The organism is Mesorhizobium sp. WSM4906 (assembly GCF_029674625.1).
GTDB lineage: Bacteria > Pseudomonadota > Alphaproteobacteria > Rhizobiales > Rhizobiaceae > Mesorhizobium.
Genome location: NZ_CP121355.1, coordinates 4,030,730 through 4,140,697 on the forward strand (window position 1 = coordinate 4,030,730; position 109,968 = coordinate 4,140,697).

The 109,968-nt window shown below is 63.8% G+C and carries 112 protein-coding genes and 1 pseudogene (2 of these 113 only partly in view); 66 read left to right on the plus strand and 47 right to left on the minus strand.

The genetic code is table 11. The annotated features are described in order from the left end of the window. From QAZ22_RS19190 to QAZ22_RS19200, 3 genes are all read left to right on the plus strand, one after another. Positions 1-26 carry the end of an SCO family protein gene (locus tag QAZ22_RS19190; RefSeq protein ID WP_278202299.1) on the plus strand. It extends 664 nt beyond the left edge of the window, so the window shows 26 of its 690 coding nt (coding positions 665-690); its start codon lies beyond the left edge, outside the window; it ends in the stop codon at positions 24-26. A 147-nt stretch (positions 27-173) separates the two neighbouring features. Continuing rightward, positions 174-854 (plus strand): DsbA family protein, encoded by a 681-nt coding sequence (locus QAZ22_RS19195; protein WP_278202300.1) that lies wholly within the window; start codon positions 174-176, stop codon positions 852-854. After that, positions 851-1,408 (plus strand): hypothetical protein, encoded by a 558-nt coding sequence (locus tag QAZ22_RS19200; RefSeq protein WP_278202301.1) that lies wholly within the window; start codon positions 851-853, stop codon positions 1,406-1,408. The genes QAZ22_RS19195 and QAZ22_RS19200 overlap by 4 nt, the downstream gene beginning before the upstream one ends. Before the next feature lie 321 nt (positions 1,409-1,729). On the opposite strand, the gene tyrS is transcribed toward QAZ22_RS19200, so the two are convergent. After that, on the minus strand, positions 1,730-2,983 hold the full coding sequence (tyrS, locus tag QAZ22_RS19205; RefSeq protein WP_278202302.1) for a tyrosine--tRNA ligase: 1,254 nt from the start codon (positions 2,981-2,983) through the stop codon (positions 1,730-1,732). 290 nt (positions 2,984-3,273) lie between these two features. Here tyrS and QAZ22_RS19210 point away from each other — a divergent pair, with 290 nt between their 5' ends. Both QAZ22_RS19210 and QAZ22_RS19215 read left to right on the plus strand, forming a co-directional pair. Further along, positions 3,274-4,917 carry a glycosyltransferase family 39 protein gene (locus tag QAZ22_RS19210; RefSeq protein WP_278202303.1) on the plus strand — a complete coding sequence of 548 codons (1,644 nt, stop codon included), beginning with the start codon at positions 3,274-3,276 and terminating at the stop codon, positions 4,915-4,917. A gap of 45 nt (positions 4,918-4,962) precedes the next feature. Then, complete coding sequence (locus QAZ22_RS19215; protein WP_278202304.1) at positions 4,963-5,814, plus strand: phosphatase PAP2 family protein; 852 nt, start codon at positions 4,963-4,965, stop codon at positions 5,812-5,814. 25 nt (positions 5,815-5,839) lie between these two features. Here QAZ22_RS19215 and QAZ22_RS19220 read toward each other — a convergent pair whose 3' ends face one another. Continuing rightward, the gene (locus QAZ22_RS19220) at positions 5,840-6,514 is read right to left on the minus strand and encodes an alpha/beta hydrolase (RefSeq protein ID WP_040969528.1); all 675 of its coding nucleotides are present in this window, start codon (positions 6,512-6,514) and stop codon (positions 5,840-5,842) included. Between the two features lie 252 nt (positions 6,515-6,766). Between QAZ22_RS19220 and QAZ22_RS19225 the strand changes: the two genes are divergently transcribed. The 8 genes from QAZ22_RS19225 to QAZ22_RS19260 all read left to right on the plus strand — a co-directional run bounded on the left by QAZ22_RS19225 (position 6,767) and on the right by QAZ22_RS19260 (position 14,527). Further along, positions 6,767-7,927, plus strand: coding sequence for a cysteine desulfurase family protein (locus tag QAZ22_RS19225; RefSeq protein WP_278202305.1), 1,161 nt, complete (start codon positions 6,767-6,769; stop codon positions 7,925-7,927). A gap of 238 nt (positions 7,928-8,165) precedes the next feature. Then, on the plus strand, positions 8,166-9,683 hold the full coding sequence (gene sufB / locus QAZ22_RS19230; protein ID WP_278202306.1) for a Fe-S cluster assembly protein SufB: 1,518 nt from the start codon (positions 8,166-8,168) through the stop codon (positions 9,681-9,683). 27 nt (positions 9,684-9,710) lie between these two features. Next, entirely contained in the window at positions 9,711-10,466 is a 756-nt protein-coding gene (sufC, locus tag QAZ22_RS19235) for a Fe-S cluster assembly ATPase SufC (RefSeq protein WP_278202307.1), read from the plus strand. 25 nt (positions 10,467-10,491) lie between these two features. Then, entirely contained in the window at positions 10,492-11,772 is a 1,281-nt protein-coding gene (gene sufD / locus QAZ22_RS19240; protein ID WP_278202308.1) for a Fe-S cluster assembly protein SufD, read from the plus strand. 101 nt (positions 11,773-11,873) lie between these two features. Next, complete coding sequence (locus QAZ22_RS19245) at positions 11,874-13,115, plus strand: cysteine desulfurase (RefSeq protein WP_278202309.1); 1,242 nt, start codon at positions 11,874-11,876, stop codon at positions 13,113-13,115. A gap of 5 nt (positions 13,116-13,120) precedes the next feature. Beyond that, positions 13,121-13,513 (plus strand): SUF system Fe-S cluster assembly protein, encoded by a 393-nt coding sequence (locus QAZ22_RS19250; RefSeq protein WP_278202310.1) that lies wholly within the window; start codon positions 13,121-13,123, stop codon positions 13,511-13,513. A 108-nt stretch (positions 13,514-13,621) separates the two neighbouring features. Next, complete coding sequence (gene sufA / locus QAZ22_RS19255; RefSeq protein ID WP_278202311.1) at positions 13,622-14,008, plus strand: Fe-S cluster assembly scaffold SufA; 387 nt, start codon at positions 13,622-13,624, stop codon at positions 14,006-14,008. Next, positions 14,009-14,527, plus strand: a complete 519-nt coding sequence (locus QAZ22_RS19260; RefSeq protein ID WP_278202312.1) for a DUF2199 domain-containing protein — start codon at positions 14,009-14,011, stop codon at positions 14,525-14,527. A gap of 9 nt (positions 14,528-14,536) precedes the next feature. On the opposite strand, the gene QAZ22_RS19265 is transcribed toward QAZ22_RS19260, so the two are convergent. Beyond that, the gene (locus tag QAZ22_RS19265) at positions 14,537-15,034 is read right to left on the minus strand and encodes a GFA family protein (RefSeq protein ID WP_278202313.1); all 498 of its coding nucleotides are present in this window, start codon (positions 15,032-15,034) and stop codon (positions 14,537-14,539) included. Positions 15,035-15,123: 89 nt separating this feature from the next. Between QAZ22_RS19265 and QAZ22_RS19270 the strand changes: the two genes are divergently transcribed. Further along, the gene (locus tag QAZ22_RS19270; RefSeq protein ID WP_278202314.1) at positions 15,124-15,447 is read left to right on the plus strand and encodes a TfoX/Sxy family protein; all 324 of its coding nucleotides are present in this window, start codon (positions 15,124-15,126) and stop codon (positions 15,445-15,447) included. Positions 15,448-15,557: 110 nt separating this feature from the next. On the opposite strand, the gene QAZ22_RS19275 is transcribed toward QAZ22_RS19270, so the two are convergent. Further along, positions 15,558-16,475, minus strand: a complete 918-nt coding sequence (locus QAZ22_RS19275; protein ID WP_278202315.1) for a pseudouridine-5'-phosphate glycosidase — start codon at positions 16,473-16,475, stop codon at positions 15,558-15,560. A 79-nt stretch (positions 16,476-16,554) separates the two neighbouring features. Beyond that, entirely contained in the window at positions 16,555-17,493 is a 939-nt protein-coding gene (locus tag QAZ22_RS19280; RefSeq protein ID WP_278207886.1) for a carbohydrate kinase family protein, read from the minus strand. Between the two features lie 281 nt (positions 17,494-17,774). Between QAZ22_RS19280 and recA the strand changes: the two genes are divergently transcribed. From recA to QAZ22_RS19300, 4 genes are all read left to right on the plus strand, one after another. After that, complete coding sequence (gene recA, locus QAZ22_RS19285) at positions 17,775-18,872, plus strand: recombinase RecA (protein WP_278074059.1); 1,098 nt, start codon at positions 17,775-17,777, stop codon at positions 18,870-18,872. A gap of 254 nt (positions 18,873-19,126) precedes the next feature. Beyond that, positions 19,127-21,796 carry an alanine--tRNA ligase gene (alaS, locus tag QAZ22_RS19290; protein ID WP_278202316.1) on the plus strand — a complete coding sequence of 890 codons (2,670 nt, stop codon included), beginning with the start codon at positions 19,127-19,129 and terminating at the stop codon, positions 21,794-21,796. Between the two features lie 8 nt (positions 21,797-21,804). Next, positions 21,805-23,100, plus strand: a complete 1,296-nt coding sequence (locus tag QAZ22_RS19295; RefSeq protein ID WP_278202317.1) for an SDR family oxidoreductase — start codon at positions 21,805-21,807, stop codon at positions 23,098-23,100. Beyond that, positions 23,097-23,582, plus strand: coding sequence for a DUF2269 domain-containing protein (locus QAZ22_RS19300; RefSeq protein ID WP_278202318.1), 486 nt, complete (start codon positions 23,097-23,099; stop codon positions 23,580-23,582). Before QAZ22_RS19295 ends, QAZ22_RS19300 begins: the two co-directional genes overlap by 4 nt. A 38-nt stretch (positions 23,583-23,620) precedes the next feature. Here QAZ22_RS19300 and QAZ22_RS19305 read toward each other — a convergent pair whose 3' ends face one another. Both QAZ22_RS19305 and QAZ22_RS19310 read right to left on the minus strand, forming a co-directional pair. Further along, positions 23,621-24,247: a glutathione S-transferase family protein gene (locus QAZ22_RS19305; protein ID WP_278202319.1), complete on the minus strand. Its 627-nt coding sequence runs from the start codon at positions 24,245-24,247 to the stop codon at positions 23,621-23,623. A gap of 86 nt (positions 24,248-24,333) precedes the next feature. After that, on the minus strand, positions 24,334-25,545 hold the full coding sequence (locus QAZ22_RS19310) for an NADP-dependent isocitrate dehydrogenase (RefSeq protein WP_278202320.1): 1,212 nt from the start codon (positions 25,543-25,545) through the stop codon (positions 24,334-24,336). A 207-nt stretch (positions 25,546-25,752) separates the two neighbouring features. Between QAZ22_RS19310 and QAZ22_RS19315 the strand changes: the two genes are divergently transcribed. The 4 genes from QAZ22_RS19315 (at position 25,753) to QAZ22_RS19330 (ending at position 28,527) form a co-directional block, all read left to right on the plus strand. Continuing rightward, on the plus strand, positions 25,753-26,592 hold the full coding sequence (locus tag QAZ22_RS19315) for an RNA methyltransferase (RefSeq protein WP_278202321.1): 840 nt from the start codon (positions 25,753-25,755) through the stop codon (positions 26,590-26,592). Positions 26,593-26,672: 80 nt separating this feature from the next. Further along, positions 26,673-27,275 (plus strand): DUF805 domain-containing protein, encoded by a 603-nt coding sequence (locus QAZ22_RS19320; RefSeq protein ID WP_278202322.1) that lies wholly within the window; start codon positions 26,673-26,675, stop codon positions 27,273-27,275. 108 nt (positions 27,276-27,383) lie between these two features. Then, entirely contained in the window at positions 27,384-28,232 is an 849-nt protein-coding gene (gene murI / locus QAZ22_RS19325; RefSeq protein ID WP_278202323.1) for a glutamate racemase, read from the plus strand. Between the two features lie 112 nt (positions 28,233-28,344). Beyond that, entirely contained in the window at positions 28,345-28,527 is a 183-nt protein-coding gene (locus QAZ22_RS19330; RefSeq protein WP_278202324.1) for a DUF3008 family protein, read from the plus strand. A gap of 72 nt (positions 28,528-28,599) precedes the next feature. On the opposite strand, the gene QAZ22_RS19335 is transcribed toward QAZ22_RS19330, so the two are convergent. After that, positions 28,600-28,803 (minus strand): hypothetical protein, encoded by a 204-nt coding sequence (locus tag QAZ22_RS19335; RefSeq protein ID WP_278202325.1) that lies wholly within the window; start codon positions 28,801-28,803, stop codon positions 28,600-28,602. 399 nt (positions 28,804-29,202) lie between these two features. Between QAZ22_RS19335 and rpsD the strand changes: the two genes are divergently transcribed. The 3 genes from rpsD (at position 29,203) to QAZ22_RS19350 (ending at position 31,658) form a co-directional block, all read left to right on the plus strand. Next, positions 29,203-29,820 (plus strand): 30S ribosomal protein S4, encoded by a 618-nt coding sequence (gene rpsD, locus QAZ22_RS19340; RefSeq protein WP_278202326.1) that lies wholly within the window; start codon positions 29,203-29,205, stop codon positions 29,818-29,820. 109 nt (positions 29,821-29,929) lie between these two features. Beyond that, entirely contained in the window at positions 29,930-30,841 is a 912-nt protein-coding gene (gene ttcA, locus QAZ22_RS19345; protein ID WP_278202327.1) for a tRNA 2-thiocytidine(32) synthetase TtcA, read from the plus strand. Further along, entirely contained in the window at positions 30,831-31,658 is an 828-nt protein-coding gene (locus QAZ22_RS19350) for an inositol monophosphatase family protein (protein WP_278202328.1), read from the plus strand. The genes ttcA and QAZ22_RS19350 overlap by 11 nt, the downstream gene beginning before the upstream one ends. A gap of 15 nt (positions 31,659-31,673) precedes the next feature. On the opposite strand, the gene QAZ22_RS19355 is transcribed toward QAZ22_RS19350, so the two are convergent. The 6 genes from QAZ22_RS19355 to QAZ22_RS19380 all read right to left on the minus strand — a co-directional run bounded on the left by QAZ22_RS19355 (position 31,674) and on the right by QAZ22_RS19380 (position 38,246). Continuing rightward, positions 31,674-32,918, minus strand: coding sequence for a multidrug effflux MFS transporter (locus QAZ22_RS19355; protein WP_278202329.1), 1,245 nt, complete (start codon positions 32,916-32,918; stop codon positions 31,674-31,676). Between the two features lie 194 nt (positions 32,919-33,112). Further along, positions 33,113-33,448, minus strand: coding sequence for a Grx4 family monothiol glutaredoxin (gene grxD / locus QAZ22_RS19360; RefSeq protein WP_278074073.1), 336 nt, complete (start codon positions 33,446-33,448; stop codon positions 33,113-33,115). A gap of 149 nt (positions 33,449-33,597) precedes the next feature. Further along, positions 33,598-33,831, minus strand: a complete 234-nt coding sequence (locus tag QAZ22_RS19365) for a BolA family transcriptional regulator (protein ID WP_059185115.1) — start codon at positions 33,829-33,831, stop codon at positions 33,598-33,600. Positions 33,832-33,942: 111 nt separating this feature from the next. After that, positions 33,943-34,467: a hypothetical protein gene (locus QAZ22_RS19370; RefSeq protein WP_278202330.1), complete on the minus strand. Its 525-nt coding sequence runs from the start codon at positions 34,465-34,467 to the stop codon at positions 33,943-33,945. Continuing rightward, on the minus strand, positions 34,464-36,695 hold the full coding sequence (gene purL, locus QAZ22_RS19375; RefSeq protein ID WP_278202331.1) for a phosphoribosylformylglycinamidine synthase subunit PurL: 2,232 nt from the start codon (positions 36,693-36,695) through the stop codon (positions 34,464-34,466). Before purL ends, QAZ22_RS19370 begins: the two co-directional genes overlap by 4 nt. A 141-nt stretch (positions 36,696-36,836) precedes the next feature. Then, entirely contained in the window at positions 36,837-38,246 is a 1,410-nt protein-coding gene (locus QAZ22_RS19380) for a PLP-dependent aminotransferase family protein (RefSeq protein WP_278202332.1), read from the minus strand. A gap of 94 nt (positions 38,247-38,340) precedes the next feature. On the opposite strand from QAZ22_RS19380, the gene QAZ22_RS19385 reads away from it, so the two are divergent. Further along, positions 38,341-38,583 carry a DUF1127 domain-containing protein gene (locus tag QAZ22_RS19385; protein ID WP_278207887.1) on the plus strand — a complete coding sequence of 81 codons (243 nt, stop codon included), beginning with the start codon at positions 38,341-38,343 and terminating at the stop codon, positions 38,581-38,583. Between the two features lie 63 nt (positions 38,584-38,646). Here the strand turns inward: QAZ22_RS19385 and QAZ22_RS19390 are convergent, their stop codons facing one another. The 7 genes and pseudogenes from QAZ22_RS19390 to purC all read right to left on the minus strand — a co-directional run bounded on the left by QAZ22_RS19390 (position 38,647) and on the right by purC (position 42,374). Then, on the minus strand, positions 38,647-39,276 hold the full coding sequence (locus tag QAZ22_RS19390; RefSeq protein WP_278202333.1) for a Pr6Pr family membrane protein: 630 nt from the start codon (positions 39,274-39,276) through the stop codon (positions 38,647-38,649). 7 nt (positions 39,277-39,283) lie between these two features. Then, entirely contained in the window at positions 39,284-39,694 is a 411-nt protein-coding gene (locus tag QAZ22_RS19395) for a hypothetical protein (RefSeq protein ID WP_278202334.1), read from the minus strand. Between the two features lie 57 nt (positions 39,695-39,751). Continuing rightward, positions 39,752-40,420 carry a phosphoribosylformylglycinamidine synthase subunit PurQ gene (purQ, locus tag QAZ22_RS19400; RefSeq protein WP_278202335.1) on the minus strand — a complete coding sequence of 223 codons (669 nt, stop codon included), beginning with the start codon at positions 40,418-40,420 and terminating at the stop codon, positions 39,752-39,754. Continuing rightward, positions 40,417-40,968 (minus strand): annotated as a pseudogene (locus tag QAZ22_RS19405) (RNA 2'-phosphotransferase). The gene purQ and the pseudogene QAZ22_RS19405 overlap by 4 nt, the downstream one beginning before the upstream one ends. 36 nt (positions 40,969-41,004) lie before the next feature. Then, positions 41,005-41,259 (minus strand): hypothetical protein, encoded by a 255-nt coding sequence (locus QAZ22_RS19410; protein ID WP_278202336.1) that lies wholly within the window; start codon positions 41,257-41,259, stop codon positions 41,005-41,007. An 18-nt stretch (positions 41,260-41,277) separates the two neighbouring features. After that, positions 41,278-41,517: a phosphoribosylformylglycinamidine synthase subunit PurS gene (gene purS, locus QAZ22_RS19415; protein WP_278202337.1), complete on the minus strand. Its 240-nt coding sequence runs from the start codon at positions 41,515-41,517 to the stop codon at positions 41,278-41,280. A gap of 62 nt (positions 41,518-41,579) precedes the next feature. Beyond that, positions 41,580-42,374 (minus strand): phosphoribosylaminoimidazolesuccinocarboxamide synthase, encoded by a 795-nt coding sequence (gene purC, locus QAZ22_RS19420; RefSeq protein WP_059185109.1) that lies wholly within the window; start codon positions 42,372-42,374, stop codon positions 41,580-41,582. A 275-nt stretch (positions 42,375-42,649) separates the two neighbouring features. On the opposite strand from purC, the gene QAZ22_RS19425 reads away from it, so the two are divergent. Together QAZ22_RS19425 and QAZ22_RS19430 are read left to right on the plus strand one after the other, a co-directional pair. After that, a complete protein-coding gene (locus QAZ22_RS19425) occupies positions 42,650-42,970 on the plus strand; it encodes a DUF1476 domain-containing protein (RefSeq protein WP_278074083.1) in 321 nt (106 codons plus the stop codon). 197 nt (positions 42,971-43,167) lie between these two features. Next, complete coding sequence (locus QAZ22_RS19430) at positions 43,168-43,941, plus strand: HpcH/HpaI aldolase/citrate lyase family protein (RefSeq protein ID WP_278202338.1); 774 nt, start codon at positions 43,168-43,170, stop codon at positions 43,939-43,941. 13 nt (positions 43,942-43,954) lie between these two features. Here QAZ22_RS19430 and QAZ22_RS19435 read toward each other — a convergent pair whose 3' ends face one another. Next, positions 43,955-44,512, minus strand: a complete 558-nt coding sequence (locus QAZ22_RS19435) for an alpha/beta hydrolase (RefSeq protein ID WP_278202339.1) — start codon at positions 44,510-44,512, stop codon at positions 43,955-43,957. Positions 44,513-44,705: 193 nt separating this feature from the next. On the opposite strand from QAZ22_RS19435, the gene QAZ22_RS19440 reads away from it, so the two are divergent. Further along, positions 44,706-45,521, plus strand: a complete 816-nt coding sequence (locus QAZ22_RS19440) for a VOC family protein (RefSeq protein ID WP_278202340.1) — start codon at positions 44,706-44,708, stop codon at positions 45,519-45,521. Between the two features lies 1 nt (position 45,522). Beyond that, positions 45,523-46,017 carry an N-acetyltransferase gene (locus QAZ22_RS19445; protein WP_278202341.1) on the plus strand — a complete coding sequence of 165 codons (495 nt, stop codon included), beginning with the start codon at positions 45,523-45,525 and terminating at the stop codon, positions 46,015-46,017. Between the two features lie 38 nt (positions 46,018-46,055). Here QAZ22_RS19445 and purB read toward each other — a convergent pair whose 3' ends face one another. Together purB and QAZ22_RS19455 are read right to left on the minus strand one after the other, a co-directional pair. Further along, positions 46,056-47,357 carry an adenylosuccinate lyase gene (gene purB, locus QAZ22_RS19450; RefSeq protein WP_278202342.1) on the minus strand — a complete coding sequence of 434 codons (1,302 nt, stop codon included), beginning with the start codon at positions 47,355-47,357 and terminating at the stop codon, positions 46,056-46,058. A gap of 60 nt (positions 47,358-47,417) precedes the next feature. Further along, the gene (locus QAZ22_RS19455) at positions 47,418-47,882 is read right to left on the minus strand and encodes a hypothetical protein (protein WP_278207888.1); all 465 of its coding nucleotides are present in this window, start codon (positions 47,880-47,882) and stop codon (positions 47,418-47,420) included. Between the two features lie 257 nt (positions 47,883-48,139). On the opposite strand from QAZ22_RS19455, the gene QAZ22_RS19460 reads away from it, so the two are divergent. Further along, a complete protein-coding gene (locus QAZ22_RS19460; protein WP_278202343.1) occupies positions 48,140-48,397 on the plus strand; it encodes a DUF2171 domain-containing protein in 258 nt (85 codons plus the stop codon). A gap of 9 nt (positions 48,398-48,406) precedes the next feature. Here the strand turns inward: QAZ22_RS19460 and QAZ22_RS19465 are convergent, their stop codons facing one another. Continuing rightward, the gene (locus QAZ22_RS19465) at positions 48,407-49,417 is read right to left on the minus strand and encodes a P1 family peptidase (protein ID WP_278202344.1); all 1,011 of its coding nucleotides are present in this window, start codon (positions 49,415-49,417) and stop codon (positions 48,407-48,409) included. Continuing rightward, complete coding sequence (locus tag QAZ22_RS19470) at positions 49,417-50,487, minus strand: branched-chain amino acid ABC transporter substrate-binding protein (protein WP_278202345.1); 1,071 nt, start codon at positions 50,485-50,487, stop codon at positions 49,417-49,419. The genes QAZ22_RS19465 and QAZ22_RS19470 overlap by 1 nt, the downstream gene beginning before the upstream one ends. 179 nt (positions 50,488-50,666) lie before the next feature. Here QAZ22_RS19470 and QAZ22_RS19475 point away from each other — a divergent pair, with 179 nt between their 5' ends. Genes QAZ22_RS19475 through QAZ22_RS19505 form a run of 7 tightly spaced genes read left to right on the plus strand, consistent with a single transcriptional unit; the run spans position 50,667 to position 57,027 of the window. Next, a complete protein-coding gene (locus tag QAZ22_RS19475; RefSeq protein ID WP_278202346.1) occupies positions 50,667-51,161 on the plus strand; it encodes a flavin reductase in 495 nt (164 codons plus the stop codon). Between the two features lie 28 nt (positions 51,162-51,189). Further along, positions 51,190-52,119: a MoxR family ATPase gene (locus QAZ22_RS19480; RefSeq protein WP_278074092.1), complete on the plus strand. Its 930-nt coding sequence runs from the start codon at positions 51,190-51,192 to the stop codon at positions 52,117-52,119. Positions 52,120-52,124: 5 nt separating this feature from the next. After that, positions 52,125-53,375: a VWA domain-containing protein gene (locus tag QAZ22_RS19485; protein ID WP_278202347.1), complete on the plus strand. Its 1,251-nt coding sequence runs from the start codon at positions 52,125-52,127 to the stop codon at positions 53,373-53,375. A gap of 60 nt (positions 53,376-53,435) precedes the next feature. Further along, positions 53,436-53,774, plus strand: a complete 339-nt coding sequence (locus QAZ22_RS19490; protein WP_042644561.1) for an XdhC family protein — start codon at positions 53,436-53,438, stop codon at positions 53,772-53,774. 6 nt (positions 53,775-53,780) lie between these two features. Beyond that, on the plus strand, positions 53,781-54,485 hold the full coding sequence (locus QAZ22_RS19495; protein WP_278202348.1) for an XdhC family protein: 705 nt from the start codon (positions 53,781-53,783) through the stop codon (positions 54,483-54,485). Beyond that, positions 54,482-56,104, plus strand: coding sequence for a molybdopterin-binding/glycosyltransferase family 2 protein (locus QAZ22_RS19500; protein ID WP_278202349.1), 1,623 nt, complete (start codon positions 54,482-54,484; stop codon positions 56,102-56,104). The genes QAZ22_RS19495 and QAZ22_RS19500 overlap by 4 nt, the downstream gene beginning before the upstream one ends. Positions 56,105-56,136: 32 nt before the next feature. Then, the gene (locus tag QAZ22_RS19505) at positions 56,137-57,027 is read left to right on the plus strand and encodes an alpha/beta hydrolase (protein ID WP_278202350.1); all 891 of its coding nucleotides are present in this window, start codon (positions 56,137-56,139) and stop codon (positions 57,025-57,027) included. 114 nt (positions 57,028-57,141) lie between these two features. On the opposite strand, the gene QAZ22_RS19510 is transcribed toward QAZ22_RS19505, so the two are convergent. Beyond that, entirely contained in the window at positions 57,142-58,191 is a 1,050-nt protein-coding gene (locus QAZ22_RS19510; RefSeq protein ID WP_278202351.1) for a DUF1176 domain-containing protein, read from the minus strand. A gap of 143 nt (positions 58,192-58,334) precedes the next feature. On the opposite strand from QAZ22_RS19510, the gene QAZ22_RS19515 reads away from it, so the two are divergent. Continuing rightward, complete coding sequence (locus QAZ22_RS19515) at positions 58,335-58,838, plus strand: DUF1993 family protein (RefSeq protein WP_278202352.1); 504 nt, start codon at positions 58,335-58,337, stop codon at positions 58,836-58,838. A 102-nt stretch (positions 58,839-58,940) separates the two neighbouring features. On the opposite strand, the gene QAZ22_RS32215 is transcribed toward QAZ22_RS19515, so the two are convergent. Next, entirely contained in the window at positions 58,941-59,105 is a 165-nt protein-coding gene (locus QAZ22_RS32215) for a DUF1127 domain-containing protein (RefSeq protein ID WP_082954041.1), read from the minus strand. 391 nt (positions 59,106-59,496) lie between these two features. Here QAZ22_RS32215 and QAZ22_RS19525 point away from each other — a divergent pair, with 391 nt between their 5' ends. The 5 genes from QAZ22_RS19525 (at position 59,497) to QAZ22_RS19545 (ending at position 65,190) form a co-directional block, all read left to right on the plus strand. After that, the gene (locus tag QAZ22_RS19525; protein WP_278074101.1) at positions 59,497-59,955 is read left to right on the plus strand and encodes a hypothetical protein; all 459 of its coding nucleotides are present in this window, start codon (positions 59,497-59,499) and stop codon (positions 59,953-59,955) included. A 304-nt stretch (positions 59,956-60,259) separates the two neighbouring features. Further along, positions 60,260-61,186 carry an IS110 family transposase gene (locus QAZ22_RS19530; protein ID WP_278202354.1) on the plus strand — a complete coding sequence of 309 codons (927 nt, stop codon included), beginning with the start codon at positions 60,260-60,262 and terminating at the stop codon, positions 61,184-61,186. 211 nt (positions 61,187-61,397) lie between these two features. After that, positions 61,398-62,420 carry an IS110 family transposase gene (locus QAZ22_RS19535; protein ID WP_278201928.1) on the plus strand — a complete coding sequence of 341 codons (1,023 nt, stop codon included), beginning with the start codon at positions 61,398-61,400 and terminating at the stop codon, positions 62,418-62,420. 377 nt (positions 62,421-62,797) lie between these two features. Beyond that, positions 62,798-63,865, plus strand: coding sequence for an aldo/keto reductase (locus tag QAZ22_RS19540; protein WP_278202355.1), 1,068 nt, complete (start codon positions 62,798-62,800; stop codon positions 63,863-63,865). Positions 63,866-63,921: 56 nt separating this feature from the next. After that, positions 63,922-65,190 (plus strand): cysteine desulfurase-like protein, encoded by a 1,269-nt coding sequence (locus tag QAZ22_RS19545; RefSeq protein WP_278202356.1) that lies wholly within the window; start codon positions 63,922-63,924, stop codon positions 65,188-65,190. A 4-nt stretch (positions 65,191-65,194) separates the two neighbouring features. Here the strand turns inward: QAZ22_RS19545 and QAZ22_RS19550 are convergent, their stop codons facing one another. From QAZ22_RS19550 to QAZ22_RS19570, 5 genes are read right to left on the minus strand one after another with little or no spacing between them, the layout of a single operon-like run. Continuing rightward, on the minus strand, positions 65,195-66,223 hold the full coding sequence (locus tag QAZ22_RS19550; protein WP_278202357.1) for a histone deacetylase family protein: 1,029 nt from the start codon (positions 66,221-66,223) through the stop codon (positions 65,195-65,197). Next, positions 66,220-66,735 (minus strand): GNAT family N-acetyltransferase, encoded by a 516-nt coding sequence (locus tag QAZ22_RS19555; RefSeq protein WP_278202358.1) that lies wholly within the window; start codon positions 66,733-66,735, stop codon positions 66,220-66,222. Before QAZ22_RS19555 ends, QAZ22_RS19550 begins: the two co-directional genes overlap by 4 nt. 3 nt (positions 66,736-66,738) lie before the next feature. Further along, positions 66,739-67,248, minus strand: coding sequence for a DUF523 domain-containing protein (locus QAZ22_RS19560; protein WP_278202359.1), 510 nt, complete (start codon positions 67,246-67,248; stop codon positions 66,739-66,741). A 24-nt stretch (positions 67,249-67,272) separates the two neighbouring features. Continuing rightward, positions 67,273-68,640 (minus strand): aspartate aminotransferase family protein, encoded by a 1,368-nt coding sequence (locus tag QAZ22_RS19565; RefSeq protein ID WP_278202360.1) that lies wholly within the window; start codon positions 68,638-68,640, stop codon positions 67,273-67,275. Then, a complete protein-coding gene (locus tag QAZ22_RS19570; protein WP_278202361.1) occupies positions 68,641-70,290 on the minus strand; it encodes a N,N-dimethylformamidase beta subunit family domain-containing protein in 1,650 nt (549 codons plus the stop codon). It abuts the gene before it with no gap. Between the two features lie 152 nt (positions 70,291-70,442). On the opposite strand from QAZ22_RS19570, the gene QAZ22_RS19575 reads away from it, so the two are divergent. The 3 genes from QAZ22_RS19575 (at position 70,443) to QAZ22_RS19585 (ending at position 71,704) form a co-directional block, all read left to right on the plus strand. Beyond that, a complete protein-coding gene (locus tag QAZ22_RS19575) occupies positions 70,443-70,691 on the plus strand; it encodes a ParB N-terminal domain-containing protein (RefSeq protein ID WP_278202362.1) in 249 nt (82 codons plus the stop codon). Between the two features lie 129 nt (positions 70,692-70,820). Then, positions 70,821-71,216, plus strand: a complete 396-nt coding sequence (locus tag QAZ22_RS19580) for a GFA family protein (RefSeq protein WP_278207889.1) — start codon at positions 70,821-70,823, stop codon at positions 71,214-71,216. A 275-nt stretch (positions 71,217-71,491) separates the two neighbouring features. Further along, positions 71,492-71,704 (plus strand): hypothetical protein, encoded by a 213-nt coding sequence (locus tag QAZ22_RS19585; protein WP_278202363.1) that lies wholly within the window; start codon positions 71,492-71,494, stop codon positions 71,702-71,704. A gap of 9 nt (positions 71,705-71,713) precedes the next feature. Here QAZ22_RS19585 and QAZ22_RS19590 read toward each other — a convergent pair whose 3' ends face one another. Beyond that, positions 71,714-72,625 (minus strand): hypothetical protein, encoded by a 912-nt coding sequence (locus tag QAZ22_RS19590; RefSeq protein WP_278202364.1) that lies wholly within the window; start codon positions 72,623-72,625, stop codon positions 71,714-71,716. Between the two features lie 205 nt (positions 72,626-72,830). Between QAZ22_RS19590 and QAZ22_RS19595 the strand changes: the two genes are divergently transcribed. Beyond that, positions 72,831-73,703, plus strand: a complete 873-nt coding sequence (locus QAZ22_RS19595; protein ID WP_278202365.1) for an undecaprenyl-diphosphate phosphatase — start codon at positions 72,831-72,833, stop codon at positions 73,701-73,703. A 55-nt stretch (positions 73,704-73,758) separates the two neighbouring features. Further along, positions 73,759-74,550 (plus strand): phosphodiester glycosidase family protein, encoded by a 792-nt coding sequence (locus QAZ22_RS19600; protein ID WP_278202366.1) that lies wholly within the window; start codon positions 73,759-73,761, stop codon positions 74,548-74,550. 79 nt (positions 74,551-74,629) lie between these two features. Here QAZ22_RS19600 and QAZ22_RS19605 read toward each other — a convergent pair whose 3' ends face one another. After that, positions 74,630-75,601 carry a TIM44-like domain-containing protein gene (locus QAZ22_RS19605; protein WP_278202367.1) on the minus strand — a complete coding sequence of 324 codons (972 nt, stop codon included), beginning with the start codon at positions 75,599-75,601 and terminating at the stop codon, positions 74,630-74,632. A 312-nt stretch (positions 75,602-75,913) separates the two neighbouring features. Here QAZ22_RS19605 and QAZ22_RS19610 point away from each other — a divergent pair, with 312 nt between their 5' ends. Then, entirely contained in the window at positions 75,914-77,074 is a 1,161-nt protein-coding gene (locus QAZ22_RS19610; protein ID WP_278202368.1) for a GH25 family lysozyme, read from the plus strand. 318 nt (positions 77,075-77,392) lie between these two features. Here QAZ22_RS19610 and QAZ22_RS19615 read toward each other — a convergent pair whose 3' ends face one another. Beyond that, the gene (locus QAZ22_RS19615; RefSeq protein WP_278202369.1) at positions 77,393-77,845 is read right to left on the minus strand and encodes a pyridoxamine 5'-phosphate oxidase family protein; all 453 of its coding nucleotides are present in this window, start codon (positions 77,843-77,845) and stop codon (positions 77,393-77,395) included. A 346-nt stretch (positions 77,846-78,191) separates the two neighbouring features. On the opposite strand from QAZ22_RS19615, the gene QAZ22_RS19620 reads away from it, so the two are divergent. Further along, on the plus strand, positions 78,192-78,662 hold the full coding sequence (locus QAZ22_RS19620; protein WP_278202370.1) for a YbhB/YbcL family Raf kinase inhibitor-like protein: 471 nt from the start codon (positions 78,192-78,194) through the stop codon (positions 78,660-78,662). A gap of 307 nt (positions 78,663-78,969) precedes the next feature. Here QAZ22_RS19620 and QAZ22_RS32220 read toward each other — a convergent pair whose 3' ends face one another. The 5 genes from QAZ22_RS32220 to QAZ22_RS19645 form a co-directional block, all read right to left on the minus strand. Next, entirely contained in the window at positions 78,970-79,200 is a 231-nt protein-coding gene (locus QAZ22_RS32220) for a hypothetical protein (RefSeq protein ID WP_140533726.1), read from the minus strand. A 416-nt stretch (positions 79,201-79,616) separates the two neighbouring features. Continuing rightward, positions 79,617-79,988: a VOC family protein gene (locus QAZ22_RS19630; protein ID WP_278202372.1), complete on the minus strand. Its 372-nt coding sequence runs from the start codon at positions 79,986-79,988 to the stop codon at positions 79,617-79,619. Positions 79,989-80,028: 40 nt separating this feature from the next. Beyond that, entirely contained in the window at positions 80,029-80,235 is a 207-nt protein-coding gene (locus tag QAZ22_RS19635; RefSeq protein WP_278202373.1) for a type II toxin-antitoxin system HicB family antitoxin, read from the minus strand. Positions 80,236-80,314: 79 nt separating this feature from the next. After that, positions 80,315-80,911: a hypothetical protein gene (locus tag QAZ22_RS19640; RefSeq protein WP_278202375.1), complete on the minus strand. Its 597-nt coding sequence runs from the start codon at positions 80,909-80,911 to the stop codon at positions 80,315-80,317. A gap of 67 nt (positions 80,912-80,978) precedes the next feature. Beyond that, on the minus strand, positions 80,979-84,755 hold the full coding sequence (locus QAZ22_RS19645) for a vitamin B12-dependent ribonucleotide reductase (protein WP_278202378.1): 3,777 nt from the start codon (positions 84,753-84,755) through the stop codon (positions 80,979-80,981). 796 nt (positions 84,756-85,551) lie between these two features. Here QAZ22_RS19645 and QAZ22_RS19650 point away from each other — a divergent pair. The 8 genes from QAZ22_RS19650 to gltX all read left to right on the plus strand — a co-directional run bounded on the left by QAZ22_RS19650 (position 85,552) and on the right by gltX (position 94,598). Next, complete coding sequence (locus QAZ22_RS19650) at positions 85,552-87,090, plus strand: ABC transporter substrate-binding protein (RefSeq protein ID WP_278202380.1); 1,539 nt, start codon at positions 85,552-85,554, stop codon at positions 87,088-87,090. A 105-nt stretch (positions 87,091-87,195) separates the two neighbouring features. Further along, positions 87,196-88,137 (plus strand): ABC transporter permease, encoded by a 942-nt coding sequence (locus QAZ22_RS19655; RefSeq protein ID WP_278202382.1) that lies wholly within the window; start codon positions 87,196-87,198, stop codon positions 88,135-88,137. After that, on the plus strand, positions 88,137-89,000 hold the full coding sequence (locus tag QAZ22_RS19660; protein ID WP_278202384.1) for an ABC transporter permease: 864 nt from the start codon (positions 88,137-88,139) through the stop codon (positions 88,998-89,000). Before QAZ22_RS19655 ends, QAZ22_RS19660 begins: the two co-directional genes overlap by 1 nt. Then, positions 89,000-90,220, plus strand: coding sequence for an amidohydrolase/deacetylase family metallohydrolase (locus QAZ22_RS19665; RefSeq protein ID WP_278202385.1), 1,221 nt, complete (start codon positions 89,000-89,002; stop codon positions 90,218-90,220). The genes QAZ22_RS19660 and QAZ22_RS19665 overlap by 1 nt, the downstream gene beginning before the upstream one ends. Beyond that, a complete protein-coding gene (locus tag QAZ22_RS19670) occupies positions 90,217-91,236 on the plus strand; it encodes an ABC transporter ATP-binding protein (RefSeq protein WP_278202387.1) in 1,020 nt (339 codons plus the stop codon). The genes QAZ22_RS19665 and QAZ22_RS19670 overlap by 4 nt, the downstream gene beginning before the upstream one ends. Continuing rightward, the gene (locus QAZ22_RS19675) at positions 91,233-92,258 is read left to right on the plus strand and encodes an ABC transporter ATP-binding protein (protein WP_278202388.1); all 1,026 of its coding nucleotides are present in this window, start codon (positions 91,233-91,235) and stop codon (positions 92,256-92,258) included. The genes QAZ22_RS19670 and QAZ22_RS19675 overlap by 4 nt, the downstream gene beginning before the upstream one ends. Before the next feature lie 27 nt (positions 92,259-92,285). After that, positions 92,286-93,107: an IclR family transcriptional regulator gene (locus QAZ22_RS19680; protein WP_278202389.1), complete on the plus strand. Its 822-nt coding sequence runs from the start codon at positions 92,286-92,288 to the stop codon at positions 93,105-93,107. Between the two features lie 117 nt (positions 93,108-93,224). Continuing rightward, complete coding sequence (gltX, locus tag QAZ22_RS19685) at positions 93,225-94,598, plus strand: glutamate--tRNA ligase (protein WP_278202390.1); 1,374 nt, start codon at positions 93,225-93,227, stop codon at positions 94,596-94,598. On the opposite strand, the gene QAZ22_RS19690 is transcribed toward gltX, so the two are convergent. The 4 genes from QAZ22_RS19690 to QAZ22_RS19705 form a co-directional block, all read right to left on the minus strand. Beyond that, positions 94,516-95,730: a DUF2865 domain-containing protein gene (locus QAZ22_RS19690; protein WP_278202391.1), complete on the minus strand. Its 1,215-nt coding sequence runs from the start codon at positions 95,728-95,730 to the stop codon at positions 94,516-94,518. The two genes, gltX and QAZ22_RS19690, sit on opposite strands and share 83 nt — an antisense overlap. Positions 95,731-95,790: 60 nt before the next feature. After that, positions 95,791-96,189 (minus strand): MAPEG family protein, encoded by a 399-nt coding sequence (locus tag QAZ22_RS19695; RefSeq protein ID WP_278202392.1) that lies wholly within the window; start codon positions 96,187-96,189, stop codon positions 95,791-95,793. A gap of 121 nt (positions 96,190-96,310) precedes the next feature. Then, positions 96,311-98,635 carry an NADP-dependent malic enzyme gene (locus tag QAZ22_RS19700; RefSeq protein ID WP_278202394.1) on the minus strand — a complete coding sequence of 775 codons (2,325 nt, stop codon included), beginning with the start codon at positions 98,633-98,635 and terminating at the stop codon, positions 96,311-96,313. 171 nt (positions 98,636-98,806) lie between these two features. Further along, on the minus strand, positions 98,807-99,586 hold the full coding sequence (locus QAZ22_RS19705) for an SDR family oxidoreductase (protein WP_278202395.1): 780 nt from the start codon (positions 99,584-99,586) through the stop codon (positions 98,807-98,809). Positions 99,587-99,705: 119 nt separating this feature from the next. Between QAZ22_RS19705 and QAZ22_RS19710 the strand changes: the two genes are divergently transcribed. Further along, positions 99,706-100,536: a UDP-2,3-diacylglucosamine diphosphatase gene (locus tag QAZ22_RS19710; RefSeq protein ID WP_278202396.1), complete on the plus strand. Its 831-nt coding sequence runs from the start codon at positions 99,706-99,708 to the stop codon at positions 100,534-100,536. 149 nt (positions 100,537-100,685) lie between these two features. Further along, positions 100,686-101,900: an MFS transporter gene (locus QAZ22_RS19715; protein ID WP_278202398.1), complete on the plus strand. Its 1,215-nt coding sequence runs from the start codon at positions 100,686-100,688 to the stop codon at positions 101,898-101,900. On the opposite strand, the gene dgcA is transcribed toward QAZ22_RS19715, so the two are convergent. Continuing rightward, entirely contained in the window at positions 101,871-102,854 is a 984-nt protein-coding gene (gene dgcA / locus QAZ22_RS19720) for an N-acetyl-D-Glu racemase DgcA (protein ID WP_278202399.1), read from the minus strand. The two genes, QAZ22_RS19715 and dgcA, sit on opposite strands and share 30 nt — an antisense overlap. Positions 102,855-102,931: 77 nt before the next feature. On the opposite strand from dgcA, the gene QAZ22_RS19725 reads away from it, so the two are divergent. From QAZ22_RS19725 to QAZ22_RS19745, 5 genes are all read left to right on the plus strand, one after another. Next, positions 102,932-104,119 (plus strand): ABC transporter permease, encoded by a 1,188-nt coding sequence (locus tag QAZ22_RS19725; RefSeq protein WP_278202401.1) that lies wholly within the window; start codon positions 102,932-102,934, stop codon positions 104,117-104,119. 1 nt (position 104,120) lies between these two features. Then, a complete protein-coding gene (locus tag QAZ22_RS19730) occupies positions 104,121-104,939 on the plus strand; it encodes an ABC transporter ATP-binding protein (protein WP_278202403.1) in 819 nt (272 codons plus the stop codon). Positions 104,940-104,953: 14 nt separating this feature from the next. Continuing rightward, positions 104,954-106,327 carry an MlaD family protein gene (locus QAZ22_RS19735; protein ID WP_278202404.1) on the plus strand — a complete coding sequence of 458 codons (1,374 nt, stop codon included), beginning with the start codon at positions 104,954-104,956 and terminating at the stop codon, positions 106,325-106,327. Between the two features lie 82 nt (positions 106,328-106,409). After that, positions 106,410-107,012 carry an ABC-type transport auxiliary lipoprotein family protein gene (locus QAZ22_RS19740; RefSeq protein WP_278202405.1) on the plus strand — a complete coding sequence of 201 codons (603 nt, stop codon included), beginning with the start codon at positions 106,410-106,412 and terminating at the stop codon, positions 107,010-107,012. A gap of 3 nt (positions 107,013-107,015) precedes the next feature. Beyond that, complete coding sequence (locus tag QAZ22_RS19745; RefSeq protein ID WP_278202406.1) at positions 107,016-107,360, plus strand: hypothetical protein; 345 nt, start codon at positions 107,016-107,018, stop codon at positions 107,358-107,360. A gap of 213 nt (positions 107,361-107,573) precedes the next feature. Here the strand turns inward: QAZ22_RS19745 and QAZ22_RS19750 are convergent, their stop codons facing one another. Beyond that, a protein-coding gene (locus QAZ22_RS19750; RefSeq protein WP_278202407.1) for a kinesin crosses the window boundary here: on the minus strand, positions 107,574-109,968 show its final stretch. It continues 3,806 nt past the right edge of the window; only the last 2,395 of its 6,201 coding nucleotides appear in the window; its start codon lies beyond the right edge, outside the window — the gene reads right to left on this strand; the stop codon is at positions 107,574-107,576.

Genomic DNA, 109,968 nt, shown 5'->3' on the forward strand with positions numbered 1-109,968 from the left:
TGGCGAAACTGAAGAACCTGCTGTGAGGCAGGACCATCGCTCCGGAGAGGAAAGGGAAGCACATGTTCACCAGGACGCACACGAGCCGGTTTTTCGGAAGCATCTTTCGCACCATCTTGCTCGCTGCACTGGCGGGATGGCTGCTGCTCAATCCGGGCTTGCCAGGCGCTCGGATGCCGGCATTCGCGGCCGGCGAAATGTCCCAGGACCAGCTCGACCAGCGGATCCATGACTATATCCTGGCGCATCCGGAGGTTCTCGTTCAGGCGCTGCAGAGCCTGGACGAGCGCCAGCGTCAGGCGGAGGCGGCCGAAGCCAGGAAGGTGCTCAAGGCACGCGCGGACGACATCTTCCACGACAGGCAGAGCCCAGTCGGAGGCAACGCGCAAGGCAATGTCACCCTGGTCGAGTTCTTCGATTATAATTGCCCTTATTGCCGAATGATGGCGCCGATCATGGAACAGGCCGTGGCCGACGATCCGCAGCTCAGAATCGTCTACAAGGAATTTCCCATCCTCGGCCCCGATTCCGTGTTCGCGGCTAAGGCCGCGCTCGCCGCCGACAAGCAAGGCAAATACGCGGCGTTTCACAAGGCGCTCTATGCGGCAAAGACAAGAGTAACCGAGGCGGTCGTGCTCAAGACCGCCGCCGAGGCCGGGTTGGACGTCGAACGCATGAAGGCCGACATGCGTCAGCCGGACATCCAGGCATCAATCGACCGCAACACGGAACTGGCCCAGGCACTGAGGATCACCGGGACGCCGGGCTTCGTGGCAGGTGATCAGATTTATCCCGGCGCGACCGACCTTGCGACCCTGAAGACATTGGTCAACCAAGCGAGGGCCGGCAAATGAGCAGCACCCCAAACCGGCGCACGGTTGTTCTCGGCGCGTTCGGCGTCGCCACGGCCGCGGGCCTTTTCGAGCGGCCGAGGCCAGCAATCGCCGCCGACGATCCCGAATTGGCCAAGCGTTTCAAGGATCTCAGCGAGAACGGCAACAGCACCTGCTCGGCCAAGTTCACGGACTCGATCGCGACGATGCCGCCGATGTCTCGCATCAAAGGCTCATGCTGCAGTCCGATGGAATTGAAGCGCTACGGCGAGCAGGTGCGAGGCCTTGCCAAGTACCGCGCCATCCCGATGATCCCCGGCGATCCTTATGACATTGCGGCCGCGACAGCGCAGCAGATGATGCCGTATTACGATCTGAAGCTCACCGGAGACGAGCAGAAGGCCTATGACTACGCGATGGCCAATTCCGAGGAGAAAGGTCCCTGCTGCTGTCCTTGCTGGCGCTGGAAGGTGTATGGCGGACTGGCGAAATACCTGATCCACGAGCATGGTTTCGACGGCAAGCAGATCGTGGATGTGTGGAACCTCTCCGACGGCTGCGGCGGAGGAATGTAAGGCTTGCCGGCGAAGTGACATTCCGCCCGCTGATCGCGGCTGGCCAACCGGAAACCTCGTCGACTTGACAGACCTGCGCTGCGATCTAGTTCACCTCGCAATCGCCGGTACACGCCCCGGGGAGGCCGGCTCTCGCCACCCAGGGAGGATGATCGCCATGATGGACGGTTCGGCTTGGATGATGGGGGGCATGGCGCTCATCTGGGTCTTGGTCTTCATCACGCTTCTGCTCGGCATAGCGGCGCTGGTCAAATACCTGCGAAGCTGATCGGCCCTGCGTCCCGGCAACGTCGCGGCCGGTGGCACATGGCGGCGAATGGGTCAGATCGGCCGCACCAGGACGTGCTTCTTTCTGCCGAGCGAGAGCTTTGCGACACCCTCCGCGCCCAGATCCTGAGGTGTCACCATGCGCCGGTCGTCGGTCACCGGCTGGTCGTTGAGGCGCACGGCGCCGCCCTGGATGTGTCGCCGCGCCTCGCCATTGGAAGCAGCGAGCCCTGCGGTCACGAATAGCGACAGGATGCCGATACCGGCCTCGAGATCGGCCTTGGCCACCTCGACGCTCGGCAGCGTGTCGGCAAGCGCGCCTTCCTCGAAAGTCTTGCGCGCGGTCTCGCTTGCCGTCTCTGCCGCCTCGCGGCCATGCAACATGGCGGTGATCTCGGTGGCGAGGATCTTCTTGGCCTCGTTGATCTCCGAGCCGCCGAGCTTTTCGAGGCGCGCGACCTCATCCAAGGGCAATGTCGTGTAGAGTTTCAGGAAACGGCCGACATCCGCGTCCTCGGTATTGCGCCAGTACTGCCAGAACTCGTAGGGCGACAGCATGTCGCCGTCGAGCCAGACGGCGCCCGAGGCCGATTTGCCCATTTTGGCGCCCGACGAGGTTGTGAGCAGCGGCGTGGTCATCGCAAATAGCTGCACGCCTTCCATCCGGTGGCCGAGATCGATGCCGTTGACGATGTTGCCCCACTGGTCGGAGCCGCCCATCTGCAGCCTGCAGCCGACGCGCTTGTAGAGCTCGACGAAGTCGTAGGCCTGCAGGATCATGTAGTTGAATTCGAGGAAGGACAGCGACTGCTCGCGGTCGAGCCTGAGCTTCACGGAATCGAAAGCGAGCATGCGGTTGACGGAGAAATGCCGGCCGACATCGCGCAGGAAATTGACGTAGTTGATCTCCATCAGCCAATCGGCGTTGTTGACCATGACCGCGTCGCCGGCGCCGCTGCCGAATTTGAGGTAAGGCGCGAAATTGCGGCGGATGCCGACGAGATTGTCCTCAATGTCTTGCGGCGTCAGCAGCTTGCGCGCCTCGTCCTTGAAGGAGGGGTCGCCGACCATCGAGGTGCCGCCGCCCATCAGCGCGATCGGCCGGTGGCCGGTCTGCTGCAGCCAGTGCAGCATCATGATCTGGATCAGCGATCCGGCGTGCAGGCTCTTCGCCGTCGCGTCGAAGCCGATATAGGCGCTCACCGTTTCCTTGGCGAAAAGCTGGTCGAGGCCGGTTTCATCCGAAATCTGATGGATGAAGCCGCGCTCGCTCATGATGCGCAGGAAATCGGACTTGAAGGCGGACATCTTTTCTTCCCGGAGATCGCTCGGCAACCGGCCGAGCCTGACGTGAAGGGGCGCGTTTAGCATCAGCGGGCGATCAGCAAAAGTGGTTTCCGGTTTTGCGTAAGATCGCCCGCCACTCAAATTGCGCGATCAGCAAAAGTGGTTTCCGGTTTTGCATTCGATCGCCCGCAATGCGGCGCGTCCTTGCTTCGCCCCTCTTGCTGGCGTAATGAGGCGCCCGCGCAAGGGCAGCACGGCCCGACGCGCCGCGACGGGGCCATCCCGCAATCTCAGATCGGACAGCTCCCGCGATGAACAGGAACTATCTCATCCTATTTCTGTTCAGCATTCTCATGACCGTCAGTGGGCTGGCAAGCCTGCCGCCGGTCGACCGCGACGAATCCCGCTTCGTCCAGTCGACCAAGCAGATGGTCGAGACCGGCGATTATATCGACATCCGCCTGCAGGATGTCTCCCGCTACAAAAAGCCGATCGGCATCTACTGGCTGCAATCGGCGGCGGTGGCGCTGAGCGGCGAGGGGGCGCACGCGCCGATCTGGGTCTACCGCCTCGTCTCCATGCTCGGCATCGCGCTCGCCGTCGTCGGCATAGGCTGGACGGGCACCAAACTCTTCGGCGCCGATGCCGGCCTGGCCGCCGGGCTGATGATGGCTGCGATCTTCGCCACCGCCTTCGAGGGCCGCGACGCCAAGACCGACGCCATGCTGCTCGCCTGCTGCGTGGCCGCGCAAGGCGCGCTGGCGCAGGTCTATCTGGCGGCGCGTCGCAAAGAGCCGGTGGCCGGCCATCTGCCCTGGATCTTCTGGATCGCGCAGGGGCTGGGGATCCTCATCAAGGGGCCGGTGACCCCGCTTCTGTCGCTGCTGACGGCAGCAGCGCTGTTCGCCTTCGAGCGCGACTGGCGCTGGCTTTTGAAGCTGAAGCTGGTGCGCGGCGTCGCCATCGTGCTCGTCATCGTGCTGCCTTGGCTCGCCCTCATCAGCTGGAAGAGTGGCGGCGCCTTCTTCCAGGAGGCGGTCGGCAAGGACATGCTGAACAAGGTGGCGCAAGGCGAGGAATCGCATGGCTTGCCGCCCGGCTTCTATATGCTCACCTATTCGCTGTTCATGTGGCCTTTCGGCCTGATCGCGGTCGGCGCCGGGTTGCAAGCCATCAACCGCTTCTGGGACGACCCGGGTCTGCGTTTCTGCCTTGCCTGGTACATCCCGTTCTGGCTGGTGTTCGAGGCGATCCCGACCAAGCTGCCGCATTACGTGATGCCCGCCTATCCCGGTATGGCGCTGCTGATCGGCTGGCTGCTGACCTTGCCGGCAGATCAGGCCAACGCGCCACTGAAGCGCTGGCAGAGCTGGCTTTGGTGGTCGACGGCCTTCGGTGTCGTCGTCGTGTCGATTGGGCTGGCCGCGGTGTGCATCGGGACGCCGATCTATTTCGCCAAGACCTTTTCCTGGTGGAGCATCCCGGCGGCGATCGCCGCGCTCGCCACCGGCTATCTTGCCTTCCCACGCCAATTGCAGGTGCCGCTCGGACGCATCGCGGCGATTGCTGTCGGCGCCGGCATCACCTTCAGCCTGCTGTTCGGCGTGATTGCGCCGTCCTTGAAGCCGATCTGGCTGAGCCCCGCCATCAAGGCAGCGGTCGATGCAAATCGCCTTTGCGATACTACCGTGCTCGCCTCGTCTCCCTATCACGAGCCGAGCTTGGTGTTCCTGGTCGGCACCAACACGGTGCTGACTGACGTCGACGGCGTCGCAAAGCACTTGGCTGCCGATCCGGGCTGCGCGCTGGGCCTCGCTCCGGTCAAGGACGAGCAGAAGCTCAACGAACTGCTTGCCGGGCAGGGCAAGTCGGCGAGGCGTCTCACCGAGATCGACGGGCTCAACTATTCGTCAGGAGACAAGTTGGCGCTCGGGCTTTATCGGGTGGCCCCGTGAGGGATAGTGTCGGGCCTCGGGTGCCCCTATAGGCTTTGCGCAATCATGTCCGCCGCCGCCCTTTACCGCCGCTCGCTCGGCAACTTCCACGACACGATTGCAATCGTGAAGCGGCGCTTTGCCGTGCGACCGGCGCGCTACCCCGAGATTCCCTGGCTCGTCTGGGTCGCCGCATGGCTTCTGCTTGCGGTGGCCGTCGGCCTCAGCCTGGACAGCGCCGCCGGCAGGATGCGCGGAGAATGGACGCCCGCCTTTGTCCATTTCACCGATTTCTTCACGGATTTCGGCCTGGGCGGCTGGTATCTCATCCCGGCGGCTCTCTGCCTCGTCGCTGCCAACCTGACGGACTGGCGCAGCCTTTCACGGCAGGCGCGGATGATGGTCTACAACTGGACGTGCTTCGCGTTCCTGGTGCTCTGCGCGGTCGGTCTTTCCGGTCTGGCGGTCAATCTCTTGAAATACGGCATCGGCCGCGCTCGCCCGCTCTATTTCGACAGTTTTGGGGTTCTGTCGCTGCATCCCTTCGCCATGGATGCGCGTTTCGCCGGTTTTCCGTCCGGCCATGCCACGACGATGGGCGCGGTGTTCGGGATACTGCTGCTGCTCTTTCCCAGGCGCTGGTATATCGCGCTGGCGATTACCGCCTGCATCGCCTCGACGCGCGTCTTCGTCGGCGCGCATTATCCGAGCGACACGGTGGCCGGCTTCGGGCTCGGGCTTGCCTTCGCTATCGTCTCGGGGATGGTCTTCGCGCGGCTCGGTTTCATCTTCCGGCGGCCGTCCTCGACCAGACCGGTGCCGAAGCGCACGTTCCGGCTGCTGTCTTCCAGCGGGACTACGGATAGAGCATCGCCGGCAAGGCGGAGCCGCGGCCAACTGTCGGCTGACCGCCCATAGATAACGTCTGAGAGCGTAAGAAGGTTTATCTCAGCCGCTTTGGCCGCGGATCGGCGAGCTCGCCCGCCAGCCGCCGGTCGAGATAGTCGGCACATTCCTCGATCAGCAGTTCGGCGTGGTTGGCGAAGAAATGGTTGGCGCCGGGGATCGTCTTCTGCGTGATGGTGATGCCCTTTTGCGTATGCAGCTTGTCGACCAGCGTCTGCACGTCCTTGGGCGGCGCCACCTTGTCGGCGTCGCCGTGGATGATGAGGCCGGACGACGGGCAGGGCGCCAGGAACGAGAAGTCGTAGGTGTTGGGCTGCGGGGCGACCGAGATGAAACCCTCGATCTCCGGCCGGCGCATCAGGAGCTGCATGCCGATCCAGGAGCCGAAGGAATAGCCGGCGACCCAGCAGCTCTTGGAATCCGGATGCAGCGATTGCACCCAGTCGAGGGCGGCCGCCGCATCCGACAGCTCGCCGGTGCCGTGATCGAACTCGCCCTGGCTGCGGCCGATGCCGCGGAAATTGAAGCGAAGCGTGGTGAAATCTCGCTTCTGGAACATGTAGAATAGGTCGTAGACGATCTTGTTGTTCATCGTGCCGCCGAATTGCGGGTGCGGATGCAGCACGATGGCGATCGGCGCGCTCTTTTCTTTCGAGGGCTGATAGCGTCCCTCCAGGCGACCAGCCGGACCGGCGAAAATGACCTCAGGCATAAAATACTCCACGTGGCATACGAAGGCGCTAGCCCGGACCTCTTCTGCGGCCCCAAGTTTTCTGTGGCCTTGACGCCGGGCAAGCGTCTTCCTAGAAGCTAGTTTAGAATTGTTCAAAACTGGGTGGCCGAAACGTATAAGTTCGGCCGCCCGCGCCGCAAGCCGGGTAAATAGGACGGCTTGCCTTGCAATTTCAAGGAAATAACGCGCTATCCTCGCGGAATGGCTGCTGACGGGATTGACTGAAGGAAAATGGCCGCAACTCGCGCCTATCTCGACTACAACGCCAGCGCACCTCTCATCGGAGAGGCGCGGTCGGCAATGGTTGCTGCGCTCGATGCCGCCAATCCGTCGTCGGTCCACACCGAGGGCCGTGTAGCGCGGCGGCTGATCGAGGATGCGAGGCGCGACGTGGCGAGGTTGGTCAATGCCAAGCCCGAGCATGTCGTGTTCACCTCCGGCGCGACCGAGGCGGCCTCGACGCTGCTTACCCCAGACTGGCAGATGGGGCGCGGCGCCATCCGCATGAGCCGCCTTTATGTTTCGGAGGCTGACCATCCTTGCGTGCTCGGCGGCGGGCGCTTTCCGGCCGCACAGGTGACGCGTATCGGTGTCGATCGCAACGGCATTGCCGATATCGAGGCGCTGACCAAGGCGCTCACCACGCATGACCGGGCCGATGGCCTGCCGCTGGTCGCGATCCATGCCGCCAACAACGAGACGGGCGTGATCCAGCCGATCGGCCGCATCGCCGAAATCGTCAAGACCGCTGGCGGCGTACTGGTCGTCGATGCCGTGCAGGCTGCCGGGCGGATTCCTATCGACATGTCAGCCGGTTATGCCGATTATCTGATCCTGTCCTCGCACAAGATCGGCGGCCCGAAGGGCGTCGGCGCCATCGTCGCCCAGGCCGACCTGATGATGCCGAAGCCGCTGATCAATGGCGGTGGCCAGGAGAAGGGCCATCGCGCCGGCACTGAGAATCTTCCCGGCATTGCCGGTTTCGGCGCCGCGGCGCGGGCAGTGCTCGCCGGTCTGGACGACATTGACGCGGTCGCGCGTCGGCGCGACGAGGTCGAGGCGATCGTGCGGGAACTGGTCCCGGACGCGGAAATCTTCGGAGTGGCGGCATCAAGGCTTGCCAATACGACATTCTTCGCTATTCCCGGCATCAAGGCCGAGACGGCGCAGATCGCCTTCGATCTTGCAGGCGTGGCGCTGTCGGCCGGCTCCGCCTGCTCGTCGGGGAAAGTCGGGCCAAGCCACGTGCTGAAGGCTATGGGTCGCGGCGACAGTCTTGGTGCTTTGCGCGTCTCGATCGGTCGCGCCACCGGTGCCGAGGAGATCGAGGCGTTCCGGACGGCGCTGGCGGGCGTCGTCGCGCGCCGGGCGGGGAAGGAACAGGCTGCCTGACGGCGGCGGAGCGTCGCACCGAGAGCACCTTGCGGTTCTCGGAAATCCGGTGCTCGAAAGCGAATTCAGGCCATTCGGCCTGGTAGAGTTGTGCGTTTCGTCTTGGCCGGGTGAATTCCAGGTCGGAATGCACTATATGGAGCTTACGCCGCTTCGGGCGCCGCCAAGGTGCTCGTCCCAGCGGTGCCATAGTTTGAAAACTGCCGGGCCTTGACCCCGGCGAGGATGGAGAACGCTTATGCCTGCTGTGCAGGAGACGATCGATCGAGTCCGAAAGATCGACGTCGACCAGTATAAATTCGGATTCCAGACAGAGATCGAGACGGACAAGGCCCCCAAGGGTCTGAACGAAGATATTATTCGTTTGATCTCCGCGAAGAAGCGCGAACCGGACTGGATGCTGGAATGGCGGCTGGGCGCCTTTAGGCGCTGGCTGACGCTGGAAGAGCCGACCTGGGCGCGCGTCAAATATCCGAAGATCGACTTCCAGGATATCCACTACTACGCCGCGCCGAAGAGTTCGCCGGGTCCGAAGTCGCTGAGCGAGGTCGATCCCGAACTGCTCAAGGTCTACGAGAAGCTCGGCATTCCGCTGAAGGAGCAGGAGATCCTGGCCGGCGTCCAGAAGGCCGACACCTCGGAACTGGAGGAGGCCAACGACAACGTCTACAAGTCGGGCCGCGTGGCAGTCGACGCCGTGTTCGATTCGGTCTCGGTCGTCACCACCTTCAAGAAGGAGCTGGCCGAGGCCGGCGTCATCTTCTGCTCGATCTCGGAGGCGATCCGCGAGCATCCGGAACTGGTACAGAAATATCTGGGCTCGGTCGTGCCGACCTCGGACAATTTCTACGCCACGCTGAATTCGGCCGTGTTCACCGACGGCTCCTTCGTCTTCGTGCCGAAGGGCGTGCGCTGCCCGATGGAGCTGTCGACCTATTTCCGCATCAATGAGCGCAACACCGGCCAGTTCGAACGCACGCTGATCATCGCCGAGGAGGGGGCCTATGTCTCCTATCTCGAGGGCTGCACGGCGCCGCAGCGCGACGAGAACCAGCTGCATGCCGCTGTGGTCGAGCTGATCGCGCTCGACGATGCCGAGATCAAATATTCGACGGTGCAGAACTGGTACCCGGGCGACGCCGAAGGCAAGGGCGGCGTCTACAACTTCGTCACCAAGCGCGGCGACTGCCGCGGCGACCGCTCGAAGATCTCGTGGACGCAGGTCGAGACGGGCTCGGCCATCACCTGGAAATATCCGAGCTGCATCCTGCGCGGCGACGATTCCAGCGGCGAGTTCTATTCGATTGCCGTGTCGAACGGCTATCAGCAGGTCGATAGCGGCACCAAGATGATCCATCTCGGCAAGAACACGTCGAGCCGCATCATCTCCAAGGGCATTGCCGCCGGCTCCTCGCAGAACACCTATCGCGGCCAGGTCTCGGCGCACCGCAAGGCGGCCAACGCTCGCAACTTCACCAACTGCGACTCGCTTTTGATCGGCGACCAGTGCGGCGCGCACACCGTGCCTTACATGGAAGCCAAGAACGCGACGGCGAAGTTCGAGCACGAGGCGACGACGTCGAAGATTTCCGAGGACCAGAAATTCTACGTCATGCAGCGCGGCATTCCCGAGGAGGAGGCGATCGCGCTGATCGTCAACGGCTTCGTCAAGGACGTCATCCAGCAGCTGCCGATGGAGTTCGCCGTCGAGGCGCAGAAGCTGATCGGCATCAGCCTAGAGGGTTCGGTCGGCTGACCGCAAAAAGATATTCAGGAAGAAATTATGCTCGAGATCAAGAATTTGCACGCCCGCATCGTCGATGACGGCACCGAGATCATCCGTGGGTTGAATCTCTCGGTGAAAGCCGGCGAGGTCGCCGCCATCATGGGCCCGAACGGTTCGGGCAAGTCGACGCTGTCCTACATACTTGCCGGCCGCGAGGACTATGAGGTCACCGAAGGCGACATTCTCTACAACGGCCAGTCGATCCTCGAAATGGATCCGGCCGAGCGCGCCACCGCCGGCGTCTTCCTCGCCTTCCAGTATCCGATGGAGATACCGGGCGTGGCGACCATGGAATTCCTGAAGGTGGCGATGAACGAGCAGCGCAAGGCGCGCGGCGAGGAACCGCTGAAGGTGCCGGAGTTCCTGAAGCGCGTGAAGGACGCCGCCGCCTCGCTCAACATGGACATGAACATGCTGAAGCGGCCGCTCAATGTCGGCTTCTCGGGCGGCGAGAAGAAGCGCGCCGAGATCCTGCAGATGAAGCTTTTGGAACCGAAGCTCTGTGTGCTCGACGAGACCGATTCCGGCCTGGACATCGACGCGCTCAAGATCGTCGCCGACGGGGTCAATGCGCTGCGCTCGCCGGAGCGGGCAATCGTCGTCATCACGCACTACCAGCGCCTGCTCGAGCACATCGTGCCGGATAGCGTGCACGTGCTCTACAAGGGCCAGGTCATCAAGTCGGGCGACAAGTCGCTGGCGCTCGATCTCGAAACCAACGGCTATGCCGGCGTGATCGGGCAAGCCGCGTGAGATGGGGCCGAGTGAGGCGAGAGCAATGAACATGCACGCACAGCCCCAGCGGACACTGGCCGAGACGGCGCTGATCGATGCCTTCGGCGAGCGGCTTTCGCTGCTGCCTGGCGACGGCGCGGTGATGACGAAGCGCGACGACGCGATCGAAGCCATCAAGCACGGCCTGCCGACGCGGCGCATCGAATCCTGGCACTATACGGACCTGCGCCGGCTGCTGACCTCGGTGCCGGTTTTCGAGGCCGAGACGATCGCGAAGGCACTCGAGCCGGTTCTCGACGGCGCCGCGGTGCTGCCGGTGCTGAACGGCGTCTCCACCGGCAAGCTGCCCGAGATCGAGGGCGTCATGATGCAGCGCCTGTCGGAAAAACTCACCGACGGCAGTGTCGCGCCTGGGCTCGATCCCTATGGCGCCGATGACGCGATCGGCGCGCTGAATACCGCCTTCGTCGCCGACGGCTATTTCGTCGACATCGCCGACGGCACGGTGCTGGAAAAGCCGATCGAGCTGCAGAACCTGCAGTCCGGTGGCCAGGCGCATGTGCGGCTGCTGACGCGCGTCGGCGCCGGCGCCAAGGCGATCATCGTCGAGCGCCAGGCGGGCGAGGCGGACGAAAACGGCGGCGCGCTCATCAGCTCGGTCAGCCAGCTCGTGGTCGGCGATGGCTCCGAAGTGACCTGGCTGATCGTGCAGGAGCAGCCGGATACGGCCACGCATCTCGCCCAGTTCAAGGCGCATATCGGCAAGGATGCGAAGCTGACGCTGTTCGTCATGAACGCGGGCGGCAAGCTCGTGCGCCAGGAAGTCGTGGTCAGGACCACGGGTGAAGGCGCGGATTTCAAGCTGCGCGGCATCAACCTTCTGGCCGGCGACACGCATACCGACACCACGATGGTGCTCGACCATGCCGTGCCGCACACGAGCTCGACGGAAGTGATGCGCAACGTGGTGACCGGCAGGGCGCGCGGCGTCTTCCAGGGCCGCATCAACGTGCACCAATATGCGCAGAAGACCAACGCCAAGATGGCCTGCAACACGCTGCTTCTGTCGGACGACGGCGAGTTCTCGACCAAGCCGGAGCTGGAGATTTTCGCCGACGATGTCGTCTGCGGCCACGGCGCGACGGTCACCGAGATCGACCACAACCATCTGTTCTATCTGATGGCGCGCGGCATCGACGAGAAGACGGCGCGGGGCCTGCTGGTGAAGGCTTTCGTGGCCGAAGTGATCGAGGAACTGGACGACGAGGCGCTGGTAGACGCGCTCGAAGCGCGGCTCGACGGCTGGTTCCTGACGCACGGGTAGCACTTCCCTTCTCCCCTTGTGGGAGAAGGTGGATTGGCGCGGAGCGCCAAGACGAATGAGGGTGCTGGACGGAGTGAGGCGAAGCCTCGGAAGAGCTTGTAATGGACCAGAAGATCGAAACCGCTCCCTATGATGTCGAGGCGATCCGCCGCGATTTTCCGATCCTGTCGCGCCAGGTCTATGGCAAGCCGCTGGTCTATCTCGACAATGGCGCCTCGGCGCAGAAGCCGCAGGTGGTGCTCGACACCATCCAGCATGCCTATTCACAGGAATACGCCAACGTCCATCGCGGCCTGCATTTTTTGTCGAACGCCGCGACCGATGCCTATGAGAAAGCTCGGGAAACGGTGCGCCGCTTCCTCAACGCGCCGAGCACAGACAACATCGTCTTCACCTCCAACACGACATCGGCAATCAACACGGTCGCCTATGGTTGGGGCATGCCCAGGATCGGCGAAGGCGACGAGATCGTGCTCTCGATCATGGAGCACCATTCCAACATCGTGCCCTGGCATTTCATCCGCGAGCGGCAGGGCGCCAAGCTCGTCTGGGTGCCGGTCGACGACCTCGGCGCCTTCCATATCGAGGAATTCGAGAAGCGGCTGACCGACCGCACCAAGCTCGTCGCCATCACTCACATGTCCAACGCGCTGGGCACGGTGACGCCGATCAAGGAGATCGTGCGCATCGCGCATGCGCGTGGAATTCCCGTTCTCGTCGACGGCAGCCAGAGCGCCGTGCACATGGCCGTAGACGTGCAGGATCTCGACTGCGATTTCTTCGTCTTCACCGGCCACAAGGTCTACGGCCCGTCGGGCGTCGGCGTGCTCTACGGCAAGAAGCATAGGCTGGAAGAGATGCGGCCCTTCATGGGCGGCGGCGAGATGATCGAGGAAGTGACGCAGGACATCGTCACCTATAACGAGCCGCCGCACCGTTTCGAGGCCGGCACGCCGCCGATCGTGCAGGCGATCGGCCTGGGCGCGGCGCTGGAATATATGGAGAAGGTCGGCCGCGAGCGCATCGCAGCACACGAGGCGGACCTCAAGAATTACGCGCATGAGCGGCTGCGCGCCATCAATTCGCTGCGCATCTTCGGCGACGCGCCCGGCAAGGGCGCCATCATCTCGTTCGAACTGCAGGGCATCCATGCCCATGATGTGTCGATGGTGATCGACCGGCAGGGCGTCGCGGTCCGCGCCGGCACCCATTGCGCCCAGCCGCTGTTGAAACGCTTCGGCGTGACCTCCACATGCAGGGCATCGTTCGGCATGTACAACACCAGGGCCGAAGTGGACGCTTTGGCCGATGCGCTGGAAAAGGCGCGGAAATTCTTCGGGTGACGACCATGGACGATGTAAGCACCACCGCAGAGACCGCACCGGAAACGGCCGGCAACGGTATCGTGTCGGCCTCGGCTATTCCCGCCGAGGAACTGGCGCGGCTGACCGACGATATCGTGTCGGCGCTGAAGACGGTCTACGATCCGGAAATCCCGGCCGATATCTACGAGCTCGGCCTGGTCTACAGGATCGACATCGAGGACGACCGCTCGGTCAAGATCGACATGACGCTGACCGCGCCGGGCTGCCCGGTCGCCGGCGAGATGCCGGGCTGGGTCGAGAACGCCGTCGGCGCCGTCGAGGGCATCTCGGGGGTCGAGGTCAACATGGTTTTCGACCCGCCATGGACGCCCGACCGCATGTCGGAAGAGGCGCAGGTCGCGGTGGGATGGTATTGACCAACGACCCGACAGAGATTGGTTGGCTTGCAGCAAAGGTGAAACTTCACCATCTTAAGGGCAGACTCATTCCGTGGGCCTTGAACCCGCGCGAACGTGGAGAATAACATGGGACGCTTCGCCGTCATCACGATGACCGACAAGGCCGCCGACCGCGTGCGCGAGATCGTCGCCACGCGGGAGAATGCCAACGGCATCCGCCTCGGCATCAAGAAGGGCGGCTGCGCCGGCATGGAATACACTATAGATCTCGTGACCGAGCCGAACCCCAAGGACGACCATATCGAGCGCGATGGCGCGCATGTCTATGTCGCGCCGGAAGCCGCGCTCTTCCTGCTCGGCACCGAGATGGATTTCGAGCAGACGGCGCTGCGCACCGGCTTCACCTTCAAGAACCCGAACCAGAGCTCAGCCTGCGGCTGCGGCGAATCCGTCGAGCTGAAGCCGGCTGACCTCAAGGCCCTGGCCGAGGCGCGCGCTTCAAGCGCTGCTTAAGTGAGCGCCGAGGCATATCGTTGGCGATGTGCCTGCTGTGACCGGGAGTTTACCGGGCTTCCCACCGATATGGCCTTTGACGCGCCGGTGAATCCGGACGCGCTTGACGAAGTGGCTCGGTCGAACTTCCGCAAGAATGATGATTTTTGCGTGGTGACCTACGCCACAGGGCAAACAGACCGGTTCATTCGTTGTCTGCTGCCTTTGCCCGTGCCTCAGTTATCCGAGGAGTTCTGTTTCGGTGTTTGGATGTCAGTCTCGGAAAAAAGCTGGAATGTCTATCGAGGTGGATATGATAGCGGCCAATATGAGGACGAGCTCTGCTTCGGTTATTTGATGCACGACATTCCTGAGTATCCAAGCTCGATGTACCTGCATGCCAATGTTGTGTTTCAGCCTGGCAATCTGCGGCCCAAGGTTTTTCTGCATGATGCAGACCACCCCTTGGTCGTCGCGCAGCGCGAGGGGGTGGACGTGACGCAGATCGAGCGCTGGGTTGCTCTAAGCCACCGCTCTTAGATTTAGGCGTTAATCAACCCACATCCCAGTCCGCTTGTGCCAGTCGGCGATCGATTCCTCGGGATAGACGTCGAACACCTTGTCTTGTCTGCCGATCACCGGCTCGACCCAGTTCGCCTTGTATTTCAGCATCAGATGGACCTTTTCCGGCGGCTTCGGCAGGTCGCTGTCGACCGCCGAGGCGAAGGGATGGACGAGGTCCGGCCAGGTCGGATCGTAGAGCCAGAGCGCGGCGCCGCATTTCCTGCAGAAATTGCGCTCACCGGTGGAGACCTCGCAATGCGGGTGCTCGTCGTCCTCGATCTCGGCGCGGTAGACGCCGAGGTTGCGCTTGCCCCGGATGTTCATGGTCTCGTAGTCGGCGCCGAGGTTGATCGCAAAGCCGCCGCCGCCCTGCTGCTTGCGGCAGATCGAGCAGTAGCAGAGCATGAACGGGACGGGCGTGTGGCTTTCCACCTCGAAGCTGACGGCGCCGCAGCGGCAGGAGCCTTTGAGCAGGACGGGCATGGCGGGAACTCCATTTCCAGGTCTCAACCTGTCAGCATGCCTTTGGTTGCGGCGATGACAAGGCCCATTCCGGATGCGATGATTGCGGCATGGACGATGAGCGCCTTCGGGAATTGTTGGAAAGCCTTGGCCCGATCAGCATCCGCAAGCTGTTCGGCGGCAAAGGCATCTATTGCGACGGCGTTATCGTCGCCGTCGTCGTGCGCGGCGAGCTGATGCTGAAGGCCGACGAGGAGAGCATTCCCGATTTCGAAGCCGCGGGCTGCAGCCAATGGACCTATATCGGCTCGCGCCACGGCAAGGAGGTGGCGATGCCCTATTGGAGCGTGCCTGACAGCGCCTTCGACGATCCCGACGAAATGGCGGTGTGGGCGCGGCGGGCTTATGAGGCTGGAAGGCGGGCTGGGAAGTGACTTTTTAAGGGCGCGTTGTGGCGACCTTGAAACGTCGAGGGACAGCACCCCCTCTGTCCTGCCGGACATCTCCCCCGCAAGGGGGGAGATCAGCAGCTTCGCTGACGGCGCTACAACGCCTTGGCGATCTCCGCCGCCAGCCGCGCATTGTTCTCGACCAGCGCGATGTTGGTCTTGAGGCTGCGGCCGCCGGTCAGTTCCAGGATCTTCGCCAGCAGGAAGGGCGTCACCGCCTTGCCGGTGACGCTCTGCGCTTCGGCCGCCTTCTGCGCGGCCTGGATATAGCCGTCCATCTCGGCGGCCGGGATTTCGTCGTTCTGCGGCACCGGATTGGCGACCAGCATGCCGCCGCCGAGGCCCAGCGCCTGGCGCGTATGGTACAAATGCGCGATGTCCTCAGGCCCATGCAGCGTCAGCGGGGCACGAAACGGCGACTGCCTCGACCAGAAGGCGGGCATGGTTTCGCAACCATGGCCGATGACCGGCACGCCGCGCGTCTCCAGCACCTCCAGCGTCTTCTCGATGTCGAGGATAGCCTTGGCGCCGGCCGAGACGACGATGACCGGCGTGCGCGCCAACTCGTCGAGGTCGGCCGAGATGTCAAAGCTCTTTTCCGCGCCCTTGTGGACGCCGCCAATGCCGCCGGTGGCGAAGACTTTTATGCCCGCCATATGTGCCGCGATCATGGTGGCCGCCACCGTGGTGCCGCCGGTGCGCTTTTGAGCGACGGCAAAGCCGAGATCGGCGCGCGACAGCTTCATGGCGTCGCCGGTCATGGCGAGCGATTCGCGCTCGCCGTCGGACAGGCCGATCTTGATGCGGCCGTCGACCACGGCGATCGTCGCCGGCACCGCGCCGCCATCGGCGATGATCTGCTCGACCTTGGCGGCCATCGCGCCATTGTCGGGATAGGGCATGCCGTGGGTGATGATGGTGCTTTCTAGCGCCACCACCGGCCGCCCGGCGGCAAGCGCCTCCGCCACCGGCGGGTGGATGTCGATGAAGGGGCGGGCGGTTTCGGGTGTCATGTCTGTTCTCCGATCGAAGCGCCAAACGCTTCGCAAGATGATCTGGGCAAGATGATCTGCGCAAGATGATCCGGTGGCCCTATGCCACCTCCCGTGCCTCCGGCACAAGGGCAAGCGCTTGGCCGAAACCGGCGGTCGTGAAGGACGGCACCGCCTCGGCGCTCTCGATGGCCAGAATCGCCGCGGCAATGCCTTCGCGCAGCGCTATCCGCAAAGGCAGGCCGCGCAGCAGCGCGGCAACGGTGGCGCCGGTCAGGGCGTCGCCGGCGCCGGTGACGTCGGCGACCCGTCGCGGCGCGGGCGGGTCGATGGCAAAGGCACCGGACCCGTCGAAGCCCAGCACCGGAGCGCTGCCGGCCGTGATCACGCCCGCCGTCAGCCCCTGTCGCCTGAGCGCCTCGACGAGATCCGGGCTGGACATGTCGGCGCCGCAAAGCGCCGCCGCCTCGCGGCGGTTCATGAACAGCAGCGACAGATCGCCGAGCAGCGGCGCCAACCGCACGACCTTGGCCGGCGAGATGGCGATGGCGAAGACCGGCCTGTCGCCTGCCTGTGCAAACAGACGTTCGAGCGCGGCTGTCGGCAGGTTCGCGTCGCAGAGGATCGCGTCGGCCTCGGCGATCGCCTCGCGCACCTTGGCGCGGCGGATCTGCTTCGGGAAGGCGAGATCGTAGAGGCCCATATCGGCAAAGCCGACGATCAGCTCGCCCTCGCTGTCGATCAACGCCGTGTAGCTCGGCGTCGTGCGGTCGAGGAACACCACCGAAAGATCGGTGATGCCGGCCCCTGCGATCGCCGCTGCGACCGTCTCGGCCGCCGCGTCGCCGCCGCGTACCGAAAGCAGCGACGCCGACACGCCGCGCTTCACCACGCTGCGCAGCGCGTTGAAGACGCCGCCGCCGACATCCTCGCGCATGATGCCGGGGTTGGAGGCGGCGGGCACGTAAATCCCCGACACCTGGCCGCGCCTGTCGATATGGGCGCCGCCAAGCGCCAGAATTTTCGGGGATGTCGGCATGCCGCGGAGGTGACCTTCGTTGATTGTTCGCGTGCGCACACTAGGTTTCCGCGCATCGCCCCGCAATCGGTGACGCGATTCGGGCCGGCCGGATGTCGAAGTGTCTTTGGGTCAGCGGCGCTGGCGCGCCCTAGCTCTAGTGAGACAAAAAAAGAACAAATCCAGATATCGATTGTTTTTCAGTCATTTGCTGCCCCTTGCCAAATGAGAACAAAAAAGGTACAAAACAGCAGGGATCACGGATTGTCCGGCCTTCATTGACGACCAAGGGGTGATGTATCATGGCTCAGAATACTTTGCGGCTTGTAGAGGATAAGGCAGTGGACAAATCAAAGGCTCTGGATGCGGCGTTGTCGCAAATCGAGCGCGCTTTCGGCAAGGGCTCGATCATGCGGCTCGGCGCCAACGAGCAGGTCGTCGAGATCGAAACCGTGCCGACGGGATCGCTCGGCCTCGACATCGCGCTCGGCGTCGGCGGCCTGCCGCGCGGCCGTATCATCGAAATCTACGGGCCGGAAAGCTCGGGCAAGACGACGCTGGCGCTGCATACCGTTGCGGAGGCCCAGAAGAAGGGCGGCATCTGCGCCTTCGTCGATGCCGAGCACGCGCTCGATCCGGTCTATGCCCGCAAGCTCGGCGTCGATCTCGAAAACCTCCTGATCTCCCAGCCCGACACCGGCGAGCAGGCGCTGGAGATCTGCGACACGCTGGTGCGTTCCGGCGCCATCGACGTGCTGGTGGTCGATTCGGTCGCGGCACTGACGCCGCGCGCCGAAATCGAAGGCGAGATGGGCGATGCGCTGCCCGGCCTGCAGGCCCGCTTGATGAGCCAGGCGCTGCGCAAGCTCACCGCCTCGATCTCGCGCTCCAACACCATGGTCATCTTCATCAACCAGATCCGCATGAAGATCGGCGTCATGTTCGGCTCGCCGGAAACCACCACCGGCGGCAACGCGCTGAAATTCTACGCCTCGGTGCGCCTCGACATTCGCCGCATCGGTTCGGTCAAGGACCGCGACGAGGTGGTCGGCAACCAGACCCGCGTCAAGGTGGTGAAGAACAAGCTGGCGCCGCCCTTCAAGGTGGTCGAGTTCGACATCATGTATGGCGAGGGCGTATCGAAGACCGGTGAGCTGATCGATCTCGGAGTCAAGGCCGGCGTGGTCGAGAAGTCGGGCGCCTGGTTCTCCTACAATTCGCAGCGTCTCGGCCAAGGCCGTGAGAACGCCAAGCTGTTCCTGCGCGACAATCCGGACACGGCGCGCGAGATCGAACTGGCGCTGAGGCAGAATGCCGGGCTTATCGCCGAGAAATTCCTCGAGAATGGCGGCTCCGAAGGCGGCGATGACGGCTTCGAGGACGAAGCCGGCGCCATGTAGGTGCCACAATCGAAATGTATTAAGTTGTGCTTATGTAATCGAGTTCTTTGGTATTGCGTCCCGAACCGCCGGCCTTGTGCCGGCGGTTTGCGTTTCAGAGCCGGTATGCATGCACGGACAGCTCGTGAATTGGCCCAGTTCCGTGTTTCTGGACAGGCTCAAGAGCTACGGCTAAAAGGCCAATCTATCTTCTGAAACACGAAAGCCCATCTGCCGCCGGCCATGCCGGCGGTTCCTACGAAAAGGCAGCATCCATGAGTGGCGTGAACGACATCCGGTCGACATTCCTCGACTACTTCCGCAAGGAGGGTCACGAGATCGTCGCCTCCAGCCCGCTGGTGCCGCGCAACGATCCGACGCTGATGTTCACCAACGCCGGCATGGTGCAGTTCAAGAATGTCTTCACCGGCCTGGAGAAGCGGCCTTACTCGCGCGCCTCGACGGCGCAGAAGAGCGTGCGCGCCGGCGGCAAGCACAACGACCTCGACAATGTCGGCTACACCGCGCGCCATCTCACCTTCTTCGAGATGCTGGGCAATTTCTCGTTCGGCGATTACTTCAAGGAGCGAGCGATCGAGCTCGCGTGGAACCTGATCACCAAGGATTTCGGTCTGCCGAAGGACAAGCTCCTGGTCACCGTCTATCACACCGACGACGAGGCAGCCGGCTACTGGAAGAAGATCGCCGGCTTCTCGGACCATCGCATCATCCGCATCCCGACCTCGGACAATTTCTGGGCGATGGGCGACACCGGACCCTGCGGCCCGTGCTCGGAAATTTTCATCGACCGCGGCGAGCACATCTGGGGCGGTCCGCCCGGCAGTCCGGAAGAGGACGGCGACCGGTTCCTGGAATTCTGGAACCTGGTGTTCATGCAGTATGAGCAGGTGACGAAGGACGAGCGCATCGATCTGCCGCGCCCGTCGATCGACACCGGCATGGGCCTGGAGCGCATGGCATCCATCCTGCAAGGGGTGGAGAGCGTCTTCGAGACCGACCTGTTCAAGCATCTGATCGACGCGGCGTCCTCGGCGCTCGGCCACGGGCCGACCGAGGAAAATTTGGCATCGTACCGCGTGATCGCGGACCACCTGCGCTCGACCTCCTTCCTGGTGGCCGACGGCGTGCTGCCGTCCAACGAAGGCCGCGGCTATGTGCTGCGCCGCATCATGCGCCGCGCCATGCGCCACGCGCAGCTGCTTGGCGCCAAGGAGCCTTTGATGTGGCAGCTGGTGCCGGCGCTGGTGCGCGAGATGGGCCAGGCCTATCCCGAGCTCAGCCGCGGCGAGGCGCTGATCACCGAGACGCTGAAGCTCGAGGAGACCAGGTTTCGCAAGACGCTGGTGCGCGGACTCGGCCTGCTGGCGGACGCGACGGAGACACTCGGCGCCGGCGACATGCTGGACGGCGAGACCGCCTTCAAGCTTTACGACACCTACGGCTTTCCGCTCGACCTGACACAGGATGCGCTGCGTCAGCGCAACATCTCCGTCGATCTGGCCGGCTTCACCGATGCGATGGAGCGGCAGAGGGCGGAGGCGCGCGCGCATTGGGCGGGTTCCGGTGAAGCGGCGACCGAGACGGTCTGGTTTCCCGTGCGTGAAAAGAACGGCGCGACCGAATTCCTCGGCTACGAGACCGAGCAAGCGGAAGGCCTCATCCAGGCGCTGGTCAAGGACGGCAAGACCGTCGACAGCGCAAGCAAAGGCGACGCGATTGCCGTGGTCGTCAACCAGACGCCGTTCTATGGCGAATCCGGCGGCCAGATGGGCGATACCGGCGTTATCTCAGGTGACGGCTTCTCGATAGAGATCTCCGACACTCAGAAGAAGGCAGACGGGCTGTTCGTGCATTTCGGCAAGGTGGCCAGCGGCACGGTCAAGCTGGGTGCCACCGTGGAGCTCAAGGTCGACCATGCGCGGCGTTCGAAGCTGCGTGCCAACCATTCCGCGACGCATCTCATCCACGAGGCGCTGCGCGAGGTGCTGGGCACCCATGTGGCGCAAAAGGGCTCGCTGGTCGCGCCGGATCGGCTCCGCTTCGACATCTCGCACAACAAGCCGATCTCGTCGGACGAGCTCGAGGACGTCGAGCGCATGGCGAACGAGATCGTCGTGCAGAACAGCCCGGTGACGACGCGCCTGATGTCGGTCGACGATGCGATCGCCGAGGGCGCCATGGCGCTGTTCGGCGAGAAATACGGCGATGAGGTGCGTGTGGTGTCGATGGGTACGGGCTTGCATGGCGCCAAGGCCAACCGTCCCTACTCGGTCGAGCTCTGCGGCGGCACGCATGTCAGGTCGACCGGCGATATCGGGCTGGTGCGCATCCTGTCGGACAGCGCGGTGGCGGCCGGCGTGCGCCGCATCGAGGCGCTGACCGGCGAGGCGGCGCGCAAGCATCTCGACGAGCAGGACAAGCGCCTGAAGGCAGCGGCGGCGACCTTGAAGATTTCGCCGGCCGATGTCCCGGCCCGCGTCGAGACGTTGCTCGAGGAGCGCAGGAAGCTCGAGAAGGATCTCTCCGAGGCGCGCAAGAAGCTGGCGCTTGGCGCCGGCACGGCCGTATCCGATGCCCCGCCCACCAACGAAACCGTCGCCGGCGTCGGCTTCCTCGGCAAGGCGGTCAGCGGCGTGGCGCCGAAGGACCTGAAGCCGCTCGCGGATGCCGGCAAGAAGACGCTTGGTTCCGGCGTGGTCGTCTTTGTCGGCGCCGGCGAGGACAACAAGGCGAGCGTCGTGGTTGGCGTCACCGAAGACCTGACCAACCGGTTCAGCGCTATCGATCTGGTGCGCGTCGCTTCCGCCGCGCTCGGCGGGCAGGGCGGCGGCGGGCGCCCCGACATGGCGCAAGCCGGCGGCCCCGACGCCTCCAAGGCCAACGACGCCATCGCGGCGGTGAGGGCGGCCCTCGAAGCCGCCTGAGCCAGCGGATGAAAGTCCTCGTCCTTGGCGGCTACGGACTTATCGGAGAAGCCGTCCTTGGACGTTTGATCGAGGACGGACAAGACCTTGTCGGGCTCGGTCGTGATGTCAGCGATGCGCGGCGGCGCAAGCCGTGCGTAGAGTGGATCGCGGCCGACATGTCGCGGCTGCTCGCGGCGGCGGACTGGGCACCCTTGCTTGCCGGCGTGGAAGCCATCGTGAATGCCGCCGGCGCCTTGCAGGACGGCCCGCGCGACCATCTGGACGCCATCCACCGGCGGTCGGTCGCCGCCCTCGTAACTGCTTGCGAACAGGCCGGTGTGCGCCGACTGGTGCAGATTTCGGCGATCGGCGCCGACCTCGGTTCCGACGATGCGTTCTTTCGGACCAAGGCCGAAGGTGACCGCGCCGTCGCGTCATCCTCCCTGGATTGGACGATACTGCGGCCCGGCCTTGTCGTCGCGCCCGCCGCCTATGGCGGAACGGCTTTGCTGCGCGCGCTGGCCGCGTTTCCATGCTTCGTGCCGGCCGTGCTCGCGGACCGACCGATCCAAACGGTATCGATCACGGAGGTCGCCGAGGCGGTATCGCGGGCCGTCGGCGGATCTCTGGCGCAAGGGCAGGTCATCGATCTCGTCGAGGAACGGGCCAGGCCTCTCGGCGCCGTCCTGCTCGAATTTCGGGCCTGGCTCGGCTTATCCAAGGCGCCGGTCGTGGCGGTCCCGGCGATTGTCGGCCGGCTCGCCGGCATGGTCGCGGATGGGCTCGGCCTTCTCGGGTGGCGATCTCCCTTGCGCAGTGCTGCGCTTGCCGCGCTCGAGAAGGGCGTTACCGGCAACCCGAAACCCTGGACCGAAATCGCTGGCCGCTCGCCGCGACCTTTGGAGGCAACGCTGGCGGCTGTGCCGGCGCATGTTCAGGAGCGGTGGTTCGCACGCCTTTGGCTGCTGAAGCCGGTCGTGTATGCCGTCTTGTCCGCGTTCTGGCTGGTTTCGGGCATTGTCGGGCTTGTCCGGCACAATGTGGCCGCAGACATTCTAACCTCGCGTGGCCTACCGGACGGCCTCGCGCTCGGGATGGTTCTGGCCGGAAGTGTGGCCGACATCGTTGTCGGTGCAGCGGTTGTCGTTCGACCCTTCGCACGATCGGCGCTGATGGCGATGATTGCCATCACCTTGCTCTACCTTGCCGCAGCGGCGGCGCTTGCTCCCGATCTCTGGCTTGATCCTCTCGGAGCCATCGTGAAGGCCGTGCCGACGCTTTGCCTCGTTCTTGTGGCTCTGGCGATTTTGGAAGAGCGATGAGCATCTGGGTCGACATTTTGCGCTGGCTGCACATTATCGGCGCCACCGTGCTGTTCGGCACCGGTGCCGGCATAGCGTTCTTCATGCTGATGGCGCAGCGGACCGGCAAGCCCGAGATCGTCGCTCATGTCGCCGGCACGGTCGTGATCGCCGACGCCATCTTCACGGCAACCGCTGTCGTGGTGCAGCCAATCACCGGCGCGTTGCTGGCGCGCGATATGGGATGGCCGCTCGGTCAAGGCTGGATCGTGCTTTCGCTGCTGCTCTATGCCGTTGCCGGCGCCTTCTGGCTGCCGGTCGTCTGGATCCAGCTGCGCATGCGCGATCTGGCACGGCAAGCCGTGTTGGAAAATGCCCCTCTGCCCGAGGAGGAGAGGCGCCTCTTCCGCATCTGGTTCGCCTGCGGTTTTCCGGCCTTCGGCGCGGTGCTTGCCATTCTCTGGCTGATGGTGACCCGGCCGGAGACAGGATTTTGGCCATAGAACCCGGCCTGAACTGCCGCAGATCGGACGCGCTTGCTTCAGCCAACCTTCTCCGTCCGGGCAAAGCTCGGACGCGCAGCGATGCGCGAATACCAGCTCTCGATGTCCGCGAAACGCGCCAGCATGTCGCGTCCTTCGGCGACCTTGAGGAAATACGCGATGACCGGTGCCGTGTGCAGGTCGGCCAGCGTGAGCTGCTCGCCCAGCAGCCATGGGCCTTTTGCCTTCAGCGACGTGAGAACTTTCAGCACAGTCTCTGCCTGGCGGAGGCCGGCGGCAATCAGTTCCTCGTCGGCGGGCGCCTTCTCGAGCCGCTCCACAGCGACGTCCCAGACCATGGCCCGATAGCCATAGGCATCGAGCATGCCGACGATCTGGCCCATCCTCGCACGAACGCGCGGATCCGCAGGTTGCAGTGCGGGCCCATCAAGGGCTTCGTCGACGTAGCGCGCGATGGCGCCGGTCTCGAACAGCCGAAAGCCGTCATGCTCGAAGGCCGGGATGCGGCCGAACGGGTGGTGTTCGAGAAACCAGGCGGGAATGCCTTCGGCCGCAAAGATGTCGAGAGGGACGAGCTCGTAGTCGACGCCCTTTTCCTCCAGCGTCATCCGCGCGATGCGGACATAGACACTGTAGTCGGCGCCGTAGAGGATCGGCTTGGTCATCGGGCCCGGCCCTCCGCTATGGCTGCGGGCGCTCGTCGCTTGAAAAGCCCATTTCGGGACCTTTCATGCGCTTCGCACACCGCTCCTCACCCCATCGCTTTCTGCAGGTTCTCGTCGATCTTGTCGAGGAAGCCGGTGGTCGACAGCCAGGGCTGGTCCGGGCCGATCAGCAGCGACAGGTCCTTGGTCATGAAGCCGGCCTCGACGGTCTGGATGCAGACCTTCTCCAGCGTCTCGGCGAAGCGCTTCAATTCGGCATTGTCGTCGAGCTTGGCGCGGTGGGCGAGGCCGCGCGTCCAGGCGAAGATCGAGGCGATCGAATTGGTCGAGGTCTCCTCGCCCTTCTGGTGCTGGCGGTAGTGGCGCGTGACGGTGCCGTGCGCGGCTTCCGCTTCCACCGTCTTGCCGTCCGGCGTCATCAGCACCGAGGTCATCAGGCCGAGCGAGCCGAACCCTTGAGCCACCGTGTCGGACTGAACGTCGCCATCATAGTTCTTGCAGGCCCAGACATAGCCGCCGGACCATTTCAGGCTGGAAGCCACCATGTCGTCGATCAGGCGATGCTCGTACCAGAGTTTTCTCGCCTTGAACTCAGCCTCGAATTCCTTCTCGTAGACCTCCTGGAAGATATCCTTGAAGCGGCCGTCATAGGCCTTGAGGATGGTGTTCTTGGTCGACAGATAGACCGGGAAGTTGCGCAGCAGGCCGTAGTTCAGCGAGGCGCGGGCGAATTCGCGGATCGATTCGTCGAGATTGTACATGGCCATCGCGACGCCGGCGCCAGGCGCGTCGAACACGTCATGCTCGATCACCGTGCCGTCCTCGCCGACGAACTTGATCGTCAGCTTGCCCTTGCCGGGATAGCGGAAGTCGGTGGCGCGGTACTGGTCGCCGAAGGCGTGACGGCCGACGACGATCGGCTTGGTCCAGCCCGGCACCAGGCGCGGCACGTTCTTCATGATGATCGGCTCGCGGAAGATGGTGCCGCCGAGGATGTTGCGGATGGTGCCGTTGGGCGACTTCCACATCTTCTTCAGCTTGAATTCCTCGACGCGAGCCTCGTCGGGCGTGATCGTCGCGCACTTGACGCCGACGCCGTATTTCTTGATCGCGTTGGCCGAGTCGATCGTCACCTGGTCGTTGGTGGCGTCGCGGTTCTCGATGCCGAGATCGAAATAGTCCAGCTTGAGGTCGAGATAGGGGTGGATCAGCTTGTCCTTGATGAACTGCCAGATGATGCGGGTCATCTCGTCGCCGTCGAGCTCGACGACCGGGTTCGCCACCTTGATCTTCGCCATGGAAAGAATGCCTCGTTGCTGGGGATCTGAACGGCCTTGCCCGCATGGCTTCGGCCGGGGTTGCGGAGCGTATATCAAAGCCTTTTTGAGCGCGCAAACCGCGATCCATACCACTATGGACGAGTGCCGCCGTCGTGAATGCTTCATTTTCCGAACCGGATGTGGCAGGGGACGCTGAAACGCCGCAAACACTGGTTACGGAGAGCCATGCCAGCCGCAAACGTCCCCGCCAAGACCGCCGGACCGGCGATCATCCTCGTCGAGCCGCAGCTCGGCGAGAATATCGGCATGGTCGCGCGCGCCATGGCGAATTTCGGCCTGTCGGAGCTGCGCCTGGTCAATCCGCGTGACGGCTGGCCGAGCGAGAAGGCGCGCGCGGCCGCCAGCCGCGCCGACCATGTCATCGATGCCACGAAAGTCTTCGACGATCTGGCCTCGGCGGTCGCCGACCTCAACTTCGTCTTCGCCACCACGGCGCGCGAGCGCGACGGCTTCAAGCCGGTGCGCGGTCCGGTGGAAGCGGGCAGGGCGCTTCGGGCGCGCGAGCAGGCCGGACTGCGCACCGGTATCCTGTTCGGTCGCGAACGCTTCGGTCTCTACAATGACGAGGTCGGCCTCGCCGATGAGATCGTCACCTTTCCGGTCGATCCGGGCTTCTCCTCGCTCAACATCGCGCAAGCCGTGCTGCTGATATCCTATGAGTGGATGAAGTCGGGCCTTGCCGAGGAGACCGCGACCAACTTCTCAGGGCCGGAGCTGGTGCCGGCGACCAAGGAGCAGCTGCATAGCCTGTTCACCTATCTTGAAGGCGCGCTCGAGGCGCGCGGCTACTTCCGTCCGGAAGAGAAGAAGCCGAAGATGGTCGACAATCTGCGCGCCGTGCTGACACGGGCGGGGTTCGCCGAACCGGAGCTGAAGGTGTTGCGTGGCATCATCTCGTCGCTCGACAGGTTTTCTCCTGCAATGCCGCGTGGCGACGGCTCGCCGGGCGACGATCCGAGGCGGATGCCGGCAGCACGAAAGCGTGCAGCGGACAAAGAAAGTTAAAATCCGTAAGGTCCAGGCGTTCGAAGTAACCGAATATTATTCGGTTTCGACCCATCGTTATTGAAACGGTGGGGGTAGCAATGTTCACGTCCAATATTGGTCGGCTGCGCTTCTTCTTCTATTCGCTCGGCTTGTTCATGGCGGAAGCGGTGGCGATCGCCCTTTGCATTGCCGCAACGGTCGGCTTTGCGGGGCTGATCAATTCGATGCCTGGGCCGTCGCGGCAAGGCCTGGCCGGCGCCGCGCTTGTCGTGTCGCTCATCTTCGTTGCATTGCGCGGCAACGTCGCCTGGCGCCGCAGCCGCGACGCCGATGCTTCGGGCTGGATCCTGTGGTCCTATATCGTCTTTTCCGGCATCTATGCCTTCCTGCAGGCGGGCGCGCTGCTGGTCATCGATTTCGGCAATCCCGAGAGCGCGCCTGGAGGCCTGAACCTGCTCGGCCTTGCCATATTCGGCCTCTGGTGCACCATCCTGTGGGCGAAGCCCGTCGCCGGCAGCAATATCAACGAGTTGACCGAGGTTTTCGATTTCGAAGGCTCGTTGCCGGAACCGGCGCGCGCCGAGAGGACGGCAGCGAGCGTCGCTCCGGCCGCACCGCGCGCGCAAACCACGCGTGCAGCGCCGGCGCCCCAGCCGTTCGGTCGGCCGCGGCCCGCCGGTTTTGGCAAGCGCGGGCTCTGAGCACTGCGCAAAAGCTGCTGGCATTTGCCACTTCAAGACCATGATCGTTCAGGATAGAAGCGGCGTTGGCCAATTCAGCGGCCAGCCTCTTCCTGTGGTCGGATGACAATGAGCGATCGATCAAGCAACCGCCCGATCCTGATGTTCGATTCCGGCATCGGCGGGCTGACCGTGCTGCGCGAGGCGCGGGTCCTGATGCCGGATCGTCGCTTCGTCTATGTCGCCGACGACGCGGCATTCCCCTACGGCGCGTGGGAGGAGCCGGCGCTCAAGGAACACATCCTCGCTTTGTTCGGCAAATTGCTCGACCGCCTGCAGCCGGCGATTTCGGTAATCGCTTGCAACACCGCCTCGACCCTGGTGATCGATGCGCTGCGCGAAAAATTCCCCGGCCATCCCTTTGTCGGCACCGTGCCGGCGATCAAGCCGGCGGCCGAACGTACGCGTTCCGGCCTGGTGTCGGTTCTGGCGACGCCAGGCACGGTGAAGCGCCAATACACACGCGACCTGATCAGCAAATGGGCGCAAAAATGCCATGTCCGCCTGGTCGGCAGCGACAGGCTGGCCGGACTGGCCGAGATCTATATGCGCGAGGGCTTTGTCGACGAGGAGGCCGTGCGCGCCGAGATCGCGCCCTGTTTCATCGAGCGCGACGGCAATCGCACCGACATCGTCGTGCTGGCCTGCACGCATTATCCGTTCCTCGCCAACCGCATGCGCAAGACGGCGCCCTGGCCGGTCGACTGGATCGATCCGGCGGAAGCCATCGCGCGGCGGGCCATGTCGCTGCTCGAGCACGGTGGCGAGCCGTTGGGCGAAAGCGAGCCCGACATTGCCGTCTTCACCTCCGGCAAGGTGGATTTCGCCACGCGGAGGCTCATCCAGGGCTTCGGCTTGACGGCGGCTAAAGCGCGTCGCGATCTTTCAGATTCGTTCCATGCGCTTCAGGGTTTTTGATCTACGCATGTCTTTATCCCGAAACCGGTTTCCCACTTTCGGGAGACATGCTTCAGCCTTGGAACTGCGGCGCTGAAGCCGCGTTTCTCCTCCGAGCACAGGAGGAACCACCATGCCTGCCACATCGCAAGCTCAGCAAAAGGCCGCCGGCGCGGCACTTGCGGCCAAGCGCGGCGAGATCAAGAAGAGCGAGCTCAAGGGCGCTTCGCGCGACATGTATGAATCGATGAGCGAAGAGCAACTTGAGGAGTTCGCCGAAACCAAGCGCAAGAGCCTGCCCAACAAGAAGTCGTGAGGGCTGACAAAGTTCACAAGAAAAAGCCCGCGGCGAGACCGCGGGCTTTGCCTTGGGCTGTCGGGGTCGGGTCTACCAGATCCAGCGGCAGCGTCGCACCTTGACACGGATGACGTGACGGTGGCCGTGCCGCCATACGACCCTTTTCTGCACCACGACGCGGCAGACCTGCCTATGGCCGTGCCAGTGCCTTGCCATCGCCGGCTCCGGCGTCATGACCGCCATCGACCCGGCCAGCACCGCAGCCCCGGTCAAGGTAAGGAAGAACTTCTTCATGGGAATTCGGACTCCTCTGCTCCAGTCCCTTCATCAAGTGTCAGGGCGAGCTATGTCCAAAGCGATCGCACCCCGCCCTGGTGCCGTCCGCCGGCACCGCATGCAACGCTGAATGGTTATAGGGCTGCCGATCGTCACGCCAGTCACAAGCTTGACAGCAGTTAAATCTCTGTTTAACAGGCCCACCAACACCGGGTGGCGACGCCCGGTGGTTTCTTTTACATGGACAAGACCTCGCCGGCATGCTGGCAGTCTTGTCGAAAATGACGTGTCCCGTGGGTTTTCCGTAGCGTTGCGTGGAAAACCCTGTCAGGTCTCGAAAACGGAGGCCAGAGGAGGGCGCGTTTCCTTCACCCGGAGCCATGGGGCTCCGGGTATATTGTTTTGAAAGGGAATGCGATGAGCAAGCGCGAATCCGCGAAATACAAGATCGACCGCCGTCTTGGCGAAAACATCTGGGGCCGCCCGAAGTCCCCGGTCAACAAGCGTGAATACGGCCCCGGCCAGCACGGCCAGCGCCGCAAGGGCAAGCTTTCCGACTTCGGCCTGCAGCTGCGCGCCAAGCAGAAGCTCAAGGGCTACTATGGCGACGTTTCGGAAAAGCAGTTCCGCAAGGTCTATGAGGAGGCCAACCGCCGCAAGGGCGACACCTCCGAGAACCTGATCGGCCTGCTGGAGTCACGCCTCGACGCGATCGTCTATCGCGCCAAGTTCGTGCCGACCATCTTCGCCGCCCGTCAATTCGTCAACCACGGTCACGTCAACGTCAACGGTAAGCGGGTCAACATCGGCTCGTACCGCTGCAAGCCGGGCGACGTCATCGAGGTGCGCGAGAAGTCGAAGCAGCTCGTCATCGTCCTGGAATCGGTCGGTCTGGCCGAGCGCGATGTGCCGGACTATATCGAAGCCGACCACAACAAGATGACCGCGACCTACGGCCGCGTTCCCGGTCTTTCGGACGTGCCATTCGCCGTCCAGATGGAACCGAATCTGGTCGTCGAATTTTATTCGCGCTGATCGGAAATTCTATCGGCAGGCAATCGAAGGCCGCCCTCGAGGCGGCCTTTTCTTTGCCCGCCAGGTCCGCTAATCCGGGCGACAAGAAAGAACGTGGGGCATACGCGCCATGAACATGCTGCCAGATGCCAAATCACTTGGCGTCAAATCGCTCGAACCGATCGCCGACCAGGAAGAGGGCGGCTTTCATCCGCTGTTTCGCGACGTGCCGACCTCGGTCGAGTTCAACAAGCTGCGCAAGCGGCTCTTGAGGCTCACCCGCCAGGCGATCGAGGATTTCGCCATGGTGAAGCCCGGCGAGCGCTGGCTGGTGGCGCTCTCGGGCGGCAAGGATTCCTACGGCCTGCTTGCCCTGCTGCTCGACCTCAAATGGCGTGGCCTGCTGCCGGTGGAACTGCTTGCCTGCAACCTCGATCAGGGTCAGCCGAATTTTCCGAAACACATCCTGCCGGATTATCTCAGCGCCAACGGCATTGCGCACCGCATCGAGTACCAGGACACCTATTCGGTGGTCACCGACAAGCTGCCCGAAGGCAGCACCTATTGCTCGCTCTGCTCGCGGCTGAGGCGGGGCCATCTCTACCGCATCGCGCGCGAGGAGGGCTGCGCCGCCCTGGTGCTCGGCCACCACCGCGAGGATATCCTCGAGACCTTCTTCATGAATCTGTTCCAGGGCGGTCGTCTCGCCGCCATGCCGCCCAAGCTGATCAACGACGAGGGCGACGTCATGGTGCTGCGCCCGCTCGCCTATTGCGCCGAGGTCGATCTCGAGAAATTCGCCGGCGCGATGAAATTCCCGATCATTCCATGCGACCTCTGCGGCAGCCAGGAAGGGCTGCAGCGCAATGCCATGAAGGCGATGCTCGACGACATCGAGAAGCACATGCCCGGCCGCAAGGACACGATGATCCGCGCCATGACCAATGTGCGGCCCTCGCACCTGCTCGACCGAAAACTGTTCGACTTCGCCGCGCTCGATCAGCGCCTCATCACAGGGCAAGACATTTCCGATGACATTTGACGACTGCGCGATCGACTGGCTGGCCGACCTTCTCGCCGATGCAGCCACGGCCGAAATCATGCCGCGCTTCCGCCGGCTGGCCGAGGGCGATGTCCGCCAGAAGACCTCGGCCGCCGATCTGGTGACCGAAGCAGACGTCAATGCCGAAAGGCTGATCACCGCCAGGCTGCACGAGCGCTATCCCTCGGCGATGATCGTCGGCGAGGAGGCCTGCTCCGACGATCCGACCCTGCTCGCCGGTCTCGGCGACGCCGCACTTGCCTTCGTCATCGATCCGGTCGACGGCACTTTCAATTTCGCCTCCGGCGTGCCGCTGTTCGGCGTCATGCTGGGCGTGGTCGTCGAAGGCGAGACGGTTGCCGGCATCGTCCACGATCCGGTCGGCAAGGACTGGCTGATCGGCGCCAGGGGCGCGGGCAGCCATATCCGCCATACGCATGGCGCGCTGGAGAAGGTGCGCGTTGCCGAGCCGGCGCCGATCTCTAAGATGACGGGTGCCGTGTCCTGGCAGTATCTCAAGGAGCCGGACAGGTCGCGGCTTGCGCGCAACCACACCAAGGCGCTGTCGCAGTTCGGCTACCGCTGCGCCGCGCACGAATACCGGCTGCTGGCGAGCGGCCACGCGCATTTCGTCGTCTACAACAAGCTGATGCCGTGGGATCACCTTGCGGGCGTGCTGATCCATCAGGAGGCCGGCGGCTATGCCGCGCGCATCGACGGCGATCCTTACCTGCCGTCGCATATCGATGGCGGGCTGCTCGTGGCGCCGGACAAGAACTGCTGGGACGAGTTGCGCCGCGAGCTCTGGGCGGACTGATCCCGAGCTGTCGCCTCACACCGGCGGATTGTGTGGCTGGAACAGTCGTCCGCGCTCGGCGACCAGGATCATCAGCAGGGCCGCGACCGACACGCTGCAGAAGCCGGCCGCCAGGGGCGTGACCGTGCCGTTATAGGCCTGGCCGATCAGCGTGCCGAGGAGGCCGCCGAGAAAGGTCTGCATGAAGCCGAGGATGGAGGACGCCGTGCCGGCGAGCTCGCCGAGCGGCTCCATCGCGAGCGCGTTGAAATTCGCGCCGAGGCAGCCGAACGGCACCATCGCGCCGGCGAAGAAGGCTATGAACAGCCATAGCGGCATCTGCATTTCGAGCGAGACGACGAGCCATATCAGGCTGATGGCGAGAAACAGCAACAGCGCGCTTTGCGAGAGCCGACGCATGCCGATCTTGCCGACGAGCCGCGCGTTGAGGAAGTTCGAGAAGGCGAGCACGCCGGCGACGCCGGCGAAGATCAAAGGGAACAACTCGCCGACATGGAAGACGTCGAGATAGATCTGCTGCGCCGAATTGATGAAGCCGAACATGGCGCCGAAGATGAAGGTGCTGGCGAAGGCATAGCAAAGCGCGATGCGGTTGGTGAGCACGATGCGGAAGCCGCCGACAACCGCATTGACCGTCAGTGGGCGGCGGTATTCAGGATGCAGCGTTTCCGGCAGGCGCAGCAGCGACCAGGTCGACACGATCAGCGCGCCGACGGCCATTGTGACGAAGATCCAGTGCCATGTGGCGAAGAGCATGATGAATTGGCCGATGCCGGGCGCGACGACCGGGATCGCCATGAACACCATGAAGATCAGCGACATCACCTCGGCCATGCGCCGGCCCTCGAAGGTGTCGCGCACGATCGAAACGGCGATGACGCGCGTTGCCGCAGCGCCGATGCCTTGCACGACACGGCAGGCGAGCAAGATGGCGAAGGTTGGAGCGACCGCAGCAGCAGCCACAGCCGCGACATAGATGATCAGGCCGGCGACCAGCGGCGCGCGGCGGCCGAAACGGTCCGAGATCGGCCCGAAGAAGAGCTGACCGGTGCCGAAGCCGAGGATGTAGGCGGTGATGACGTATTGGCGGTGGTTTTCGTTCTCGACGCCGAGCGAGGCGCCGATCTGCTGCAACGCCGGCAGCATGATGTCGATGGCCAGAGAGTTGAGCGCCATCAGCGCCGCACAAAGCGCAATGAATTCCCAGCGCGGAATGGGCAAGCTGCTTGCCGATTGCTGCGCCACTACCTGCTTGTCCACGGCAAAATCCGATCGTTCAAACGAATGTGCGCCGGTTGACCGGCGCATCGGTTCGTCCTGTTCCCGTGCTCGGGAACTACAATGCCGAGGTGGGGGCGGCCCCGGAAGTCTTGTTCAACGCAATACCGGACGCAAAATGCTGCGCACCTTTCGTGGAATTGCTTGGCCGACTGGGCAAGCCGGCCGGCGTTCAATCAGGCGGCGCCTTTGACGCTGACGCCCTTCTCGATCAGGAAATCCTGCAATTCGCCGGCCTGGAACATCTCTCGCACGATGTCGCAACCGCCGACGAACTCGCCCTTGACGTAAAGCTGGGGAATGGTTGGCCAGTTGGAATAATCCTTGATGCCCTGGCGCAGCTCGGCCGAGGTCAGCACGTTCACGCCTTTGTAGTCGACCCCGACATAGTCGAGGATCTGCACCACCTGGCCGGAAAAGCCGCACTGCGGGAAGCCTGGCGTGCCCTTCATGAAGAGCACGACGTCGTTGCTCTTCACTTCGCTGTCGATGTAGTCGTTGATGCCACTCATGGGGAATCCTTTCACGCCTGTGGGAGTCAGGCTCGAAGCATGTCCATCAAATAAACCCATAGGTTGGCTGAAACAAGACGTTAGCCGCGACGCATCCGAAATGGCGCAAAGGATGGCGCGATTTGGGCCAAGACTGAGTGACGAAGAGCTCAGTCCGGAACGCTGGTCTGCAAGGCCAGCGCGTGCAGCACGCCGCCCATATTGCCCTTCAGCGCGTCATAGACCATCTGGTGCTGCTGCACCCGGCTCTTGCCGCGGAAGCTTTCGGCCACCACTTCGGCCGCGTAGTGGTCGCCGTCGCCGGCCAGATCGCGAATCGTCACCTTGGCGTCCGGAATGCCTTCCTTGATCAGCCGTTCGATGTCGCGCGCGTCCATTGCCATGACAAAAATCCTGTTTTCGAGCGGGGAGCGGTGCAGCCCGTACGATGAGAGTCGGGATAAGCGTAGAGCCTTTCTGGTCCGGATTGAAGCCGTTCCGTCCATGGCCGAGACTCATGGAACGATCTGATCCGGTTGGGGGACATCGCCGGCGGGCACGTCCTCGCGTGTCGAATAGGCGCGACCGAGGCTGACGGTCAGCACATAGAGCGGAACATTGATCGCGATACCGACCAGGGGCAAGTAGCTCGTCCACTGCCAGACCGGAGAGAAAAACGGCTGGCCGTAGCCGTCGCACATAAGCGAGGAGCCATACGCCCAAAGCGTTCCGACGACGATCGTGACGGCGAAGAGCTTGACGCATGTGGCGATATGCCTGGCTCGAGCCGGCTCCGGCAAAAGCCGCTCCCATAGGACCAGGCACAAAATCGGAACCGCGTAGACGAGGCCTTGAACCGCCAGCATCGGGATCGTGCCGTTGGCCGCGGCAAGGAATTCGACCCGCGTTTCGAGCCGCGGACAAACCTCGCTCGAGGTCGTCGATAACAGGAGAAAGACGAACGGGCCGAGAAACCAGAAAAAGAACAAGGACGGCCAGAAGACGACTGCAAGCAGCGCCCGGACCGCCAGCCTGGTCAAATGGCCTGATCCATGAAGCGCGGGAACCAGCCCTCGTGGGCGGCGGTCAACTCACTGACCGGTACGGCCCGCGCCTCACCGAGTTTCAATTCACGACCGCCGGTCGTGCCGATCCAAGGCGCGAAGATGCCGAGCCTGCTCTGCTCCTCGCGGATCTTGTCCCATTCGCCGCTTTGCGGGTCGATCGACAGCGTCAGCAGGTAGCGGCCCTGGTCCTCACCGAACCAGACCGGGATCGGGTCGGTGCCGGTAAGGCCGGGAACGGTAGCGCCGATGCCCGACGCCATCGCCATTTCAGCCAGCGCTATCGCCAGGCCGCCGTCCGAGACGTCATGCGCGGCGGTGACGATGCCGGAGGCGATCAGCGAACGCACATGGTCGCCGACGCGTTTTTCATGCGCGAGGTCGACGGGTGGCGGCGGCCCGTCGGCGCGGCCGTGGATATCGCGCATATAGATGGACTGGCCGAGATGGCTGCCCCATGTCGGCGGCGCGCCGACCAGCACGATCATCTGGCCCTCGGCGGCAAAGCCGATACGGGCCATCTTCGACCAATCGGCGATCAGTCCGACGCCGCCGATGGTCGGCGTCGGCAGTATGCCGCGGCCGTTGGTCTCGTTGTAGAGCGAGACGTTGCCGGAGACGATGGGGAAGCCGAGCGCGCGGCAGGCCTCGCCGATGCCCTTAATCGCCCCGACGAACTGCCCCATGATCTCCGGCCGCTCCGGATTGCCGAAATTCAGGTTGTCGGTGGCGGCAAGCGGCAAGGCGCCGGTGGCGGTCAGGTTGCGCCAGCATTCGGCCACCGCCTGCTTGCCGCCCTCGTAGGGATCGGCCTCGCAATAGCGCGGCGTGACATCGGAAGAGAAGGCGAGCGCCTTGGTCGGATGACCGTCGACGCGCACGACGCCGGCATCGCCGCCCGGAAGCTGCAGCGAATTGCCCTGGATCAGCGTGTCGTACTGCTCCCATACCCAACGGCGCGATGAGAGGTCCGGTCCGCCAAGCATTTTCAGCAACGTGTCCGCAACATCGGCTTTCGGCGCATCGCTGGCCGCGAGCGGCGCGGGCTTCGTGGCTTCAACCCACGGGCGGTCATATTCCGGCGCCTGGTCGCCCAGTTCCTTGATCGGCAAATTGGCGACCTCGTCGCCCTGGTGCAGCACGCGGAAGCGCAGGTCGTCGGTGGTCTTGCCGACGACGGCGAAGTCGAGGCCCCATTTGCGGAAGATCGCCTCGGCCTCCTCTTCCTTCTCGGGGCGCAGCACCATCAGCATGCGCTCCTGGCTCTCCGACAGCATCATCTCATAGGCGCTCATGCGCTCCTCGCGCACCGGCACCTTGTCGAGATCGAGCTCGATGCCGAGATCGCCCTTGGCGCCCATCTCGACCGCCGAGCAGGTGAGGCCTGCCGCACCCATGTCCTGGATGGCGATGACGGCGCCCGAGGCCATCAGCTCGAGGCAGGCCTCCAGCAGGCATTTTTCGGTGAACGGATCGCCGACCTGGACGGTCGGCCGCTTCTCCTCGATCTTGTCGTCGAACTCGGCCGAGGCCATGGTGGCGCCGCCGACGCCGTCGCGTCCGGTCTTGGCGCCGAGATAGACGACCGGAAGACCGACGCCCTTGGCCTGCGAGAGGAAGATGGCGTTGGTCTTGGCGAGGCCGGCCGCAAACGCATTGACCAGGATGTTGCCGTTGTAGCGCGGGTCGAAATTGACCTCGCCGCCGACGGTCGGCACGCCGAAGGAATTGCCGTAGCCGCCTACGCCCGAAACGACGCCGGCGACAAGGTGCCGGGTCTTGGGATGATCGGGCGCGCCGAAGCGCAGCGCGTTCATCGCCGCAACCGGCCGCGCGCCCATGGTGAAAACGTCGCGCAGGATGCCGCCGACACCGGTCGCGGCTCCCTGATAGGGTTCGATGTAGGACGGGTGGTTGTGGCTCTCCATCTTGAAGACGACGCAGTCGCCGTCGCCGATGTCGACCACGCCGGCATTCTCGCCCGGTCCCTGGATGACCTGCGGGCCGCTGGTGGGCAGCGTACGCAGCCATTTCTTGGATGATTTGTAGGAGCAGTGCTCGTTCCACATCGCCGAGAAGATGCCGAGCTCTGTGAAGCTCGGCTCGCGGCCGACCAGGTCGAGGATGCGCTGGTATTCGTCGGGCTTCAGCCCATGCGCTGCGACGAGCTCGGGGGTGATCGGCACAGAATTGGAAATGGTCATGGGCGGCGATTGGTATCCGTGGTGAGGGGATTTTCTGAGTCTCCTCTTATCGCAAGCTTTCGCGCGATACACCCCACCGGATGACGAAAAACGCCGGAAACCGCAGCCTCGCGCCTGCGCGACCGGGCAGTGCCGGGCGGGTCAGGAAAAACTGTCGTAGCCGGCCCGGCCTTCGTCGAGCAAACGGCGGATGACAGCGACGCCGCGGGCGACATCCTCGCTCTGCCGCGGCTGCGACACGCCGAAGCGGACGCTGTGGAAGACCTGCTCGGAACGGCCGGCCTTGAACTCGTCCTCGTCGTCGATGAGCACGCCTTGCTCCAGGCAGGCATTCTTGAACGTGCCCGACAGCCAGGGGTCCGGCAAAGTCAGCCAGACAAAGGGCACATTGTCTCGTGCCTTGAAGTCGAACCCTGCCAGCGTCTCGCGCACGACATGGAGACGTGCCTGGATTTCGGCAATGCAGCGCTTGCGGATCTCGCTGGCCTGGCCGGACGTCACCAGCCTCGTTCCAACCTCCGCCAGCAGGAAGGGCAGGCCGCCGGTCATCATCTTGTGCGCGACGCGGATGCGGTGGCGGTAGGCGGGCGGACAGGAAAGCCAGCCGCCGCGCACACCGGCCGCGACCGATTTCGACAGACCGCCGGCGACGATCGTGCGCTCCGGGGCATATTCGGCAAGCAGCGGCGTCGGATCGTCAGTCAACTCGCCATAGAGGTCGTCCTCGATCAGGACCACATTGTACTCGTGCGCAATGCGCGCGATCGCCTGGCGCCGCTCCGCCGACAGCGTCACCAGCGTCGGGTTCTTCGCCGTCGGCATCACGAACATCATCTTCGGATGTTTCTGCGCACAGACGCGTTCGAAATCGTCGGGGTCGACGCCTCCATCATCCGCCGACACCAGCGCGGTGCGGCGTCCGATCAGCCCGGCGCTGCGTGATATCTGCGAATAGGTTAGGTGCTCGAAGACGACATAGTCGCCGGGCGTGGTGAGCGCGGCGATCGCCGCCATCACGGCGGCATGGGTGCCGAGAGTCGGAACAATCGAATCGGGCGAGGGGCGGAAGGAGTTGCGCGACAGCCATCGGCTGCCGGCCTCGTACCAGCGTGCGGGAAAATCCCTGGTGTAGCTCGCTATGTCGTGCGGATGTTCCTGCGCAGTGCGCGCCAGCAAGTCCGCGATCACGGTGCCCTGGCCGACATCGGGTGCCGCGGTGCTGTCGAAGCGCAGCTTGCCCGTCGGCGCATCGATGGCGCGCGTGCCTTGGACGGCGGGCTCGATATCCGCTTTCGGGATCTCCGTGCGTTGCGCGAGCACATAGGTGCCACGCCCGACCTCGCCGCTCACCAGCCCGCGTTCGCGCAGCAGCTGATAGGCCCGGCCGATAGTGCCGACCGTCGTGCCGATGTCATAGGCGAGGTCGCGCTGCGGCGGCAGTTTTGCACCGGCGTCGATGACGCCCTTGTCGATATCTGACTCAATGCTGTCAGCAAGGCGCTGATACAGAGGGCCGGAGCCGGAAGACAGGTCTGGGAGCCAATTTGTCATGGTGACAATTTTCTATATTGCGCCGCAGGATGAGTCAATCGATATGAAGTCGCGAGCGGTTGGGGTACAATTGATCAGTTTGGCGGATCGAAAGATGAATACAATTGATACATTCCGTTACAGCGATGCCGAATTGCATGGCCGCCCGTCCGGCTGCCGCAGGTTCATCGACCGCGTCGTGTTTGTGCTCGCTTCCCTGGCAAGGCAGATCGGCCGGATGCTGGAGCGGCGTCGCGGACGCCTTGCACTGCTCGAGATGACCGACGAGCAGCTCAAGGATATCGGCGTCTCGCGTTGCGACGCCCATCGCGAAGGCATCAGGCCGTTCTGGGACTGAAGCGCGTCGGGCGGAACGGGTTCAGGCGATCTGCATGTCGGGTTCGACAGGCCAGCCGGCGGGCTATTTCCGCAGGCGGCCGATGCCGTGGTCGGCAAGCACGGCGAGTAAGCTGAGGCCGAGAAACAGTGCGGTGATGGTCAGCGCCGAGACGGCGACGCTAACCGCGCCGTTCTTCGCCACGTCGAGGAACGGGTAGGGCACCTCGCCGGCGAACGGCGCCCGTATCAGCGCATAGGCAAGATAAGCGAGCGGATAGATCACCCACCAGGAAATATCGCGCCAGCGCGTGCTGCCGTCGGCGCCGGCGATCAGCCACCACAGGACAAAGACCAGCGGCGCCACATAGTGCAAAAGGACGTCGCAGAGGAAGAACAGCCCTTCCGGCGCCCAAAGGCGGGCGAGCACCGTCGTGTAGACGATGAAAACCAGCGTTATGGCGACCGCGACGCCCGTCCGGATGCGCCTGCCGGCGAAGGCCGGAAACCAGGCATAGCCGGTTGGCGACAGCAGGGACGCATGCACCATCACCGCGGCGATGTTGGTCAGGATGGTGAAGAAGCTGAAATAGAAGACGATCGAGCCGAGCAGGCTGCGGCCCGCCGCCATCGACGCCGGGATGGTGATCGCGAACTGCAGGATGAGTGCTATCAGCCCGATAACCAATCCCGCTATCTGCAGGAACTGGCCCATGGCAAGCTCACGCCGCGGCGGTACAGGACGGATTGCCGGCCTGCCAGCGGGCGATGTCGGAGCCGATGCGCGCGCCGAGCGGCTCGGCCATCAGCGGCCCGAAGACGTCGACCTTGCTGGAATTGCCCTGCGCCTGCACCACCAGCAGCGGCTTGCCGCCATAGTGCTTGGCAGGCACCAGCAGGAAGCGCGGCGTGCCGCTGTAGGAATTGAGCTCGTTGGCCATCTGATAGGCTTTGAAGGCCGGGTCCTTGCTGGCGATCCAGCATTTATGCGCGGCGATCGCGACCTGCTCCATGGCAAGCAGCGAGGCGCTCTTGCCTGAAGGCGTCGGCGTGGTCTTGGAGCCGGACTGGCAGGATGCCAGCAGAAATCCGGCGGCGGCCAGGAGAGCAAGGCGAGCAATCGTCAGTCTCATGGTCAGGCCGCCCCGTTGTTCTGAAAGGATCGTTCTGAAGGAATTGTCTGAAACGGATCAAGCGGCGATGCCAAGCGCCCCTTCGAACAGCGCCCGGCCGTCGCTGCCGCCATGCGCCGCCTCGATGAGGTTCTCCGGATGCGGCATCAGGCCGAGGACATTGCCCTTGTCGTTGACGATGCCGGCGATGTCGTTGATCGAGCCGTTGGGATTGGTGCCCTCGGCATAGCGGAACACCACCTGGCCTTCGCCTTCGAGGCGGGCAAGCGTCTCGGCGTCGGCGAAATAGTTGCCGTCATGGTGCGCCACCGGCGAACGGATGATCTGGCCCGGCTGATAGCGGCGGGTGAACATGGTGTTGGCATTGGCGATCTGGAGCTTCACCTGCCGGCAGACGAACTTCAGCGACGAATTGCGCATCAGCGCGCCGGGCAGCAGCCCCGCTTCGACCAGGATCTGGAAGCCGTTGCAGACGCCGATGACCATGACGCCCTTGGCGGCCTTTTCCGCCACCGCGCGCATGACGGGCATGCGCGCCGCGATCGCGCCGCAGCGCAGATAGTCGCCAAAGGAGAAGCCGCCGGGAATGGCGATCAGGTCGACATCGGGGATTTCGGTATCGGTCTGCCAGACGGTCGCCGGCGCCTGCCCCGAAATCTTGGTCAGCGCCGCGATCATGTCGCGGTCGCGGTTGAGGCCAGGCAAGAGGACGACGGCTGATTTCATGGCAGTTCCCGTTTGCTGATCTGATGCAGATACCGGGGCGGAACCTGATTGGTCAACCAGACTCCATTGTCTGAGAGGAAGAATGTCATTCCGTTCCCGGACATGGCCGCCGAGTCGACCCGGAGGATAACATCTTTTCCTTTCCGGCGCCGCGCCACGACGCGTGCCGTCTCGATATCCATGGATAGATGCACGTGCAGGCGCGATTGGCCGGTCAGACCATCACGCAGGATGGCGGGGAGGAATTCTTCCTTCGTGCCGTGGTAGAGCACCGCCGGCGGCGGGCTTGGCATCAATCCGAGATCGACGTCGACGCTGTGGCCCTGGACGGCGCGGATGCGATTGCCGTCGATAGCGAACCGCCTCTTCGGATTTTCCGCGACGACGCGCTCGACGTCGGCCGCCGATGCACCGAATTTCTGTCGGATCACCACACAAAGTGCGCCGAAATCGGCTCAACCACTATCGTCAAGAACAAGCCCGGCCTCTTCTGGTGCATGCCGCAGTACGAGACTCATGAATTTCGAGATCTGGGTGTCGTTCGGCATGGCGAAGCTGATTCAATCCCACATGCCGAACGCATGTCATTTCGGCTCAAAAGGCTTCTGGGTCTCGGCGAGCTCCCTGAGATCCAAGCGCTTTTCTATTCGCTCCAGCCGATCGTCTTGTCGGCCCAGAATCCCATAAATGTTATGAATATCGCTCTGCGTGGCCGCCATGTGACCGCGCATCACGTTCAACTCCCGCTTCGTCTCGGTCACATCCTGGCGAAGCTCGCCAATTTCGTGATGAACGCGCTTCAACAGTTCAAACATCAACTCGTTCGTGGCTTCCGGCATAACGCCTCCGGCACAACCTTAGGTAAGCGTCACACTATAGTTCTCAATCACGGTGTTCGCCAGAAGCTTGTCGCACATCGCCTTGAGGTCGGCCTCGGCCTTGGCCTTGTCGGTACCGGTGAGCTCGATGTCGAACACTTTGCCCTGCCGGACCTGGCCGACGCCGTCGAAGCCCAGACCCGAGAGCGCATGCTCGATCGCCTTGCCCTGCGGGTCGAGAACGCCATTCTTGAGGGTGACGGTGATGCGGGCTTTCATCGGTACTCCTGGGTGATCGGTAGTGCGGAAAGCGGCCTGCCGTGCCGGCAGGCCGCTTGCAATCAATGCTTCGTGCCCTTCGACGGCTCGGAGGAGGCGACCAGCACCGGGCCGGTCGGGCGCGGCGGCTCGTTCTCGTTCATGATGCCGAGGCGGCGGGCGACCTCCTGGTAGGCTTCGACCAGTCCGCCCATGTCGCGGCGGAAACGGTCCTTGTCGAGCTTGTCCTGGGTGGCGACATCCCACAGCCGGCAGGAATCCGGCGAGATCTCGTCGGCGACGACGATGCGCATCATGTCGCCCTCGAACAGGCGGCCGCACTCGATCTTGAAGTCGACGAGCTGGATGCCGACGCCCAGGAACAGGCCGGAGAGGAAGTCGTTGACGCGGATGGCCAAGGCCATGATGTCATCGATCTCCTGCGGGCTTGCCCAGCCAAAGGCGGTGATATGCTCTTCCGACACCATGGGGTCGTCCAGCGCATCGGCCTTGTAGTAGAACTCGATGATCGAGCGCGGCAGCACCGTGCCTTCCTCGATGCCGAGACGCTTTGCCAGCGAGCCGGCGGCGACATTGCGCACGACCACTTCGAGCGGGATGATCTCGACTTCCTTGATCAGCTGCTCGCGCATGTTGAGCCGGCGGATGAAATGGGTCGGGATGCCCATGCGATTGAGGTGGTTGAAGATGTGCTCGGAAATGCGGTTGTTGAGCACGCCTTTGCCATCGACCACCTCGTGTTTCTTCTTGTTGAAGGCGGTGGCATCGTCCTTGAAGAATTGGATGAGCGTTCCAGGCTCAGGTCCTTCATAGAGGATCTTGGCCTTGCCTTCGTAAATGCGGCGGCGATTTTTCATCTGATTTTTCTCTGGATTGGCGGGCAGGCGGCAAGCGACCAGTTCCTGTCCGTCTGCCTAAATTAGTTGTGGCGACGGTGGCGTTCAATGCCGGTGTCTATAGCAATCGCAATGTTTGCTCAATCGGCAAATCCTGCCGATCAACCGGTTTCGGGACCGAAATGCCGCAGTGCAGCATGCGATCAAGCATATTGACCGGCCCGCGGCCTTTTGGTTTGTGCTGGCTGAGCGCACATATTCATCGCCAAGCGAATCGATTTGACCGGAGGGACGTCATGAGCAGCATGAAAGACCGCGAAGAAGGCTTCGAGCGCAAATTCGTCATCGACGAGGAGCTTCGCTTCAAGGCCGCGGCGCGCCGCAACAGGGCGCTCGGCCTCTGGGCCGCCGAAAAGCTCGGCAAAACCGGCGCCGATGCCGAGGCCTACGCCAAGGAAGTGGTGGTCTCCGACATCGAGGAAGCCGGCGATCACGATGTCTTCCGCAAGATCCGCAAGGATTTTGACGCGGCCGGCGTCAACCAGTCGGACCATCAGATCCGCCGCACGATGGACGAGCTGATGGCGCAGGCGATCGAGCAGATCAAGAACACGTAGAAATCATTGGACCAATCGACCGCCCGGCTCAGCCGGGCGGTTTTTCTTTGCCTTGCCGCCGTTTCCGGCTGAAACTGCGTCAGAGCGATGTGCGTCCTTCCGGACGCACATCGCTCTGACATTTGAGTTTTCGCATCGCGCTTTCCGGAAATCGTTCCGATTTGCGGGCCGATGCGTTGTTAACAAGGAAAGTTCCGATGTCGCTCAAGTCCCGCCTGGCCGCCGACGAAACGCTGTTCACCGCATGGTCCGGCGTACCGGACGCGCTGACGGTCGAAATCATTGCCAAGCAGGGCTTTGATGCCGTTACCCTCGACATGCAGCATGGCGGCCACCATGAGGATAGCGTGCTGCGCGGCCTAGTACCGGTGCTGGCCGCCAATAAGCCGGCGCTGGTGCGTATACCCGTCGGCCGGTTCGATATGGCGAGCCGCGCGCTCGATTTCGGCGCCGAGGCGGTCATCGCGCCGATGGTGAATTCCGTGGAGGACGCCAGGCAGTTCGCCGCCGCGATGAAATATCCGCCGACGGGCGAGCGTTCCTGGGGCCCGACCTATGCTTTCCCTCGCCATGGCAAGGGCGACCACGCCGAGTGGCTGCGCGACTCGAACCAGCGCACCATGGCCTTCGCCATGGTCGAGACGCGCGCGGCGTTCGAGGCGCTCGACGGCATCCTCGATACGCCCGGCATCGACGGCATCTTCGTCGGTCCGTCGGATTTCTCGATCGCCTGGTCGAACGGCACCACCGTCAATTCGACGCTGGAAAGCATGATGGAGACGGTCGCCTCGATCGCCGAGCGGACGCGCAAGGCCGGCAAGCATGCCGCGATCTACGTCATCGAGCCGGCCATTGCCGGCCGCGTGGTTTCGATGGGCTATCGGCTGCTCGCCATGGGCTCGGACCACACGCTGATTTCGCTCGGCGCCAAGACTTTGTTGAAGAGCATGCGGGATTCGATCGACGCCTGAAAGGCGAGTAGATCTAGGGTTCCTTCAGTTCCGTCAGGAACTTGGCGAAGGTCATCGAGCCTTCCGGCCAGGGGCCGAACCCGGCGTCGGCATTGAGATGGCCGGCCTCGCCGGCGTCGATGAACAGCGATCCCCAGGCGGCGGCGATGTCCTCGGCGACCTCGAAGGCGCAGAAGGGATCGTTGCGGCTGGCGATAACGATCGACGGAAAGGGCAGCGGATCGCGCGAATAGGGGCCGAAGGTCATCAGATGCCTCGGCCTGATCTCCGGATTGGCAACGTCGGGCGGCGCGACGAAGAAGGCGCCGGCGATCGGCTTCTGGAATTGCGGGACAGCCTGCACCGCGGCCGCCACACCCAGCGAATGCGCGACGATCACCACCGGTCGCTCGGCCTCGTTGACGGCATTGGCTACGTTTGCCGTCCAGTCTTCGCGCACCGGCTTCGACCACTCCGCCTGCTCGACCCGGCGCGCCGTCGACAGTTTCGACTGCCAGCGGGTCTGCCAGTGCTCGGGGCCGGAATTGGTGTAGCCCGGCACGATGAGAATATCTGCGTTCTTGACCTTCATGGCGCGGATGTAGCGAGCGGCCTTGTCTCATGCAACCATGCCGGTGGTCACGTCACAATTGTGAACAACGTGTTCGATTCTTTCCGGCTTGTGTGAACGATCACAATGGACGATCTGAAAAGCGAAAACAGGAACGACTAATAAAAGCTGGCGCGATTGCCTCTGCGAGGTTGGCGTCCGAACGGAGAGTTTGATGAGCGAACTGCCTTTTGCCGCGACCACCCCGGTCAGCGTCTCGCGTGTCGGCCTGAAGGCGCGGGATGCCGAAAACCTTGCCGCCTATTACCGCGCGGTCGTCGGCCTGCAGGAGCTGAGCCGTGCTGACGGCGCGATCACGCTTGGCGCCGCGAACCGTCCGCTGCTGGTGCTGGAGCAGGATGCCTCGGCAAAACCCGACGATCCGCGCAGCGCCGGCCTTTTCCATACAGCCTTCCTGCTGCCGTCGCGCGCCGATCTCGGCCGCTGGATCAACCATGCCGCCGCCAGCCGGATCGGCATCGAGGGCGCGTCGGACCATCTGGTAAGCGAGGCACTTTACCTTACCGATCCCGAGGGCAACGGCATCGAGATCTACGCAGACCGCCGCCCGCAGGACTGGAAGTGGAACGGCGACAGAATAGCAATGGCGACCGAGCGGCTGAACCTGCCGGCGGTCGTGGCCAGCGTGCCGGCGGGCGATGCCGGCTGGCAGGGCGCCCCTGAAAACACCATAGTCGGCCATGTGCATCTGCGCGTCGGCCGCCCGGAAGACGCCGAGGCCTGGTGGCATGACGAGTTCGGCTTCGATACGGTGGCCAGATATGGCGGCCAGGCAGTGTTCCTGTCTTCCGGCCACTACCACCACCACATCGGCGCCAATGCCTGGCACAGCGCCGGCGCCGGTCGCCGTGATCCGGCCCGTTCGGGCCTCGCCTGGGTGGAGATGCGCTCGTCGAACGCCAAGGCGCCGTCGACCCGTGTCGATCCCTGGGGTAACGTGATCCGTACAGTGCCTGGAGATCCTGCGTGAAATGCTGATCCGGTCGGAAATGCCCGCTGATCACGACGCAATCCATCAACTTACTTGGAGTGCGTTCAAGCCGATGGCCTTCAGTAACGACACTGAGGCCGATATTATCCGGGCCTTGCGTTCGGACGGTGACCTGACGATTTCGCTGGTTGCTGAGGACGCTGGGGAAATCGTCGGCCACGTCGCGTTTTCACCGGTGAAGATCAACGGCATCCATGACAAATGGTTCGGGCTTGGTCCGATATCGGTCAGGCCTAGCAGGCAGCGTCAGGGTATCGGTAAGGCGTTGATCGCTGCCGGACTGCAATTGCTTGATGAACTGGGCGCCTGCGGATGTGCGCTGATCGGAAATCCTGAGGTGTACAGCCACGCGGGCTATGTGAGTGACGGGCAACTGACATATCTGGATATCGATACGAAATACGTGCAGCGGGTGGTCCTGCGCGGGCCGGTGCCGCGCGGCGCACTCAGCTTTGCCCCTGCTTTCGGAAACTGAAGCCAGGGGTTCCGGCTGACCGATAGCCGCATGGAAGGTTATCCAAACACCCGCTTGAAAATCGTATCGACGTGCTTGGTGTGGTAGCCGAGGTCGAATTTTTCGCGAATCTCGGCTTCCGGCAAGGCTGCGGTCACATCCTTGTCGGCAAGCAGTTCTTCAAGGAAATCAGCGCCTTGTTCCCATACCTTCATAGCATTGCGCTGCACCAGCCGGTAGGCGTCCTCGCGTGACACGCCGGCCTGCGTCAGCGCCAGCAGCACGCGCTGCGAATGCACCAGGCCGCGGAACTTGTTGAGGTTCTTCAGCATGTTCTCAGGGTAGACCAGCAGCTTGTCGACGACGCCGGTGAGCCGCGCCAGCGCAAAGTCGAGCGTCACCGTCGCGTCCGGCCCGATCATGCGCTCGACCGAGGAGTGCGAAATGTCGCGTTCGTGCCAGAGCGCCACATCCTCCATGGCCGGCATGGCGTAGGAGCGCACCATGCGGGCAAGGCCGGTGAGGTTCTCGGTCAGCACCGGGTTGCGCTTGTGCGGCATTGCCGACGAGCCCTTCTGCCCCGGCGAGAAATATTCCTCTGCTTCCAGCACTTCGGTGCGCTGCAAATGACGAATCTCGACGGCCAGCCGCTCGACCGACGAGGCGATCACGCCGAGGGTGGCGAAGAACATCGCGTGGCGGTCGCGCGGGATCACCTGTGTCGATACCGGCTCCGGCTTCAGGCCGAGCTTCTTCGCCACATGCTCTTCGACATAAGGATCGATGTTGGCGAAGGTGCCGACCGCGCCCGAGATAGCGCAGGTGGCGATGTCTTCGCGCGCGTGCATCAGCCGCTCGCGGCAGCGCGAGAATTCGGCATAAGCCAGCGCCAGCTTGACGCCGAAGGTGGTCGGCTCGGCATGAATGCCGTGGCTGCGGCCGATGGTGACGGTGTCCTTATGCTCGAAAGCGCGGCGCTTCAGCGCCGCGAGCAGGGCGTCGATATCGGCAAGCAGGATGTCGCTGGCGCGCGTCAATTGCACCGCAAGGCAGGTGTCGAGAACGTCCGACGAGGTCATGCCCTGGTGGATGAAGCGGGCATCCGGGCCGACGAACTCGGCGAGATGAGTGAGGAAAGCAATCACGTCATGCTTGGTGACGCGCTCGATCTCGTCGATCTTGTCGACGTCGAATTTCGCGGCGCCGCCTTTCTCCCAGATGGTCTTGGCCGCCTCCTTCGGGATGACGCCGAGTTCGGCCAGCGCGTCGCAGGCATGCGCCTCGATCTCGAACCAGATGCGGAACCGAGTTTCGGGCGACCAGATGGCGACCATTTCCGGCCGGGAATAGCGATGGATCATCGTTTCTGGGTCCTGCTGGGAAAAGCTTCGGCCGCGTCCTAACAGAGGCCGGCCCAATGCTCAACGCCGCTGCCGCGCAAACCAGACAGTGGCGGCGGCAAGTGCCGCGAAGCCGAGCGGAAAATAGAGCCGCACACCCAGGACGACGAACTGGTAGAGCGCCGTCAGCACGGTGAAGGCGAATTCGAATGCCCAGGTGAGCGTGAAGGCCGGCGCGTGCCACTCGGCGTAATAGGAACGGTATTGCAGCGCGAACAGGCCGCCGGTGAAGGCGAGCGTGGCGCTGAGCAAGCACACGAAAGCGGCGGCGGGCGCGGTTTCCCAGTGGCGGCCACGCGACACTAATCTGGCGAACGTCAGCCCGACCGGAAAGGCAAGCGCGCCGCCCATGAAATACAAAAGCACGACGAAGCGGACCCTGTCCGATGTCTCCCATTCGTAGAGCCGGAGGTTGAGGAACGCGCTGGCACCCATCGCCATACCCCAGAGCAAGGCGCCAATGACCGCCGCGCCTGTCGAGGGCAGGGCATCGCGCAGGCGGTTTCCCAGGCGCAGGCGCAAGGAGGTCGGCTGCAGCGGCGTCACGGGCAGCGGACCACGTCGCACGGCGAATAGCCGTTCGGATAGCGCGTCATTGGCGATAGGGTCCGTGTCATCGGCCTCATGCCTATCACGCCATGGTGAATGAGACGTGCTGCTCGATGCATCCAATCCGGCGTTCGTTTGTTATTGTGGACCGTCCCAGCGTAGGACGCGCGGCCACCACCCAACGGAGGACCAGCATGACCACCGACACCAGCAAGATACGCGAGCATATGGAAGTGATCGGCGCCGATGGCGTGCATATCGGCACCGTCGACAAGGTCGACGGTCAGCGCATCAAGCTGACCAAAGCCGACAGCGGCATGGGTACGCACAAGGGCCATCACCACTACATTCCGCTCAGCCTCGTCGCGGAGATCGACGAGAAAAAGGTCTGGCTGTCGGCGAATTCCGATGTCGCGGTGACCTTCGAGGAAGAGAAGTCCGACCCGGCCTGACCGGAAAACTCAGCGCGACGACCAGACGGGGAACAAATCGCCCTCTGCGGGCGTCGCCGCATGGACACCGCGGCTGATGGCGCGCGCCATGGTCGCGCCGGCGGCGGCGTAAAGATCGATTGCCGCGTCGGCGCCGAGTTCGATGCCGCTCCTGCCGGTCGCCAGCGCGAAGACGAGGTCGCCGTCGGCCGGCGTGTGCGTCGGCCAGATGGCGCGTGCGAAGCCGTCATGCGCCGAAATCGCCAGCCGCTTGGCGGCGGCCTTGGTCAGAACCGCGTCGGTGGCGATGACGGCTATCGTCGTGTTTCCGTCTTGCGCTCCGATCTGCCGGTCGCGGTATTTCAGCAAGATTTTCCTTGCATCTCCCGGCATCGGATCGGGATAGCCCAGGCCGCCGAATTCGTCGCCGATCTCGAACGGCGCTGCCCAGAAGTGACGGCTGCGGCCGACCGTCACCGAACCGGTCGGGTTGACGGCGGCGAGCGCGCCGATGGTGACGCCGCTGTCGAGCACCGTCGAGGCGGAGCCCAGCCCGCCCTTCAGCCCGGAGGTGAGCGCGCCGGTGCCGGCACCGACCGTGCCGATCGGAAAGTCGGCCGTTGCCGCCTGCGCAGCCTCATAGCCGAGCTCGCGATAAAGCGGATAGCGGCCCCAGTCCTTGTCGCCGCCATTGGGCAGGTCGAAGAGGATCGCCGCCGGCACGATCGGCACGCGGAAGCCACCGACCTCGACACCGATGTTCTTCTCCCGCAGCGCCGCCTGCACGCCGGAAGCAGCATCAAGGCCAAAGGCCGAGCCACCGGACAGCACGACGGCATGGATCGCGGCGATGGAGTTTTGCGGTTCGAGCAGGTCGGTTTCACGCGTGCCCGGCGCGCCGCCCAGCACCTGGACGCCGGCCACCGCAGGCTCCTCGCACAGCACCACCGTGACCCCGGATTTGAGCCTGGCGTCGGCGGCATTGCCGACTCTCAGGCCGGCGACGTCGGTGATCAGGTTACGCGGCCCGGTGCGGAACATCACTTTTCCTCCAGCGGCACGAAATGCGTGCCGTCGAAGCGGAAGGCGCGGAAGGGGTTTCGGCTGAGGTCGCCTTTTTCGTCGAAGCGGATGGTGCCGATCGCAGTCGCGAAGTCATGCCCGGTCAGCGCCTCGGCGAGCGGTTTGCCGGAGCTTTCCGCATCGGCTGCCGTCGCCTTCGCGACCTGCACCGCGGCATAGGCCGGCAAGGTATAGCCGTCCGTCACGATCTTCCTTTCGCCAAATGCCTGCACGACCTTGGGGTCCGCGGCTTCCGCCCATTCCGGCAATGCGATCATCAGCGTGCCTACCGCATAAGGAACATCGCCGGGCGGCGTGCGCAGCGTTTCGCCGCCGGCGAAGGTGATGCCGGCATTGAGCTGCGCGGCGTCGCGCCCCATGATGGCGATGTCGTCGCCGTCACCGCCGGCGAACACCTTGGTCGCGCCCGCCTTCTTCAACCGGCCGACAAGCCCGATCTGGTTGTCGAGCTGCGGCCGGAACGTGTCGACGAAGACCGGCTTGAGCGCCGCCTGCTCGGCGGCCGCGCGAAAAGTCTCGGCGATCTCGCGACCATAAATGGTGCCGTCATCGACAATGGCGAACAATTCGTTCTGCCAAAGGCGGGTGAGGATCGCGGCCACCGCGTTGCGTTCGTCGTCGCCGCGCGGCCCGAGCCGGTAGACCGGCCAGCCGGTCTTGGCACGCCTGTCGGTCAAGCTCTCGGTGCGCACGCCGACAGTGATGACCGGAATATTGGCGTCCTTCAGGATCGGCAGCGCCGCCTCGATCGCCTCGGTGCAGAGAAAACCCACCACGATATTGACCTTGGCGTCCACGAACTGCCTGGCGGCCGCGGCCCCGCCGTCGGCGGTGCAGGCATCGTCCGCCGTCTTGAGCGTGAGGCCATTCGCTTCCGCCGCCTGTTGGGCGCCATTCTCGATCTGCTGGCCGAGGATCGCCGATGGACCGGAGAGCGGCGCGGCGACGCCGACCAGGACATCGGCGTCGGCGCTCGCGGCCAGCGACAGCCAGAACAGCGCGGCTAATGTTGTCGTGATATGGCGCATTCGGGCGAAGAGGTCCCCCATGCCGGAGTTGCAATCCGGCACTATTCCAGCAAAGACCTAAAGGCTGGCTAATCCTGGCGCAACACGCGAATTTCAGGATTGCGGTCAAGCACTTCGCTTGTGGCATGCAATATGTAGCCATATATAACGGGCTGGTTTTCTGACAGGTGAATCATCAGGTGCTGAAGATCAACGATATCGGGCCGCAACACTATCGCGATGCAATGGCGCATTTTGCCGGCCATGTGCATGTGGTGACCACCGATGGCCCCGCCGGCAAAAGAGGTGCCACGGTGATCGCCGCCTGCTCGGTTTCGGACACGCCGCCGACCGTGCTTGTCTGCCTCAATCGCGAGAATCAGAAGAACGAAGCCTTCATCAAGAACGGCAACTTTGCGCTGAACACGCTCGCCTCGGACCAGGAGGCGCTTTCGGCAGGCTTTTCCGGCATGACCGGCCTGCCGTCGGAAGAGCGCTTCGCGCTCGGCGAATGGGACGTGATCTCGACCGGCGCCCCCACGCTGAAAGGCGCGCTCGCCGTCTTCGATTGTCAGATCATCGATGCCAAGGATCTCGCCACCCATCGTGTGCTTTTTGGCAAGGTGACAGGTCTGCGTATCGGCGATAATTTGCGGCCGCTAATCTACCATAACCGCGGCTACCACGTTCTGTGAAACTGGCGAGCGGATCCACGGAGACAAGATGACAGGGCCTGCGCCGCGCCCCGCGCCGAAGTCGATCGACGAGACGCTCGATCTCCTGACCGGCGCGGACTATGTCGCGGATCGCTCGCTGGCAACCGTGCTGTTCCTGTCGCTGCGCATGAAGCGGCCGCTGTTCCTCGAAGGCGAGGCGGGCGTCGGCAAGACCGAGATCGCCAAGGTGCTGGCCGACGCGCTCGGCCGCCGGCTGATCCGCCTGCAATGTTATGAAGGGCTCGACGTATCCTCCGCCGTCTACGAGTGGAACTACGCCGCGCAGATGATCGAGATCCGCATGGAGGAGGCGGCCGGCAAGGTCGTCCGCTCCGACATGGAGCGCAACGTCTTTTCCGAAAAATACCTGATCCGCCGCCCCGTGCTCGACGCGCTGACCGGCAAGGCGGGCGCGGCGCCGGTCTTCCTCATCGACGAGCTGGACCGCACCGACGAGGCGTTCGAGGCCTTCCTGCTCGAGATCCTGTCGGACTTCCAGGTGACGGTTCCGGAACTCGGCACGATCAAGGCCGAAGAGCCGCCGATCGTCATCATCACCACCAACCGTACGCGTGAGATCCACGACGCGCTGAAGCGGCGCTGCCTCTATCACTGGGTCGATTATCCGAACGCCGAACGCGAGCTGGAAATCGTGCGCCGCAAGGTGCCGCAGGCCAACCGCCGGCTGTCGGCCGAGGTCGTCTCCTTTATCCAGAAGCTGCGCCAGATCGAGCTGTTCAAGGCGCCGGGCGTTGCTGAAACCATCGACTGGGCCGGCGCGCTCACCGAACTCGACAAGATCGCGCTCGATCCGGAGACGGTGTCCGACACGATCGGCGTGCTTCTAAAGTACCAGGACGACATTGCCCGCATCGAACAGGGCGAAGGCCGGCGTATCCTCAATGAGGTTAAGGCCGAGCTTTCGGCCGCGGAGTAGGCGCCATGCCATCACCGCGCCCGGAACCCAGAGAGGCGCTTGCTGACGGGCATATCGCCGACAACATCGTCTATTTCGCGCGGGCGCTTCGCAAGGCCGGCATGCGCGTCGGTCCGGCCTCGGTCAAGGACGCCATCGAGGCGGTGCTCGCCGCCGGCATCGGCTCGCGCGACGATTTCTACTGGACGCTGCATGCGGTGCTGGTTTCGCGGCACGAGGATCATCCCGTCTTCGACGAGGCCTTCCGCCTGTTCTGGAAGTCACGCGAGCTGATCGAGAAGCTGCTGGCGATGTTTTCGCCCGTCGCGCCGGACGATCGCGAAAAACAAAAGCCGCGCGCGGGCGAGAACCGCGTCAGCCAGGCGATGTTCGAAGGCCATCACAAGAACCAGCCGGCGCGGGAAGTGCCCGAGATCGAGGTCGACGCACGCTTCACCTTCTCCGGCAACGAGGTGCTGCGCGGCAGGGATTTTGCGCAGATGGATGCGGCCGAACTGGCCGAGGCGAAAAAGGCGATCGCGGCCTTGCGGCTGCCCTTCGATCTGGTGCGCACGCGGCGTTTCAAGCCTGACGCGCAAGGACGCCGGATCGATCCGCGCGCCATGATGCGTTCGGCCGCGCGGACAGGCGGCGCGCTGATCTTGCCGAAATTCCGATCGCCGCGCGAAGTGCATCCGCCGCTGGTCGTGCTTGCCGATATTTCCGGCTCGATGAGCCAGTACACACGCATCTTTCTCCACTTCCTGCACGCGCTGACGGAAAAGCGCCGGCGCGTGCACGCCTTCGTATTCGGCACGCGGCTGACGAACCTGACCCGCCAGATGCGCCATCGCGATCCCGACGAGGCACTAGCCGAATGCTCGACGGCCGTGAAGGACTGGTCCGGCGGCACCCGCATCGGCGACGCGCTCGCCGAGTTCAATCGGCTGTGGTCGCGCCGCGTACTCGGGCAGGGCGCCGTGGTGTTGCTGATCACCGATGGGCTGGAGCGCGACGACGTCACCGGCCTGTCGGAGGAGATGGAGCGGCTGCACAAATCCTGCCGACGGCTGATTTGGCTCAATCCGCTCTTGCGCTTCGACGGGTTCGAGGCGCGCGCCCGCGGCGTGAAGGCGATGCTGCCGCATGTCGACGAGTTCCGCGCGGTGCATAATCTCGACGCGTTGGCCGATCTTTGCGCCTCGCTCGACCGGCGGCCGACGGCTTCGGTCGATCCGCGCCGCTGGCTGCAGACTGGCGGGAGGCGCGCGGCTTAGCCATATGTTGGTGGGGAGCATGCGTTCCTCGGGAAAAACAGACTTTGCGAGAAAGCGACGATGGACGAGAGCATTTATCTCGATGAGGCCCGCGATCCTCTGATCATCGCGGAAGGCTGGATGAAGGACGGCAAGGATGTCGCCATCGCAACCGTGGTCGAGACCTGGGGTTCGGCGCCGCGCCCTGTCGGCAGCCATCTGGTCATCGACGCCGAGGGGAATTTCCATGGTTCCGTCTCCGGAGGCTGTGTCGAGGGCGCCGTGGTGACCGAGGCGATCGACGTCATCGGCTCGGGCAAGGCCAGGATGCTAGAGTTCGGAGTTGCCGACGAAACCGCCTGGCAGGTCGGGCTCTCCTGCGGTGGCCGCATCAAGGTCTATGTCGAGCGCCTAGGCTGATCATTTATGGATCCGTACGTTCTCAAAACGTTGAACGAGGAGCGCCGCGCCCGGCGCGCCGCAGTGCTGGTCACCGATCTCGGCGACGGTCGCGACCGCATCGTGCGCGAGGGCGACCCCGTCGCTGGCGAGCTCGGGGCGGCGATCGCCAGCGCGTTCCGAACCGGCAATTCGAGGTCGGTGGAGGCGGAAGGGCGGACCTTCTTTCTCAATGCGCATCTGCCGCGCCCACGGCTGGTGGTGATCGGCGCCGTGCATATCAGCCAGGCGCTGGCGCCGATGGCCAGGATTGCCGGCTATCCGGTCGAGATCGTCGATCCGCGCACGGCCTTCGCCACACCCGAACGCTTTCCCGACGTGGCACTGCATGCCGAATGGCCCGAGGACGTGCTGAAGCGCCAGCCGCTCGACAGCTACACCGCGCTCGCCGCCGTCACTCACGATCCGAAGATCGACGATTTCGCGCTGAAGGCGGCGCTCGACGCCAGATGCTTCTATGTCGGTGCGCTGGGCAGCAGGAAGACCCACGCCAAGCGGATCGAGCGCCTGCTGACGCTCGGCGCCAGCGCCGAACAGATCGCCCGCATCCACGCGCCGATCGGTCTCGACATCGGCGCGGCGAGCCCGGCCGAGATTGCCGTCGCGGTGCTGGCACAGACCATCCATGCCTTCCGCTCGCGCGGCCTGGAAAGCAAAGGCGCCGTGGCGTGAAGTTTGGTCCGGTTCCGATCGAGCAGGCCGAAGGCGCGGTGCTCGCGCATGCAACCGCGGCCGGCGAACGCCGGTTCCGCAAGGCACATCGATTGAGCGGCGAGGATGTCGCGGCGCTGAAGGCGGCTGGCGTCAGGGAAGTCGTGGCAGCCGTGCTTGCTTCCGACGATCTCGGCGAGGATGCCGCTGCCGAAAAAATCGCGGCAGGGATGAGCCATCGCAATGTCGAGGTGAAGCCCGCCGCGACCGGACGGGTGAACCTGCATGCCGAAACCGCCGGCGTCTTCACTGTCGATGCCAAGGTGATCGACGCGATCAATGCAGTTGATCCGGCGATTACCGTCGCCACGCTGGCGCAGCATGCGCCGGTCGAGAATGGTCAGATGGTGGCAACGGTGAAGATCATTCCCTTCGCCGTCGCCGCCAACCTCGTCGATGCGGTGATCAAGATCTGCGCCGGCGGCGAAATCTTTGCCGTCAACGCCTATCGTCCGATCAATGTCGGAGTCGTCCAGACGACGCTGCCCGGCGTGAAGCCGAGCGTGCTCGACAAGACCCTGCGCGTCACCGAGGCGCGGCTGGCGCGCTCCGGCGGCCGGCTGACGGCGGAGCGGCGCACGCCGCATGAGGTCGCGCCCGTCGCGGAAGCCGCGGCCGCGCTGGCCCGCGACAACGACATGGTGGTGATCTTCGGCGCCTCGGCCATGAGCGATTTTGCCGACGTCGTGCCGGCGGCGATCGAGCGCGCGGGAGGTAGCGTGATCCGCGCGGGCATGCCGGTCGATCCCGGCAATCTGCTGGTGCTCGGAACGCTGGGCGGCAAGCGCGTCATCGGCGCGCCCGGCTGCGCGCGCAGCCCCAAGGAGAACGGCTTCGACTGGGTGCTGGACCGGCTGATTGCCGGACTGGATGTCACGGCCCGCGACATTGCCGGCATGGGCGTCGGCGGCCTGCTGATGGAAATCCCGACCAGGCCGCAGCCGCGCGAGCCGTTGCCGGCCCCACAGTCGGCAAGCGCGGAGCCCAAAGTCGACATCGTGCTTCTCGCCGCTGGCCGTTCGAGCCGCATGGGCGGGCCGAACAAGCTTCTGGCGCTGTTCGACGGCAAGCCGCTGGTGCGCCGCACCGCGGAGCGCGCGCTGCGGTCGAAAGCCGCCAGCACCATCGTGGTCACCGGGCATCAGCGCGAGCGCGTGCGCTCGGCGCTCTTGGGTCTCAAGGTCACGCTGGCCGACAATCCGGACTTTGCCGAGGGTCTCGCTTCGTCGTTGAAGGCTGGTATCGCGCGGGTCGCGCCCGACGCCGCCGGCGCCATGATCGTGCTCGGCGACATGCCGGGTGTCTCGTCGAAGGACCTCGACAGCCTGATCGACGCGTTTCGCCGTTCAGGCGGCCGCGCCGTGGTGCGTGCCGCGCATCAAGGCAAACGCGGCAATCCGGTGCTGCTGCCGCGTCCGCTGTTTCCGGCTATCGCGCATCTCGAGGGCGATACCGGCGCGCGCCATCTGGTCGAGGCCGAGGGTCTGGACGTCATCGATGTCGAGATCGGGCAGGGCGCTGCGATCGACGTCGACACGCGCGAGGCGTTGGAAGGGGCAGGCGGCGTCCTGCAGGATTGACAAACCGAAGCCGAAGCACGCATGGCTGAGGAATGGCCTTCCGCTTGCGATCCTTCCTTACTCTGGTCACCGCAACAGCTCTTTCCCTCTCGGCCGCCGAGGGACAGACGCTCACGCTGAGACCCTTCAAGGACGACCTCTTCGCCTATCCGGCGACGCTGTCGAGCGGCGACAACGGCGCCTACACGGTGCTCGACTATCGCGAGACGCGCGACATCAACCAGCGCGATGAGGTGCCGGAAAGGCGTGTGCATGCGCAATATACCGATCCCGGCGTGCGCAAGGTGCAGCAGGATCTGATGCTGAAGACCGATGCCGGGGACGTCAGGCATGTCGCGGTCGGCAAGACGGAAGGGGCGGCCATCATCGTGCTCTACCTGCACGGGCAGGGCGGCAGCCGCAAGCAGGGCGTCGACGACTTCACCTTCGGCGGCAATTTCAATCGCATCAAGAATCTGATGGCCGACAATGGCGGCCTCTACCTCTCGCCGGATTTTCCCGATTTCGGCGACAAGGGCGCCGCGCAAGTGGCAGCACTGATCGATCACTATGCCGAGACATCGCCCGGCGCGAAGATTTTCGTGGCCTGCGGCTCGATGGGCGGCATGCTCTGCTGGAAGCTGGCCGCGAGCAAGGAAACGGGTGGGCGCATCAACGGCCTGTTGCTGCTCGGTTCACTCTGGGACGAAAGCTTTTTGACCAGCCCCGCCTTCAAGCGCCGGGTGCCGGTGTTCTTCGGCCAGGGCAGCCATGATGTGGTGTTCGACGTGGCGAAGCAGGAAGCATTCTTCCGCTCGATCCTCGCCAAGTCGAAGACCTATCCGACCCGCTTCGTGCGTTTCGAAACCGGCACGCACGGGACGCCGATCCGCATGGTCGACTGGCGCGGCACGCTCAATTGGATGCTGACGAAAGCACCTTAGGGTCTGTCGATATTCAGGTGAGGCCGGCCTGCAAATGGCGGCTTCCTGCGCTTCCGGTGCTCACGTACTTCAGTACGCTCCGCTCCGGTTCTCAACAGACCCCGACCGCCCTAATCAAGGCGGGGTGTTGTAGTCCAGGACGGTCTCGGGATTGATCTCGCCGTCATAGGAGGCGTCGACATCATACTGCACCAGCGAGAAATTGCCGTTGCGGAACAGATAGGTACCGGTCGATGAAGCGTCGCCGACGCCGCGCCATTTGTTCATGGACGTGATCGTCTTGGTCTTGTCATCGTAGTCGGAATTGACCAGCTGATCGTCGGTCTGGAAGCCGATAATGTGGATCCCCTCGACCTTGCCTTCGCTGTTGTTGTTCTCATAGCGGATGTCGAGTTCCGGCGCTGCGAATTGCAGCTGCCTGACGCCGGAAACGTCGTCATGGATGTAGTAGACCGCGCTCTCATTGTAGGCGGCCGTCGAGCAGAAGAAACGGAAGAGCCGCGTCTCGCGCTCCGGTTCGTCGGCCCCGGCGTCCTTGTCCTTGTAGTGGATGGAGTAGGCGTCCGGCTCGCCGACCGGTTTGCCTTCCGGAGTCTCCTTGTCACACTGTTCGCCGTAGGCGGCGAGGAACGCCTTCTTGGCTTGTTCCAGTGCTTCATCCTTCTTCGGAGGTGGCGGGCCGTTGCCGCAGCCGGCCGGCACGGCATCTTCGAAATCCGAAGTCGACGGCTTGAGCGCGCCCTTGTCGATGAAGATCGGCTGGAACGGCGGCTCCTGGATCTGCGCATTGACCTGCCGCAGGGTGTAGCAGCCGGCAAAGACCTTGGCCTCCCCCTTCTTGTCGGTCGCCTGGATGGCGACGGGCACGCTGTAGTAGATGCTGCCGGCGGCACCCTCGTCCGATACCGCGCCGGTCTTGACCTCGACCGTGTCGGTGTTGTCGTAGCCCTTGACGAAAGCACTGAAATCTTTTGCCGGCTTGGTATCCCCGAAATAACCCCAGGCGCGGGCAAATTCATGCCGGCCGATGGCGCTGTAGAGCGAGCGGACGACTGCCTCTGCGCTGGATCTGTCGTCGATATAGGGCGCTTCGGCGGCGAGTGCCGACCGGCCGATGCCGACAAGGGAGAACAAGGCAGTCGCTGCGAGAAGGACACGTCTCATCGGGAATCTCCGCTCGATAACGAAAATACTACCACGGCGATTGCGGCGAGGCGGTGACGCGGGGGCAGGGCTGCTTGAAGAATCGAGCCAGGAAGCGCTAGCTCACGGCCCGCGGCGCTGAGGCCGCCTGGGAGATTACTAACGTGACCATATCCATGTACGATTTTTCCGTGCCTGTCTTTTCGGCCCGGCTGAAGGCGCTGGCCAGCGTGCTCTCGCTGGCCGAGCAGAACGCGGCCGACCGCAAGATCGACCCGCAAGTGTTCCTGACCGCCAGGCTGGCGCCCGACATGTTCGCGCTGACCCGGCAGGTGCAGATCGCAACCGACCACGCCAAGGGCGCGCCGTCGCGGCTCGCCGGCCGCGAAGTGCCGAAATACGAGGACAATGAGTCAAGCTTCGAGGAGTTGCACGCCCGAATCGCCAAGACGCTCGATCATCTGGCGACATTCTCGGCCGCCGATCTGGACGGGTCGGAGGAGCGGACGATCGAACTCAGGCTTGCCGGCCGCGAGGTGTCGTTGAGCGGGCTGCAATATCTGCTGCACGCCGCCATGCCGAACTTCTACTTCCACATCACCACGGCCTACGACATCCTGCGGCACAATGGCGTGCCGCTTGGTAAGTCGATTTTCCTGGGACGCTAGGCCCAAGGGTTTCCCGGCGCGGCCGGGAAACCCTCCTTATTTTGGTTTCGCAACCCGGACGGAAAAGCCCAGCGGGCTTTTCCGGGTTGATCCGGCGCCGGATCAGCGTATCGACATTTCGCGGGCGATACGCGGAAAATCGGCTGGCTTGATGCCGATATCGGCGCGGTCGGCATTGCTCATCGCGTTCAGAAGCGCGAGCGCCGAGCGATAACGCTGCTGTTCCTGCGGCCGCGGCCGCGCGAACATTTCGGTGAAGAACCCCATATCCCAGGCCCCTAGTTTGCCCTCCACACTGGCAGAATATAGGTGATTTGTTAAAATTGTGCAGTGCAGCAATTGCATGGCAGCCATGCCTGGCGAGCTTTTTTCGCCACAATCGATTTTTTTTGAAACTTTAGCCGAAGCTCGATCGTACGCCCCGTGCTGGCACATGGCCGGCTTTTTCCTCGCCACTCCTGGCGATCTTGCCGGGCTGCACGAAAATGCAGCCCGGCCTTTTGCTTGCGGCCGACGTTTGGAGCGGAATGCCCACAATTGTTAACACCGTTGGCATTCATTTTTAACGACAGCGATCTAAGGTCGGCAACGACAGTGAATACTGTCGCGACAGAGGGAGGCCGAGATCGGCACCGGGAACAAGCTCGATTTCGCTTCGTTGCTCGACGACCTCATCACCGCTTCCGAGAAGGGCGACGATGGAGGCGCCCGGCCATCCATTCCGTTCGACTATCTGTCGGTAGCGGACGAGCTCCACTCCGGCCGCATCAAGGTTGCGGGCGAAAGCGTGGCCACCGAATATCGTGAGGCCGGCGCCGATCTTGCCGCCGAGTTCGCCGCGCTTCTCGACCAGGCCAAGCTGTCGCTTGCCGATGAAGAGCACCGGCCGGAAGAAGACCTGCCGCCGATCGATCCCGAATCGATTGCCGGCGAGCTCGGCCTCGACCGCCCTGGCAAGAATGCCGATTTCGGCCGCATGCGCCGCAACTTCGCCTTCGCCAACCATCCGGACCGTGTCGCCCCGCATCTGCGCCAGCGCGCCATGATCCGCATGCAGGTGGCCAACATGCTGATCGACGAGGCCAAGCGACGCGCGCTGGCCGGCGCCAGGCGGTAGTTCCCTCCATCAGAGACTTCAACTGTTCGCTTCGGCGACCCATCGCAAGCCATCGAGATTGGCTGGAGCCTCTCCAATATTCGTCATCCTTGGGCGTAGCGACGCGAAGCGGAGTGCAGACCCAAGGATCCTGTGTGTTGGTTCCGGTGTATGGTTGAAGTGGGAAGGAGGCCGAGTGGATCCTGGTCGTCCTTTCGGACAGGCCGCGGCATGGCCCGGTCCCTTCCCACCGGTGAACCATCAACCTGAACAGTTGCACGGGGCTGTTCCAAGCAGACCCCGCACCACAGGAAGAGGCGTGGACATGATAGTGCAGAACTATGTCGGCTGCGACATCTCCAAGCAGTGGCTAGACTTTTTTGACGAGGCAAGCGGCCGTTTTCGGCGCATCGACAACCAGGCTGAGGCGATCGCTGCCTATGTGGCAGGCCTTCGTCCCGGCCAAGACTTCGTCGTCATGGAGGCGACAGGCGTGCATGACCGGCTGCTGCGCCACGCGCTGGCCAAGGCCGGCGTGCCGTTCTCGCGGCACAATCCGGCCCATACCCACCACTATGCCAAGTCGACGAGACGGCGCGCCAAGACCGATCGTCTCGACGCCAGGATGCTGAGCGACTATGGCCGTCGCTATCAGCCGGCGGCCGAGCCGGCGCCGTGTGAACAAAACGAGCAGCTTCAATCGCTTGCCCGCTACCGCGACCATCTGGTCGAGATGCGGGCAACGCTGAAGAAGCACCTCGCTGAGGCCTTCGACGAGATTGTCATTGCCGACCTTGAAGAAACGATTGCCGCCTTCGACACACGCATCCATGCGCTCGAGAGCCGGATCGCCAACGTTATTCGTCAAACCGAGGACACCGCCCGCGATTACACGCTGATGATCTCCGTGCCGGGTGTCTCCAAGGTCGGCGCGCTCTCGCTCCTGGCGCACCTGCCCGAGCTCGGCCAGCGTTCACCCAAGGCGATCGCCGCACTCGCCGGCCTTGCCCCGTTCGACAACAAGAGTGGCAAGCTCAACCGCAGGAGCCAGATCCAGGGCGGGCGATCACGCGTGCGCCGCGCCCTCTATATGGCAGCCCTCACGGCCATCCGAACCTGCGACCGGTTCAAGTCCTTCTACAGCGCACTTGCCGCCCGATCAGGCTCCAAGAAACTCGCCATCATCGCCGTCGCAAGGAAGCTCTTGGTCGTCCTCAACGCTATCATGCGCGACAAAACCACATTCGCATGAACACAGTTGCCATGCCGTGACTTGGAAGCGCTGCTACTGTTCAGAATTTTGCTCCGTTGCGGTCCTTGGCGAAGGTAACGGCATGGATTCTAGGGTCTGCGCGCGTCGCTTCGCTCCTTGCTCCGCCCTAGAATGATGGGTGGACGGCCCCTTGCGGCATCGAATGTGCCAAACTGGTCGTGTTGGAACCCAGCGGAGGAGACCGTCCGTCATGCAAGCTATCAGATTTGGAATCGATTTGGCCAAGAACGTGTTTCAGGTGCACGGCGTGGATGCAGCCGGGCAGGTGGTGGTGCAGCGCCAGCTGCGGCGCGCGCAGGTGGAGAAGTTCTTCGCCGCGCAGCCGCCGGCGCTGATCGGCATGGAGGCGTGCGGCTCGGCCCATCATTGGGCCCGCACGCTGAGCGCGCTCGGCCACGAGGTCAAGCTGATGCCGCCGGCCTATGTGAAGCCCTATGTTGCGCGCAACAAGAACGATGCCCGCGATGCGCAAGGCTGTTGCGAAGCGGTGAGCCGGCCCGACATGCGCTTCGTGCCGATCAAGACGGTCGAACAGCAATGGGCCCGAGCGCTGCATCGCACACGTGACCTTCTGGTGCGCCAGCGCACGCAACTGGCCAACGCCATGCGTGGGCAGCTCTATGAGATGGGTCTGATAGGTGCCAAGGGGGCCGCAGGCATCGAGGCCCTGCTGCAGCGCATCGAGGCAGCCGATGAAGCCATTCCCGCGGCGCTGTTGATCTGTCTGGCGCCTCTGGCCGGGCAATGGCGGGCGCTGGATGGCGAGATCGGCAAGCTGGACAAGCAGATCCTGGCTCAGGTCAGGCAGCAGCGAGCGGCCTTGCGGCTGACGACGATCCCGAGCGTCGGCCCGATCATCGCGCATGCAGCCGTCGCCACCATCGGCGATGGCCGCCAGTTCGCTTCGGCCAGGGACTTCGCCGCCTGGCTGGGCCTGACCCGCAAGAGCCATGACACCGGCGGCAAGCACAGCTTGACGGGCCATATCAGCCGCGCCGGCGACAGGGACCTGCGAAGGCTGCTCATTCTGGGCGCCAGTTCCTGGTTGCGCCAGGTCAGGGCCAAACCCGACAAGGGCTCACCCTGGGTTCGCGGCCTGCTGGCCAGGCGGCCGGTCAAGGTCGCCGTCGTCGCCCAGGCGGCCAAGACCGCCCGCATCATCTGGGCAATGCTGCAATCGGGACAGGAATACAGGGCGCCGACTGCGGCATAAACGCAAATCGAGGCCCTCAACAAGCGTAAGGAGCAAAAAGCAGCACGGCAAAATGGTCAGGACCTGGGTCGAGACACTCCGCCTTCGTCATCGCGATACAAAGCGCGCTAGAATGATTGGAACTCGATCCGCGTAACCCTTGCGGGCCAGCGGTCTTCGAAATCGACCGCACTAAAGGCCGAATACATGACCGCTCCAGACCTGCGCCGTCGTTGCCATTTTGCCTCTTGCCCAAAAGGGGCCGTCCATACATGACGAACTGATAGATGCTTCGGCCAATCTCGAAACTGGGCGACTTTGCAAAACGCAAGCGTTTTGCTCTATGTTCAACCTCCTCTTCGCGCAGCCCGCGCAACACCTCCCGCCGGAGACATTCCATGCACAAACGCCGCCTCGGTCGGACCGACCTCCTTGTTTCGCAAATCTGCCTGGGCTCGATGACCTGGGGCCAGCAGAACACCGAGGCCGAAGGCCATGCGCAGATGGACCTGGCTTTCTCCTACGGCGTGAATTTCATCGACACCGCCGAGCTTTACCCGATTCCGCCAAAGGCCGAGACGCAAGGGCGGACCGAGAGGATCATCGGCAGTTGGATGAAGGCGAAGGGAAACCGTGACAAGGTCATCCTTGCCTCGAAAGTGGTCGGCCGCACCGCCAATGCCTGGTTCCGCGGCGACCGTCCGTCGAAGCTGGTGCGCGCCGATATCTTGGACGCGATCGAGAAGTCGTTGGCCAAACTCGGCACCGATTATATCGACCTCTACCAGATTCACTGGCCGGACCGAGATATTCCGTGGGGCTCGAACCCGACACGCGTCGGCGCGGTGGCACGGCGGGCCGACGCTGCCGACGCGCCGGCAGGCGAGACGCCGATTGCCGAGACGCTCGCCGTCTTTGACGAACTGGTGAAGGCCGGCAAGATCCGCCATCTCGGCCTGTCGAACGAGAGTTCCTGGGGCGTCATGCGCTTCCTCGCGGAGTCCGACAAGGGCATCGGCCCGCGCGTAGCCTCGCTGCAGAACGCCTATAATCTCGTCAACCGCACCTTCGAGGTGAACCTGGCCGAGGTCTGCGAGCGCGAGCAGGTGTCCATGCTTGCCTATTCGCCGCTCGCGCAGGGCTACCTCACCGGCAAATACGACCACGGCGCGCGCCCACTCGGCTCGCGTTCGCAACTCTTCAACCGTGGACAGCGCTACGAGACGCCGAATGCCGCGGAAGTGCTGCTCGAATACAATGAGCTGGCACGCTCCTTCGGCATGGAGCCGGCGCTCTTCGCCAATGCCTATGTGTCGGGCCGGCCGTTCGTGACCGCCAACATCGTCGGCGCAACAACCGTCGCGCAGCTCGACACGGCGCTGTCCTCCGCCGAGGTCAGGTGGACGGAGGAGATGCAGAAGGCGGTCGACGCCATCCACCAGCGCGTCGGCAATCCCTGCCCGTGACCGGAAATCATTGAGAAAAAGACAAGAAATCATGGGGGAACAGGCGGATGGAGACGATGGCAGATTTTCCGATCGGGGCCGTGCGTGAACGATTTCCGGCACTTTCGCTGACCGACAGAGGTCGCCGCCGTATCTATCTCGACAATCCGGCCGGCACGCAGGTGCCGCAGGCAGTGGCGGACGCGGTGTCGCGCTGCCTGCTGACGACCAACGCCAATCTCGGCGGGTTCTTCGAAACGACGGTCGCGGCGCAGCAAGTGGTCGACGACGCGCATGCGGCGATGGCCGATTTCCTCGGTGCGGCAAGTGTCGAGGAGATCGTCATCGGCGCCAACATGACGACGCTGACCTATCATATGTCGCGCACGCTCGGCCGCATGATGAAGCCGGGCGACGAGATCATCCTCACCCGCATGGACCATGAGGGCAATGTCTCGCCCTGGCTGCAGCTTGCCGAGGATCTTGGTTTCGTCGTGCGATTCCTGCCGTTCGACGAGCAGAGCTGGCAGGTCGAGGAAGTGGCTCTTCAGGCGCTGCTGTCGGACAAGACGCGGCTGGTGGCACTCAATTATGCCTCGAACCTCACCGGCTCGATCAACCGGGTGAAGGCGCTGACGGCGATCGCCAAGCAGGCCGGCGCATTGGTCTATGTCGATGCCGTCCAGTTCGCGCCGCACGGGCTGATCGACGTGCAGGCGCTCGGCTGCGATTTCCTGGTCTGCTCGGCCTACAAGTTCTTCGGGCCGCATATAGGCATATTGTGGGGCCGCCGCGCCGTCATCGATACGCTGAAGCCCTATAAATGCCGCTGCTCGTCCAACGGCCTGCCGGAGCGGTTCGAACTCGGCACGCCGCAGATCGAGCTGATGGCGGGCCTCACCGCCGCTGTCGACCACTTCGCCGATCTCGGTGCCGCGGCGGGCGAGGACGGCTCGCGGCGGCAACAGATCGCGAGGGCCTTCGAGATGTCGGTCGCCTACGAGAATGCGCTCGCCCGGCAGTTGATCGAAGGCCTGGCCGACATCGATGGCCTGACCATCCGAGGCATCACCGATCCCGAACGCTTCAGCGAACGCGTACCGACAGTCTCTTTTACGGTCGACGGTGTCGCGCCGGAGACGATGGTGCGGCAGATGAATGCCGAAAACATCTTCCTGTGGTCGGGCCACAACTATGCGTGGGAGATCGTCCACCAGCTCGGCATCCCGCCGGAGCAGGGCGTCGTGCGCATCGGCATCGCGCACTACAACACGGCGGCCGAGATCGCCGAGACGCTGGACAGCGTGCATCGTGTGATCGCGATGCTGAGGCAGCAGCGCAGTTAGAGAACTATCGCTGCTTGCCGCCGAAGCCGGTCAGGAAAGCGGTGAGATTGTCACCGAGCGCATCGCAGAGATAGCCGCCTTCCTGGACAATGACCGTCGGCAGGCCGAGCCCGGCAATCGCCTCGCCGATACGCGAGAAGCCGGGCGTCGTCACCGACAGCCCGCCGAACGGATCGCCTTCGAAAGCATCGAGCCCGAGCGCCACCACCAGCGCCTCCGGCGCGAAGGCGCGGATGCGCCGGAAAGCCGTCGCCAGTGCTTCGAGGAACGCCGCGTCGCCGGATTTGCGCGGCAGCGGCAAGTTGAGATTGTAGCCGAGGCCTGCGCCTTCGCCGCGCTCGTCGGCATGGCCCCAGAAGAAGGGGTAAAAGCGCACCGGATCGGCATGCAGCGAGACCGTCAGTATGTCGGGCCGGGCGTAGAAGATGCCTTGTGTGCCGTTGCCGTGATGCAGGTCGACATCGAGGATGGCGACCCGCGCCGCTTGCCTGCGCAGCGCCTGCGCCGCCACCGCCGAATTGTTGATGAAGCAGAAACCGCCGGCGACATCGGCGAAGGCATGGTGACCCGGCGGGCGGCAGAGCGCATAGGCCGACGTCGCGCAGGCCATGACGGCTTCGGCCGCCTCCACCGCGCTCCAGGCGCTCCACAACGCGCTGTTCCAGGTCTCGGCCGAAATCGGGCAGGCGGTATCGGCCATATGATAGCCGGCCTGACCGACTGCCGAGGCCGGGTAGGAACCGTTGCGGGCGATCGGATGGATGTTGGGGATGACTTCGGCGGAAGCGCCTTCGATGCGCTGCCAGCGAGTGAAAATGTGCTCGAGGAAGTCGAGATATTCCGGCGTGTGTACCGCCGCGATCGGGCCGAGGCCATATTCTTGGGGCCGCTCGACCGTCAAACCAGCCGATCTTGCGCCGGCTAGCAATCTTTCGACCCGTTCCGGCTTTTCCGGATTGGGCTGGGGAGCGCCGCTGGAAAGGAAGGCCTTTGGGTCGTGGCGCTTCTGCTCCTCGGCATGGAAGGCTTTCATCGTTCTTCCTCCGGCGCGTCGGCAAAGGCGAAGAAGGCCTCGCCGACGATCTTCTGCACCTGCTCGTAGCTCGACCAACCGATGCCGAGCTTTTCATAGAAGGTCTTGGCGGTCTCATTGTCCGTGTCGACGGAGAGCCTCAAATAGACGCCGCCTGCAGCGCGGCACTCCTTGGCCACCCGCCGCAGCAGTTTCTCGCCGATGCGTCGGCCGCGAAAGCGGTCCTCGACATAGAGGTCCTGCACGAAGACGCCGGGCCGGCCCATCCAGGTCGAGAAGATCGGGAAATGCAGGCAGAGCCCGGCGAACTCGCCGTCGACCTCGGCGATCAGGGTCGAGAAGGCGGGCTTGTCGCCGAAACCATAGCGGCGCAGATCGTCAGCCGTCGAAGTGATTTCCTGGTGCGCGCCGATGTGGGTGCCAAGGCGCAGCAGGGCGGCGTGGATGGTTTCGACGTCGTCGATGGTGCCGGTGCGGAGCAGAATGTCGGTGGCCTGGATGTGCTGCCGCATCGGTCAGTCCGCATGTCCGCCGGCGTTGGAGCCGGTCAACAGATCGTCAAGCTCGCCGATCCTGTCTTCGGAAAAGACACGGATACCGTTTTCCTCGAGCAGCGCGGCGGTCGTGCCTTGGCCAGCCATGCTGGCCCCTGAAAAGCTCCCGTCATAGATAAAACTGCTGCCGCATGACGGGCTGCCGTCCGTCAATACGGCATAGCGGCATCCGGTTTCCCGGGCGAGGTCGAGTGCCAGTTGCCCGGCTTCGCGGTAAAGGTGGGTGACATCGCTGCCGGTTTGCTCGATCACTCTGCCGTGGCCCAGCAGGACCGCATGGCCGTCGCCCGCGGCCTGGATTTCCGCAGGCGGACGCGGCGTCGAAAAACCTGCCGCAACCTCTGGACAGATCTGCACGATCCGGCCTTCCGACTGCCACCGCACCAGTACGGGATGGTGATCGAGCCGAAACGAGCCGTTGTAGCGCACCTTGCTTCCGAGCAGGCAGGCCGAGACAAGCACTCTCTCCATATCGGCACCTCCCTCGGCGAGGGCTCAGTGATTGACCGGCAGGTCAAGTTCGGCGGCAAGTGCCTCCAGCGTGTCGCCAAGCACAGCGATAATCTCGCCGATCTGTTTGCGGGTTGTGATCAAAGGCGGGCAGACCATGAAATTATCACTCACCGGCCCGCCGCGCACGCGCCGCGAGTAGATGATGAGTCCACGCTCGAAGGCAAGATCGATGAGCCGCAAATTGGCGTTGAGATTTTGTGGCAATGGCCTCCTGGCCAAGGGGTCGGCGTAGAGTTCCGCACCCATGAACAGGCCCTTGCCCCGCACGTCGGCAATGAAGGGAAAGCGACCGGAGAGGACTTCAAGCTCGTTCCTCAGCACCTCGCCCATGGCAGCGGAATTCTCTATCAAGCCGAGGCGGTCGACTTCGCTGAGAACAGCAAGGCCCGCAGCGCAGGCAACAGGGTTGCCGCCATATGTATGGCCGTGAAGGAACCCGCCCTTCTCAACCACCGGCCCGACGATCCTCTGTGTCGCGGCAAGCGCGCCAAGCGGCGCGTAGCCCGAACTCAACCCTTTCGACAGCGCGACGATATCCGGCCGGCAGGACCAGTGATCGCCGCCCAGGAATTTGCCGGTGCGTCCGATGCCAGTCATCACCTCGTCGTGGATGAGCAGGATGCCGTAGCGATCGCAGATTTCGCGGATCCGCGGAAAATAGCTGTCGGGCGGAACCAGTGCCGCGGTCGCAGCGCCGCCGATCGGCTCCATAATGAAAGCGAGCACGCTTTCCGGCCCTTCCTCCAAGATCTTTTCTTCCAGCATATTGGCGTAGCGGATCCCTCGCTGTTCCATCGACAGATTGTCGTGGTCGCGATGAACAAGCGGGGCCGGCACCAAAGGCATTGGCCGCCCGACCGGGTCGAATGTCTTGGTAAGGATATCATCGCCAGTGACGGCAAGCGTACCGAGCGTGATGCCATGATAGGAGGGCATACGTCCGATGATTTTCCAGCGTTTGTCCTGACCGGTTGCAACGGCCCATTGCCGCGCGAGCTTGATGCAGGCCTCGACTGCCTCGGAGCCGCCCGATACGAAATAGATACGGTCGAGCCCGTTCGGAAGTCGAGCGGCGAGCCCCCGCGCAAGTTCGATGGCCTGTTCGTTCTCAAATTGGAAGATGTAGGCGAAGCTGACACGGTCCAGCTGCTGCTTCATCGCATCGATAACGTGGCGATTGCCGTGACCAACATTGACGTTGACCGCGCCGCTCGATCCGTCGATGTAGCGACGGCCGCTCTTATCCCACAGATAGATGCCGTCAGCGCGGTCCACGATTGGCTGGGGCCGCCGCGTGAAATGGAACAGATTCGGTCGGCGGTCGGTTTCGACGGACTGCACAGCGCTCATTCACCCTCTCTTGTCTCGGCCAAGGTAGCGGTCGAGAACATTTTTGGTCACGCGTTCGACCATAGCATCCCGCCTTAGCAGGCCGGCGACCCACTCGCAGCTTCCGGCGTGGAAGACCTCGCCCTTGCCGCGCGGGAAATTGACGATCATGCCGTTGCCGCGCTTGACCTTGTCGAGATTGGCGTCGCTCGCCTCGCCGAACAAAGTCTCGGCGGTGAAGCGGCCGTCCTCGTCGGTGAGGAACTGGTCCTCGATCGGGATGTCGGCGCTTTCCTCGACCTGGCTCGCCATGCCGACGGCGAGCACCTGTAAGCCGTCCGGCGCGCCGCTCTCAGCGGTCGGGTAGGGCAGGCCGCCGCGGATCTCGAAGTCCAGCCCGTCGACCTCATAGCCATAGACGTGGCTGTCGGCGCCGAGCAGGTCGCCATAATAGATGCCGGTGCCGGCGAAGGCCCAGTGCTCCGGCCGATAGACCGGGAAGCCGCGCACGCCGCGCGGCGCGCAGCCGCCCCAGCCGGCATAGACGCCGCGCGTTGCATTGAGGCCGAAGGTGGCGCTGCCCGGACGGCCGATCTCCGGCGCTTCCCAGGAGTTGGTGGCGCGGGTGACATCGCCGTCGCGATAGGCGGGATCCTCGGCGCGGGCGCGGTACTTGTAGCAGACTTGCCGGCGGCCCTCGTCCTCCAGCCTGGTCTGCCACATGAAATTGCCGGCGAAACGGGCAGCACGACCGCCGCGCTCGACATAAGCGTCGACCGCGTCGCGCATCTCCCAGGTCCAGTATTCGTCGTGGCCGACGAACGCGACGCAGTCATAGCCGTCGAGGATCTCCGGCGAGAAATGCAGCTCGTGCTGGCTGGCGAGATCGACCGCATAGCCGGCGCGCTCGGCGAAGCGGAAGAAATGGCTGTCGTAGCTCGCCCAGCCGGAAGAGGCGTATTTCTTCGAATGTCCTGTGGCGAAGGCCCATTCCATATGCGGATAGCGCGGCACGGTTCTCGGCGGCACCGCGACCTCCAGCGGCACGCGTGGCGCTTCCTTCGGCAGCACGACGAAGCCGCGGCACCAGGGGCGCTGCGTGGAGACCATCGTGGCATACAGGTCGCGATTCGGGCCGGTGATGCCCTGATAATGGTTCGAACCGCCCCAGGTATTGTAGGCCATCCAGGTGCCGGTCGCCGCGACCTGCAGCAGGCGGCCAGGCTTGCGGCCGGGCAGGGGTGCGACGATGAAGAGGTGGTGGCTGTGTATCGGCTCGCCGTCACGGCCTTCCGCCGAGAGCGTCACGCGATAGGCGCCTGACGGCCAGTCGTCGCCGACGCTGAGCTCGAACGAAGCCTCCCAGCCGCAGCCTTCGACCGAGCATTGGTCGGGCGTATCCTGCCAGCGCGCCGACAGGCCCGTTCCCTCAAAGACCTTGGTCTCGTCTCCACCATCGCGGACGACAACGATGTCGAACCGCGGCGACGTCGAGCTGACGAACAGCGTCACCGTCTCGCCCGGTCGATAGGAAAATCGGTCGCTGTAGCCCCAGATCTCGGCGCTCGCGCCGTCCATTCCCGGCCACTCGTAATAGTGGCCGCGCACGGCCTCGCGGCGCTGCTCGGGCGTCAGCCCGAAATCGGGAAATTCGGCGGGCAACTGCGTCAAGAAGCACCTGAAACCAACAGGCCGCCATTGAGACCATTGGCCGGGCAAGCGTCAAATGGAAACGATCGGGCCAGCAAACGTCTGCGCTTGGCGATATCCGGCAAACGAACTAATTTCATTCGCAGGCGATGTTTCCAACGCCGGGAGCCGACATGCTGCGCGTGCAAAGGGTCAAGGTCGACGACATCTACGTGCCGACGGCGCGTCGCAAGACGCTGCATCCCGAGACCGTGCGCCATCTCGCCGAGGACATCCTCGAAAACGGCATGAAGATGCCGATCCAGGTGCGCCACGACGGCAAGCGCCATGTTCTGGTCGAAGGGCTGCATCGGCTGGAAGCCGCCAAATGGCTCGGCGAAACCGAGATCGACGCCTATCTCGTCCAGGCCCGGCGCCACTAGTTCCATCCTATTTTGCTGCCGCGTCGCCCCCTGCATCACCGCAAGCGATCACGTCCCATCAACGCTTTTTGATTGACGCTGCGATGCTCGCCGCTACCGTGAGCTATTTCCACGAAGCGAGTGTCGATGATGACGAAATACCAGGGCGGATGCCTGTGCGGCGCGGTGCGCTATCGGGCCGAGGCCGAACCGATCAACGAGCGCGTCTGCCATTGCCGGCTCTGCCAGAAGGCGATCGGCGCGGCCTTCAACGCGCGGCTCCTGTTTCGCATCGACGACGTGACCGTCGAAGGGCCTCTGGCGACGGTCAATTCCTCGCCGGACCTCAAGCGCGGCTTCTGTTCTTCCTGCGGCACGACGCTGTTTTCGCGGCGCGATTCCAGAGGTATTCTCGGCGTTACCTCCGGTTCACTCGACGATCCGTCGGCGTTCAGGCCCGACATGCATTTCTGGACCGCTTCCATGCAACCCTGGGTGCGACTCGACGACGGCTTGCCGCAATATGAGGGTGCTCCGCCGGCGTAGAGCTTAACCTTCTCCCCTTGTGGGAGAAGGTGGCCGAGCGAAGCTCGGTCGGATGAGGGGTGTTCCAGGGAATGCCACCGTCTCACTCCACTGGAACACCCCTCATCCGTCTCGGCGCTGCGCGCCGATCTACCTTCTCCCACAAGGGGAGAAGGAAGAATGCCTGCACAAAAATTTCATCTTCGATTCACGAGATAGCCGGCAAAGCGTCATTGGCGAGCCATCATTGGCTGCTTATCTGACCGCCATGCGGGAAGGCATCGAGGAGGCGACGGATGAGCGAGAGCATCAATACCCTGGACGAGCTTTTGAACGACCCGATGATCCAACTCGTGATGGAGCGTGACCGCGTGCGCCCGGCCGAGATTCGCATGCTCCTGGAAAAGGCTCGCGACAAGACCGTAGACGATCCCCGCATCGATCAGCCGGTGCTGCCGCCGGCGCATGTCGTGGCCGGAAGCTGCTTGAAGCAATGGCTGTACCGCTAGTTCATCCCATCAGCTCGAATGCGCCGGCAAATAGCTGTAATGACTGCGGAAATAGGCAATTTTGAAACCGAGTCGCGCGTAGTTGCGGTAGGCCGGACCATCACGTTCGGGGCGCGGCGCCTCGATATCGGCGACGAACAGTTTCGCGCCGGCGGCGATCCCGTCGCGAACCAGCCTTTCGCCAAGCATGGCGTCGAGATCGAAGCTTGGCGCCATGATGCCGGGCACCGGCGCGTCGATGCCGCTCCAGGCGGCGCCGTCCGAGATGAACAGTGAGCGCACCGCGGCCACCGCACCATCACGTTTGAGCATGTAGTGACGCCAGCCCTTGCGGCCGACCAGCGCCATGAGCCAAGGCGAGGTGGGCAACCTGTACTTGCCATCGATGAAGGCAGCCCATTCCGGAGCCGTTTTGGGCGTGACCTCCTCGACCGACAGATCGTCGGCCGAAAACAGCGGTTCGGCCGCCAGCGGCGTCGCATCGCGAAAGATGCGTTCCCAGCCGCTCTGGTGCTGCAGCCCGCGAGCTTCCAGCCAACATCTCAATCGCGACGGCTCGGTATGCGGGCTTGTATAGAACCACGGCCGGAGAATGCCTGCAGCACGATAGTGCGCCAGCAGCGCGTCGAGCTGAGCCTCCGAGGCCGGGCCGTCGACGCCGATGTTCTTCACGCAGTTGAAATGGATGAACGGGATCGTCGTGCAGGTGGTCCAGACGAGGTCGCCGTCGCGAGCGATCGACAGGCCGTGCCGGGCGGCGAAATCCGCGGGTGCGGCACCGTAGAGGTCGAGCCAGGCATTGACCTCGGCGCGCTCGATGGCGCGGCTCATGTCACGTGACACCTCCTCGATCGCGATTTCGGGAACGTGCGTTTCCGGCGGCACGACCGGCTGCAGCTCCGAGAGGGCGGCGGTCGACATGGTGGTTCCTCCTCCGATTTACCTTACAGTGTAAGATTAGTGGATGATAATATGGGGATGCCCATTGTCAAGCGGGATTAGCGGCACCTTACAAATCCGTGAGTTGGATTCACGGGATCGTGAGGCTAAGGCTGTCCTCGAGGGGCTTTGCGAATGACGATTCACTTTTGCTCCGGCAGGACCGGGGCCTGGGGAAAGGACTGGGATGACCGACGTCTGCACTCAAGGGTTGGATACCGGCTTTGTCGGCCTGGGCTATGCCAAGGTGGCGTTTCTCGGCATTGTCCAAGGCATCACCGAATTGCTGCCGATCTCGTCGACGGCGCATATGCGCATCGTGCCGGCCGTGCTGGGCTGGCAGGATCCGGGTTCCGCCTTCTCGGCCGCCATGCAGCTTGCGGCCCTTGCCGCGGTGATCGGCTATTTCTGGAGCGATGTCAGGGAAGTCGCGGTGGGTTCGCTGTCGGCGCTTGCGCGGCGCGACTACGCCAACCGCTACTTTCGCCTGGCGATCGGCATCGTGCTTGCGACCGTTCCGATCGTCATCGTTGGCCTTGCGCTTTCCGGCGTGCTCAATGCCTGCAATTCGCCGCTGCGTGGGCTGGCCGTGATCGGCTGGTCCTGCATCGTCATGGCAGTGCTGCTTGCGCTCTCCGAAATCTATGCCAGCCACAGGCTTACACTCGACAAAGTCTCGGTGCTCGACGCCTTGCTTGTCGGCGTTGCCCAGGTGGGCGCGCTCATTCCCGGCGTCTCGCGCTCGGGTTCGACGCTGACGGCGGCGCTGGGTCTTGGCTATGCCCGGCCGGAGGCCGCGCGGCTCTCCTTCCTGCTCGGCCTGCCGGCGATCGCGCTTGCCGGCCTGAAGGAGCTTTGGGAACTGCACAAGATTCACCTCGGTGCATATGGTTGGTCGGTCCTGGCCGTCGGCCTCGTCGTCGCCTCGATCTCAGCCTTTTTCGCCATATGGGGCCTGATGCGCGTGCTCGAGCGCTTTTCCGCCTGGCCCTTCGTCGTCTATCGCGGCCTGCTGGGCGTCGTGCTCTTGATCAGCGTCGCTGCCGGCTGGCTGAGCTAGAGGCAGCCGCAAAATCGGCTATATCGACACCTGAACGTCCGCTTCGGGTGTCTTGATGGATCTTGCGACGCTGCTGCAATCGTTGCCCTTGCTGGCAACGCTGGTGAAATCGGCGCTGCCGGCCGCCTTCGGCGCGACTTTAGGCGCCGGGCAATGGCTGGCGGCGCTGCCGCCGTGCCGCAACCGGACCTTCGAGACCGCGACCTATCTCGTCTGCGAGACCGATCCGCGGCAATTTTCGATCGAGCTGTTCTGGAAGAACAAGGATGGCGACCTCTATCGCTCGCTGCACAATCTGCGCACGGCCGAGCAGGCCGCCGGGCGCACAATGCTCTTCGGCATCAATGCCGGCATGTATCATCCGGACCTCGCGCCGGTGGGGCTCTATGTCGAACAGGGCAGGCAGGTCACGCCCGCAAAAACCGGGGCCGGCACCGGCAATTTCTCCATGCAGCCGAACGGAATATTCTATCTCAGCGGCGGCAAGGCGGGCGTTCGCGCGACGAGGGACTATCTGAAGCGTCCGCCGCGTGTGGATTACGCGACCCAATCGGGGCCGATGCTGGTCATCGACGGCAGGCTGCATCCGAAATTCCAGGCCGGCAGCCCATCGCGAAAAATCCGCGACGGCGTCGGCGTGCGGGCCGACGGCGTCGCCGTCTTTGCCATCTCGAACGACGTCGTGACATTCCACGAATTCGCGCGCCTGTTCCGCGACGAGCTTGGCTGCCCGAACGCGCTGTTCCTCGACGGCTCGATATCGAGCCTCTATGCGCCGGCCATCGGCCGCAACGACGATTTCTGGAATCTCGGTCCGATGATCGGCGTGTTCAGGCGAGGTGTCTAGACACCAGCCATCGGCCAGCGGCGGAAAGCTGCATCAGGCAGGGCGCCGCGGCGCGGACAGCACCGCGGCGCCTTCACGTTCAGTTGGATGCGTCCTGGATTGCGGACAGCAGCCACGGGCCGCCAGCCTCGCGTGTAAAAGTCCACAATTCGGTCGCTTCGACCGGATTTTTCGGATCGCCCTTTTCGACGGCGCCGGTCTGGCGATTGCGCATGACATCGATGGCCTGCCAGTGCATTGCCGCCGTGGCGTAGTCGCGCGAGCCTTCTCGCCACGCCTCCGCAATATCGGCTTCCAGCAGCTCGAGATTGGTCACGTCGTTTTTGAGGCCATGGGTCGCGTTGTCCGCGAGCTCCTCCGAAAGATAGGAGACCATCTCGGGCGTCGTCAGCCTTCGCAATCCCTGGTGATCCTCGCGGCTGAACGCGGTCTGCACGTCGGCGAGGATACGTTCGAACGCGTCCCGGTCGGTATCCGTGATGCCGATTTCGTCAGCGCCGGATGCGCCGGCCGCACCCAAACCCGTGATGCGGGAAGGGTAGCTGGGTTGGGAACCTCCCCAGCCTTGCTGGCCGAAGGGAAAGCCGGAGCTTCTCATATTGGCCGGCGCGGCATTGTCGCGGCTGAAAAACCGCATCGCCAGCATGATCAGGCCGCCGATGAGCAGCAGCTGGAAGATGAAGCTGAAGCCGCCGCCGATGCCGCCGAAGCCATGGCCGAGCATCATGCCGAACAAGCCGTTGAAGAGCAGTCCGCCGACCAGCCCGCCGACGAAGCCGCCGCCAAACCCGTTCCAGAATCCCGGTCGCGCCTGGCCGGGAAACGACTGCGACGGCGGTATCGACTGGGTGGTGTTCGGCGTCATCGAGCGCGTTACAGGCGCGGTATAGGGCGCGGTCTTCGTCGGTGCCGGGGCCTGGAAAGTACGGCTGCCGCGGCTGCCGAAACTGCCGCCCATGCGCGCCTCGGCTGTGCCTATGGACACACTTCCGAGCGCCATCAGCAGGATCAGGAAGATCGACGCGACTTTGATCGTCCGTGATTTTGACATTGGTGACAGATCCTTGGGTGACAATCCTTGGGTCGGAGCGTTTCAAACGCATCTAGCGAGCCCCCTATATGGGTACGAATTGAGGCGGGGTTAGACCCCGTCTTTCAGACGTCAGTCGCTTTAGGGCCTGCAGCCGTCCAATCAGAGCCTTGCGGCTTCCGGCTTCATGGCGGCCTGGGCCGTCCGCGAATCGCCCGGCCGGACCAAAAGTAAATTTTGATTCAAACTTTGTTGGTAATTTCTCGTTAGGAATGGGGCTTCCGGCGGCGCTGTTCCTGCCCTCGGTCTGTTTTGTTTTGCGTACAGGTCAAGATGCGGATTCCTAGCGTCGTCAGTTTCGTGCTCGCAGCGCTTTGCCTTGCCGGCTGCTCGTCCACGTCGGGCGTCGACGCCTTGCAGGTGCCGTCCAGCGAGACGACAAGCTCCGTCGTGCGGCCGAGCGCGCCGGTGACGAAGGCCGTGAGGACGGTTGACACCGAGACAACAGTCGAGGCCGCGTCGATGTCGGGCGCCGCGCGTATCAAGCCGCCGGCGCCGCTGCTTGACCAGGACAATGCGCGTCCCGGCGACGAGAACTCGCGCCTTGACGACGAGAACTCGCGTCCCGGCGACGAGAATTCGCGCCCCTTCGGCCTCGCCGAGGAAGAGACGGTCGCGTTCCCCGCGCCGGACCTGCCGGACAGCGTCGAGCCGCCGGTCGAGGCCGCCGCGCTCGTCTCGCCGCCGAAGCGGCTGTCGCGCGCTGCACCAGCCATGCTGGCCAGCCCGGTCACCCGCTATGCGTTCCGCGATGCCAAGCCGATCAATTTCGGCCGGTCTTCGCCCCGGCACCTTGCGGTGCACGGCGTCGATGTCTCGCGCTGGCAGGGCGACATCAACTGGGGCAAGCTGCGCGCCCAGGGCGCCAACTTCGCCTATATCAAGGCAACCGACGGCGGCGATCATCTCGATCCGATGTTCATGAGGAACTGGCGCGGCGCCGACGCCGCTGGGCTGAAGCGCGGCGCCTACCATTTCTTCTACTGGTGCCGCACCGCCGGCGAGCAAGCCGACTGGTTCATCCGCAACGTGCCGAAGGTCGAGGGCGCGCTGCCGCCGGTGATCGACGTCGAGTGGAACGGCGACTCCTCCTGCAGGCGGCGGCCCTCCCGCGAAAAAGTGCTGGAGAAGATGCAGGTGTTCATGGACAAGCTGGAGCGCCATTACGGCCAGCGGCCCATCATCTACACCAGCCCCGACTTCTACCGCGACAATCTGCGCGGCGCCTTCCCGGACTATCCGTTCTGGCTGCGCGCGGTGGCCGCCCACCCGTCAAAGGTCTATCCGGGCCGCAAGTGGCTGTTCTGGCAGTATTCGGGCTCCGGCCTGTCGCATGGCGTGAGGGGGCGCGTCGACCTCAACGTCTTCCACGGCGACGAGCGGCAGTGGCGCGCCTGGCTGGGCGGCGGCCAGATGGTCGCCGACGCGGATTGAGCCGCTTTCGGATTGCCTCGCCTATTTCGGTGGCAGAGGTCGCGAATCCGTGATTGCCGCATAGGCCAGCACACCCATGAAGACTGCGAAATAGGCCAGAACGACGGCGACGACGATCAGGGTATCGGTGGGCATATCCATCTCCTCGAGAGAACGGCCGAGGAGACAGCGGGCCGTACGGCATTGCCTTGATCTGGATCATGCGATCCATCAATAGGCAGCTGCAGTGACCTGATTCCGGGCCGACGTCGGGGGCCAGGGACCCCATCACTAAACAAAAGTGCGGTTCGCGCCGCCCGCCTTGCCGCCGTACCGCGCTCAGCAGGTGACCAGATCCGTGTGGCCGAAACCCTTCGAGTAATCGAGCACGGAGATGACTGAAGGCATCACGCGAAAAATGCGGACCTGCTCCGGCGTCGGCATCGGGCCTGGTAGCGAGGCCTGCGGCGGATATTTCATCGGCAGCATCCGCAGAACCTTCTCGGCCTCGGTCCTGTCGGTGACCGGTTGCGCGCGCGCCGCCATCGAAAGTCCGGTAATCTCCATCACCTGAGGCGCGTCGTGGTCGATGGTCAGCGACACACGATCGTCCCGCGCGATGTTCGCTGCCTTCTGGCTGTCCAGGCCGCAGAGGAAGTAGAGGGTGAGGCCGTCGTTGACGTAGCCGACGGTCGTCGCCTGCGGCCAACCGTCGGGTCTCAAGGTCGCAATCGTCATGACCCGATGCTGATCCAACAGCGTCTCGATCTTGTTCTTGATCTCCTTGTCCATCCTTGCCTCCGAAGTCTTTGCTTACGGTGGCCATGGTAAGGATCATGGATAGGGTGGCTTTGACGTACGTCAACGCATGGGCTGCAACGCGCCTGGTCGCGATGTCCGACCGGACGAACACACTTGCATGCGCGCCGCAACTCGCTGGCGCTACGGAACGATCCGGCCAGGCATTCGTTGGAATCGACCAGGGATATCGTGCGGCGAAAGCGAGCGCTCTGCGAACAATCAGGCGAATGACCAAACCGCACCTGTCGTCCATCCGGAAGGAAGAGAACCTGGTTGCTGCCGAAGCCAGTGGGTCGTTGCGGGCCGCCTTGCGGCATCAAAAGCGGAAGGGACCAACATGCCACTGACACTGACCAGTCCTGCGTTCGCCGACGGCGATCCCATCCCCGAATGTTTTACCCGCGATGGCGAAAATGTTTCTCCGCCTCTGAAATGGTCGGGGATCCCTGACGGGACCAGGAGCCTCGTTCTCGTCGTGGACTACCCCGATGCACCACGCGGGACGTTCGGTCACTGGGCGGTGTTCAACATTTCGCCCGACGTCGAGCAACTTGCCGAAGGCGAGGACGGAAAGCCGGGAACCGAAGCACTCCAGCAAGGGAAGAACGACTTCGGCAACGCCTCCTACGATGGCCCGGACCCGCCGGTAGGGCACGGAGTTCACCACTACCATTTCCGGCTGGCGGCTCTCGATGTGCCGAGCCTCGGCATTCCCGGCCAGACCGGCATCAAGGAAATCTGGAAGGAGGCTAGGCGCCATGCGATCGAGGCGGCGGAACTCGTGGGCACATACGAACATGCCGCCTGAGTGGCGAAGGCTTTTTCCCGTCAGGCAGTGCCGGCCGCGTCACTCGGGAGCCCGCAAATGAACAATCCAGACCCGAACAATCCCGAACCGATGCCGGGCGATCCCGGGCCGGAGCCTTCCCGCCCTCCAGTTCCACCGGAAAAGCCGCCCGGAGAACCACCAGGCGTTCCTCCGCCTTCACCCGATCCTATCCCGGGACCGGGGAGGGGACCCCCTGATATTCCGCCGGACGCGCCACCTGAGATCCCGCCGGAGGAGCCGACATTTCCCAAGCCGACGGCAGAAGAATTCCGCCGACGTGTCCAAATCAGATCGCCGGAACCCATTTCCAGAACACGCCTTCCATCCTCTCGGGATAGTATTTGAATTCACATTCGAACCGTCGTCCGTAGCTGGCGGCGGCAGCAAGCGCTGCCTCGCTGACGGGGCGCATGCCCGTTCCCGGCGCGAACCAATCCTCCAGCAGATCGTCCGGCACATAGGCGCCGATCCTCAGCGGCAGTTGTTGCAGGACAACGTCCATTTCCTTCGGCGGCACCGCGTTCATTCGCTTCCTCGCGTGTGCGGTGAATTTGAAGTTCCTGCGATTCAAGAATTCCGAAATCACACCAGGAACTGCGGGCTCGGCCTGGAGTTCCATGAGAACCTCTTCTTCCCTTCTCCCCTTGCGGGAGAAGGTGGCCGCGAAGCGGCCGGATGAGGGGTGTTCCAGCTTGGCGATATGCTCGAAATCGCCGCATCGCAGCGCGCCTTCGTCATCCACGGGCGGAGCAAGGAGCGAAGCGACGCGCGCAGACCCGAGGATCCTGCCGTGACCCTTATCGTAGGGCGCAACGGCGCAGAATTCTGAGCCGTTGCAACGCGTTGATGTAACGGCATGGATTCCAGGGTCTGCGCGCGTCGCTTCGCTCCTTGCTCCGCCCTGGAATGACGAAGCTGCGGGGCGTTCGCAAACTACGCCTCGTTGATCATCGCCTCGATATTGTACCCATCGGGATCGAGCACGAAGCAGGCGTAGTAGTGCTCCGCATAGTCCGGACGCGGCCCGGGCGCGCCGTTGTCCGCCGCGCCGGTCTCGAGCGCCGTCCGATAAAACGCATCGACCTCCGCCTTGCTCTTCACCCGGAAGGCGACATGCAGGTGGGTGAGCGGCGGTTTCTCGCCGGTGCACTGGATCTCGAACAGGCAGCCATTGCCGACATCGAAGGCCCAGAACACGCCTTCCTTGCCGAAGGAGAGGCGATAGCCCAGAGGCAAAAAAGCCTTTTCGTAGAATAGCTTGCTCTTGGCGAGGTCGCTGACTTCGATGGTGATGTGATCAATCATGGCAAAAGCGCGCTACCGGCCCACAGCGCTTGTCAGTCGGCTATGCCTCAACGTACTCAGATAGGCTGACTGCCTTGGGCACTTCCAGCCCATCGGCGCGCAGACCCTCTATGTGGAAACGAATTGCATCGCGGATTTCGTTCTCCACCTCAGGCACTGTTGCGCCTGTCGCGATGCAGCCAGGCAAATCCGGCACATAGGCAGAAAAATTGTTTTCCGCTTTCTCAATTACTACGGCATAGCGCATGCCATCACTCCTTTAAGCCGGACTGCTTGAGGATACTGTTCAATCTAGCTACATCCACCGAAATGGCCATCTCGTGATGCTAAGTCTGGCTCGATTTTGCTATATTATCCAAAGACTTGGCTATCTTTTCAAGTTGCTCTGGTAATCTCTTTGCGCCTGAGGTGTAGAAATATGCCCTTAGATCTATAACAAAGCTCTCAATATATTTACGTGATCCATAGTTGTAAGAGGCTTGAATTGTGAATTTATCGGGCGTTATGACCTTGCCATCAATGGTCTTTCCTACTTCAGGACCTGTGCAAAGATCAATCCAAAAACCGTCCCCAGGGGCAAGCGTTGATAGCGTATTTTTGAAAATATACATATCAGCAATATTTTTTGATTCCCCTCTCATTTCGCCAAATCGATAGAAATCCTTATCGATCGAAAGTCTCAAGTTCTCTGCTGGTGAGGCGCCTCGGTTCCAAATGCGAGCGACAAAAATGGTGTGGTGCTGAATTTCGATGTTGAACGAAATAACTGGCCGGGTTTGAACCTCGATCTGTTTTTGAACCTCTGCAACCATACGCCTGTTAGAATGTGCTATGCTATATGTAAGCCATGCGTATATCGCGGTTATAATCACCAAAATTCCAGTTAAAAAATCTGTGGCTGTTAGTCCAAAGAAGGTAGCCATGGGCTCCTCCAAAAAATAGCCCGCACTTAGCAGTGCGGGCCATATGTTTCATTCTCGATATGCCTTCTCAGCTGCACCCGCTCGTCGAACCACAAGTATCGCACTTCTCGCAGGTGCCGTTCCGCACCATGGTGAAGTTGTGGCATTCCGAGCATTCGTTGCCGGTGTAGCCTTGGAGCAGCGACTGCTGACGCCTTGTCGCGGCGAGCTTCTTCGCCTCGGCGGCCTCGTTGGCGGCAGCGTCGGTGAAGAGCGCCTCGGCGCTGCCGGCGGCCTCGGCTTCCTCTTCCACCATCTCCTCGGCCAGTTCCCTGGCGCGCTCCTCATAGTCGCGCTTGTAGGCCAAGGCCTCGTCGCTCGCCGGCTTCAGCGCCAGTACGTTGGAACCGGCGAAGGCGGCGCGGGCAGGAGTGGTAGCGGAGGAGGGATTTGAACCCCCGCCAAAGCCCTTGGGATCGCTGCCGATGCCCGAGACCAGCTTCACCGGCGAGGCGCCGCGATAGAGGCCCTTGGAGAAGGGCGTCGCCTTGCCTTCGGTGATGCCGCGGCCGAGCGCGGTCTTGTCGAAGTCCGACTGGTCGACATGGGCGAGGTCGTGCCGGCCGAGATAAGAGACGGCAAGCTCGCGGAACACGTAGTCGAGGATCGACGTCGCGTTCTTGATCGCGTCGTTGCCCTGCACCATGCCGGCCGGCTCGAACTTGGTGAAGGTGAAGGCCTCGACATACTCGTCGAGCGGCACGCCATATTGCAGGCCGAGCGAGATCGCGATGGCGAAGTTGTTCATCATCGCGCGGAAGGCCGCACCTTCCTTGTGCATGTCGATGAAGATCTCGCCCAAGCGGCCGTCGTCGAATTCGCCGGTGCGCAAGTACACCTTGTGGCCGCCGACGACGGCCTTCTGCGTGTAGCCCTTGCGGCGGTTCGGCAGCTTCTCGCGGTCGCGGTACAGCCGCTCCACCACGCGCTCGACGATCTTTTCCGTCACCTGCACGGCGCGCTGGGCGGCGGGTGCGGCAATCAGCTGCTCGACGACCTCGTCCTCATCCTCGTCGTCATCGGCGAGCAGCGAGGCATTGAGCGGCTGCGACAGCTTCGAGCCGTCGCGATAGAGCGCGTTGGCCTTCAGCGCCAGCTTCCAGGACAGCATGTAGGCGTTCTTGGCATCCTCGACCGTCGCCTCGTTCGGCATGTTGATGGTCTTGGAGATGGCGCCCGAGATGAAAGGCTGCGCCGCGGCCATCATCAGGATGTGGCTCTGGATCGACAGCGAACGCTTGCCGATCTTGCCGCAGGGGCTGGCGCAGTCGAACACCGAAAGATGTTCGGCCTTCAGGAAGGGCGCGCCTTCCAGCGTCATCGCACCGCAGACATGGATGTTGGCGGCGTCGATATCCTTCCTGGTGAAGCCGAGAGCCGGCAGCATCTCGAAGGAGACGTCTGAGAGCTGCTCGTCGGTGAAGCCGAGCGTCTCCTTCACCCAGTCGGCGCCCAGCGTCCACTGGTTGAACACGAACTTGATGTCGAAGGCCGACTTCAGCGCAGCGTTGAGCGCCGCGATCTTCTCGTCGGTGAAGCCCTTGGCCTTGAGCGTGGAGGGGTTGATGCCAGGCGCCTGGTTGAGGTTGCCGTGGCCGACCGCATAGGCCTCGATCTCGGCGATCTGGCTTTCGGAATAGCCGAGCGTCCTCAGCGCTTCCGGCACGGCGCGGTTGATGATCTTGAAGTAGCCGCCGCCGGCGAGCTTCTTGAACTTCACCAGGGCGAAGTCGGGCTCGATGCCGGTGGTGTCGCAATCCATGACCAGGCCGATCGTGCCGGTCGGCGCGATCACGGTCGCCTGCGCGTTGCGGTAGCCATGCTCCTCGCCGAGCTCGATGGCGCGGTCCCAGGCGGCGCGGGCATGCTCGGCCAGCGCCTGCTGCTTCAGGTCAGCAGCGACCAGCGGCACCGGGTTGACGGCGAGCTTCTCGTAGCCGTCCTTGTCGCCATAGGCGGCGCGGCGGTGGTTGCGCATGACGCGCAGCATGTTTTGCGCGTTGCGGTCATAGTCCGGGAAGGCGCCGAGCTCGGAGGCCATCTCGGCCGAGGTCGAATAGGCGACGCCGGTCATGATCGCGGTGAGCGCGGCGCAGATGGCGCGGCCCTCGTCGGAGTCGTAGGGAATGCCCGAAGTCATCAGCAGGCCGCCGATATTGGCGTAGCCGAGGCCGAGCGTGCGGTAGTCGTAGGAAAGCTTGGCGATCTCCTTCGACGGGAACTGCGCCATCATCACCGAGATTTCGAGCACGACGGTCCACAGGCGAACGGTGTGCTCGTAAGCGGCGATGTCGATCGTGCCGTCTTCCTTGCGGTAGGGCAGCAAGTTGATCGAGGCGAGGTTGCAGGCCGTGTCGTCGAGGAACATGTATTCCGAGCACGGGTTGGAGGCCCGGATCGCACCGGCAGAAGCGCAGGTGTGCCAGTCGTTCATCGTCGTGTTGAAGTGCAGGCCGGGGTCGGCCGACGCCCAGGCGGCATAGCCGATCTTTTCCCAGAGATCCCTGGCCTTCAGCGTCTTCAGCACCTTGCCGTCCTTGCGGGCGGTGAGCTGCCAGTCGCCATCGGCCTCCACGGCGCGCAGGAAATTGTCCTTCAGCGACACCGAATTGTTGGAGTTCTGGCCGGAGACGGTGAGATAGGCGTCCGAATCCCAATCGGTGTCGTAGGTCTTGAACGACATCGAGGTGTAGCCCTGGCGGGCGAACTGGATGACGCGGTAGATATAGTTCTCCGGCACGGCGTCCTTCTTGGCGGCCTTGATCTCGCGCTTCAGCGCGGTGTTCAGCGCCGGGTCGAAGCAGTCGTCGCCATTGCCTTCGCAATTGACGCAGGCCTTCATGATCGCTTCGAGATGCTTCTTGACGATTTTGGAGCCGGTGACCAGCGAGGCGACCTTCTGCTCTTCATTGACCTTCCAGTCGATGAATTCCTCGATGTCGGGATGGTCGGCGTCGACGATCACCATCTTGGCGGCGCGGCGCGTCGTGCCGCCCGACTTGATGGCGCCGGCGGCGCGGTCGCCGATCTTGAGGAAGCTCATCAGGCCGGACGAGCGGCCGCCGCCGGAGAGCTTCTCGCCTTCGCCGCGCAGCATGGAGAAATTCGAGCCGGTGCCGGAGCCGTATTTGAACAGGCGCGCCTCACGCACCCACAGGTCCATGATGCCGCCCTCGTTGACGAGGTCGTCCTGCACGCTCTGGATGAAGCAGGCATGAGGCTGCGGATGCTCGTAGGCGGACTTCGACTTGGTCAGCTTGCCGGTGAAGGGATCGACATAGAAGTGGCCCTGGCTCGGGCCGTCGATGCCGTAGGCCCAGTGCAGGCCGGTGTTGAACCATTGCGGCGAGTTCGGCGCCACGCGCTGGGTGGCCAGCATATAGGCGAGCTCGTCGCGGAAGGCGCGCGCATCTTCCTCCGATTTGAAGTAGCCGCCCTTCCAGCCCCAATAGGTCCAGGTGCCGGACAGCCGGTCGAAGACCTGGCGGGCGTCGGTTTCCGAACCATAACGCTCGGCTTCGGGGAGCTTGGCAAGTTCGGCCTCGTCGGCAACCGAGCGCCACAGGAAGGAGGGGACATCATTCTCCTCGACCTTCTTCAGGCGCGCCGGCACGCCGGCCTTGCGGAAATACTTTTGCGCCAGGATGTCGGCCGCGACCTGGCTGAACTGCGCCGGCACGTCGATGTTGTCGAGGCGGAACACCACCGAGCCGTCGGGATTCTTGATCTCCGACAGGGCCTTGCGGAATTCGATCTCCGCATAGGCAGACTTTTCTGGCTTGGTGAAGCGACGCTCGATGCGCATTGGTCCGGTCCCTTTTGTCTATATATAGCGCTTTTCCCCAGGGATTTCTGCCCCACAGAGTGAAAAGCGCGCTCCGCCGTTTGCCGGCATTGCGAGCAGCGCCGGCACTCTCCTCGTCGCGGGTGCCGGCATGCAGACGACAGCACGTCTTCCCAGGCATTTGCCCAGGCTGCAGACCGACCCGCGGGTCCCTAAACTGAAACTTTGGTCGATTCCCTCGCTCGAGGGAGGTTCACACTATCTAGGGTCGAGCCTGCCTGCAAACACTAAATATAGTGTTAACAGATCATTTTTTCCAGGCCGACAATTCTCCCTTTTGCCACCCAAGCCCCAACATTCCCAACGCTTCCGCCGGCCTCGTGAACGGCGGAAATGTGGGCAAAACGCACAAAATCCGGGAAAAAAGACCGGCCTCTGAACTCTCCGGTCACGCCCGCAAACAGGAGCGCATGGCCTATAAAAAGCGACTCGTTCTGACCCGTCAAGGATTCGTTTTTGTAGCTTTTGTGACCCCCAATATCTTGTGTGTCGCATATGTGGATAACGGGGACAGAAAACCGGCGCAGTGAGACTCGCTCCGGACGCGTTCAAAGCCGGCTACTTGCCGCGATCGTCGCGCGCTCCCGCAACCAGTCGAACGCGCCAGCGCATTTCTATCCACCCAAGACCCGCCGGCGCCTCGGCGCGATCCATTTCGGCTGCCGAAAGACCTTGACGGCCGGATACCGCAATGCACTTATTAGTCCGTAACTAAGATATAAATTCCACAAATATGGAATAATGGAAGGGAACCAAGATGAAGCGCTTCGTGAAAATCGCTGCTTCGCTCGCCGCGCTTGTGCTCTCGGCAACGGGCACTGCCTGGGCCGAGCCCGCCAAAGGCGGCGTTATCGATGTAGCCACGATCGGCGAGCCGCCGACACTCGACCCAATGGCGTCCACGGCCGATCTCGTCGGCATCGTCACCCAGCACATTTATGAGACGCTTTACACTTTCGACAAGGATTGGGGCATCACCCCGCTTCTCGCAGCCGACATGCCGCAGATTTCACCCGACGGCCTCGTCTACACGATCAAGCTGAGGACAGGCGTGAAGTTCCACGACGGCAGCGACATGAATTCCACCGACGTCGTCGCGTCGCTGCAGCGCTGGATGAAGGTCGCCACCCGCGGCAAGCAGGCCGCCGAGGTGATCGCCTCGGTCGACAAGGTCGACGACAACACGGTCAAGATCACGCTCAAGAAACCCTTCGCTCCGTTGTTGGCGCTGCTGTCGCTGAACAACGCCGCCGCCATCATCATCCCTTCCGAGAATGCTGGACAGGATCCGCTGACCAGCTTTGTCGGCACCGGGCCCTATATGCTGAAGGACCGCAAGCCCGACCAGTTCATCCAGCTTGCCCGCTTCGACGGCTACAAATCGCGCGACGGCGAGCCGAACGGCTATGGCGGCGCCAGAAAGCAGTATCTCGACGAGATCCGCTTCGTGCCGGTTCCCGATGCAAACACCCGCGTGGAAGGAGCGGTCGCCGGCCAGTTCGCCTATGTCGATTCGCTTCCGGTCGAATCCTTCGACAAGATCTCCGGCGGCAAGACCGCGCCCGTCATCCTGAAACCGTTCGGTTGGCCGGTTTTCGTCCTCAACACCAAGCAGGGACTGAACAGCGACATCCGCGTCCGCAAGGCGATCCAGGCAGCACTTGCGCCCAACGACATGCTGCTCGCGGCCTTCGGTTCCAAGGATTTCTTCGCCGCCGACGGCGCGCTCTATCCTGAAGGCTATGCCTGGCACACCGATGCCGGCGCCGAAGCCTACAAGCCCGACGGCGATACGGAAGCCGCCGCTGCCCTGCTCAAGGAAGCCGGCTATGACGGCAAGCCGCTGCGCATCCTCACCAGCCGCCAGTACGAGTTCCATTACAAGATGGCGCAGGTCGCCGCAGAATATCTCAAGGCCGCCGGCTTCCAGGTCCAGCTCGACGTCGTCGAGTGGGCGACGCTGACCAAGAACCGCACCGATCCGGCACTCTGGGACATCTACATCACCCACAGCCCGTTCCTGCCCGAGCCGTCGCTGACCGGCATCATGTCGGACTCTTCGCCCGGATGGTGGGTTTCCGACCGCAAGCACAAGGTGCTCGGCGCCTTCAATGCCGAGCCCGATCCGACCAAGCGCGTCGCGCTGTTCGCGGATGTCCAGAAGGCGGTCCTCGACGAGGTCCCGGCGGTCAAGATCGGCGACTTCAACGCCTTGGCCGCCCAGGCGCCGACGCTCAAAGGCGTGACGCCCGCGCCATGGCCTTATTTCTGGAACGCCTATCTGGAAGGCAAATGAGTTCCTCCCGCCTGTCCCGTGCGCAACCGGGGCAGGCAAAACGGGCGCCGGCCAGTCAAGGCCGGCGCCTGAGAACGCTTCGATGAACCACCGAAGAGAACGCCAATGCTGCGCTCGATCCTCAACAGGCTTCTCGGCATGATCGTCGTGATGGCGCTGGTCGTCACCATCGTGTTCGTCATCGTGCGCGTGACGCCGGGCGATCCGGCCGCAGTGATGCTCGGGCCGGAAGCGTCCGCGGCCGACATCGCCGCGCTGCGCTCCAGGCTCGGGCTCGACGGCTCGATCCCGGAGCAGTTCGGGCGTTACGTCCTTGGCGTCGTCCAAGGCGATTTCGGCCAGTCGATCTTCCTCAACGAGCCGGTGACGACGGCGCTCGCTCAACGCGCGGAGCCGACCTTCTTCCTCACCGTCTTCTCGCTGCTCATCGCAACGCTGATCGCCTTGCCGGTCGGCATCCTGGCCGCCTACAAGCGCGGCTCGATCTTCGACCAGGCGACCACCACCGTCGCCATGTTCGCGGCGAGCGTGCCGAGCTTCTGGCTGGGCCTGTTGTTCATCCAGTTCTTCGCCGTCAGGCTCGGCTGGTTCGACACCTCGGGCTATGGCGGGCCGGGCGCGTCCTTCGCCGTCAGGCTGAACCACCTGGTGCTGCCGGCGCTGGCGCTCGGTCTCGTCAGTTCGGCGCTGATCACCCGCTTCACCCGCGCCTCGATGCTCGACGTACTCAACGACGATTATGTGCGCACGGCGCGCTCGAAAGGCATGAGCGAATGGCGCGTGGTGCTTAAGCACGCCTTCAAGAACGCACTGATCCCGATCATCACCGTCATCGGGCTTACCGCCGCGCTGCTCATCTCCGGAGCGGTGGTGACCGAGACGGTGTTCGGCCTGCCGGGCATCGGCAGCCTTGTCGTGTCGGCGGTGCTCAGGCGCGACTATCCCGTCATCCAGGGCGCGCTGCTGGTCATTGCCGGCCTCTACGTGCTGGTCAATTTCGCCATCGACATGCTCTATCTCGTCGTCGACCCGAGGGTTCGCTACTGATGGCCGCGATCTCCGTCCCGCTCCATTCCGAACCCAATATCCTGTCGCGACTGATCGGCCGGCCGACCTCGGCCATCGGCCTGATCGTGCTGGCGATCATCGTTGCTGCCGCCATCCTTGCGCCCGTCATCGCGCCCTATGCGCCGTCGAAGCTCTCGATCGCCAGCCGGCTGCATGGGCCGAGCCTCGATCACCTGTTCGGCACCGACGATCTCGGCCGCGACGTGTTCACCCGCATGCTCTATGCCGCGCGCACCTCGCTCAGCGTCGGCTTCGCGGTGGTCATCCTCTCATCGATCATCGGCACGTTTTTGGGGCTGACCGCGGGCTATTTCAAACGGCTCGACACGCCGGTATCGCGGCTGATCGATGCCATGATGGCCTTCCCGGACATCCTGCTGGCGATTGCGCTGGTCGCGGCGCTCGGCGCGACCGCGACCAACGTCGTGGTGGCGCTCGGCATCGTCTATGCCCCGAGGATCGCCCGCGTCGTGCGGGCCTCGACACTGGTCATCCGCGAGCTTCCCTATGTGGAGGCGGCGCGGGCGTTGGGCGTGCCGACGCCGATCATCCTGATCCGCCACGTCCTGCGCAACGTCACCTCGCCGCTCCTGGTGCAGGGCACCTTCATCTTCGCCAATGCCATCCTGGCGGAGGCCGGCCTGTCTTTTCTCGGCGTCGGCATTTCGCCCGACATTCCGACCTGGGGCACGATGATCGCCACCGGCCGCCAATACATGGACCAGGCCGGTTGGGTGATGATGTTTCCCGGCGCCGCGATCGTCGTGACGGTGCTGTCGCTGCAGCTTCTCGGCGACGGCCTGCGCGACCTTCTCGATCCACGTCTCGCCAAGGATATCTGATGTTTGCCAATCGCTTCCCCAAGGCCGACCGGCCGCTGCTGATCAAGGGCGCCAAACCCGTGGGGTTCGTTGGCGGCTTCGAGCAGCCGATCGACGTGATGATCGACGAGCAGGGCCGCATCGCCGAAACCTCATCGGCGATTGCCGCCGGCGATGACGTCAGGGTGGTCGATGCCAAGGGCGCTTTCCTGTCGTCGGGCTGGACCGACCTGCATGTCCATGTCTGGTATGGCGGCACCGACATCTCGCTGCGCCCCGAACAATGCGGCGCCGCGCGCGGCGTCACCACGATGGTCGACGCCGGCTCCGCCGGCGAGGCTAATTTCCACGGCTTTCGCGAGTTCATCATCGAGCCCGCGAAGGAGAACGTCTACGCCTTCCTGAACATCGGCTCGATCGGCCTTGTCGCCTGCAACCGCGTCAGCGAGCTGATAGACATGCGCTCGATCGATTTCGACCGGACGATCGCCACTGTCGAGGCCAATCGCGACGTCATCATCGGGCTGAAGGTCCGCGCCAGCCACGTCATTACCGGCGCCTGGGACCTGACGCCGGTGCGGCTGGCCAAGAAGCTCGGCCGCATCCTGAAGCTGCCGATCATGGTGCATGTCGGCGAACCGCCGCCGCTCTATGACGATGTTCTCGGCCTCCTGAGCGAGGGCGACATCGTCACCCATTGCTTCAACGGCAAGGCCGGCGGCTCGATCATCGAAGACGAGGATCTCTACCGGCTTGCCGAGCAGGCGGCGGCGCGCGGCATCGTGCTCGACGTCGGCCATGGCGGCGCCTCTTTCTCCTTCGATGTCGCCAGGGCCGCGCTTGAGCGCGGCCTGCCGCCGGCGACGATCTCGACCGATCTCCACAACCGTTCGCTCGACGGCTCGGTCTGGGACATGGCCACGACTATGTCGAAGCTGCTGTCGCTCGGCATGAAGTTCGAGGACGTGGTTGCGGCGTCGACCACGGCTCCGAGGCGCGCCATCCGCCTGCCGATCGAAGGGCTGCTGGAGAAAGGCAAACCAGCGGAATTCACGCTGTTCGACCTCGTCGACGCCGATCTCACGGTGCGCGACTCACAGGGCGCTTTGAGCACGCTGCGTCGGCTGTTCGAACCGCGTCACGCCATCCTAGGTGCAGAGGCTGTTGCCGCGCATCGCCATGTGCCGGCGCAAGGCGAGGGTGGTTCCCATGTCTGTCCGCATTGCGGGTGGAAATCATGACCGAGCCTTTAGCCAGCGACGTCATCCTTTCGGTTCGCGATCTCAAGACCTGGTTCGTGACGCGCCGGGTGACGGCGAAGGCGGTCGATGGCGTGACCTTCGATCTGAAGCGCGGCAGGACGCTCGCGGTGGTCGGCGAATCCGGCTCCGGCAAATCCGTCACCAGCCTTTCCATCATGGGACTTTTGTCGCGGCCGGGCCGCATCGCCGGCGGCAGCATCCTGTTTCGCGACCGGCAGGAGCACGTTCACGATCTCGCCGGCTTCAGCCAGCAGCGGTTCCGCAAGCTGCGCGGAAGCGAGATCGCGATGATCTTCCAGGAGCCGATGACCAGCCTGAACCCGCTGTTCACCGTAGGCGACCAGATCGGCGAGATGATCGCGCTGCACGAGCCGGTCGACCGCAGCGAGGCGCGCAAGCGTGCGCTTGCCATGCTGAGACATGTTGAAATTCCCGATGCGGACTCGCGGCTGGACGATTATCCGCACCAGATGTCCGGCGGCATGCGTCAGCGGGTGATGATCGCCATGGCGCTGTCGTGCAACCCGTCGCTCTTGATCGCCGACGAGCCGACCACGGCGCTCGACGTCACCATCCAGGCGCAGATCCTCGATCTGTTGCGCCGGCTGCAGGCCGAGATGGGCATGTCGATCCTGTTCATCACCCACAATCTTGGCGTCGTGGCCGAGATCGCCCATGACGTCGTCGTCATGTATGGCGGCCGCGTCGTCGAGCAGGCGCCGGTCAACGATCTCTTCGAGCATCAGCGCCATCCTTACACCAAGGGCCTGCTTGCCTGCACCCCGAACGCCGCGCGCGACATCGATGCCGCGGGGCAGCGCCGCGCCCTACATTCGATCCCGGGCAGCGTGCCGCCGATCACCAACCTGCCGCCCGGTTGCGCCTTCGAGCCGCGCTGCGACTTCGCCATCGCGCCTTGTCGGGCAGCCCCGCCGCCGTTGGTACCTGCCGGCCCGCAAGGCGCATCCCGCTGTATCCGGAGCGCCGAGCTATGAGCGCCCCCGCACCTTCGATCGAGGCGAAACCGCTGCTCAGCGTGCAAGGCCTGACCAAGCATTTTCCGGCCAGAGGCGGCCGCATCGTTCACGCGGTCGAGGATGTCAGTTTCGACATAAAGCGCGGCTCGACCGTCGGCCTCGTCGGCGAGTCCGGATCCGGCAAAACCACCGCCGGCCGCGCGCTTTTGCGATTGGTCGAGCCGACCGGCGGCAAGGCGTTGTTCGACGGCGTCGATCTGTTTTCGCTGTCGCAGCGCGAGATGCGCGGCTACCGGCAGAAGCTGCAGATCGTCTTCCAGGATCCGTTTTCCAGCCTCAATCCGCGCATGCGAATCGGCGGCATCATCGGCGAGGCGCTCGACGCGGCCGACTACCCGCGCGGCAGGCGGCGCGCCGAACGTGTGGGCGAATTGCTGGCGCTGGTCGGCCTGTCGCCGGAGCATGCGGGCCGCTATCCGCACGAGTTCTCCGGCGGCCAGCGCCAGCGTATCGGCATTGCGCGCGCGCTTGCCGTCGAGCCGCAATTCATCGTCGCCGACGAGCCGGTCTCGGCGCTCGATGTTTCGGTGCAGGCACAGGTTCTCAACCTGTTCGGAGATCTGCAAAAGAAGCTTGGGCTCACGCTTCTGTTCATCGCGCACGACCTGTCGGTGGTCGAATATCTCTGCGACGAGGTGGTGGTCATGTATCTCGGCCGCGTGATGGAGCGTGGGCCGAGCCGGCTCGTCTATGCCGCGCCGCGCCACCCCTACACCAAGGCGCTGCTGGCAACGGCGCCGGTGCCCGACCCGTCGCGGCGTCGCACGCATATGCCTTTGCACGGCGATATCCCGAGCCCGATCGCGCCGCCGTCCGGCTGCGTCTTTCGCACCCGCTGTCCCGAAGCGATCGCCGCCTGCGCGCAAGCCGTTCCGCCGGTCGAACATGTCGGCGGCGGACACCACGTGGCTTGCATCCGCCACAATGAAAGACTGCCTGATCGGAATCGGGTTGACCGCCGCCAGGGTGCTGCCCTTTAGATCATCGCGATCAACATTCGAGACCACATGACCGCCAACGTGAGAGACCAAGACCTGAGCCGCACCGAAGTCGCCGTCGAACCGCGCCGTTCACGCACCAGCGGCATCGACCGCGTGCTGCAGATCCTGGACTGCCTGCAACGGCGGGGACGCCCGGCGACCGCCTATGAGATCGCGCGCGATATCGGCGCGCCGCTGTCGACCGTCTACGTCATCGTCGACGACATGGTCGAGAAGGAGCTTCTCGATCGCAAGGATGGCGGCCTTTTATGGCTCGGGCCGAGGCTTTATCAGTATGGGCTGACTTATGCCCGCACGCTCGACCTGCTCAATGTGGCGACGCAGGAAATGCACGAGCTCGCCCAGAGTTCGAAGGAAACCATCCAGATATGCGGTCGCGACGGCGACTATATGGTCGTCTTCGCCATGGAGGAGGGCAAGGACCATTTCCAGGTGACGTCGCGTGTGGGTACGCGCACACCACTCAACTGGACAGCGTCGGGCCGGTTGCTCGTCGGCCACCTGCCGGAGGCGGAGCGTCTCGCCATTTTTGCCCGCTCGGCGACCGCTTCACCGACAGGACGCGCTGAAACGGACAAGCATGTACTCGCTCGCGCCTCGGCAGCCGCGCTGGCCGACGGGCTTGCGATCCAGGCCGGCGAATCGGATTTTTCGGTCGCCTGCATCGCGGCTCCGATCCGCGACAATCTCGGAGCTTGCCGGGCGACGATTTCAATCGTCGTGCCGGATGTGAAGCTCCGGCAAAAGGATCCCGATTTGACGTCGCTGGTCCGGCAAAGCGCCAGGCGTATCGAGGAGCGGCTGGGCTGGCGCCACGGAACCCCGTAACCGCATGGACCCGACACCCGGCCGGCAGGCTTTTCATTCCAGCTGGCTTGCACTATCTCTTGCGCTTGCGCGGGGGCGCGTCTTGTCAAGCCTAAAAGCATCCGTTACGCCCCGCTCATGACAGTTACCGTTCGTTTCGCCCCATCGCCGACCGGCCGCATCCATATCGGCAATGCGCGCACCGCGTTGTTCAACTGGCTGTTCGCCGTGAACAACAAGGGCCGCTACATCCAACGCTTCGACGACACCGACATCGGCCGTTCCAAGCAGGAATTCGCCGATTCCATCCTCTACGACCTGCATTGGCTGGGCATTTTCCCGGACGTCACCGAATATCAGTCGCGGCGCGTCGAGATCTACGACGCGGCGGTTGAGCGGCTGAAGGCGGCGCGGGTGCTCTATGCCTGCTACGAAACACCCGAGGAACTCGACCTGCGCCGCAAGGTCCGCCGCACGCGCGGCCTGCCGCCGGTCTATGGCCGCGAAGCGCTGACGCTGACGCCGGAGCAGATCGCCGAATACGAGTCGGACGGGCGGCGGCCGCACTGGCGCTTTCTTTTGCCGAACTTCACCGGCGATCCGCTGCAGCCGGAGCGCACCGAGGTGCATTGGAACGACCTGGTGCGCGGCGAGGAAACCGTCGATCTCGCCTCGCTGTCCGACCCCGTCCTGGTGCGCGAGGACGGCACTTATCTCTATACGCTGCCTTCCGTGGTCGACGACATCGAGATGGGCGTCACCCATGTGATCCGCGGCGATGATCACGTCACCAACACCGGTGTCCAGATCGCTTTGTTCCAGGCGCTGGGAGCGGAACCTCCGATTTTCGGCCACCACAATCTGTTGACCACGGTGTCGGGCGAAGGGCTGTCGAAGCGCACCGGCGCGCTGTCGATCGAGAGCCTGCGCGAGGACGGCATCGAGCCGATGGCGGTCGCCTCGCTCGCCGTGCTCGTCGGCACGTCGGAGAACGTCACGGCCGCGCACGACCTCAACGAGCTCGCCGCGCATTTCGACCCCGCAGCGACGTCCAAGTCCGCCGCCAAGTTCGATCCCGACGAGCTCTTCGTGCTCAACCGGACGCTCATGCATCACATGCCGTTCGAGGAGGTGCGAGACCGGCTGATCGTGCTCGGCATTTCCGGCGACAAGGCGGAGTCCTTCTGGCTGGCGGTGCGTGGCAACATCGACCGTCTGTCCGACGCGGTCGCCTGGTGGCGAATCCTCGCCGACGGCCCGCAAGAGCCGGCGGAGTTTTCCGGCGAGGACCGCGACTTCCTTCACCAGGCGTTCGACCTTCTGCCGGAAGAGCCGTGGAACGGCACCGTCTGGAAGGACTGGACCGGCAAGATCAAGGAAGCGACAGGCCGCAAGGGCAAGCCGCTTTTCATGCCGCTGCGGCTCGCCCTTACTGGGCGGACTTCCGGGCCGGAGCTTGCAGATCTATTGCCGCTGATGGGTCGGGAAGGAACGCTGGCCCGACGACCCTGACCTTGCGCTGATCCGGCGGCAATGCCGACACCGGCGACACCGGCACCTTGGTGACCAGCCGCTTGATCGCCGCGCGGTCGAACCCGCCTTCGGCATCGGCGAGCGTTTCCGGGTCGGCGCCAGGATCGGGCTTGGAAGCCGGCGCCATCGGGATGAGACGCGTCGCTTCACCGTCAGGTTGCGGCCGTTCCGGATTGGGCGGATTGCCGGCGATGATCGAGAAATTGCCGGCTTGCGCGTTACAGCCGCAGGCCGGCGGCCGTGGGAAACTGGCGTTCTTGTAAAGAAAGGCGGTCGGCAGCTCGCTGTAGGGACGGCCGGTCGCCGACGAGATCATCGCGCCGGCGTCATCATCCATGCCGCGCGTGTAGAAGACCTGCATCTCGGTGCCCGGGCAGCTCGATTCGCAATTCTTCTGGTCGCGCTCGAAATCCGCAACAGAGGCGGCGTTCGACATCGGGAAGAAATAGCCGTCGCAAGTGCGCACGCACACGGTATGAAATTCGCCGTCGAGGCGCGGCAGATCCATGCCGTCCGGCTGGCCGATCACGCGGCGAATGTTGCGCACGCTCGGATCGTCGGATGGCACCTCCGGTGCATCGGGCACGTCGAGAGGCTCTGTTTCCTGACCGCGACCGAAAAGCTGTTCGAAGAGATTGCCGGCGCCATTGTCGCGGTTGGCCTGCTGAATGGGCGCACGGCGTGGAGCGATCTCGTCGTCGCGGCAGCCATTGGCGTCGAGCGCCGCGAGGATGCGGCTGCGGTCACGCCGCGTGCCGCCGCTGGCCAGCCGCTCGCGCTTCGCCTGCAAGGTGTCGAGATTGGCGTTCATGCGCTGGATCGAGGCGTTTATCGCCGCGCATTGGCCGACATTGCGCGAAAACAGCGTGAAGCCGCAATTGGCATCGCTTGCGCGGCTACGCGCTTTCGAAAGCTGTTCGCGCTGGCGCGCGATCGCGTCGTCATACTTGCGGATCAGCCCCGGGCCGCCGCCTCCGCCGCGCGTGGCGGCGAGTTCGGCTTCGAGCTGGCGGCACGCAGGGGAAGCCGCCTGCGGCTCGGTGACGGCCACAGCTGACGCCGCCAAGGCTGCAAGCAGCGCCGCGAGGTGCGTCAGCTTCAACCCCTTCATCCGCCTGGAATCCCGATTGCCCGTGGCCGGAAGGCTACCGCGTTCGTGGTTAACTGTTTCCTAGTATGGCCATACCGATGCCAGCAAGAGCATGACGATTCCAACAAACGCAACGTTCCAAACGAGCGAGCGAAGCAAGGGAACGCCGAATGCATAGAGCGGGAGATAGATCAGCCTGGCCGAAAAATAGAGTCCGGCGCCCCACTTGCTGAGCGCGGTCTCGCGGCCAGCGGCGTAGACGAGAAAAACCGCCGCCACGAACACCGGAAATGTCTCGACGAAGTTTCGCAGGGCCCTTTCCAGGCGCCCCGCCATTCCCGTGAGCGGCGGGACTTCGGCGTCTCGGGCGCTCGCCGTCCAGCGGTAACCCCGCTGCAAGCTCGCCGAATGCGAGGCGAGAACTATGTGGATGAAACAGAGCACGCAACTTGCGGCGAGCATGGCTAGTTCGAAGCTCATTCAATCCTCGCACCTGCCCATTCGTCTTTTACGCTTGAATATCGGAACGCGACAGTGTGGCCGCGATGGCCGCCACCAACTTTCAATGAAGCACCATCGGCGTTTTCGGCCAGAGCGGTCCTCAACCCAGATTGGCGATCGCCTGCGCCTTGTGCGCAGCCTCGACCACCGCCAGTGCCGTCATGTTGACGACGCCGCGCGACGTCACCGACGGCGTCAGGATATGCGCGGGCTTGTCGGTGCCGAGCAGGATCGGTCCGACATGCAGCGCATCCATCATGGCGCCCAGCGCCGTCAGCGTGATGTTCGCTGAATCGAGGTTCGGGAATACCAGCAGGTTGGCTTCGCCCTTCAGTCGCGAATGCGGATAGACGCGCTGGCGCAGATGTTCCGACAGCGCGGTATCGGCATGCATCTCGCCGTCGCATTGCAGGTCGGGCGCAATGCGCGCCAGGATCGCCGCGGCTTGCCGCATCTTGAATGCGCTCGGCGCGTCGCGCGAACCGAAATCCGAGAACGAGAGCAGGGCGGCCTTGGGTTCCAGGCCGAAACGGCTGATCTCCTCGGCTGCCAGGACGGTCATCTCGGCGATCTCCTCGGCCGTCGGGTCGATGGAGACATAGGTGTCGGTGAGGAAAATGATGCCGCGCTGCGAAATCAGCATGGAGAGCGTCGACAGGTCGCGGTCCTTGACGCCGGCGCGAGGCCCGATGATCAGCGTGACATTGCGCAGGTGCCGCTCGAAGCGGCCTTCCAGCCCGCAGATCATCGCATCCGCATCGCCACGCTTCAGCGCGAGCGCCGCGATCACCGTATTGTTGGTGCGCACCATGGTGCGGGCGGCTTCCGTCGTGATCCCGCGGCGGCCGGCGAGCTCGATCAGGAGATCGACATAGTGGCGGTAGCGCGGGTCGTCTTCCGGGTTGATTAGACCGAAATCGACACCCGGCCGGATACGCAGGCCGTAACGCTTCAGCCGGACCTCGACGACATGCGGGCGGCCGATCAGGATCGGCTCCGCGATGCCTTCCTCCAGCACCACCTGTGCCGCGCGCAGCACGCGCTCGTCCTCGCCATCGGCGTAGATCACACGCTTGGCGCTCGAGGTCTTGGCCGACGAGAACACCGGCTTCATCACCAGGCCGGAACGGAAGACGAAGCGGTTGAGCTTGTCGATATAGGCCGAGAAGTCGGCGATCGGCCGCGTCGCCACGCCGGTCTCGCAAGCGGTTTTCGCCACCGCCGGCGCGATGCGCAGGATGAGACGCGGGTCGAAGGGCGAGGGGATCAGGAAATCCGGGCCGAACACCGGCGTCTCGCCGGAATAGGCACGCGCCGCGACGTCCGAAGGCTCTTCACGAGCAAGAGCCGCGATCGCCCGCACGGCGGCCATCTTCATCTCCTCGTTGATGGCGCTGGCGCCGCAGTCCAGCGCGCCGCGGAAGATGTAAGGAAAGCAGAGCACGTTGTTGACTTGATTGGGAAAATCGGAACGCCCGGTGCAGATCATGGCGTCCGGGCGGGCGGCGCGCGCCACTTCCGGCATGATCTCCGGGGTCGGATTGGCGAGTGCCAGGATCAGCGGCTTCGGCGCCATGTGCTGCAGGAGTTCGGGCTTGAGCACGCCGGCGGCGGAGAGGCCGAGAAAGACATCGGCGCCGGGGATGACATCGGCCAGCGTACGCGCCTCCGTATCCTTCACATAAGGGTCTTTCCAGCGATCCATCTCCTCGGCGCGCCCCTTGTAGGCGACGCCGAAACGGTCGGTGACCCAGATGTTTTCCACCTTGGCGCCCAGCGAGACCAAGAGGTTGAGGCAGGCGAGCGCCGCGGCGCCTGCGCCGGAAGTGACGATCTTGATGTCGGAGATCGTCTTGCCGGCGAATTCCAGCCCGTTGAGCACCGCCGCGGCGACGATGATCGCCGTGCCATGCTGGTCGTCATGGAAAACCGGAATGCCCATGCGCGCCTTCAGCCGCTCCTCGACCTCGAAGCATTCGGGCGCCTTGATGTCCTCGAGGTTGATGCCGCCGAAAGTGGGCTCGAGCGTCGCGACCGTCTCGACCATGCGCTCGATTTCCGGCGCGTCGATCTCGATGTCGAAGACGTCGATGCCGGCGAACTTCTTGAACAGGACGGCCTTGCCTTCCATCACCGGCTTGGAGGCGAGCGGGCCGATATTGCCGAGGCCGAGCACCGCCGAGCCGTTGGAGACGACGCCGACGAGGTTGGCGCGCGCCGTGTAGTCGGCGGCGGTCGCCGGATCGTCGCGGATTTCGAGGCAAGGGGCGGCCACGCCCGGCGAATAGGCGAGCGCGAGATCCCGCTGGTTGCCGAGCGGCTTGGTGGCCTGGATTTCGAGCTTTCCCGGGGTGGGGTGCTTGTGGAAGAAGAGCGCAGCCTCGTCGAGGTCCGACCGGGCCGTTTTCTTGCTCTCGCCGTCCATCGCGGCCCCTCCCTGCTTGCTTGCTTTCGAGCCTTGTAGCATGCGGCGACGATTCTTCGCGACGCCAAATCTCGATACTGGCGTTCACATTGCCGAAGCCAAAATAATCAAGCTATTTCAGCTTCTTGAAGTATTACTCTCCAGTTTTTCGATAGCCGGAGACCGGCCCGGTCAGAAGGCGCTGACGTAGAGGCCGCCATCCACCGGAATGTTCTGGCCGGTGAGGTAGCCGGCGTGGACCGAGCAGAGGAAGGCGCAGATCTGGCCGAACTCCTCCGGGGTGCCGAGGCGCTTCGCCGGCACGTCGGCGCTGATCCGGGCCTTGCGCGCGGCGGCCGCCGCCGGATCTTCCGGCGTGCCGGCCTCATGCGGGCCGCGCAGCCGGTCGGTGTCGAGCTTGCCGGGCAACAGGCTGTTGATGGTGACGTTGCGGTCGATCACCGTGCGCGCCACGCCGGCGAGGAACGAGGTCAGGCCGGCGCGGGCGCCCGACGACAGGTCCAGCCCGGGGATCGGCACATAGACCGACAGCGAGGTGATGTTGACGATGCGGCCGAAGCCGCGCTTGGCCATGCCGTCGATCACCGCCTGGACCAGCTCGATCGGCGTCACCATGTTCTGCGTCACGCCTTCGAGGATTTTTGCGCGGTCGAGCTCGCGGAAATCACGAAGAGGGGGGCCACCGTTGTTGTTGACCAGGATGTCGGGGTCGGGGCAGGCGGCAAGCAACGCCTTCTGCACCTCCGGTTTCGAGACGTCGCCTGCGATTTCGATCACCTTGACGCCGAAGCTGTCGCGGATGTCTTGCGCGGTCTTCGCCAAAAGCTCGGCGTTGCGGCCGTTGACGACGAGGTCGACGCCAGCTTCGGCGAGCGCAATCGCGCAGCCACGCCCCAGTCCCTTGCTCGAGGCGCAGACGATGGCCTTCTTGCCGCGAATGCCGAGATCCATGGTGATTTCTCCTTTTTTAAGGGCGGCAAGCTAGCGCCTGGGCTGGACCAACCGCAACCGTCACACGGTTGTTGCATGAATCGAGGCATAGGCACGCGAAAGCAAAGGGTGAAATCGCGATGTCCGGTCCAGAGCCCCGCACTTTCCGCACTATGTTCATTTCCGACGTCCATCTCGGCTCGAAGGCGGCCAAGGCCGATTTCCTGATCGACTTCCTGCGCTATCACGATGCCGATACGATCTATCTGGTCGGCGATATCGTCGACGGCTGGCGGCTACGGCGCAGCTGGCATTGGCCGCAAAGCCACAATGACGTCGTGCAGAAATTGCTGCGCAAGGCGCGCAAGGGCGCCTCGATCACCTATATCGCCGGCAACCATGACGAGTTCGCCCGCCAGTTCCAGGGCGTGCATTTCGGCGGCATCGTCGTTGCCGACCGCGCCATCCACGAGACCGCCGACGGCAGGCGTTTGCTGGTCATCCATGGCGACCAGTTCGACACCGTCGTCCACAATCAGCGCTGGCTCGCCTATCTCGGCGACCATGCCTATGATGCGGCGATGCTCATCAACCGCGTCGTGACGAAGCTGCGCCATCTGCTCGGCCTGCCTTACTGGTCGTTCTCGTCCTGGGCCAAGGTCAAGGTCAAGAAGGCGGTGAACTTCATCGGTTCGTTCCAGACGGTGCTCTCCGATGAAGCGCGGCGCTCGCATGTCGACGGTGTCATCTGCGGCCACATCCATCACGCGGCGATCGAAAACTATGGCGATGTGCAGTACATCAACACCGGCGACTGGGTGGAGAGCTGCACGGCGGTGGTCGAACATTTCGACGGCCGCATGGAAATACTGACCTGGGCGCATGTGCTGCCCGAGGTTCCGGCCGGCAAGGACACGCTGGTGCCCGTCGATATCGTCAGTCTCAAGGGCAGGGCGGTCAAGGCCGCCTGAGCGTCTTCCGCAGTCTCGGCCCTGAGTTTCCTTGCCTTTCAACAGCTTTAGCCTGATCGATTGGTCCAGGCAGTTCCGCCGCGCTTTGCCGCATGATAGGGATCGAAACGCGTTGCAGGTCGTGGAATGCAGCGTAATTGGATCGATTCATGCCGCTGCCGCCGCTTTCGCCTGAGCAACTCGTCAAGCCGAGCCATTTCGAACTGCGCATGAGCCTGATCTTCGCGACCTTGTTCGTGTCGCAGGGCACCCATCTGCCGTATTTCCCGCTCTGGCTGCAGGCGAAAGGTTTTCATGCCGAGCAGATAGCCGTCATCCTGGCCGCGCCGATGTTCCTGCGCGTCGTGACGACGCCGATGCTGACCGCACTGGCCGATCGGGCGAAGGATCGCGCCAACGTCTATATCGCTCTGGTTGCGGCGTCGATGATCATTTCGGCCGGCTATTTCCTGCCCGCCACCTATGCGATCGTGCTCGCCGTATCGCTTGTTTTGACGATCGTGTGGACGCCGCATTCGCCAATGGCCGATTCGCTGGCGCTGTCGGGCGTGCGCCGCTTCGGCTCGAACTACACCGCCATGCGCAAATGGGGTTCGATCTCCTACCTTTGCGCCAATGTGGTGGGCGGCTTCATCCTGGCGGCGACCGGCCCTCAAGCCGTTCCGGCGATCATCTTCGTGGCCCTTGCGGCTGCCCTTGTCGCGGGGCTCTGGGCGCCGCGCATGGGCAAGCCGCGCAAGGCCTCGCCGCTGTCGGCGATCGACATCCAGCATTCGGCGCCGAGCCTCTTCAATGCCTATTTCCTCTATTTTACCCTCGGCGTCGGCATCATCACCGCCAGCCATGCCTTCCTCTACGGTTTCGTGTCCATCTACTGGAAGTCGATCGGCATCAGCGATTCCGTCGTCGGCCTGCTCTGGGCTTGGGGCGTGGTCTCCGAGGTCTGCATGTTCGTGCTCTTCAACCGCATTTTCGCCTCTGCCTCGGTCGTCAGGGCGATGGTGATCGCCGGCATCGGCTCGATCGTGCGCTGGATCGCCTTTCCGCTGGTCTGGCCGCTCGGTTTGGGCGTCGCCGGCTTCTTCGGCGTGCAGACGCTGCATTCGGTGTCGGTGGCGATGGTGCTGATCGGCCTGCAGAAGATGATCGGCGAAACGGTTTCTGAAGAGCGCACGGGCGCTGCGCAAGGCATCGCCTATTTCTTCAACGGCTTCTTCATGGCCACGGTGACGCTTGCCTCGGGACCGCTCTACGACCGTCTCGGCGTTGACGGCTTCCTGGCGATGATTCCGATTGCGATCGTCGGTCTGGTGCTGATCGGCCTTGCCGCGCGCTCAGCCCCACAGCGCCCGGTCAGGGGGTGACACCAGCGATCCCTGGTAGGCGAGACCCGGCTCGCGGTCGCGCGCAAGCAGCAGCGGGCCGTCGAGATCGACGAAATCGGCTCCCTGAGCCAAAAGCACCGCGGGCGCCATGGCGAGTGACGTGCCGACCATGCAGCCTACCATGATGCCGAAACCCAGTTCGCGCGCGCGGTCGCGAAGAATCAGCGCTTCGGTCAGGCCGCCCGACTTGTCGAGCTTGATGTTGACGGCGTCATAGAGACCCGCCAGCGATTCGAGGTTCCTCGCCTCGTGCACGCTCTCGTCGGCGCAGATCGGCACGGGATGCGCGATTTCGCGCAAGATGCCGTCGCGGCCGGCGGGCAGCGGTTGCTCGACCAGCGCAATGCCTTGCCCGGCGGCAAAGGCAAGATTGGCCTCGATGTTGTCGTCGGTCCAACCCTCGTTGGCGTCGAGGATGATGCGGCTTTGCGGGGCGGCTTCCGTCACCGCGCGAATCCTTGCCATATCGTTGTCGCCGCCGATCTTGACCTTGAGCAACGGCCGCGAGGCGTTGGCGCGCGCCTGAGCGGCCATCGCCTCCGGCTCGGCAAGCGACAGCGTGTAGGCGGTTTCGAGCGCCTTCGCCGAAGCAACGCCGATCGCGTCCGCCACCGGCTTGCCGCTCAGCTTGGCCTCGAGATCCCACAGGGCGCAGTCGACGGCGTTGCGGGCCGCGCCGGCCGGCATGGCCGCGAGCAGGGCGGTGCGGCCGATGCCGCCGATAATCTGGCCGCGCATCGCTTCGATCGCGGCGTGCACGCCCTCCATCGTCTCGCCGTAGCGCTTGTAGGGCACGCATTCGCCGCGCCCGACGTGTCCGTTGTCGCCGATCGTCACCGTGATGACCTCGGCCTCGGTTTTCGATCCGCGCGAGATGGTGAAGGTGCCCGCGATCGGAAACCGCTCGGCCTCGACCGAAATGACACGCGCCATATTTTTCTTCTCCGGCTGGGCGACACCGGTCTGCCGGCAAATCGACACGCCAGTCCCGTCACGCTAAACAGGACGCCATGTTGACCATCCGCAAACGCGACGCAAGCCGCACGCCTGCCGGTGAGGCCAATCACCAGCCGCGTATCGCCGTCGGCGAGGAGGGCGGCGTGCTCGGCTGCGCCTTTTCCGGCGTCTGGACGACGCGGACCGTCGCATCGGTGGATGCCGAGATGCGCAAGATCGAGAAACGCAACGGCGCCAAGACGCTGACGCTCGATCTTTCCCAGATCGAGAAGATGGACACCGCCGGCGCTTGGCTGATCGACCGGCTGGCCAGCGCCTTCGAGAAGAAGGGCGTGGACGTCCAAGTGCGGGGCCAGAGCGAGATCGCCTCGATCCTGCTCGGCGCGGTCGGCGACGCGGTGCGGCGCGAACCCGAATCGGGGCCGGCCGGGCCACCCAACATCATCCTGCGCGCGCTGGAGTTGGTCGGACGCCGCGTCTACGAGATGCGCGACGACTTCCTCGCCTCGATGAATATCCTTGGCGCCACCATCCGTGGCGCGCAGATGAAGCTTGGCCGCGGCCATGCCGTCAATCCGGCCGCGATCTTCAACCAGATCGACCGCATGGGCGTCGGCGCCATCCCCGTGGTGGTGCTGATGTCGGCCATCGTCGGCGCCATCGTCGCCCAGCAAGGCGCCTATCAGCTCAGCTATTTCGGCGCCGACATCTTCGTCGTCGACCTCGTCGGTGTGCTGATCCTGCGCGAGCTCGGCGTGCTGATGACGGCGATCATGCTGGCCGGCCGCTCGGGCAGCGCCATCACCGCCGAGATCGGCTCGATGAAGATGCGCGAGGAGGTCGACGCGCTGAAGGTGATCGGGCTCAACCCGATCGGCGTGCTCGTGTTTCCACGGCTCGTCGCCCTGGTGATCGCGCTGCCATGTTTGACGATCATCGCCAATTTCGCGGCGCTTGGTGGCGGCATCGTCGCGGCCTGGCTCTATTCCGACATTCCGCCGGCCGCGTTCATCGACCGGCTGCGTGTCGCCATCGACCTCAGCACTATTTTCGCCGGACTGATCAAGGCGCCGTTCATGGCCATGATCATCGGCACCATCGCTTCCGTGGAGGGCATGAAGGTCGGCGGCAGCGCCGAATCGCTCGGCCTCCATGTGACCGCCTCGGTGGTGAAGTCGATCTTCGTCGTCATCATCCTCGACGGGCTCTTCGCCATGTTCTACGCAGCGATCGAGTTCTGAGATGGCAATCGCGAACGGCAATGGAGCCCAGACGACGCGGAACGCGGATGAAAGCGAGATCGTGCTTTCGGTCCGGGACGTCACCGTCGCCATCGAAGACAAGCTGATCCTCGACAAGCTTTCGCTCGACATCAAGCGTGGCGAGATCCTGGGCTTCGTCGGCGCCGCGGGCGCCGGCAAGTCCGTCCTGCTGCGCACCATCCTCGGGCTGATGCCGAAGCAATCGGGAAGCATCAGGCTGTTCGGCGTCGACGTCGACAAGGCAAGTGAGGCCGAGCGCCTGCGCATCGACATGCGGCTCGGCGTCCTGTTCCAGCACGGCGCGCTGTTTTCCGCGCTGACGGTGCAGGAAAACGTGCAGGTGCCGATGCGCGAATATCTCGACCTGCCGAAGAAATTGATGGACGAGCTCGCGATGCTGAAAGTGGAGCTGGTCGGGCTGCCGCCGGACGCGGCGCAGAAATTCCCCTCCGAGCTGTCGGGCGGCATGATCAAACGTGCGGCGTTGGCACGCGCGCTGGCGCTCGATCCGGACATCGTCTTTCTCGACGAGCCGACCTCGGGCCTCGATCCGATCAGCGCGGCCGAGTTCGACGAATTGGTCGTCAAGCTGCGCGATACGATGGATTTGACGGTCTATATGGTCACGCACGACCTCGACACGCTGTTCACCGCCTGCGACCACGTGGCGGTGCTCGGCAAGAAGAGGGTGCTGGTCGAGGGCACGATCGACGACATGCTGAAGAGCGAAGAGCCGTGGGTAAAGTCCTATTTCCGCGGAAAACGCGCCCGGCAACTTGATCTTGCGGCGCGCGCTTAGCCATAAGTGAGGCAATGGAAACCAGAGCCAACTACGTCATTGTCGGCATCTTCACGCTGGCTGCGATCCTTGCGGCCTTCGCCTTCGTCTATTGGACCGCCGCAATCGGCGAACGGGGCGAGACGACGATGCTGCGCGTGCGCATCCCCGGCTCGGCTTCGGGCCTTGGCCGCGGCAGCTTCGTCTTGTTCAACGGCGTCAAGGTGGGCGATGTCAAACGGGTCTATATCGACGTCGACAACCCCACCGTCGCCATCGCCGACACCGAGATCGACCGCATGACGCCGATCACCAAGTCGACGCAGGCTGACATTGGGTTGGCGGGCCTCACCGGTCAGGCGAATATCGAGCTCAGGGGTGCGGATCCCAAGGAAGCCAAGCTGCTCGACGAGGCGGAGAAGGAGGGCAGGATCCCCGAGATCGTCGCCAATCCTTCGGCCGTGACCAACTTGCTGCAGACGGCGCAGAACATCTTCACTCGCGCCGACAAAGTGCTTTCCGAACTCGAAGGCTTCACCAAGGACGTTCGCGGTCCGCTGACGCAGACCGTCAAGAACGTCGAGACCTTCTCCGACGCGCTGGCCAAGAATTCGGACGGTATCGACAAGTTCCTGTCCGCCGTGAGCTCGCTTTCGGAGCAATTGCAGAATGTGTCGGGCCGACTCGACAGCACGCTGAAGGCGGCTGAGGGCCTGCTCAACTCGGTCGACAAGGACCGGATCAAGAGCATCGTCGCCAATGTCGATACGGTCACGGCGAACCTGAAGGAAACTTCGAAGCAGTTCGACACGACCATCGACAACGTCAACACCGCGGTCGGCTCGATCAACGACTTCGCCAAGCAGACGCAAGGCACGCTCGCCAAGGTGAATGGCGTGCTCGACGGCATCGATCCGAACGACGTCCGCACGGCGCTCGCCAATATCCAGAAAGCCAGCGACAGCGCCAACAAGGCGGCCGCCGACATCGCCAAGGTCACCGACAAGATCGCCAACCGCTCCGACGACATCAACGATACCATCAAGAATGCCCGCCAGCTCGCGCAGCGCCTCAACGATGCCTCGGTGCGCGTCGACGGCATCCTCGCCAAGGTCGATCAGCTTCTCGGATCCGGCGAGGCCAACGGCGTGATGGCCGATGCCAGGTCGACGCTGAAATCCTTCAAGCAGGTTGCCGACACGCTGAACTCCCGCCTCGGCACCATCGTAGACAATCTGTCGCGTTTCTCAGGCTCGGGGCTGCAGAATGTGGAAGCGCTGGTGCAGGACAGCCGCCGGTCCATCAATCGCATCGAGGAGGCGGTGACCGATCTCAGCCGCAATCCGCAGCGCATCCTGACAGGTGGCGAAGGAGAGGTTCGTCAGTTTGATGGCAGGGCGCGGCGTTGACTTCGGCTGCCGCGAACGCCAAGAACATGGATTGCAGCTGTAAGTTGATCGTCAGATCCGGGGACATAAACGGGGATCGTGCGTGAAATCGGGTAGAGGGTGGTTGAAGCCGGTTGCCGCCGCGGCGCTCGTGTTTGGGCTAGCCGGCTGCGCGGCGTTGGGAGGCAAGCCGGCGCCGCTCGACACGTTCGAGCTTTCGGCGCCTTCGGTCGACATGCACGGCCATAGCCGCCGTCAGATCCTGATCGCCCAACCCTCGGCGCTGAAGGCGCTGGACAGCCAGAACATCGTCATCAGGCCGTCCGACCAGTCGATCCAGTTCCTCAAGGGCGCGCAGTGGGCGGACCGCCTGCCGCTGATCGTGCAGGCAAGGCTCGCCGAAACCTTCCAGCGCTCCGGCAGCTTTGCCGGCGTCGGCAAGCCGGGCGAGGGGCTGGCGATCGACTATCAGATCATCGTCGAGGTCCGCTCCTTCGAAGTCCGCGTCAATGGCGGCGAACATGCCGACGTCGACCTCTTCGTGCGCATCCTCAACGACCGCAACGGCGAGGTGCGCGCCTCGAAGAGCTTCACCGCGGGCGCGCCGGTCTCCGGCAGCGGCAACGCTGCCTATGTCGACGCGCTGGACAACGCCTTCGGCCAGGCGGCAAAGGACATCGTGCGCTGGACGGACCAGACGATCTAGACAATGATGAGCGAATCCCAAGTCATTCTCCGCAAATGGAGCGGCCGCATCAGGACGGCCGATGAGGAGGCGTATGCCGCCTACATCGTGAAGACAGGGTTGAAAGACTACTCAGAGACGCCCGGCAACCTCGGCTGCCAGATGCTGATGCGCACGCTGGGCGACGGCGTCAGCGAAATCACCACGCTGAGCTGGTGGCGCCACATGGATGCCATTCGCGCCTTCGCCGGGCCGCAGCCGGAGCGTGCAGTCTACTACCCGGAAGACGATCGCTTCCTGCTCGACCGTCTGGAATTTGTCGAGCACCACCGGGTGATCGCGAGCGACGTCCGTCTCGGCGAGGCATAGAGCATGATCCCGAAAAGAAGGTCAGCGACGGCAAAAGAGTTGCAGACCTTTCGGATTAAGACCATGCGACAGAACAAAGAGTCGGAGCGGGATGAATGACTCCTCTCAAATTCATCCTGCTGTAAGCGCCGGCCGAGCCGACAATCGACATCGTGGACATGAAAAAGGCGGGTCGAAACCCGCCTTTTTAGTTTCCGATTCTGCCTGCCGGCTTCAGTGCAGGCGGCCGCTGGCGTGGGCCAGCATGGTGTAGACCTTGCCGGTGTCCGACGTCAGGTAGGTCTGCGCCATGATGTTGTCGCGGTCGTTGCGCGACACGTCCTTGAGCAGTTTTTCGAAATCGTCGCAGTAGCGGTCGACGGCGGCGCGGAACTCGGCTTCGGCCTGGTACTTGCGACGGATCTCGTCGAAGGTCTGCTGGCCCTTGAGAGTGTAGAGGCGGCGCGTGAACACGTCGCGCTCGCCGCGACGATAGCGGTTCCACAACTCGATCGAGGCGTCATGGTCGATAGCCCGCGCGATGTCGACGGACAGCGAGTTGAGCGATTCCATGACATGCAGCGGCGAGCGCTGGGCAGGCGCGGCGCGCGGCGCTTCCGCCGGGGCGGCCGGCTTCAGGTCCTCCTCGCGCGACGCGTTGGTCAGGAGATCGCGCACCCAGCCGCCCTGCGGCGTGCGGCCGTTCGGATCGCGGCGCGGCGTCTCGGCGGGGCGCGCGAGGTCCAGCGTGCCGCGCAGCGTCGTCTCGGCGAGCGGCGCCTGTGTGGCTTGGCGCTCAGCTTGAGGCTGCGGCGCCGGCGGACGGCGCAGCGGCGGCTCGGCGGGGCGGGCAGGAGCCTGCGGTGCGGGGCGCAAGCCACGCGGCTCGCCGGTCTCGCTGCTGCCGCTGCGGCCGGATTTCGCAACGATATCCGACAGTTCCTTGAGCGCGTTGATCTGCTCGGAGACGGCGCGGCGGATGGCAGACGTCGATTCCTTGGCCTCTTCCGGCATCTCGATGACGCCCTTCTTGAGCTCTGCGCGGGTAAGGTCCAGCTCGCTCTTGATCGAGCTGGCGGTGCGCCGCATCTCCTCGGTCGCGTCGGCGAAGCGCCGCGTGGCGGAATCGACGACCTCGGCGATGGCCGTGCGGATCTTCTCCGCCGATTCCATCGTGCGGCCCTCGGCGGTTTGCATCGTCTGGCCGACGAGGTTCTCGAAGGAGCGCATGACCTTCTCGAGGTCTTCCGACTTCTTGACCAGGCCGACGGCGAGGTCCTCGAGCGAAGATTGCCGCTCCAGCGTGTGCTCCAGATTGCTCTGCGCGGAACTGAGCAGATTGGAGGCGCTCGACAGCAGACGGCTATGCTCGTCGAACTTGGTCGCGATCGATGCGACCTCGCGCAAGGTCGCCGACGACAGGTCGGTCAGCCGCGTCGTGTTGGAGTCGACGAGACGCGCCGAGCTGGCAAAGGTCTGGGCTGCCTTTTCCGTGGTCGAGGCGAAGCTTTGTGTGCTGCCGTTCAGCCGTTCCTCGATCTGGCCGAGGTTGACGGCAGCCTGGTCGATCAGCTGGCTGAGTTGAGCGCTGGAGGTGCCCATGCGGCCGATGAGGTCGGCAACGCTGTCGGCCAGCGTCGAGCGCGCGCCCTCGACGGCCGAAAGCGTTTCGGCCGTGCGGCTGGCAAGCGCGTTGACGAGGACGGCGTTTTCGCTGCGCAGCTTCTCGGTCGCCCGTTCTGTGACCTCTTCCACGCTCTTCTGCAGCTCGGACCCGCCCTGGGCGAAGCGCTCGACCAGGGGACGCGCCGTCTCGTCGAGGATCCTCGACATCTCCGCGGAGCGCGCCGCAAGCATGGTGTTGAGCTCGCGGGTGTTGGCGCCGATGGTCTTTGCCGCCTCGTTGGTGCTCTGGCCGATGTGCTGGCCGACCGCAGTGAAGGTTTCGGCGATGACGTTGGCGCGCGAGATCAGCTGGGCTTCGGCGCTGGACACCTGCTCGCTGAGCTTCTGGCCCATCGTTTCGGCGCTGTAGGAGAGGCGGTTCTCGACGCTCGCCACCTGCTCCTCGACGCGGGCGGCGGCGGCGGCGGCGCTCGACGCCAGCCTTTCGTCCGCTCCGGCAAGCGCCTGCTCGATCTCGCGGGCGTGGACGGCGAGCTCCTGGCCGGTCTGGCGGGCACGATCGGCGACGCGCTGCTCGGTGGCCGCGAATGCGCCGACAATGGTGTCGGCATGTTCGCCGATGGTCGAGGTGCTGCTGGCGATGCGCGACACCAGGCGGCTGTCGGCGTCGTCGAAGATACGGGCGATTTCGGACGCCCGCGACGACAGCGCTTCCGACCCCTCGGCGATGCGCGAGATCAGATGCTGATCGGCGGCATCGAAGATGCGGCCGAGATCCGAGGCGCGTGCGGCCAGCGCTTCGGCCGATTCGGAGATGCGCATGCCCATCCGCTCGTCCGCGCCCTCGAAGTTGCGCAGGATATCGCCGGCGCGTGCGGCCAGCGACTGCGCCGTTTCGACCGCACGGGCGACCAGCTTCTGGTCGGCGGCATCGAAGGTGCCGGCGATCTCGCTGGCGCGTGCGGCCAGCTTGTCGGCGGTTTCCTCGGCGCGGGCCATGAGC

Excerpts from the sequence above, each read along its gene's own strand:
- QAZ22_RS19575 (WP_278202362.1), top strand. The coding sequence starts at position 70,443 with ATGCTGCGCGTGCAAAGGGTCAAGGTCGACGACATCTACGTGCCGACG.
- gltX (WP_278202390.1), top strand. The coding sequence starts at position 93,225 with ATGACAGTTACCGTTCGTTTCGCCCCATCGCCGACCGGCCGCATCCAT.
- QAZ22_RS19195 (WP_278202300.1), top strand. The coding sequence starts at position 174 with ATGCCGGCATTCGCGGCCGGCGAAATGTCCCAGGACCAGCTCGACCAG.
- QAZ22_RS19725 (WP_278202401.1), top strand. The coding sequence starts at position 102,932 with ATGTTGACCATCCGCAAACGCGACGCAAGCCGCACGCCTGCCGGTGAG.
- QAZ22_RS19530 (WP_278202354.1), top strand. The coding sequence starts at position 60,260 with ATGATAGTGCAGAACTATGTCGGCTGCGACATCTCCAAGCAGTGGCTA.
- QAZ22_RS19510 (WP_278202351.1), bottom strand. The coding sequence starts at position 58,191 with ATGAGACGTGTCCTTCTCGCAGCGACTGCCTTGTTCTCCCTTGTCGGC.
- QAZ22_RS19335 (WP_278202325.1), bottom strand. The coding sequence starts at position 28,803 with ATGAAGAAGTTCTTCCTTACCTTGACCGGGGCTGCGGTGCTGGCCGGG.
- alaS (WP_278202316.1), top strand. The coding sequence starts at position 19,127 with ATGAGTGGCGTGAACGACATCCGGTCGACATTCCTCGACTACTTCCGC.
- QAZ22_RS32215 (WP_082954041.1), bottom strand. The coding sequence starts at position 59,105 with ATGGGGTTCTTCACCGAAATGTTCGCGCGGCCGCGGCCGCAGGAACAG.
- QAZ22_RS19430 (WP_278202338.1), top strand. The coding sequence starts at position 43,168 with ATGTCGCTCAAGTCCCGCCTGGCCGCCGACGAAACGCTGTTCACCGCA.
- QAZ22_RS19425 (WP_278074083.1), top strand. The coding sequence starts at position 42,650 with ATGAGCAGCATGAAAGACCGCGAAGAAGGCTTCGAGCGCAAATTCGTC.
- QAZ22_RS19390 (WP_278202333.1), bottom strand. The coding sequence starts at position 39,276 with ATGGGCCAGTTCCTGCAGATAGCGGGATTGGTTATCGGGCTGATAGCA.
- QAZ22_RS19330 (WP_278202324.1), top strand. The coding sequence starts at position 28,345 with ATGCCTGCCACATCGCAAGCTCAGCAAAAGGCCGCCGGCGCGGCACTT.
- QAZ22_RS19315 (WP_278202321.1), top strand. The coding sequence starts at position 25,753 with ATGCCAGCCGCAAACGTCCCCGCCAAGACCGCCGGACCGGCGATCATC.
- murI (WP_278202323.1), top strand. The coding sequence starts at position 27,384 with ATGAGCGATCGATCAAGCAACCGCCCGATCCTGATGTTCGATTCCGGC.
- QAZ22_RS19250 (WP_278202310.1), top strand. The coding sequence starts at position 13,121 with ATGGACGATGTAAGCACCACCGCAGAGACCGCACCGGAAACGGCCGGC.
- QAZ22_RS19460 (WP_278202343.1), top strand. The coding sequence starts at position 48,140 with ATGACCACCGACACCAGCAAGATACGCGAGCATATGGAAGTGATCGGC.
- QAZ22_RS19715 (WP_278202398.1), top strand. The coding sequence starts at position 100,686 with ATGCCGCTGCCGCCGCTTTCGCCTGAGCAACTCGTCAAGCCGAGCCAT.
- QAZ22_RS19700 (WP_278202394.1), bottom strand. The coding sequence starts at position 98,635 with ATGGACGGCGAGAGCAAGAAAACGGCCCGGTCGGACCTCGACGAGGCT.
- purB (WP_278202342.1), bottom strand. The coding sequence starts at position 47,357 with ATGATCCATCGCTATTCCCGGCCGGAAATGGTCGCCATCTGGTCGCCC.
- QAZ22_RS19660 (WP_278202384.1), top strand. The coding sequence starts at position 88,137 with ATGGCCGCGATCTCCGTCCCGCTCCATTCCGAACCCAATATCCTGTCG.
- QAZ22_RS19550 (WP_278202357.1), bottom strand. The coding sequence starts at position 66,223 with ATGAAAGCCTTCCATGCCGAGGAGCAGAAGCGCCACGACCCAAAGGCC.
- QAZ22_RS19590 (WP_278202364.1), bottom strand. The coding sequence starts at position 72,625 with ATGTCGACCGCCGCCCTCTCGGAGCTGCAGCCGGTCGTGCCGCCGGAA.
- QAZ22_RS19580 (WP_278207889.1), top strand. The coding sequence starts at position 70,821 with ATGACGAAATACCAGGGCGGATGCCTGTGCGGCGCGGTGCGCTATCGG.
- sufA (WP_278202311.1), top strand. The coding sequence starts at position 13,622 with ATGGGACGCTTCGCCGTCATCACGATGACCGACAAGGCCGCCGACCGC.
- QAZ22_RS19350 (WP_278202328.1), top strand. The coding sequence starts at position 30,831 with ATGACATTTGACGACTGCGCGATCGACTGGCTGGCCGACCTTCTCGCC.
- ttcA (WP_278202327.1), top strand. The coding sequence starts at position 29,930 with ATGAACATGCTGCCAGATGCCAAATCACTTGGCGTCAAATCGCTCGAA.
- sufC (WP_278202307.1), top strand. The coding sequence starts at position 9,711 with ATGCTCGAGATCAAGAATTTGCACGCCCGCATCGTCGATGACGGCACC.
- purC (WP_059185109.1), bottom strand. The coding sequence starts at position 42,374 with ATGAAAAATCGCCGCCGCATTTACGAAGGCAAGGCCAAGATCCTCTAT.
- QAZ22_RS19735 (WP_278202404.1), top strand. The coding sequence starts at position 104,954 with ATGGAAACCAGAGCCAACTACGTCATTGTCGGCATCTTCACGCTGGCT.
- QAZ22_RS19410 (WP_278202336.1), bottom strand. The coding sequence starts at position 41,259 with ATGCCGGAAGCCACGAACGAGTTGATGTTTGAACTGTTGAAGCGCGTT.
- QAZ22_RS19295 (WP_278202317.1), top strand. The coding sequence starts at position 21,805 with ATGAAAGTCCTCGTCCTTGGCGGCTACGGACTTATCGGAGAAGCCGTC.
- QAZ22_RS19545 (WP_278202356.1), top strand. The coding sequence starts at position 63,922 with ATGGCAGATTTTCCGATCGGGGCCGTGCGTGAACGATTTCCGGCACTT.
- tyrS (WP_278202302.1), bottom strand. The coding sequence starts at position 2,983 with ATGTCCGCCTTCAAGTCCGATTTCCTGCGCATCATGAGCGAGCGCGGC.
- QAZ22_RS19485 (WP_278202347.1), top strand. The coding sequence starts at position 52,125 with ATGCCATCACCGCGCCCGGAACCCAGAGAGGCGCTTGCTGACGGGCAT.
- QAZ22_RS19245 (WP_278202309.1), top strand. The coding sequence starts at position 11,874 with ATGGACCAGAAGATCGAAACCGCTCCCTATGATGTCGAGGCGATCCGC.
- QAZ22_RS19505 (WP_278202350.1), top strand. The coding sequence starts at position 56,137 with ATGGCCTTCCGCTTGCGATCCTTCCTTACTCTGGTCACCGCAACAGCT.
- QAZ22_RS19635 (WP_278202373.1), bottom strand. The coding sequence starts at position 80,235 with ATGCGCTATGCCGTAGTAATTGAGAAAGCGGAAAACAATTTTTCTGCC.
- QAZ22_RS19215 (WP_278202304.1), top strand. The coding sequence starts at position 4,963 with ATGTCCGCCGCCGCCCTTTACCGCCGCTCGCTCGGCAACTTCCACGAC.
- QAZ22_RS19645 (WP_278202378.1), bottom strand. The coding sequence starts at position 84,755 with ATGCGCATCGAGCGTCGCTTCACCAAGCCAGAAAAGTCTGCCTATGCG.
- QAZ22_RS19610 (WP_278202368.1), top strand. The coding sequence starts at position 75,914 with ATGCGGATTCCTAGCGTCGTCAGTTTCGTGCTCGCAGCGCTTTGCCTT.
- QAZ22_RS19380 (WP_278202332.1), bottom strand. The coding sequence starts at position 38,246 with ATGACAAATTGGCTCCCAGACCTGTCTTCCGGCTCCGGCCCTCTGTAT.
- QAZ22_RS19275 (WP_278202315.1), bottom strand. The coding sequence starts at position 16,475 with ATGACACCCGAAACCGCCCGCCCCTTCATCGACATCCACCCGCCGGTG.
- QAZ22_RS19490 (WP_042644561.1), top strand. The coding sequence starts at position 53,436 with ATGGACGAGAGCATTTATCTCGATGAGGCCCGCGATCCTCTGATCATC.
- QAZ22_RS19560 (WP_278202359.1), bottom strand. The coding sequence starts at position 67,248 with ATGGAGAGAGTGCTTGTCTCGGCCTGCCTGCTCGGAAGCAAGGTGCGC.
- QAZ22_RS19605 (WP_278202367.1), bottom strand. The coding sequence starts at position 75,601 with ATGTCAAAATCACGGACGATCAAAGTCGCGTCGATCTTCCTGATCCTG.
- QAZ22_RS19585 (WP_278202363.1), top strand. The coding sequence starts at position 71,492 with ATGAGCGAGAGCATCAATACCCTGGACGAGCTTTTGAACGACCCGATG.
- QAZ22_RS19265 (WP_278202313.1), bottom strand. The coding sequence starts at position 15,034 with ATGCCCGTCCTGCTCAAAGGCTCCTGCCGCTGCGGCGCCGTCAGCTTC.
- QAZ22_RS19680 (WP_278202389.1), top strand. The coding sequence starts at position 92,286 with ATGACCGCCAACGTGAGAGACCAAGACCTGAGCCGCACCGAAGTCGCC.
- QAZ22_RS19620 (WP_278202370.1), top strand. The coding sequence starts at position 78,192 with ATGCCACTGACACTGACCAGTCCTGCGTTCGCCGACGGCGATCCCATC.
- QAZ22_RS19470 (WP_278202345.1), bottom strand. The coding sequence starts at position 50,487 with ATGCGCCATATCACGACAACATTAGCCGCGCTGTTCTGGCTGTCGCTG.
- QAZ22_RS19565 (WP_278202360.1), bottom strand. The coding sequence starts at position 68,640 with ATGAGCGCTGTGCAGTCCGTCGAAACCGACCGCCGACCGAATCTGTTC.
- QAZ22_RS19630 (WP_278202372.1), bottom strand. The coding sequence starts at position 79,988 with ATGATTGATCACATCACCATCGAAGTCAGCGACCTCGCCAAGAGCAAG.
- QAZ22_RS19535 (WP_278201928.1), top strand. The coding sequence starts at position 61,398 with ATGCAAGCTATCAGATTTGGAATCGATTTGGCCAAGAACGTGTTTCAG.
- QAZ22_RS19695 (WP_278202392.1), bottom strand. The coding sequence starts at position 96,189 with ATGAGCTTCGAACTAGCCATGCTCGCCGCAAGTTGCGTGCTCTGTTTC.
- QAZ22_RS19280 (WP_278207886.1), bottom strand. The coding sequence starts at position 17,493 with ATGCCGACATCCCCGAAAATTCTGGCGCTTGGCGGCGCCCATATCGAC.
- purS (WP_278202337.1), bottom strand. The coding sequence starts at position 41,517 with ATGAAAGCCCGCATCACCGTCACCCTCAAGAATGGCGTTCTCGACCCG.
- purL (WP_278202331.1), bottom strand. The coding sequence starts at position 36,695 with ATGACCATTTCCAATTCTGTGCCGATCACCCCCGAGCTCGTCGCAGCG.
- QAZ22_RS19600 (WP_278202366.1), top strand. The coding sequence starts at position 73,759 with ATGGATCTTGCGACGCTGCTGCAATCGTTGCCCTTGCTGGCAACGCTG.
- QAZ22_RS19710 (WP_278202396.1), top strand. The coding sequence starts at position 99,706 with ATGTCCGGTCCAGAGCCCCGCACTTTCCGCACTATGTTCATTTCCGAC.
- QAZ22_RS19395 (WP_278202334.1), bottom strand. The coding sequence starts at position 39,694 with ATGAGACTGACGATTGCTCGCCTTGCTCTCCTGGCCGCCGCCGGATTT.
- QAZ22_RS19495 (WP_278202348.1), top strand. The coding sequence starts at position 53,781 with ATGGATCCGTACGTTCTCAAAACGTTGAACGAGGAGCGCCGCGCCCGG.
- QAZ22_RS19650 (WP_278202380.1), top strand. The coding sequence starts at position 85,552 with ATGAAGCGCTTCGTGAAAATCGCTGCTTCGCTCGCCGCGCTTGTGCTC.
- QAZ22_RS19210 (WP_278202303.1), top strand. The coding sequence starts at position 3,274 with ATGAACAGGAACTATCTCATCCTATTTCTGTTCAGCATTCTCATGACC.
- QAZ22_RS19435 (WP_278202339.1), bottom strand. The coding sequence starts at position 44,512 with ATGAAGGTCAAGAACGCAGATATTCTCATCGTGCCGGGCTACACCAAT.
- QAZ22_RS19655 (WP_278202382.1), top strand. The coding sequence starts at position 87,196 with ATGCTGCGCTCGATCCTCAACAGGCTTCTCGGCATGATCGTCGTGATG.
- QAZ22_RS19615 (WP_278202369.1), bottom strand. The coding sequence starts at position 77,845 with ATGGACAAGGAGATCAAGAACAAGATCGAGACGCTGTTGGATCAGCAT.
- QAZ22_RS19665 (WP_278202385.1), top strand. The coding sequence starts at position 89,000 with ATGTTTGCCAATCGCTTCCCCAAGGCCGACCGGCCGCTGCTGATCAAG.
- dgcA (WP_278202399.1), bottom strand. The coding sequence starts at position 102,854 with ATGGCGCGTGTCATTTCGGTCGAGGCCGAGCGGTTTCCGATCGCGGGC.
- QAZ22_RS19540 (WP_278202355.1), top strand. The coding sequence starts at position 62,798 with ATGCACAAACGCCGCCTCGGTCGGACCGACCTCCTTGTTTCGCAAATC.
- QAZ22_RS19670 (WP_278202387.1), top strand. The coding sequence starts at position 90,217 with ATGACCGAGCCTTTAGCCAGCGACGTCATCCTTTCGGTTCGCGATCTC.
- QAZ22_RS19320 (WP_278202322.1), top strand. The coding sequence starts at position 26,673 with ATGTTCACGTCCAATATTGGTCGGCTGCGCTTCTTCTTCTATTCGCTC.
- QAZ22_RS19690 (WP_278202391.1), bottom strand. The coding sequence starts at position 95,730 with ATGAAGGGGTTGAAGCTGACGCACCTCGCGGCGCTGCTTGCAGCCTTG.
- QAZ22_RS19440 (WP_278202340.1), top strand. The coding sequence starts at position 44,706 with ATGAGCGAACTGCCTTTTGCCGCGACCACCCCGGTCAGCGTCTCGCGT.
- QAZ22_RS19225 (WP_278202305.1), top strand. The coding sequence starts at position 6,767 with ATGGCCGCAACTCGCGCCTATCTCGACTACAACGCCAGCGCACCTCTC.
- QAZ22_RS19270 (WP_278202314.1), top strand. The coding sequence starts at position 15,124 with ATGGACGATGAGCGCCTTCGGGAATTGTTGGAAAGCCTTGGCCCGATC.
- QAZ22_RS19745 (WP_278202406.1), top strand. The coding sequence starts at position 107,016 with ATGATGAGCGAATCCCAAGTCATTCTCCGCAAATGGAGCGGCCGCATC.
- QAZ22_RS19365 (WP_059185115.1), bottom strand. The coding sequence starts at position 33,831 with ATGGCAATGGACGCGCGCGACATCGAACGGCTGATCAAGGAAGGCATT.
- sufD (WP_278202308.1), top strand. The coding sequence starts at position 10,492 with ATGAACATGCACGCACAGCCCCAGCGGACACTGGCCGAGACGGCGCTG.
- QAZ22_RS19730 (WP_278202403.1), top strand. The coding sequence starts at position 104,121 with ATGGCAATCGCGAACGGCAATGGAGCCCAGACGACGCGGAACGCGGAT.
- QAZ22_RS19555 (WP_278202358.1), bottom strand. The coding sequence starts at position 66,735 with ATGCGGCAGCACATCCAGGCCACCGACATTCTGCTCCGCACCGGCACC.
- QAZ22_RS19465 (WP_278202344.1), bottom strand. The coding sequence starts at position 49,417 with ATGTTCCGCACCGGGCCGCGTAACCTGATCACCGACGTCGCCGGCCTG.
- QAZ22_RS19220 (WP_040969528.1), bottom strand. The coding sequence starts at position 6,514 with ATGCCTGAGGTCATTTTCGCCGGTCCGGCTGGTCGCCTGGAGGGACGC.
- rpsD (WP_278202326.1), top strand. The coding sequence starts at position 29,203 with ATGAGCAAGCGCGAATCCGCGAAATACAAGATCGACCGCCGTCTTGGC.
- QAZ22_RS19445 (WP_278202341.1), top strand. The coding sequence starts at position 45,523 with ATGCTGATCCGGTCGGAAATGCCCGCTGATCACGACGCAATCCATCAA.
- QAZ22_RS19385 (WP_278207887.1), top strand. The coding sequence starts at position 38,341 with ATGAATACAATTGATACATTCCGTTACAGCGATGCCGAATTGCATGGC.
- QAZ22_RS19305 (WP_278202319.1), bottom strand. The coding sequence starts at position 24,247 with ATGACCAAGCCGATCCTCTACGGCGCCGACTACAGTGTCTATGTCCGC.
- QAZ22_RS19310 (WP_278202320.1), bottom strand. The coding sequence starts at position 25,545 with ATGGCGAAGATCAAGGTGGCGAACCCGGTCGTCGAGCTCGACGGCGAC.
- QAZ22_RS19200 (WP_278202301.1), top strand. The coding sequence starts at position 851 with ATGAGCAGCACCCCAAACCGGCGCACGGTTGTTCTCGGCGCGTTCGGC.
- QAZ22_RS19300 (WP_278202318.1), top strand. The coding sequence starts at position 23,097 with ATGAGCATCTGGGTCGACATTTTGCGCTGGCTGCACATTATCGGCGCC.
- QAZ22_RS19640 (WP_278202375.1), bottom strand. The coding sequence starts at position 80,911 with ATGGCTACCTTCTTTGGACTAACAGCCACAGATTTTTTAACTGGAATT.
- sufB (WP_278202306.1), top strand. The coding sequence starts at position 8,166 with ATGCCTGCTGTGCAGGAGACGATCGATCGAGTCCGAAAGATCGACGTC.
- grxD (WP_278074073.1), bottom strand. The coding sequence starts at position 33,448 with ATGAGTGGCATCAACGACTACATCGACAGCGAAGTGAAGAGCAACGAC.
- purQ (WP_278202335.1), bottom strand. The coding sequence starts at position 40,420 with ATGAAATCAGCCGTCGTCCTCTTGCCTGGCCTCAACCGCGACCGCGAC.
- QAZ22_RS19595 (WP_278202365.1), top strand. The coding sequence starts at position 72,831 with ATGACCGACGTCTGCACTCAAGGGTTGGATACCGGCTTTGTCGGCCTG.
- QAZ22_RS19705 (WP_278202395.1), bottom strand. The coding sequence starts at position 99,586 with ATGGATCTCGGCATTCGCGGCAAGAAGGCCATCGTCTGCGCCTCGAGC.
- QAZ22_RS19480 (WP_278074092.1), top strand. The coding sequence starts at position 51,190 with ATGACAGGGCCTGCGCCGCGCCCCGCGCCGAAGTCGATCGACGAGACG.
- QAZ22_RS19675 (WP_278202388.1), top strand. The coding sequence starts at position 91,233 with ATGAGCGCCCCCGCACCTTCGATCGAGGCGAAACCGCTGCTCAGCGTG.
- recA (WP_278074059.1), top strand. The coding sequence starts at position 17,775 with ATGGCTCAGAATACTTTGCGGCTTGTAGAGGATAAGGCAGTGGACAAA.